The sequence below is a fragment of the Burkholderia arboris genome (assembly GCF_902499125.1).
In the GTDB taxonomy this organism is placed as follows: domain Bacteria; phylum Pseudomonadota; class Gammaproteobacteria; order Burkholderiales; family Burkholderiaceae; genus Burkholderia; species Burkholderia arboris.
This window is the reverse complement of the sequence record NZ_CABVPX010000022.1, coordinates 1-113,932: the sequence shown is the minus strand read 5'-3', so window position 1 is coordinate 113,932 and position 113,932 is coordinate 1. Positions and strand designations below refer to the sequence as shown.

Here is a 113,932-nt window from a genome sequence, read left to right as displayed (position 1 = left end):
CGAGAGTATTGTCATAATGACATTAATCTCATTACAATGAATCACACCTAGCGAAATCAGGAGCAGTCGACGCCATGGACACCCCCTCCATCACGCACGCAATGCGCCAACGCACCGTCAAGGTCGGCGCACGGCACGTTTTTCTATCGGAAGCTGGCGAAGGGCCCGCCGTACTGATGCTGCATGGCGGTGGCCCGGGCGCATCGGGCCTCTCGAACTACGCGCGGAACATCGACGCGCTCGCGCGCCATTTTCGGGTGCTGGTGCCCGACATGCCGGGGTTCGGCCAGTCCACGAAAGGCGTCGACCGCAACGATCCATTCGGAGATCTCGCGGAAGGCATGCTCGGCATGCTGGACGCGCTCGGGATCCCGAATGCGCACGCCATCGGGAATTCGCTCGGCGGAGCCTGTGCGCTTCGCATGGCGCTGGAGCGCCCTCAAGCGGTGGGCCGGCTCGTGTTGATGGGCCCCGGCGGCGTCAATACGACGCGTCAGGTTCCCACGCCCGGCCTCAAACGGTTGCTGAACTATTACAAGGACGATGGCCCGAGCCTCGAGAAGCTCACGACGTTCATTCGCGGCGATCTCGTGTTCGACGGCAGTCTCGTGCCGCAGTCGATGATCGAGGAACGCTTTCGGGCCAGCATCGACCCGGCCGTCGTCGCGAGCCCGCCTTTGCTGGGCCCCAAGGGCATCCCGAAGTTCAGCAATCTCGACTTCACGCGGGATGCGCGACTGGCATCCGTGCGCAACCCGACGCTCGTTTTGTGGGGCGTGGATGACAAGGTCAACCGGGCCAGCGGCGCGTACGCGCTCCAGAAGCGCATGCCGAATTGCGATGTCTACCTGTTCAGCAATACCGGGCACTGGGTGCAATGGGAGCGGTCGAACGAATTCAACGCCGCCGTGCTGGCATTCCTTGCGCAGGGCGATGCGACCGCACGCGTCGTCGCTGCCCGCTGATCGAGGGTGATGTCATGCCGACAATCGTTAGTGCGCGGTCACCCACGAGCAGCTTGTTCGGTCGTGTTCGGATGGGCTATCTGCTGGCCGAATCGGCCCGGCTTCGCGAATGGACGAAATTCGCGTCGGAAGGCCTGGGGCTTCACGTCGATACGCCCGATCCACGCGTGGTCGCATGCCGCATCGACTCGCACGACCGGCGTTTGATCATCCGTGCCGGCACGGCCGAAGATGTCATTGCCATCGGATGGCACCTCGACGACCGCGAGGCGCTTGAGCTTGCCGTCGCACGAATCTCCGCTCGCGGGGTGCGTGTAGAGGAAGGGAGCAAGGAAGAAGCGGCCTTGCGCGGCGTGAAGCGATTCTGGTTCTTCGCCGGGCCGAAGAAACTGCGCACGGAACTGTTCACGGAACCGGTCATCAGCGAACTTCCGCTGCGCATGAGTGCGACGGGCTTTGTGACGGGCGCGTCGGGGATGGGGCATGTCGCCGTCACGACCCGACAACCGGAGGTGATGCAGCAGTTCTGGAAAGACGTGTTCGATGCGCGCCTTTCCGACGAAATCGAAGACAGGATGCAAGGCCTGAATCTTGACTTCGCGTTTCTCCGATTCAACGAACGACATCATTCGTTCGCGACTGCATCGACACGTGGGATCCGCCTGAATCCGCTGCGCACGCAGATTCACCACATGAATCTTCAATGCGCATCCCTCGACGATGTGACGCAAGCCTACCTCAGGTGTCGTGCGATGGGCTATCCGATCGCGAATGCGATCGGCCAGCATCCCAACGACCGTGAACTCTCGTTCTACGTTCAGACGCCATCGGGCTTCGAGATCGAGCTCGGCTGGAACCCGATCGTGGTCGATGAGCAAACGTGGCGCCCGGCGATTTATCAAGGCATCAGTCTATGGGGCCATCGTCCGGAAAACCTGAGCCTTGGCGTGCGGTTGGGGCGCGTGCGTCGCGCGCTTGCATCGCTGACGCGTCCGGAATTTTCTGTACAAGGAGAACGTTCATGAACGGAGCGCATCCGAATGATGCGTGCGATGTCGCGATCGTCGGATTGGGGCCGACCGGCCTCGTTCTCGCGCACATGCTCGGCCAGGCCGGCCACCACGTCGTCGTGCTGGAGCGCGAACCCGTGTTCTACGGTAACGCGCGAGCGGTATACACCGACGACGAGTGCATGCGGATTTTCCAGCATCTCGACGTGGCCGACGAGATCCAGTCGCGGATGATGATGGAGACGCCCGTCCAGCTCGTGCGGCGCGATGGCACGCCGATCACACAATACATGCCGCGCAAGCGTCCGTTCGGCTGGCCCGTGATCAACTTCTTTTACCAGCCGTACCTGGAAACGACGCTGGCCGAGACGCTCGCACGTTATCCGAACGTCGACGTGCGACGGGGCCGCGAAGTCGTTGACTTCGCTCAGGATGCCGACGGCGTGAGCGTCACGCATCAGGCGACGCGCGAGGCGCGGTTCAGCGACAGTCACGATGCGCGCGCGCGCGTGGCAGGCGATCCCGATATCGGAACCCTGCGGGCGCGCTATCTGGTCGGCGCCGACGGCGGCCGGAGCGTCGTTCGCACGAAGCTCGGGATCGAGATGTCGGGCAAGAGCTTCCCCGAGCCGTGGCTCGTCGTGGACCTCGAACGCAAGCCCGGAACGGACGCGTTGCGTCATCTGCCGTACTTCAACTTCGTCGTCGACCCGAAGCTGCCGGTCGTGAGCTGCGTTCAACCCGGAAAATTCCACCGGTTCGAATTCATGTTGATGCCGGGCGAAACGAAGGAAAACATGGAGCGGCCGGAGACGGTCCGGAAGTATCTGTCGCTGTTCGTCGATCCCGATCAGTTCGTGATCAAGCGCAAGCTCGTCTATACGTTCAACGCGCTGATTGCGTCGAAGTGGCGGGTCGGACGCGTGCTGCTCGGCGGCGATGCCGCTCACATGACGCCGCAGTTCATGGGGCAGGGTGCGAGTTCCGGCGTGCGCGACGCGTACAACCTCGGCTGGAAGCTCGATCTCGTCTTGCGCGGCCTCGCGGCCGACACGCTGCTGGACACGTACCAGTCGGAACGGCATGCGCACGCGAAGGCGATGATCGACACGTCCGTCCTGCTCAAGAACGTCGTATCGGCACGCAGTCTGTCCGCCACGCTGGTGCGGGACACGTCCCTCGGCATCATCCGGGCCATACCGCCGCTCAGGCGCTGGCTCGAGGGGGGCGGCTTCAAGCCGATGCCCGTCTATCGAAAGAACGCATACCTGGGTTTGCCGCGCCGTCGCCGACGTGGCCCGGAGGGCGCGTTGATTCCGCAACCCGAGGTGCGTCTTTTCAACGGTGACCGGAAGAAACTGGACGACCTGCTCGGACACGGCTTTTCGCTGATCGGATTGAACGTCGATCCCTCCCGCTGCATGGACGATGTGTCGCGGGCAACGCTCGGCGCACTGTCGATACGCAGCGTGACGATGTACGCGTATGGCGGCCGCCCGCAAGGGCTCGAAGGCGTCAATCGGGACAACGTGATCGAGGTTGCCGAAGTCGAGGATATCGGTGGCGAGATGATCGCGTGGTTCAACAAGGCGGGGTTCAAGACGCAGGCCGTTGCGGTACTGAGACCCGACCGCTTCGCCTTCGCCGTCGTTCCCGTCGGCGAGCTCGACAGGACCATTCGCCAACTGCGGGAGCGGCTCGGATTCGGAGCCGGCGCAGGCGATGGATTCACCCGCATGTCAAAGACGGCACCGACCGTCGCGCAAGCGGCCTGACCCACGATTTCACATTCTTCCGCCATGTCTCATTCATTCGACCCGGCAGCCGTTCAGGCGGCTGCGAAAGCATTACGCGATGCACGTGAATCACGCACGCCGATCGACCCGATTGCCACGCGGTTCGGCATTGCAGGTCTCGACGCGGCGTATGCCGTCTCGGAACTCAACACCGCGGCCCGGATCGCGGACGGCCGACGCATCGTCGGCAAGAAGATCGGCCTGACGTCGGTTGCCGTCCAGCAGCAGTTGCGCGTCGACCAGCCCGATTTCGGCGTGCTGTTCGACGACATGGAATATCTCGATGGCGACGAGGTGCCCCTGAGCCGCCTGATGCAGCCGAAGATCGAGGCGGAAGTGGCGTTCGTCGTCGGACGCGACATGGCCGATGAAGCGCCGAGCTATGGACAGGTCCTGTCGGCGCTGGCCTGTGCGCTGCCGGCGCTCGAGATCGTCGACAGCGCGATTTCGGACTGGCGCATCGCGCTCGAGGATACGGTGGCCGACAACGCATCCTGCGGCCTCTACGTTCTCGGCAATCAACCGGTGTCGCTCGGTGGCATTTCCATCGGGGAACTGGGTATGTCGATGACGCGCGACGGCAAGACCGTATCGACCGGAACGGGTACCGCGTGCCTCGGCCATCCGTTGCGGGCCGTGTACTGGCTGGCCCGCATGATGGCGCGGCGCGGACAGATGTTGCGTGAGGGCGACGTGATCCTGTCGGGTGCGCTGGGTCCGATGGTGCCGGTTGGCGCCGGAGACACGATTCACGCGCAGATCGGTGCGCTCGGCAGCGTCAGTTGCCGTATCGGATGAGGGCGAGCCCGATGAGCACCAAACGGAAAGTCGCCATTATCGGCAGCGGGAATATCGGTACCGACCTGATGATCAAGATCCTGCGCCACGGCGAACATCTCGAGATGGGCGCCATGGTGGGAATCGATGCGGCGTCGGACGGGTTGCAGCGCGCGGCGCGCCTGGGCGTCGCGACGACGCATGAAGGCGTCGAGGGGCTGGCCCGCATGCCCGTGTTCAACGAGATCGACATCGTGTTCGATGCGACGTCTGCCGCGGCGCATACGCAGAACGATGCGTTCCTGCGCACCGTCAAGCCCGGTATTCGCGTCGTGGACCTGACGCCGGCCGCGATCGGACCGTATTGCATTCCGGTGGTGAACGGGGAGCGTCATCTCGACGCGTTGAATGTCAACATGGTGACGTGCGGCGGCCAGGCAACGATTCCGATGATCGCGGCGGTATCGCGGGTCGCGAAAGTGCACTACGGGGAGATCGTCGCGTCCATCGCGAGCAGGAGTGCCGGACCCGGCACCCGCGCCAGCATCGACGAATTCACCGAGACGACATCACGGGCGATCGAAGCGGTCGGCGGTGCAGCGAAGGGGAAGGCGATCATTGTGCTCAATCCCGCCGAGCCGCCGCTGATGATGCGCGATACGGTGTACACGCTGAGCGACTTCGCCGATGAACGCGAGATCGAGGCATCGGTCGCCGGGATGGTCGAAGCCGTCCAGTCGTATGTGCCCGGGTATCGACTGAAGCAACGTGTCCAGTTCGATCGTATCGAGGCCGAGCGACCGATCCGGATCCCCGGCGTCGGCGAGCGGATGGCCGGCCTCAAGACCTCGATCCTGCTCGTAGTCGAAGGCGCCGCGCACTACCTGCCGTCTTATGCGGGCAATCTCGACATCATGACGAGTGCTGCCAAGGCCGCGGCAGAACGGATCGCGGCCCGTCTCGGGGCCAATCAACAATGAGTGCCTGCCCGATGGACAAGAAGCTCTATATCTCCGACGTGACGTTGCGCGACGGCAGTCATGCTATCCGTCACCAGTACAGCCTCGCGCACGTGACAGAGATCGCCGCCGCACTCGACGCAGCCGGGGTCGATTCGATCGAGGTCGCGCATGGCGACGGACTGCAAGGCAGCAGCTTCAACTACGGATTCGGCGCGCATACGGACGTCGAGTGGATCGAGGCCGTGGCGAGTGTCGTCACGCGCGCGAAGGTCGCGACGCTGCTGCTGCCCGGGATCGGCACCATCCATGATCTGAGGGCCGCATACGACGCGGGTGCGCGGATCGTACGCGTCGCGACCCACTGTAGCGAAGCCGATATTGCCCGCCAGCACATCGAGTACGCACGGGAACTGGGGATGGACGCAGTGGGCTTCCTGATGATGAGCCACATGCAGACGCCTCGAGGATTGGCGGAGCAGGCAAGGTTGATGGAGGGTTACGGTGCCACCTGCTGCTACGTGGTGGATTCGGGCGGCGCGATGAACATGAACGACGTCCGCGACCGGATGCGGGCATTCAAGGACACGCTGAAGCCCGAAACACAGACGGGGATCCATGCGCATCACAACCTGAGCCTGGGTGTTGCGAATTCGATCGTCGCGGTTGAAGAGGGCTGCGACCGGATCGACGCCAGTCTTGCCGGCATGGGAGCAGGCGCCGGCAACGCGCCGCTCGAAGTGTTCGTCGCGGCGGCCGATCGCCTCGGCTGGCGGCATGGTACCGATCTCTACCGCCTGATGGACGCCGCCGACGACATCGTGCGCCCGCTCCAGGATCGCCCGGTGCGGGTCGACCGCGAGACACTCGCGTTGGGTTCCGCCGGCGTGTATTCGAGCTTCCTGCGTCACGCGGAACAGGCCGCAGCGAAGTATGGGCTCAAGACCATGGACATTCTCGTGGAGCTGGGACGGCGCGGCATGGTTGGCGGACAGGAGGACATGATCGTCGACGTCGCCCTCGACCTCCTGAGCGCACCTGGAACGGTACACCGCGCGTCAGCGGCCTCGATCTAGGGACGCGGTGTTCATTCGGCCTGACGAAGCGGGCTGGATACTCAAATTTAGTTCGGACTATATATTATTTTAAATTCAAACTGGAGAATAGGGTGAGCCGTATCGACGTTCATCATCACTTTGTTCCACCCGTATATCGAGCCGCCATGTCCCGGCGTGGCCTGACAAAGGTTGCGGGTGCCGATCTTCCCGTCTGGACCGAAAATGAATCGCTCGCGGTGATGGATGCTCATGCCATTCGAGTCGCGTTGCTGTCAATCTCGGCGCCAGGCGTGTATTTCGGCAATCTCGATGAAGCGTGTGCGCTGGCGCGAGGATGCAACGAGTACGCCGCTGAACTGCGTCAGCGATACCCCGATCGTTTCGGATCGTTCGCGGTATTGCCCATGCCGTTTACCGATCACGCGTGCAAGGAGGCGATTCATGCACTGGATGTGCTTGGCGCAGACGGTATCGTCCTGTTAGGAAGTACCGAGGGGCGCTTTCTGGGCTCGCCGGAATTCGACGAACTGATGGCCGAGCTGAACAGGCGCCAGGCGGTTGTATTCGTGCATCCGAACCTGCATCGGTCAAGCGAGGAGCTCGGGTTGATCGCACCGGGCTTTCTGATCGAGTTCCTGTGCGACACGACGCGTGCCGCGCTGAACCTCGTCCTGACCGGCACGATGGAGCGCTACCCCAATATCCGCTGGATTCTGGCGCATGCGGGCGGCTTCGTTCCGTATGTCGCGTGGCGCCTGTCGCTCGCCAATCTTCTTCCCGAGTTCGTATCCAGCATGCCGGCCGGCATGCTGACCTATATCCGGAGATTCCACTTTGACACCGCGCTCTCTCCGGCCGACTTTCCTCAAGCGGCGCTGCGCGAATTGGTCGATCCGTCCCAGGTGCTGTTCGGCAGCGATTTCCCGTTCGCGCCTGCACCGGTGACGGCGATGCAATGCAACACGCTGGAGCATTCGAATGTTTGGGATGCCAACGCGCGCGCGGCGATCGAATCCGGTAATGCTCAGCGGCTGTTTCCCCGCCTGGGGGGCTTACCCGTGGGCGCGCCCTCGAATCGTGCCGATCCGCTGACGTCCCTGAAGCGGGCTGCCGCTGTCACGAGCGTGCGCTTGATCAACAAACTCAGAAATCGTTGACCGACGTTCCGATTTGTTGCGCGGTGGAATGTTCGGGAACGGGCGGGCTCCCCGCCGGTTCCCGAATGACGAATCCTGCACCGCTGGAAAACCCTTTATAACAACCTCTGGAGGCCATATGAAGCATACGAGCGCGGCAATTCTGTTGTCGATATCCGTCATTTCTTCCGTGCACGCGCAATCTGCAGGACAACTCATGATCAATGCGGGCTGGTTGCACATGGCGCCTCAGGATTCCAGCGAGCCGCTGACGGTCAATGCCCTCGGCCGATCGAACACGATGGCCGGAAGCGGAGCGACCATCTCGGATGCCGATACGGTTGCGCTCACGGCGACCTACTTCGTGACCGACCATATTGCCGTGGAGACGATCGCGGGCGTGCCACCGAAACTCCATCTCACCGGCACGGGGACGCTTGCGGGACTCGGGGAGTTGGGAACGGCGCGAGCCTGGAGCCCCGCGATAATCGCGCAGTACCATTTCGGCGCGCCGTCGGCACGTTTGCGGCCGTATGTCGGTGCGGGGATCTCGTATGTCTGGTTCAACAGCATTGACCTGAGCAATCCGGTTGCGTCCGGCAAGTTCCTCTACTCGCCATCCGTTGGCGCGCGCCTCGAAGGGCCTACTTCGGTCTCGCTGAGCAAGTCCTTTGCCCCGATTCTCAACGCAGGCCTCACCTACAATATGGATACTCACTGGTCCATCGGCGCTTCGTTTGCGTACGCGTGGTTGTCCACGAAGGCGACCCTCACGACGCGCGCGCCGGTCGGGACCGTCACGAGCACGACACGGCTGAAGATCAATCCGATCATGACCTTTGTGTCGCTGGGCTATCGCTTCTGATCGGACGCGGCACAAGCGCCGGGTATCCGCGTCCCGTTCATTTCGTCGCCGGAAGCGCATTACCCGGTCGCGATCAACCAGGCCTATGCGGCGACGAAATGGGTGGCTGCGCACGGCGCCGAGATCGGTGTCGACGGCAGCCGCCTCGCGGTGGTCGGCAACAGTGTCGGCGGGAACATGACGGCCGTGGTCGCGCTGATGGCGAAGGACAAGGGCGGCCCCGCGATCCGCTTCCAGGGCCTGATGTGGCCGGTCACGGACCACGACTTCAACACGGGCTCGTACAACGCGTACCCGCAGGGCCACTTCCTGACGCGGCCGATGATGAAGTGGTTCTGGGACGCCTATACGAAGAACGAAGCGCAACGCAACGAGATCTACGCGTCGCCGCTGCGCGCGAGCATCGCGCAGTTGAAGGGCCTGCCGCCCGCGCTGATCCAGGTCGCGCAGTTCGATGTGTTGCGTGACGAAGGCGAAGCGTACGGCCGCAAGCTCGACGCGGCCGGCGTGGACGCGACGACCACGCGCTACGACGGCACGATCCACGATTTCGGCTTGCTGAACGACCTGGCCGACGATGCGCCGACGAAGGCCGCGACGAAGGCGATGGCGAATGAAATCGCGACGCGGCTGAAGTAACGCGACGGGTTCGCATGCGTGCCGCAAGTGTGGCGGTGCGCGCGCGAACGATGCGGAGGCGGGCGTGCGCCCGCCTTTTTTCACATGCAGCCGGCACGCGGGATCGAACGTTTCGACCCGCGCGTCGCATGCTTGCGGTCGTCCGCTACTTCCCGTCCCGGTTCAGCGACATGATCCACGTCGCGAACCGCGCCGCATCGTCGGCCGAGATCGCGTTGGGCGGCATCGTCGCGCTGCCCCATTTGCCGGTACTGCCTTCGAGCATGCTTTTGTTAAGTTTCGCGAGCGCATCGGAGTCGTTGCGGTAGTGCGCGGCGATCGCGCGGAACGGCGGCCCGACTTTCGTCGTATCGAGCGTGTGGCATGCGCGGCAGGTCTGCTCGCTGGCCGATGTCGCGGCGCGGCCGGGCGGTGCCGCCGTGGCGAGCAGGAGCGCACACGACAGCGGCGCGGCGAGGGATCTGAACATCATCGGGAAAGCGTCCTTGAACTTGATGAACCCGCCGGTCGCCGGCGGGGATCGAAACGAAGCGATGCAACGCGCGCCGCACCGCATATGGCCGCGGCCGTGGCACACGAAGCGGCCGGACGGTCACCCGCCCGGCGGCGTCACGGCGCAACTCAACGCGGCGGCCACGGCTTCGCCGGCTTGCCGAGCACGGGCTCGCCGAGCAGCGGCGTCGACAGCGCATACGCACCGTTCTCCGTGAAGGCCCAGATGATGTTGCGGTCGTATTCGGTGTAGATCGCGAACACCCCCTTGCCGAGCGTATAGGACGGCAGTTCCTTCTCGTCCGCGAGCGCCGGGACAAAGTAGCCGGCAATCGTCGGCTTCGCCGGGTTCTTCACGTCGTAGATCTGCACGCCCGCGTTGTAGAACGAATACGGGACGATGCCTTGCCGCCAGGTGCCGGGCTGGCCGATCGCGTTGGCACGCTTCGGCCCGAAGTTGCCGCCGCGCTGGCAGAAGCTCGTGAACGGCGCGCCGGCCGGCACTTCCGGCACCGGCAGCTTGGCCGCCACCTTCAGGTGCGACGGGTCGCGCGCATCGACGACGAAGATGTCCTTGTACGGCTCGTAGCAGTCGCGGTTCATCGGATAGCCGTTCGTGAGCACGTAGCCGGTACGTGCGTACTGGCTCACGTCCGCGTTGTCGAATTCGGTGCCCGCGAAGCTCGGCGGCGTGTTCACGTTGCCGAGGATCGTCGGCTTCGCCGGGTCGCTCAGGTCGAACGCGTAGAAACCGAGGCCGCCCATCGCGCCGAAGCCGATCTTGCCGCCGTTCTCCAGCGGCTTCGGCAGGAAGATCGGGTTGCGCGAGCCCATCCACGACGTCCGGTTGCCGGCGCGCGGATTCATCAGGTACGCCTGCTCGTGTTCGTCGTTGCCGAGGATCTGGCCGGGCACCGCGATCTGCGACACGAACACGGGGTTCGCCGGATCCGACATGTCCCATACCTGGTAACCCGGCGAGTACAGATAGTTCGGATACTCGGTCAGCGCATAGCTGTCGTCCGGCGCGGCCGCCACGATCATGTACTTGCCGCCGTAGTACTCGGGTGCGTCGAGCGAGCCGGAACCCTGTTGCTGGCCGATCGGCGCGTCGGGGTGGCGGTAGTCGGTCGTGCGCGTCGCGATCAGCTTCCACTGGCTCGGCAGCGGGCCGTCCATCTCGTACACGCGGAAGCCCTTCAGCGAGTTGTAGCGGCGCTGCGCGGCGACCTTGTCGGGCTGGTCGATCTTCTCGGTCATCAGCCCGTAGCGGCCGATCTCGAACGACGCGACGAGCACCGGCTTGCCGAGCTTGCGGCTCCACGCGACCGTCGCGCCGCCGAGGTAGTCGTGCACGTTGTTCGGATCGAAATGCTCGCTCGAGCCCTTCGGCCCCCACACGCCGCCCTTCGAGAACACGACCTTGCCGTGCGCGGGATCGGTCACGTCCATGATGCGCAGGTAGTCGCGGTCGTGGATGTACAGGTAGCGTTTGCCGTCGAAGTCGACGATGTTGTTCCATGCGTGGAAGGGCGAATCGACGCCCGGGTAGAACGCGAGCACCTTCACGTTCTTCGCATAGTGCTTGTTGTCCCACGTCGAAAGCTCGCCGGGGAAGCGCTGCCCCTGGTGGACTTCGGGCGCCGCCTTCGGCCACACGAACTGGCCGGTGGCCGGGTCCATCCCGTAGTCGACGCCGGGCTTCAGCGGCACCGGCCGGCGCTCGGGCGTGAGGCGCAGCCAGCCGGCGAGATACGGATCGGCGACGGCCGGCGTGCCGGGCGTACCGGGCGCAGCAACGCTCGCGCTCGCGGTGGCCGGTGCGTCCGCCGCGGGCTGCGCGGCGCTGGCGAGTGCCGATGCCGCGATCAGGATCGATGCGGCCGCCGGGCCGATGAGCCGGGCCTGAGGAATACGTCTGTTGCGTGGTCGAAGCATGAATGTCTCCTGGTCATGATTGTTGCGTGGCGTCGCGAACAGCAGGCAGGCCGGTCGCGACGCGCGGATCCGGAAAATCAGAACGCGTGACGGATCCCGATCTGGAACCCGGACGGGTTCTGGCCGCCGTCCGGATATACCTGGAACGTGACCGGATACGCGACGGGCACGCGATGCTGGCTCTTCACGTGCGCGGCGGTCACGTACAGGTCGGTGCGCTTCGACAGCCCGTAGATGTAGCCGATCACGCCGCCGGTCGCGCTCGAGATGCTCGTGTTGTTGTCGTCGTGGCGATGGACGACGCTCAGGTACACGCGGTTGATGCCGTCGATGTTCCAGCGCGCGCCGATCTGCGCGTCCCAGCCCTGCGAGTTGAATGCGACATACGGCGGATACGCGTAATAGCCGTTGTACGTGTGGTAGATCACGGTCGGCTCGAAGCCGCCGAAGCGGTACACGGCCGAGAAGTAGTTGTCGCGCGACGAATGGATCTGCGAAGAACGGAAGATGTCGCGCGTGTATTGCAGCTCGCTGACCGCACCGAGGAACAGCGGCCCGTTGCGATACTCGATGCCGGTACTGAAGAAGCGCCCGGCGCGCGTGCCGTCGCCGAGCCCGGTCGTGATCATCACGCGCCCGGTGAAGCCGTGGAAGGCCGGCGTCTTGTACTGCAGAGAATTGTCGACGCGATAGGTCGCGTAGAAGAACTGCATGTCGTTGACCATGCTGAAGTCGGCCGCCCACGTCGGGTCCGCATAGCCGGCCAGCCAGTACGACGGCGTGAACTGGCGACCCATCGTCAGCTCGCCCCAGTTGCCCTTGAGGCCGACGAACGACTGCCGGAACTGCGTCGACTGCACGCCCGTGTTCGCTGAAAACATCGGCTCGATCGTGAAGACGGCCTTGTTGCCGCCGCCGAGCTCCTCGACGCCGCTCAGGTTGAAGCGCGAATTGTTCAGACCGCCGCTCGACATCCGCGTGATGTTGCCGCCCGGGCCCGACGAAATCAGGTGCTCGATGTTCAGGTCCATGTAACCCGACAGCCAAATGCGCGACTGCGCATGCGCACCGGCGCAGGCGAGCAGCATGACACTGGACGCGATCAGCTTCTTTTTCATTCGGTCTCCAAATAGTCGTCGTTGTTTTCCGGGGCGAAGCGGCTTGCGCCGGACGGGCATCGTGCGAGGCGATCCCGCGGGCGGCGGCCGGTTCGCATGACGCGAGCGGGACGCGGGCCGTGCCGGTTCATGAATCGCGTTTGTGTATACATGAACTGAGAAAAATTATACGCACGGACGTTGTTGAATCCGAAGCACTTCTTTTTTATACAAAACAGCGGTTTGGTTATAGCGGGTAGACCCGGATACGCGATGCGCGCGGCATCAGAACAGGTGCCGGATGCCGAGCGCCCAGGTCGCGGCGGCGCCGCTGCCGCCGAGGCGGTCGTACACGGCGAGCGCATAGACGTCGGTGCGCCGCGACAGCGTGTAGTCGAGCCCGGCCGCGCCGGTGTTGCGCGATACGGCCGTCCGTAACGCGGTGCGGCGCGTGTATGCCCATTCGGCGAGTGCGGCCAGCCGCGACGTGACGGGCACCGACAGGCCGGCCTCGAACGTGTGCGAACCCGTGTCGGTTGCAGACGTCCGCGTGCCCTGTAGCGCGCCGTACAGCGTGATGCGCGGGAACGCGTACGCGAAACCGGCGAGGTACGCGTTCTGCGTCGGCGCGGCCGCGCCCGCGACGATCCGCGTGCGCTGTGCGGTCGCGACGGCCGTGAGCGGGCCGCTCGCATAGCGCAGCGACAGGCCCGCGTTGGCCGCGCCGCTGGCACCCGCGAGCCCGCCGGGCGCGTAGACGGCGCTCGCGGTCAGGCCGCCGGCGGTCGGGCTCGTGTACTGGATCGCGTTGTTCCAGACCGTGTCGCCTGCGATCGCGCCGCCGTATGACGCGACGAAGGTCTGCATCACCAGCGGCGAAAACAGGATCGAAGCGCGAAACGGATTGACGGCCTGTTCGGCGAGATAGAGCAGGTTGGTCTGCCGCCCCATCGTCACGGTGCCGAACGGGCCCTCGATGCCCGCATACGCGTTGCGCCCCCAGTACGGGTCGGCCGACGTGCGGCCGATGCCGCCGTTGACGGGCTGGAAGAAGCTTTCGAGCACGGCGAGCGCGCGGTAGCCGCCGCCGAGATCTTCGGCCACGCGCAGCCCCCAGTAGGGTGCGGTGAGCCCGGGGCTCTGCATCGCGATCGCGGCGGGCGGGCCGCCGCTGCGCTTTGCGCTGGCGACGTCGAGTCCGATCAGGCCGTACAGCGTCGCGGACGATTGCGCGTGGGAGGAACGGCCGGCCAGCAGGCCGGCGGCCGCGCAGTACAGCGCGGCGAGGCACAACGATCGGACCTTCATGGTGGCGATCTCCGGGGCGGCGCGCGGGGCGTGCGGCGAGCGAAGCGGCGCGGGTACGCGCCGCTCGCGCCTACGCGGCGCGTACCGCGAATTCGACGGGCAGGCGGGAGAAGTGCTGCGCGAGACTCGCGAGCAGCGCGTCGCGCTGGGCGAGCCACGCGGCGGGCGAGCGGCCCGCGACATGCGGCGTGACGAGTACGTCGGGATGGTCGAACAGCGCGGCCGGCACGTCGGGTTCGTGCTCGAGGACGTCGAGCCCGGCGCCCGCGAGCTCGCCCGCGTCGAGTGCGTCGAGCAGCGCGGCCGTGTCGAGCACCGAGCCGCGCGCGACGTTGACGACGTAGCCGTGCGGCCCGAGCGCGAGCAGCACCGCGCGATCCACCAGGTGCCGGGTGGCCGGGCCGCCGTGGCACGCGATCACGAGAAAGTCGCTGTCGGCCGCGAGCTGCACGAGGTCGGCGTAGTAACGGCCGGGCGCGTCGTCGTGCGGGCCGCGCGCGTGATAGCCGAGCGTCATGTCGAAGCCCTGCGCGCGCGCGGCGATCAGCCGGCCGATGCGGCCCATCCCGATCACGCCGAGCGTGGCGCCGGTGAGCGTGGGCCGGGCGGCGCGCGACGCGTGCCAGCGGCCGGCCCGCACCGCGCCGGTGAGCGGCGCGTAGCCGCGCGCGAGCGCGAGCAGCATGCCGAGCGCGTGGTCGGCGACGGTCGCCGCATTGGCGCCGGGTGCATGCGTGACGACGATGCCGCGCCGCGCGGCGGCCGCGACGTCGACGTTCTCGTAGCCGGCGCCGAATGCGCAGACGATTTCGAGCGCGGGCAGGCGCGCCATGCGCGCGTCGTCGAGCCCGCAGGTGCCGTTGGTCACGACCGCGCGGATCGCGCCGGCGTCGGCCAGGTCGGCCGGCATCCCGTCCGGGTGGTAATGCACCACGTAGTCGCGCCGCAGCGCATCGAGCGTCGTGTCCGGCAACGGCACCAGCGCGAGCACCGCCAGCCGCGCGGTCACGGTTGCGTGCCCGCTGCACCGGCCGGCACGACTTCCTTCACCGCGCCTTTCCAGCCGTTCGACGTGATGTCGAACACGGTGCCGTCGGGCATCCGGTATTTCACTTCATAGAACACGTTCGGGTCCTGCTCGTGCCGGCCGGTCAGGTAGGTGCCGCCGGCCGCGACGACGCGCTCGGCCGTCGCGTCGACGTCGTCCACCCACATCCCGAAGTGGATCACGCCGCGCACGTCCTTCAGCCCCGCATAACCGGGCACCGTCTCGTCCTTGAAATTCAGCAGCGCGACGTTGATCGTGCCGTCCGTCATGTAGATCCCGCGCATCGCGTTGCCCGCGCGGCGCATGCCGAATGCGCGCTCGAAGAATTGCGCGGCCCCTTCCGGGTCGTCGACCGAAAGCGCGATGTGGCGAAGCTTGTCCATGGGTGTCCTTGAAGAATGTCGGCGTGCGACGGATGAATGCATGGGCGTGACTGTCGCGCAAAAATGCCTCGATTCTCATTGGGTATACTACGTAGTGATTGTGTATACACAAAACGAGATTTATATACCAGAATGGTCCCCGTCGCCGTTCGAACGGCGGAACACCGGCACGCGCCGGCCGCTAGCCGTCATGCAGGGAGGCAGGGGATGCACGCTTGGCAGGAACCGCTGGGTAATCTGTCGGAAGCGCTGAGGGCGCGCTTCGCGGAGATCGGCGCCGTCTGGGCGCAGGACATCGATGCGCACCGCGACTGGGTGATCGACACGTACACGCCGCTCGTCGCCGCGCGCGCGGCGACGGATCTCGGCTGCGAGATCGAGCGCGACATTCCGTACGGGCCCGATGCGCGCCAGCGTCTCGACGTGTTCGTGCAGCACGCGACCCTCCAGGGTGCGCCGGCCGACGTCGTGCTGTTCGTGCACGGCGGCGCGTTCGTGCGCGGCCGCAAGAGCATCAACGGGTTGATCTACGACAACGTGCCGCGCTGGTTCGCGCGTCACGGCCATGTCGCGGTCAACGTCGAATACCGGCTGGCGCCCGACGCGCCGTATCCGGCCGGCGCGCAGGACATCGCGGCGGCGCTCGACTGGACCCGCGCGCATATCGCGTCCTACGGCGGCCACCCGGGGCGGATTTTCATCGTCGGGCATTCGGCGGGCGGCGCGCATGTCGCGACGTATCTCGGCGATCCGCTGCTCGATGCGCGGCGCGGCGAACGCGTCGCGGGCGCGGTGCTGATCAGCGCGCGGCTCGCGGCCGACACGCTGCCCGACAACCCGAACGCGGCCGGCGTGCGTGCGTATTTCGGCGACGATCCGTCGCGCCATGCCGCGCGATCGCCGCTTGCCCATGCGGCGCGCATCGACGCGCCGCTGATGATCGTCGTCGCCGAATACGAGAACCCTTACCTCGACGCGTACGGCGCGGCGTTCTTCGAGCGCGTCGCGAGCGCGCGGCAGCGCGAACGCCGTCCGGGGCGCGCGCCGCGTTTCATGCAGATGCCACGCCACAACCATACGTCGGTGGTCGCCCATTTCGATTCGGGCGAAACGCTGCTGGGCGACGCGATGCTGGATTTCTTCAGCGCATGCGCATGACTGCCCGCCGATCGGCTCATCCAACCGGAGACTCCCCCATGTCCGCCTTTGCCGCGCCGCGCGTGTTCGCGCCCGTCCTCACGCCGTTTCGCGCCGACCTGTCGATCGACGCGCCGCGCTTCGTCGCGTTCTGCCGCTGGCTCGTCGGGCAGGGCGCGGGCCTCGCACCGTTCGGCACGAACAGCGAGGCGAACTCGTTGAGCGTTGCGGAGCGCTGCACGCTGCTCGACGAGATCGCGGCCGCCGACATCGATCCCGCGCAAGTGCTGCCCGGCACGGGCGCGTGCGCGCTGCCGGACGCGATCGCGTTGACGCGCCATGCGGTGGCGACCGGCTGCGCGGGCGTGCTGATGCTGCCGCCGTTCTTCTACCAGGGCGTGAGCGATGAAGGCTTGTTCGCCTACTACGCGGGCGTGATCGACGCGGTCGGCTCGGAGCGGCTGCGCGTGCTGCTGTATCACATCCCGCAGCTGACGGGCGTGCCGATCACGCACACGCTGATCGAGCGGCTGGTCGCCGCGTATCCGCGCACGGTGGTCGGCATCAAGGACAGTTCGGGCGACTGGGCGAACACGGTGACGATGCTCGAACGCTTTCCGGGTTTCGCGGTGTTCCCGGCGTCGGAGGCGCTGCTCGGCCGCGCGCTGCCGCTCGGCGCGGCCGGCTGCATCTCGGCGACTGCGAACCTGCAGCCGCACGCGATCGCGCAACTGCTTGCGGCGCCGACGGCCGTCGCACGCGCGACGTGGGAAGGGCGCGTGTCGACCGTGCGCACCGCGCTGCAATCGCCGTCGATGATTCCCGCGTTGAAGGCCGTGGTCGCGCATTTCACGCGGCACGGCGACTGGGCGCGCGTGCGCGCGCCGCTTGCGTCGCATGCAGCGGCCGATACGCGCGCGCTGCTCGCGCAGCTCGACGCGCTCGGCTTCACGATGCCGTCGATCGACGAGGCGCGCGCATGACGCGGCTCAACGCGCCGCGCGGCCGCGCCGGCTTGCCGTCAGATCGATTCGCGCTCGTTGCGCTGGCGCTTGAGCCGGCCGAGCACGACGATCGACAGGCGCGCGGTGTGGTCGCGCATCGCGTTGTACGCGCGTTCGGGCTCGGCGGCGAGGATCGCGTCGACGATCTCGCGGTGCTCGTCGGTGGCCGCCTCGAAGCGCTTCGGCGACGCGGGCTGGGCCGCGCGAAAGCCCGCGAGACGCTGCCGCTGCACCGCGATGATCGACGCGAGCGACTTGCTTTGCGCGCCCTTGCAGATCAGTTCGTGGAATTCGCGGTTGAGCTGGAAGTAGTCGGCCTCGTCGCCGCGCGCGATCGCCTCGTTCATCTCGATCTGCAGCTCCTCGAGCTGCTTCTTCTCGACGACGCTCATCCGCTGCGCGCTGAGCCGGCAGCACAGCGCCTCGAGTTCGCACATCGCTTCGAGCATGTCGGCGAGTTCGTCGAGGCTGAATTGCGCGACGACCACGCCCTTGCGCGGCGTCAGCTCGACCATCCCGCGCGCGGCCAGCTCGCGCAGCGCTTCGCGAATCGGCGTGCGCGACGCGTTGAACCGCTCGGCAAGCGCGATTTCCTCGAGCTTCTGGCCCGGTTCGAGCGTGCCGTCGATGATCTCGTCGAACAGCAGGCGATAGATCTTGGAAGAGAGCGTGGTCATCGTGTCGTGTGTGGTGTGGACATCGCCGTCGGCAGCCCCTGCCGGCCGGACCCCGCGCGGGACGCCTCGGCCGTCGGGCCGGCCCATTATGCGCCCGCCGCCGGAGCCGCTCAATTTGCGGCGCGCGGCGCCGGACCGGACCCGCCGCGCAGTGTACGCGGAATTCGTTTCCGACCCGATAGGAGTATACGAGAAATATCAAATGAATACACGAGTGATCTATTGTATACGCGTCACTCGTCCCCTCCTGACGACGACAAAAGAGGACAACCGTGATCTGGTTCGGTATCGCAACGTATGAACTGAATGGCCGCGTCGCGGCGGGGCTCGCGATGGAAGGCGCGCTGTACGACGCGCAGGCCGTGCTGCAGCGGGCGGGCGGAGGCGACGCGCCGCTCGACGTCGACACGCTGGTCGCGAACTGGCCGCTGCGCGGCGCGCAGACCGTCGCGCGCCTCGAGGCGGCCGCGCGCGAGATCGCCGCCGGCCGGCTCGACGCGCAGCCGCTGGCAGGCTACCGGCTGCACGTGCCGTATGCGCCGCGGCGGATTTTCGCGGCTGCGTCGAACTACTACGAGCATGCGCGCGAGATGGGCACCGAGCTTGCCCCGCGCGAGGAAAGCTCGCCGTACATGTTCATGAAGGCCGAGACGAGCGTGGTGCCGACGCTCGCCGACGTCGTGATGCCGCCGCAGGCCGAGCGCGTCGACTGGGAGGTCGAGCTGGCCGTCGTGATCGGCCGGCCGGGCCGCCACATCGCGGTGGAAGACGCGTTCGACTACGTCGCGGGCTACACGATCCTGAACGACGTGAGCGCACGCGACCTGAATCGCCGCACCGACTATCCGTTCAAGCACGACTGGTTTCGCGGCAAGAGTTTCGATACCTTCGGTCCGCTCGGGCCCTGGCTCGTGCCGCGCGCGTGCATCGCCGAACCGCAGAACCTGCGGATGCGGCTGGCCGTGAACGGCGAAACGATGCAGGACGGCAATACCGGCGAGATGATCTTCAGTATTGCGGAGCAGATCCATTACCTGTCGTCGATCCTGACGCTGCAGCCCGGCGACCTGATCGCGACCGGCACGCCGACGGGCGTCGGCATGGGGCGTGGCATCTATCTGCAGCCGGGCGACGTGATGGTCGCATCGATCGACGGTATCGGCTCGATCGAAAACCCGCTGGTGCGCGGGTAAGCCGCGCGTGCCGCGTCGGCCCGGCCCCGAACTCGACAAGACAGGAGGAGGACATGTTTGAGCGCATCCAAGCGCTGGCGCGCGGCGCGGTGCTGGCCGCGGGCCTGTGGGCCGCGGCCCCGGCCGCGCAGGCGGCCGACGCGGTACGCGTCAATCTCGCGTGGTTGCCGCAGGGCAGCACCGGCGGGATCCTGGTCGCGCAGGCGAAGGGCTTCTACCAGGACGCCGGCCTCGCCGTGACGGTGCAGCGCGGCTACGGCGGCCAGCGGACCGTCAATGAAGTCGACGAAGGGCTGTTCGAGTTCGGCTACGGCGACCCGGTCAGCGTGATCCTGAATCGCGCGCACGGCGGCCATGCGGTGCTGGTCGGCGCGATCAACACGCGCTGGCCGGGCGCGATGTGCTATCTCGAGCGGCCCGGCTTCAAGCCTTCGTCGCTGAAGGATCTCGCGGGGCTGTCGCTCGGCGGCGGCAATGCGTCGGCGGTGCAGAACATCGTCCCGGCGTGGCTGAAGCAGAACGGGATGGCGCCCGACGCGATCCGCCTCGTGCGGCTCGATCCGGCCGTGATCAATACCGCGCTGCTGCAGAAGCGCATCGACCTGTCGGAATGCTGGGAAGGCGCGAGCCTGCCGGTGCAGGCCGCGTTCGCGCGGCGCGCGGGGCAGACGCTTGGCAAGGTCACGTATCGCGACCTCGGCCTCGACATGACCGGCAGCGGGATCGTGACGACCGATGCGTACGTCGCGCAGCATCCGGACATCGTGAAGCGCTTCGTCGATGCGACGTATCGCGGCTACGCGCTGATGCGCGACCGGCCGCAGGACGCGGTCGACGCGATCGTGTCGCGCAATCCGCTGCTCGACCGCACGATCCTGCGCGAGCAGATCGACGAGACCAATGCGTTGATCGCCGACGACGCGGCCGGCCACCGGCTCGGCTGGCTGCGGCCCGAGCGCATCGACACGACGCTCGGTTTCGTGTCGCGTGCGTTCGCGCTCGGCGCGAAGGTCAAGGCCGGCAGTCTCTATACCAATCGTTTCGTCGAGTAACGCGATCGGGATCGCGGTGGCGGCAGCGCGCCGCTGCCGGCGGTCCAACCCGGCCTGCGCGGCGCGCGGGCACACAGGAGAACGGTAATGAACAGCTTGCGTCCCAGGCGGCTCGGACACATGGTGCTGATGGTGCGGGATATCCATCGGTCTGCGAAGTTCTATACGGAAGTGATGGGCCTGAAGGTGTCCGACTGGATCGGCGACCAGATGGTGTTCCTGCGCGCGGGCACCGATCACCACGATCTCGCGCTCGCGCAGCTGCCGAAGGATTCGCCCGATTTCGACGACCTGCCGCGCTATTCGCGCCCGGGCCTCGAACACTTCTCGTACCTGGTCGACAGCGTCGAGGAGATGGAGCGCTCGGTGAAGGTGCTGCAGTCGCATGGCGTCGAGATCGTGCGCGGGATCGGGCGGCACGGGCCCGGCAACAACCTGTTCCTGGTGTTCAAGGATCCGGACGGCAACAACGTCGAGGTCTACTGCGAGATGGAGCAGATCGGCGAACGCGATCCGCGCGAGCCGCAGGTGTGGGAGCGCACGATCGAATCGTTCGACCAGTACCGCTTCGCGCGCTTCGTCGTGCCGCCGCCGCCGCATCTCGTCGCCGAGAAGTCGCGCGGCAACGCGCCGGCCGCATCGGCCGCGCCTGCCGGCGACGATGCGGATGCCTCGCGCGATGCGCCGAAAGGAGGCCCGGCATGAAGCGGCTGATCGAAACGGTCGCGTTCTGGGCGATCGTCGGCCTCGCATGGGAATTCGGCGTGCGCTGGACCGGCACGCGCGAATACGTGCTGCCGTCGTTGTCGTCGGTGCTCGCGGCCGGCTGGGAGATGCGCGCACAACTGCTGGCCGACACGCTGACGACTGCCTGGGAAGTGTTCGCGGGCTTTGCGCTGGCGGTGGCCGGCGGCCTCGCGATCGGGCTGCTCGCCAGCGCGTCGAACCTCGTGCGGCGTACGCTGCTGCCGTTCGTGACCGCGCTGCAGAGCATGCCGAAGATCGCGCTCGCGCCGTTGCTGATCGTCTGGTTCGGCTACGGTTTCGCGTCGAAGCTCGCGGCGGCCGTGCTGTTCGCGTTCTTCCCGATCGTCGTCGCGACGATGGGCGGCCTCGCGGGCGTGCCGCGCCATCTCGACGAGCATTTCCGCGCGCTCGGCGCGTCGGCCGCGCACACGTTCTGGCACCTGCGCCTGCCCGCCGCGCTGCCGGCGCTGATGGACGGCCTGAAGATCGCGATGCCGCTCGCGGTGATCGGCGCGATCGTCGGCGAGTTCATCGGCGCGGAAGCGGGGCTCGGGCATCTGATCGTGTTCGCGACGTCGAATGCGCAAACGCCGCTGTGCTTCGCGGCGATCCTGATGGTGACCGCGCTCGCGATGCTGTTCTACGGCGCGGTCGAGCTGGTTTCGCGTGCAGTCTGGTGGAGAGGAGTCACGGCCTGATGACGATCGTCAATCTCGCGCGCCCGGTGCGGCGCGCTTCCGTTTCCGAAGGCGCGACAGCGGCGCCCGCGCAGGATGGCGCCCGCGCGGATGCGCTGATCGCCGTCGAGCAGGCCGGCAAGCGCTTCGCCGCGCGCGGCGGCGCCGATGCGTTCAGCGCGCTGGAACAGGTATCGATGCGCGTGCAACCGCGCGAGTTCGTGTCGATTCTCGGGCCGAGCGGCTGCGGCAAGAGCACGCTGCTGCGCATGGTCGCGGGGCTCGTGCCGTGCGATGCCGGGTCGATTCGCGTCGGCGGCACGCCGGTGGCCGGCCCGCATCCCGATATCGGCGTCGTGTTCCAGACCAGCAACATGCTGCCGTGGCTGAGCGTCGGCGCGAACATCCGGCTCGGCGCGAAGCTGCGCAACCTGCCGCGTGCGCACGTCGACGCACGGCTGCCGGCGCTGCTCGACACGCTCGGCCTCGCGCAGTTCGTCGACCGCTATCCGCACGAGCTGTCGGGCGGGATGCGGCAGCGCGCGGCGATCGGCCAGATCCTGCTGCTGGAGCCGCGCGTGATGCTGATGGACGAGCCGTTCGGCGCGCTCGACGCACTCACGCGCGACCGGCTCAACGTCGAGCTGCTGCGCATCTGGCAGCAGAGCACGCTGACGGTGCTGCTCGTCACGCACAGCATTCACGAGGCCGTGTTCCTGTCGGATCGTGTACTGGTGATGTCCGCGCGCCCGGGCCGCGTGCTGCATGACGTGAAGATCGACCTGCCGCGGCCGCGCCAGCCGGACGAGATCAAGCGCGACCCGCGTTATGGCGAGTATGTGGCGGAGTTGTCCGCGATGATGGGCGTCTACTGATACAAAGGGGGGAGGCGCGTGCCGTGCATCTCCCGATGCGCGCCGGACGTAAAGTTGTTAGGGTCTGTTTACCTGTGGAACGCGTGTGCGAAGGCCCGAAATCGCTCGTCCCCCAAAGGAGACTGCCTCCGGGGCGTAGGGCAAGGAGCGAGGCGCGCCGTTTGGCGAGCCGAACAAGCGACGAGTGAAGCCGCCATGCGGGCGATTCCGGGCCTTCCCGTGACCTGGCGTTTTCAATTTCGGGTTGCCGCGAGAGCGGCCGCTCGCCGCGTTGCGCGCCTTGCGAATACGTGAGTATTCGCGGCGTCGCGCGCCTCGCGAGCGGCCGTTCTCGCGGCAACGCATGCGCGTTTCACAGGTAAACAGACCCTAAGTCCGGCCACCCCCTTTTTCGACGACAAAGCAGACATGGACGCGAATCCGCTCAGCGAGATCTCCCTGATCCGCCGGCTCAAGCTGAACCAGTTGATGATTTTCGAGCGTGTGCTGGAAACGCGCTCGGTGGTACGCGCGGCCAACGAGATGCGCCTCACGCAGCCGGCCGTGACGAAAGTGATCCACGAACTCGAATCGTGCTTCGACGGCGCGCTGTTCTCGCGCTCGAACCGCGGCGTGGTGCCGACCGACCTCGGCCTGCTGCTCGGGCGGCGCGTGAAGTCGCTGATGGCCGAGCTGCGCTACATGACCGACGAGCTGAACGATTTCCGGCTCGGCACGAGCGGCCACGTGATCGTCGGCACGCTGATCTCGGCATCCGCGCGGCTGCTGCCGCGCGCGATCGCGATGCTGAAGGCGCGCACGCCGCACGTGCTGGTGACCGTGCGCGAAGGCACGACCGCGCACCTGTTCCCGGCGCTCGCGACCGGTGACCTCGACATCGTCGTCGGCCGGCTGCCGGAGCGCGAGCTGCCGATCGCGAGCGCGTTCCCGCTCACGCACGAAGCGCTGTTCGACGAATCGATGTGCGCGGTGGTCGGCAACGGCTACGGCCCCGTGCCCGATCCGGCGCCGTCGCTGCGCGAACTGGTCGATGCGCCGTGGATCCTGCCGACGCCCGACTCGCCGTCGCGGCTCGCGGCCGAGCACCTGTTCCGTGCGGCCGGGCTGCCGCTGCCGACCGACATCGTCGAATCGCTGTCGTTGCTCACCAATATCGGGCTGTTGCTCGATACGCCGCGCATCGCGTTGATGCCGCGTGTTGCCGCGCGGCAGTTCGCGCAGGCCGGGCTGTTGCGCGTGCTCGATCTGCCAGAAACGGGCGCGTTCGGCACGGTCGGATTCTCGGTGCGCTCGAACAAGGAGCAGAGCGCCGCGTGCCGCGCGTTCATCGAATGCCTGAAGGAAGCGGTGCAGGAGTGCCCGGAGGGAACCTGAGCGTCGGGCTGGAACCGTTGCGGCGCAAGGCTCGCACGGGTATTCCCGTTTAGCATAGCCAGCGCCGAATGTTTGATTGTCGCTTCTCGCGCGGCTTCCCTAGACTCCTGCTGACAGTCCATACGAGCAGGAGACGTTGTGAATCGAGAAACGACTGACGCCGCGCGCCCGCCGCGGCTGTTGCGACACTACATCGACGGCGCATTCGTCGAGACCGCACGGACCTTCGCGGATACGAGCCCGGTCGACGGCCGCGAAATCGCCCGCGTATGCGAGGCCGACGCCGCGCAGGTCGACGCCGCCGTGCGCGCGGCCCGCGCCGCGCAGGCGGCCGGCTGGCGCGACACGACACCCGTGCAGCGGGCCGACTGGCTGCACCGGATTGCCGACGGCATCCAGGCGCGCTTCGACGATTTCGTCGCGGCCGAAGTGGCCGACACCGGCCGCCCGCTCGCACAGGCCCGCTCGCTCGACATCGCCCGCGGCATCGCGAACTTCCGCACGTTCGCCGACCTGGTCCGCACGGCCGGCGACGACTGCTTCGAATCGCAGACGGCGGACGGCGCGCAATACCTCAACTACGTGACGCGCAAGCCGCTCGGCGTGGTCGGCATCATCTCGCCGTGGAACCTGCCGCTGCTGCTGTTCACGTGGAAAGTCGCGCCGGCGCTCGCAATGGGTAACTGCGTCGTGGCCAAGCCGTCGGAAGAGACACCGGGCTCCGCGACGTTGCTGGCCGAAGTGATCGACGCGGCCGGCCTGCCGCGCGGCGTGTTCAACCTCGTGCACGGGCACGGGCCGGCTGCCGCTGGCGAATTCCTCACGCGCCACCCCGGCATCGACGCGATCACGTTCACCGGCGAATCGCGCACGGGCAGCGCGATCATGAAGGCCGTTGCCGACGGCGTGAAGGACATCTCGTTCGAACTCGGCGGCAAGAACGCGGCCGTCGTGTTCGCCGATGCCGACTTCGACGCGGCGGTGGACGGCATCGTCAAGTCGAGCTTCACCAACGCCGGGCAGGTGTGCCTGTGCAGCGAGCGCGTGTACGTCGAGCGGCCGATCTTCGAGCGCTTCGTCGCCGCGCTGAAATCGCGCACCGAAGCGCTGCGCGTCGGCGCGCCCGACGATCCTGCGACGACGATGGGGCCGCTGATCTCGCGCGGCCATCGCGACAAGGTGCTGTCGTATTTCCGGCTGGCCGTCGACGAAGGCGCGACGGTCGTCACGGGCGGCGGCGTGCCGGCGTTCGGCGACGCACGCGACGACGGCGCGTTCGTGCAGCCGACGATCTGGACCGGGCTGCCCGACACCGCGCGTTGCGTGACGGAGGAGATTTTCGGGCCGGTGTGTCACGTCGCGCCGTTCGACAGCGAGGACGAAGTGATCGGCCGCGTGAACCACAGCGCGTACGGTCTGGCCGCGAGCGTGTGGACGACGCACCTGGCACGCGGCCACCGCGTCGCGAAGCAGATCGAGACCGGCATCGTGTGGCTGAATGCCTGGTTCGTGCGCGACCTGCGCACGCCGTTCGGCGGCACCAAGCTGTCGGGCATCGGCCGCGAGGGCGGCCGCCACTCGCTCGATTTCTACTCCGAAACCACCAACGTCTGCGTGAGGGTTGCATGAGCGAATTCGACCGGAATGCGGTGCAGGCGATTGCCGACACGTTGCAGGCGGCCGAGCGCGACGGCGTGCCGTGCGCGCCGGTACGCGACGCGATCGCGGCGCTCGGCGGCGATGCGCTCGACGCCGCGTATGCGGTGCAACGCGCGAACGCCGCACGCAAGTGCGCAGCGGGGCGGCGGCTCGTCGGCCGAAAGATCGGCCTGACGTCGGCGGCCGTGCAGAAGCAGCTCGGCGTCGGTCAGCCCGACTTCGGGATGCTGTTCGATGACATGGCGGTGGCCGACGGCGAGGAGATCGCGCTGGCGCGCACGCAGCAGCCGAAGGTCGAGGCCGAGATCGCGCTGGTGCTCGAACGCGACCTGCCGCACGAACGGCACACGATGGCCGACCTGATCGGCGCGACCGCGTATGCGCTGCCAGCGATCGAGATCGTCGGCAGCCGGATCGCGAACTGGGACATCCGCCTGACCGACACGGTCGCGGACAACGCGTCGAGCGGCCTGTTCGTGCTCGGCAGCCGGCCGGTGACGCTCGGCGCGTTCGATGCGATCCAGTGCGGGATGGCGATGGAGCGGCGCGGCGAGCCGGTGAGCGTCGGCGCGGGCGCCGCGTGCCTCGGCAATCCGCTGCATGCGGCGCTGTGGCTCGCGAACACGATGGCGCGTGCCGGTGCGCCGCTGCAGGCCGGCGACATCGTGCTGACGGGCGCGCTCGGGCCGATGGTCGGCGTGCAGCCGGGCGACGTGTTCACCGCGCGGATCGAAGGACTCGGCAGCGTGAGCGCGTATTTCTCCACCCAACCGGAGCGTGAATGATGAAAGACCTCGACAAGCTCGCCGTGGCCATCATCGGCTCCGGCAATATCGGCACCGACCTGATGATCAAGGTGCTGCGTAATTCGAAGCATCTGGAAATGGCCGCGATGGTCGGCATCGATGCGGCCTCCGACGGCCTCGCGCGCGCCGCGCGGCTCGGTGTGGCGACCACCGCCGGCGGAATCGACGGCCTCGTCGCGATGCCCGGATTCGCGAACGTGCGGATCGCGTTCGACGCGACGTCGGCCGGCGCGCATGCGCGCCACGCCGACGTGCTCGGCCGTCACGGCGTACAGGTGATCGACCTGACGCCGGCCGCGATCGGCCCGTTCGTCGTGCCCGTCGTCAACCTGTTCGAACATCTCGACGCGCCGAACCTGAACATGGTGACCTGCGGCGGCCAGGCGACGATCCCGATCGTGCATGCGGTGTCGCGCGTCGCGCCCGTGCATTACGCGGAGATCGTCGCGTCGATCTCGAGCCGCTCGGCCGGCCCCGGCACGCGCGCGAACATCGACGAGTTCACCGAAACGACGTCGAAGGCGATCGAGACGGTCGGCGGCGCCGCGCGCGGCAAGGCGATCATCGTGCTGAACCCGGCCGAGCCGCCGCTGATGATGCGCGACACCGTGTACTGCCTGACCGACGAACACGCCGATACGGCCGCGATCGAGCGTTCGATCCGCACGATGGTCGATGCGGTCGCGAGCTACGTGCCCGGCTACCGGCTGAAGCAGGCCGTCCAGTTCGACCGCTATACCGCTGCGCAACCGCTCGCGTTCGACGCGGGCGAGCGCCGCGCGGGGCTGAAGGTCAGCGTGTTCCTCGAAGTCGAGGGCGCCGCGCATTACCTGCCGTCGTATGCGGGGAACCTGGACATCATGACGTCGGCCGCGCTTGCCGCCGCCGAACAGATCGCGGCCAGCCGCGTCGCAGCCTGACGGGAGATCGGCGATGACCGACCACACGAAAAAAATCTATCTGTCCGACGTGACGCTGCGTGACGGCATGCATGCGATCCGTCATCGGTATTCGCTCGACAGCGCTGTCACGATCGCACGCGCGCTCGACGACGCGGGCGTTGACAGCATCGAGGTCGCGCACGGCGACGGGCTGTCGGGATCGAGCTTCAACTACGGGTTCGGCGCGCATACCGACCTGCAGTGGATCGAGGCGGTGGCCGGCACGGTCAAGCGTGCCCGAGTCGCGACGCTGCTGCTGCCGGGCATCGGCACCGTACACGACCTGCGTGCCGCGTACGACGCCGGCGCGCGCATCGTGCGGATCGCGACGCACTGCACGGAAGCCGACATCTCGAAGCAGCACATCGCGTATGCACGCGAACTCGGGATGGACACCGTCGGCTTCCTGATGATGTCGCACATGACGTCGCCCGACGCGCTCGCGCAACAGGCGAAGCAGATGGAAAGCTACGGCGCGCAGTGCGTGTACGTGGTCGATTCCGGCGGCGCGCTCGGCATGCGCGACGTGGCGGCGCGCTTCGATGCGCTGAAAGCCGTGCTCGACCCGGCCACGCAGACGGGCATGCACGCGCACCACAACCTGTCGCTCGGCGTCGCGAATTCGATCGTCGCGCTCGAACACGGTTGCGACCGTATCGATGCGTCGTTGACCGGGATGGGCGCGGGCGCCGGCAACGCACCGCTCGAAGTGTTCGTCGCGGCGGTCGACCGGCTCGGGCTGAATCACGGTTGCGACGTGAAGCAACTGATCGACGCGGCGGAAGACATCGTGCGGCCGCTGCAGGAGCGCCCGGTGCGGGTCGACCGCGAGACGCTCGCGCTCGGCTATGCGGGCGTGTATTCGAGCTTCCTGCGCCACACGGAAGCGGCGGCCGCGAAATACGGGCTGTCCGCGTTCGACATCATGGTCGAACTCGGCCGGCGGCGCATGGTCGGCGGGCAGGAGGACATGATCGTCGACGTCGCGCTCGACATGCTGAAGGCACGGGAGGCCGCATGACCGATCTCGACAGGCTGGCGGCCCGTGTCGACGACGCCGCGCGCCACGCGGAGGCGATCGCGCAACTGACGGCCGGCGCCGCGTTCTCGCTCGACGAGGCATACGTGATCCAGCGCGCGTCGATCGAACGCCGCATCGATCGCGGCGAGACGATGGTCGGCGTGAAGCTCGGCTTCACGAGCCGCGCGAAGATGATCCAGATGGGCGTCGACAGCCTGATCTGGGGCTGGCTCACCGACACGATGCTGGAAGAAGACGGCGGGCACGTCGCGCTCGATCGCTTCATCCATCCGCGCGTGGAGCCGGAAGTGTGCTTCCTCACGCGCCGCGACATCGACCGCCCGCTGACGCTGCTGGAAACGGCCGGCTACCTGGAAGCCGTCGCGCCCGCGATGGAGATCATCGATTCGCGCTACCGCGACTTCCGCTTCACGCTGGAGGACGTGGTGGCCGACAACTGCTCGTCGGCGGGCCTGACGCTCGGCCCGTGGAGTACGCGTTTCGACGGGCTGCGCAACGCAGGCGTCGTGATGCGGATCGACGGCCGCGTGGTCCAGACCGGCTCGACCGCCGCGATCCTCGGCGATCCGCTGCGCTCGGTCGTGCAGGCGTCGCGGCTGATCGCGGCGAGCGGGCTCGTGCTGCCGGCCGGCTCGCTGATCATGGCCGGCGCCGCGACGGCCGCCGACGCATTACCTGCCGGCGCGCACGTGCACTGCACGGTGCACGGGCTCGGCAGCACCGAATTCACCACCACTCGACCATCATGAGCCAAGACCATTCGATCCAGGGCCGCGTCGTGCCCGGCAAGGCCACGCCGCGCGGCCGCTTTCCGCACATCACGCGCGCCGGCGACTTCCTGTTCGTGTCGGGCACGAGTTCGCGGCGGCCCGACAACACGATCGCCGGCGCGTCGGCCGATGCGCTCGGCACCGTGCAGCTCGACATCCGCGAGCAGACCCGCACGGTGATCGAGAACATCCGCGACATCCTGCGCAGCGAAGGCGCCGACCTGTCGTCGCTCGTCGAGATCTCGTCGTTTCTCGTGAACATGAACGATTTCGGCGGCTATAACGCAGTGTACGGCGAGTATTTCGACGAGACCGGCCCGACGCGCACGACGGTCGCGGTGCACCAGCTGCCGCATCCGCATCTGCTGATCGAGATGAAGGCGATCGCGTACGCGCCGAAGCGATGACACGCATGGCGGGTTGGCGTGTTGCGTCACCCGCCCGGAGGAGACAACCATGCTGAAGTACGGCACCCCGTTCAATTTTTCGCGCTGGATCGACGAGCATGCGCACCTGCTGAAGCCGCCGGTCGGCAACCAGCAGGTGTGGCAGGACAGCGATTTCATCGTGACCGTCGTCGGCGGCCCGAATCGCCGCACCGACTATCACGACGATCCGTTCGAGGAATTCTTTTACCAGCTGCGCGGCAACGCGTATCTGCACCTGTGGATCGACGGCAAGCGCGAACGCGTCGACCTGAAGGAAGGCGACATGTTCCTGTTGCCGCCGCACGTGCGGCATTCGCCGCAGCGCCCCGAAGCCGGCAGCGCGTGCCTCGTGATCGAGCGCCAGCGCCCCGCGGGCATCGTCGACGGCTTCGAGTGGTACTGCGACGCATGCGGGCATCTCGTCCATCGCGTCGAGGTGCAGCTCAAGAGCATCGTCGCCGACCTGCCGCCGCTGTTCGACGCGTTCTATGCGTCGGACACGCTGCGCCGCTGCGCGCATTGCGGCCACGTGCATTCCGGCAAGGCGGCCTGAGCCCGCCACGCCTTTTCACCGACAGAACGACGATGACACTTCGAATCGACATGCATTCGCACTTCTTCCCGCCGATTTCGCGGGAAGCGGCCGCGCGCCTCGACGCGCAGCGCGCGCCGTGGCTGCGCATCGACGCGGACGGCCAGAACGGGATGATCATGACGGGCGAGCGCGCGTTCCGCCCGGTCTACCGTGCGCTGTGGGACCCTGCCGCGCGCATCGCGGAGATGGACGCGCTCGGCATCGACATCCAGCTGATGTGCGCGACGCCCGTGATGTTCGGCTACGACAGCGCGCCGCACGACGCGCACGACTGGGCGATGCGGATGAACGACCGCGCGCTCGAGCTATGCGCGCATGCCCCCGGCCGGATGTTCGCGCTCGCGCAGGTGCCGCTGCAGGACGTCGAGCTCGCGTGCCGCGAAGCGACGCGCGCGCACCGCGCCGGCCATCGCGGCGTGCAGATCGGCAACCATCTCGGGCCGCTCGATCTCGACGACGCGCACCTCGTCGCGTTCCTTGCTCATTGCGCGAACGACGGCATTCCGGTGCTCGTGCATCCGTGGGACATGATGACCGACGGCCGGATGAAGAAATGGATGCTGCCGTGGCTCGTCGCGATGCCGGCCGAGACGCAGCTCAGCATGGTGTCGCTGATCCTGTCCGGCGCGTTCGAGCGGATTCCGCGGTCGCTGAAGCTGTGCTTCGCGCACGGCGGCGGCAGCTTCGCGTTCCTGCTCGGCCGCGTGCAGAACGCGTGGGAGCAGCGCGACATCGTGCGCGAGGACTGCCCGCATCCGCCCGTCAGCTATCTCGACCGCTTCCACGTGGACAGCGCGGTGTTCGATCGCGGCGCGCTGCGCCTCCTGGTCGACACGATGGGCGAGGACCGCGTGATGCTCGGCTCCGACTATCCGTTCCCGCTCGGCGAGCAGCAGATCGGCTCGCTCGTCGAGCAGCATCCCGGTCTGTCCGATACCGCGAAAGCCAAGATCCTCGGCGGCAATGCGTTGCGCTTCTTCGACCTGCCGCCCGCGGCGGCGTCGCGCGCGGCCTGACGCCTTTCACGACCACCGTCATTCCATAAGGAACACGCATTTCATGACCACCCGCGAACACTGCGCCGCGCTCGATGCGGCCGACCCGCTCGCCCACTGCCGCGCGCGCTTCGACCTGCCCGCCGACACGATCTATCTCGACGGCAACTCGCTCGGCGCGATGCCCGCGAACGTGCCGGCGCGCATGCAGCGCGCGCTCGAACAGGAATGGGCGCACGGCCTGATCCGCTCGTGGAACGACGCCGACTGGTACCCGGCGCCGCAGCGCACCGGCAACAAGATCGCCCGGCTGATCGGCGCGGACGACGGCGAGGTGATCGTCGCCGATTCGACGTCGGTGAACCTGTTCAAGGTGCTCGTCGCGGCCACGCGCATGCGCCCCGGGCGCCGCGTGATCGTCGCCGAGCGCACCAATTTCCCGACCGACGTCTATATCGCGGCGAGCGTCGCCGAGATGACCGGCTGCGAACTGCGCTGCGTCGATCCGGACGACATCGCCGCGGCGATCGACGATACCGTCGCGGTCGTGTCGCTGACGCACGTGAACTACAAGAGCGGCAAGCGCTACGACATGGCGGCCGTCACGCGTCACGCGCACGAGGCCGGCGCGCTGAGCGTGTGGGACCTGTGCCACTCGGCCGGCGCGATGCCGATCGGGCTGAACGCGTGCGAAGCGGACTTCGCGGTCGGCTGCGGCTACAAGTACCTGAACGGCGGGCCCGGCGCGCCGGCCTACGTGTTCGTCGCGTCGCGGCATCTTGCCGACGTGCGGCAGCCGCTGACGGGCTGGCATGGCCATGCGAAGCCGTTCGACTTCACGCACGACTACGCGCCGCACCCGGCGATCGACCGGATGCTGACGGGCACCGCGCCGCAGCTCGGCGTGATCGCGCTCGAAGCGGCGCTCGAAGCGTTCGACGGCGTCGATCTCCATGTGCTGCGCGACAAGAGCGTCGCGCTCGGCGATCTGTTCATCGCGCTCGTCGACCAGGAGCTCGCGGGTCTCGGCTTCACGCTCGCGTCGCCGCGCGACGCCGCGCAGCGCGGCAGCCAGGTGTCGCTCGCGCACGCGGAAGGCTATGCGATCGTGCAGGCGCTGATCGCGCGCAACATGATCGGCGACTTCCGCGCGCCCGATATCCTGCGCTTCGGCTTCGCGCCGCTGTATGTGCGCTACGTCGACGTGTGGGACACGATCGCCGCATTGAAGGACGTCGTGACGACCGGTGCATGGAACACCGATGCATTCCTCGCGCGCAAGTCGGTGACCTGACGGCCGGCGCGCTACGCACTACGACGCAACAGAACGAGACCGGACGACGTCCCGCACGACGCGGGGCGCGTTCGACGAAGGAGACACGGCATGAACCAGCGGCAAGGATTCGACACGATCGTCGAACGTGAGAAGGGGTTGCATCGCGGGCTGTCGACCGCGCAGTTGTCGATGATCGCGATCGGCGGCGCGATCGGCACGGGGCTGTTCCTCGGCAGCGGTTTCGCGATCGGCTTTGCGGGGCCGAGCGTGCTCGTCAGCTATGCGATCGGCGCGCTGATCGCGCTGCTGCTGATGGGCTGCCTCGCCGAGATGACGGTCGCACACCCGACGTCGGGTTCGTTCGGCGCGTATGCCGAGCACTACGTGAGCCCGTGGGCCGGCTTCCTCGTGCGCTATGCGTACTGGGCGTCGATCGTGTTCGCGGTCGGCACCGAGGTGACGGCGATCGCCGTGTACATGAAGTACTGGTTTCCGGCCGTGCCGGGCTGGTACTGGATCGTCGGCTTCTCGGCCGCGCTGATCGGCGTCAACCTGGTCAGCGTGAAGGTGTTCGGCGCGGTCGAGTACGTGTTCTCGATGCTGAAGATTGCCGCGATCGTCGCGTTCATCGCGCTCGGCGCGGTGGTCGTGTTCGGTGCGCCGGCAGGTTCGGGCATCGGCTTCTCGAACTACACGGCGCACGGCGGCTTCTTCCCGAAAGGCGTGGGCGGGATGTGGGTCGCGGTGATCGTGTCGATCTTCAGCTACCTGAGCATCGAGATGATCGCGGTCGCGGCCGGCGAGGCGCGCGATCCGCACAAGGCGATCACCCGCGCATTCCGCGCGACGATGCTGCGCCTCGTGTTCTTCTACCTGCTGACGCTCGCGCTGATGCTCGCGATCGTGCCGTGGACGGCCGCCGGTTCCGACGAAAGCCCGTTCGTGAAGGTGATGGCCGCGACGCACGTGCCGGGCGCGGCCGGCGTGATCAACTTCGTGATCCTGGTGGCCGCGCTGTCCGCGATGAACAGCCAGCTCTACATCACGACGCGGATGATGTTCAGCCTGTCGCGCGCGGGCTACGCGCCGAAGGCGCTCGGCCGGCTGACGGGGCACGGCGTGCCGGCGGCCGCGCTCGGGTTGTCGGCGATCGGGATCGCGCTCGCGACCGTGCTGAACGTGCTGTATCCGGACACGTCGTTCGTGATGATGATGTCGGTGTCGATGTTCGGCGCGATGTTCACGTGGCTGATGATCTTCGTCACGCACCTGTTCTTCCGCCGGCACCATCGCGGCCAGGCGCTCGCGTTCCGGATGTGGGGCTTTCCGGTTACGTCGCTGCTCGGCGCGGCGCTGATGCTCGCGGCGCTGGTCACGACGTACTTCACGCGCGAATTCCGGATGACGCTGTTCTGCGGCGTGCCGTTCGTGATCGTGCTGTCGGTCGTCTATGCGGTGTGGTATCGCGGCAAGGGCGATGCGCCGGCGGGCGGACGCGAGGGCGTTCACGCGCCGGGGCAGTGACGGCGTGCGTCAGTCGATCGCATAGGCCTCGCGCACCGGCTCGATGATGTCCCGGCGGCCGGTCCGGCCCGGCGGCAGGGTCACGAGGCCGCCTGCGCCGATCTCGACGACTTCGCCGCTCGCGTCGTCGGGCAGGTTCGCGCGGCCCGCGGCGCGACGACCAGCGCGCACGCATGCGTCTGCGCGATGCGTTCGGGCCACGCCGCCGGCTCCCGGGGCGTACGCGGCAGGCCGACGCCCGTCGTCATCACCGGGTTGCTCGCGCTGACCCGGCGCCACGGCTCGGGAAGATCGAGCGCGTGCGCCCACGTGCTCGGCCGGTGCGTACCGGCCGAGGCCGGCCACGCGCTGCAATCCGGGCGACGGGGCATCCGGCAGCTCCTGCACGATCATCATCGGCAAACCCCGGGGTGCGCGGGCCGGCCAGCCGGTACCCGAAAGTGCATGACGATAGTGGCTGTGGGCGGGCAGGGCCGATTGCGCAGGCGCGCGTCGCGGGCATTGTTGGTACGATCGCGCGTATCGTTTACGCCGGCGCCGCAGGCCGCCGGCCCACCGGCCGCGCGGCTCCACGGTCGCACCGCCACGTTCGGGAGAAGCCGTTCATGTTGCAGGCGTTCGCGGTCTTGCTGACCTTCCAGTGTCTCGGGGAAGGCGTGTCCTATCTGTTCGGCCTGCCGGTGCCGGGCCCCGTGATCGGCATGCTGCTGCTGTTCGGCTTCGTGATGCTGCGCCCGCAGGTGGCCGATGCGATCGAGCCGACCGCGCTCGAACTGCTGCGTCACCTGTCGCTGCTGTTCGTGCCGGCCGGCGTCGGCATCATGGTGTCGGCCGACCGCGTGCGCGGCGATGCGGTTGCGGTCGTCGTCGCGCTGGCCGTCAGCACCACGCTGGCGATCGCGGTGACGGCGCTCGTCACGCGCGCGCTGCTGCGGCGCCAGCGCCGCGCGGGCGGCACCGCGGAGGGCGCGCAATGACGGCCTTTCCGAAACTCGGCGCGATCTGGGTCTATCTCGCCGCGAGCCCGTTGCTCGGCCTGACCCTCACGCTGGTCGCGTATCTGTTCGCGCAGGCCGTCTATGCGCGGACGCGCTTCAACCCGCTCGCGAATCCGGTGCTGATCGCGGTCGCGCTGATCGTCGTACTGCTGACGATCACGCATACGCCGTATCCGACCTATTTCGAAGGCGCGCAGTTCGTCCACTTCCTGCTCGGCCCCGCGACCGTCGCGCTCGCGCTGCCGCTGTATCGCCAGTGGTCGAAACTGCGGCGCACCGCGCTGCCGCTGCTCGTCGGCCTGCTCGCGGGTTCGCTGACCGCGATCGTGTCGGCGGTCGGCATCGCCGCGCTGTTTGGTGCGTCGCACCAGACGATCGCGTCGCTCGCGCCGAAATCGGCGACGACGCCGATCGCGATGGCGGTGGCCGCCGAGATCGGCGGCATTCCGTCGCTCACGGCCGTGCTCGTGATCTCGACCGGGATCTTCGGCGCGGTGTGCGCGCGCGGGATCCTGAATCTGCTGCGGGTCGACGAGCCGGCCGTGCGCGGCTTCGCGCTCGGCGTCGCGTCGCACGGGATCGGCACGGCGCGCGCGTTCCAGGTCAGCGAGGAGACCGGCGCGTTCGCGGGGCTCGGGATGGGGCTGAACGGCGTGCTGACCGCATTCGTCGTGCCGATCCTGCTGCCGATGCTGTCGCGCTGGATCTGAGCGGGCCCCGTCGGGCGCCGGGGTATCGGTTTCCCTGATGGCGCGGACGATTTGCCGAAAACACGGCGCACACGGCGCGCATGTATCGCGGCTGTTATCAGGAGAATTCAGGAACGCACACGGACATTTGTGCAGTGATCGGCTAACGTTGCATCGGCGCCGTTGTCGCAAGCCGTCGCGTGCGCGCAGGTGTTCGATCCACAATCAACAATCGACAAGGAGATCCGGCCATGAAGCAGTCTCGCGTGGTTTCGGTGGCAGTAGCAGTAACGGCGTCGTTCGGTCTGTTGTTGACCGCCGTGCCGGCGGCATACGCGCAGGATCCGGCGTCCGCGCCGACGCAGAAGCAGCTCGACAAGGCGCAGAAGAAGGCGGCGCGCAAGGCGGCGCGCGCGCGGCACGCGTCGGACCTGAAGGCGATCGGCACCGGCAGCGGCTACCGGCTGACCAACGACCAGAGCAACTATCCGCAGAACGCCGCGCAGAAGGCGCCCGCGACGAAGGCGGCGCCGGCTGCACCGGCTTCGGGCCAGTAACGGCTGAAAGCCTTGCACAGGACGAACGGCGCCGGTTGATCCGGCGCCGTTCGTCCTGTGCGGGACAGCGGGGGCGCGAGGCCGCCGCGTTACGACGCGAGCTTGCTCGCGATTTCCGCGACGTGCTTGCCCTGGTAGCGCGCGATGTCGAGCTCGTTCGCGCTCGGCTGGCGGCTGCCGTCCGCGCCCGCGAGCGTCGTCGCGCCGTACGGCGTGCCGCCGGTGATTTCGCTCATGTTGACGAGCCCGCTGCATGCATACGGCACGCCCACGATCACCATGCCGTGGTGCAGCAGCGTCGTGTGGAACGACGTGATCGTCGTTTCCTGGCCGCCGTGCTGCGTGCCGGTCGACGCGAACACGCTGCCGATCTTGCCGACGAGCGAACCCTTCATCCACAGGCCGCCGGTCTGGTCGAGGAACGTGCGCATCTGGCCGGCCATGTTGCCGAAGCGGGTCGGCGTGCCGAAGATGATCGCATCGTAATCGGCGAGTTCGTCCACCGTGGCGACCGGCGCGGCCTGGTCGACCTTCACGCCGATCGCGCGGGCCTGATCGACGGGGATCGTTTCCGGCACGCGCTTGAGCGTGACCTCGACGCCCGCCACCGATTTCGCGCCTTCCGCGATGTGTTGCGCCATCGTTTCGACGTGCCCGTAGGACGAGTAGTACAGAACGAGAACCTTGGCCATGTTGCGAATCTCCGATTAAAAGGGCCCCGCGTTCAGCGGGGCCCGGTTTCCCGAACGGGCGTTATGCCCACTCGGCCGTCACTTCGACCGGACGCAGGTCGAACACCAGCACTTCGGCATCCTTGCCGTCGGCGATCGTCAGGGCGTGTTCGCTGCGGATGCGTGCGCCGTCGCCTTCGCCGAGCGTCACGCCGTTGACCGTCACGCTGCCGCGTGCCACGTGCACGTAAGCAAAGCGGCTCGGGTCAAGTTCCAGCGTAGTGCTTTCGTCGCCGTCGAACAGGCCCGCGTAAATCCGGGTGTCCTGCCGGATCTTCAGCGAACCGGCATCGCCGTTCGGCGACACGACGAGTGCGAGCTTGCCGCGCTTGTCGTCGGCCGTGACATTCGTCTGCTGATAACGCGGCTCGGCACCCTTTTCGGCCGGCCCGACCCAGATCTGCAGGAAGTGGACCGGCGTTTCCGGCGAGTGGTTGAACTCGCTGTGGCGCACGCCCGTGCCCGCGCTCATCAGCTGCACGTCGCCCGGCACGATCACCGAACCGGTGCCCATCGAGTCCTTGTGTTCCAGTGCGCCGTCGAGCACGTACGACAGGATTTCCATGTCGCGGTGCGGGTGCGTACCGAAGCCGCGGCCCGGGGCGACGCGGTCGTCGTTGATCACGAGCAGGTCGGAGAAGCCGACTTGCTTCGGATCGTAGTAATTCGCGAACGAAAACGTATGACGGGAGCTGAGCCAGCCATGCTCCGCACGGCCACGTTGGTTTGCTGCACGGATTTCGATCATGATTTTTGTCCTTGAAGTCGCCGAACCTCGGAAGTGGGCCCGGCCGTTCGTTGAGATGCATCTTAGGTCAATCGATTTGACAAATAAATGGCTGTAGAGATAATGACTGTCGCTATGGAGTGGACAATATGGAACTCAACGATCTGAGGATCTTCGTCGCGACCGTCGACGCGGGCAGCTTTACGGCGGCGGCCGACCAGCTGATGCTGTCCAAGCAGTTCGTCAGCCGGCGCACGATGGCGCTGGAGGCGTCGCTCGGCGTGCGGCTTCTGCACCGCAATACGCGCAATCTCGCGGTGACCGAATCCGGGCAGGAGTTTTATGCGCGCGCGCAGCGCATCCTTGCCGAGATCGCGGACGCCGAGCAGGCGATGTCGGTGCGCAGCACCGAGCTGCACGGCTCGCTGAAGATCAGCGCACCGCTGTCGTTCGGGATCACGCACGTGTCGCCGCTGATCGCCGAATTCCTGTCCGCGCACCCGGCCGTGCGGCTGAACCTCGACCTGACCGACCGTCGGGTCGACCTGATCGGCGAAGGTTTCGACCTCGTGCTGCGGATCGGCTCGCTCGAGGATTCGACGCTGATCGCGCGCGCGCTCGGCGCGTGGCCGATGATCGCGTGCGCGAGCCCCGCGTACCTGAAGCGGCAGGGCACGCCGCAGACGCCGGCCGAGCTCGCCGGCCATACGTGCCTGCTGTACGGGCGCGAGCGGCGCGTCGGCTGGGAATTCCGCGTCGACGGCGCGGCGCGCACGTTCGACGTGCAGGGGCCGCTCGTCGCGAACAACGGCGAAGTGGTGCGCGACGCGGCGATCGCGGGGCTCGGCATCGCGCTGCTGCCGCGCTTCATCGTCGGCGCGGCGCTCGACAGCGGCGCGCTCGTGCCGGTGCTCGACGCGTACGCGCCGTCGCCGATCACGCTCAATGCGGTGTTTCCGCAGCACCGGGAAGGGTTCGTCACGCTGCGCACGTTCATCGGGTTTCTCGCGGAGCGGCTCGGCGAGCCGGCGCCGGCGCGGGCGAGCGGTGCAGGCCGGAACCGGTAGCGGGCGGGTTTGCGGTGAATGCGGTGGTTAATCTCCGCATTTTTTGCGGAGATTATGGGTACTTGCGGCGAATCGGTGCGATAATCTCCGCATCATGAGCGGAGATTACACCTTCATCTGGGAGTCGGCCGACTGGCCTGCGTGGCGCTTCGACCTGCCGGCCCTCGCCACGTCGCTGGCCGACGTCAGCCGTGCGCAAGGCATGCTCGCGGGGCGGCTGGCGGACATCGGCCTGGCGCTGCGCGACGAGGCCAGCCTCGCCGCGCTGACGGAGGACGTCGTCAAGACCAGCGCCATCGAGGGCGAAAACCTGAACGTCGCATCGGTCCGCTCGTCGATTGCACGCCGGCTCGGGGTCGATATCGGCGCGCTGGCGCCGGTCGACCGCCACGTCGAGGGCGTCGTCGACATGGTGCTCGACGCGACGACCCATGCGGCGGCGCCGGTCACTGAAGCCCGCCTGTTCGGATGGCACGCCGCGCTGTTTCCGACCGGCTATTCGGGTCTGTCGCGGATCACGGTCGGCGGCTGGCGCACGGATGCCAGCGGGCCGATGCAGGTGGTGTCCGGGCCGATCGGCCGGCAGCGCGTGCATTTCGAGGCGCCGCCGGCCGCGCGCCTGGCGCACGAGATCGCGCGCTTTCTCGCGTGGCTCAATGCCGCGCCGGCCGAGCCGTTGCTGATCCGGGCCGGCCTGGCCCACCTGTGGTTCGTCACGCTGCACCCGTTCGACGACGGCAACGGCCGGATCGCGCGCGCGCTCGGCGATCTGGTCCTGGCGCGCGCCGACCGGAGTCCGCAGCGTTTCTACAGCCTGTCGGCGCAGATCCAGCGCGAGCGCAACGCGTATTACGACGTGCTGGAGCGCACGCAGCGCGGCTCGCCCGACGTCACGGAATGGCTTGCGTGGTTTCTGAATACGCTCGGCAGGGCGATCGACCATGCGCACACGACGCTCGACGCGGTGTTGATCAAGGCGCGCTTCTGGCAGCGTTGCGCGGGTTTCGCGATGAACGCACGCCAGATCAAGGTGATGAATCGCCTGCTCGACGGCTTCGAAGGCAAGCTGACGACGACCAAGTGGGCGGCCCTCGCGAAGTGCTCGCAGGACACGGCGCTGCGCGACATCACCGAGCTCGTCGAGCATCGCGTGCTGCGCCGTTCGTCGTCCGGCGGCCGGAGCACGAGTTACGAGCTGGCGCCGTTCGACGGCTGACATCCGTTCGCGCGATCGCCGGCACCGGCCGCCCGCGACGGATTGCCGTCGCGGCTTCCGCGCAAATCTTCCCGTCTCGTCCGGGCCGCCCGCCGCTGGCCCAAGCGATTGCCGGCGTCTGGCACTATCCCGCGTCTTTTTGTCTTCGAATACTGGACTCACCGCCGGATGCCGCACAGGCGCTGCCTGCCGCACCCGTGCCGGGTCATTCCCGTACACACCCGCTTTCGAGGAGACGCGCATGCTCAGGTACCTGATCGGCATCGGTATTCCGTATCTCGGCGTGCTGGGCGTGCTGCCCTGGGTCGCCGCGCAGGACCGCTACGTGCTGGGCGTGCCGTTCATCTTCATGTGGATCTTTGCGTGGTTCGTGCTGACGTCCGGCTGCCTGTTCGCGTGCTGGATGCTGTTCGACCGCCGCGCGGGCGACGCCGCGTAGCGCGCCGTCGCTTCCTGGCGGGCCGCCGGCCGCCCGCGCTTTCCGGCGAACCCTACGCTTTCCGTCCCTTCGCAGAGGTGTGTATGTCAACGGTCGTCTTCGCCGCGCTGATCGCGCTGTCGCTCTATCTCGCCGTTCGATCCGGCCGCGGCCGCGGCAAGCAGAGCGTGCATGACTTCTTCGTCGCGTCGCGCCAGTTCGGCACGGCGCTCGTGTTCTTCCTGACCGCCGGCGAGATCTACAGCATCGGCACGATGGTCGGCTTTCCCGGCGGCATCTACGCGAAAGGGCCGACCTACGGCGTGTGGTTCCTCGGCTACATCCTGCTAGCCTACCCGATCGGCTATTTCATCGGCCCGAAGATCTGGGAGGCCGGCAAGCGCCACAACGCGATCACGCTGCCCGACCTGTTCAAGGGGCACTACCGCAGCCGCGGGCTCGAGCTCGTGGTTGCGTGCGCATCGATCCTGTTCCTGATCCCGTGGGGGCAACTGCAGTTCACGGGGCTCGTCGCGGCGCTCAAGGGGCTCGGCTGGCATGTCGAGCCGCTGTACCTGATCCTCGTGTGTGCGGCGCTCGCGTTCACCTACATCGCGATCTCCGGCGTGCGCGCATCGGCCTATATCGCCATCCTGAAGGACATCCTGATGCTGCTCGCGATCGTCGTGACGGGCATCGCCGTCGCGTGGCAGGCCGGCGGCGTGCATCCGGTGTTCGATGCCGCGAGCCGGCAGGTCAGCAACACGATGAGCGGATCGCAATTGCGCTTCTCGATGAGCACGATGCTGTTCCAGTCGCTCGGCTTCTTCCTGATGCCGTTCGCCGCGCAGAATTTCTTCACCGCGCGTGGGCCGAACGCGATCCGGCGCACGCAGGTCGCGATGCCGCTGTACATGCTGATGTATCCGTTCCTCGTGATTGCGTCGTATTACGCGATTACCGCGAACCTGACACTCGCATCGCCGAACGACGCGTTCTTCGCGGCCGTCACGCACCTGCTGCCCGGCTGGCTGATCGGCCTCGTCGCGGCCGGCGCCGCGCTGTCGGGGCTGCTCGTGCTGGCCGGCATCTGCCTCGCGATCGGGCCGATCGTCACGCGCAACCTGATGCCGAACCTGCCCGAGTCGCGCCAGAAGCGCGCGGCGAAATACGTGATCGTCGGCTACCTGCTGCTGTCGATCGTGACCACGCTGCTCACGCCGAACCTGATGCTCACGCTGATCAACACCACCTACTACGGCGTCACGCAGTTCCTGCCGGGCGTGCTGATCCTGCTCGCACGGCGCCAGGTGCGGCCGGTCGCGGTGGGCGCCGGGATGATCTGCGGCCAGGTGCTCGCGATGATCTTCTACGTGCTCCATGTCGACTTCGGCGGCATCAACCTCGGCCTCGTGTGCCTCGTCGTCAACGTACTCGTCGTCGCGGCCGTGCATGCGATGCTGCACGGTCGTCCCGTCAAGCAATACGCCGTATCCTGACGCAAAGGAGAACCGCCCCCCATGCAAGCATCCGCCACTCCGGCCGCACCCGTGACGGTCTTCACCGCGCGCCGCATCCTGACGATGAACCCGGCGCAGCCGTCGGCCACCCACGTCGCCGTGCGCGACGGTCGCATCCTCGCGGTCGGCGACGCCACCGACGCGGCTGCGTGGCCCGCGCGGTTCGGGGCGTGCGGGGCCGACGACACGTTGCGCGACAAGGTGTTGATGCCGGGGCTCGTCGAAGGGCATTGCCACCTGATGGAAGGTGCGATGTGGGATGCCGTGTACGTCGGCTACTACGACCGGCGCGGCCCCGACGGCATGCTGTGGCCGGGCCTGCGCTCGCTCGACGCGGTGCTCGACCGGCTCGCCGACGCCGAGCGCGCGATGACCGACGACGGGCCGCTGCTCGCGTGGGGCTTCGATCCGATCTTCTTCGGCACCGCGCGGCTGACGGTGCGCGAACTCGATCGCGTGTCGGCGCGGCGGCCGATCGCGATCCTGCATGCGAGCGTGCACCTGATGAACGTGAACGGCGCGATGCTGGCGCGTGCGGGCATCGACGAGGACACCGACATCGACGGCGTGTCGCGCGACGCCGACGGCCGCCCGACCGGCGAGCTGCAGGAGTTCGCGGCGATGCTGCCGGTGTATCAGACGATCGGCGGCAAGCTGGCGATTTCCGCGAGCGAGAAGCCGCACGCGGTCTGGAATTTCGGGCGCGTCGCGCAGCTCGCGGGCGTGACGACGGCCACCGATCTCGTCAACGACCTGTCGGCCGACGGCAACCGCACGCTGCACGAGGTGACCGCCGATCCGGATTACCCGGTGCGGATCGTGCCGGCATTCGCGCCGCAGCGCAATCCGGCGCGGTCGGCCGACAGCGTGCTTGGCGAAATCGAACGCAACACCGACAAGCTGCATTTCGGGCCGGTGAAATTCATCGTCGACGGCTCGATCCAGGGCTTCACCGCACGCGTGCGCTGGCCCGGCTATGCGGGCGGGCAGCCGAACGGGCTGTGGCTGATTCCACCCGCGCAACTTGTCGACGTGTTCGAGCCGTTCCATCGCGCGGGGCTGCAACTGCACGTGCATACCAACGGCGACGAAGCGACCGATGTCGTGCTCGATGCGATGACGACGCTGCTCGCGCGCCATCCGCGTCCCGATCATCGCCATACGCTGCAGCATTGCCAGATGGCGGACACCGCGCAGCTCCAGCGCGTTCGCGCGCTCGGGATGTGCGTGAACTTCTTCGCGAATCATCTGTACTACTGGGGCGATGCGCATTACAGCCAGACGATCGGCCCCGATCGCGCGAACCGGATGGACGCGGCCGGCTCCGCGCGGCGGCTCGGTATTCCGTTCGCACTGCATTCGGATGCGCCGATCACGCCGCTGAATCCGCTGTTTACCGCATGGTGCGCGGTGCAGCGCGAGACGGCGTCCGGGCGTGTGCTCGGCGAGGGCGAGCGGTTGACGGTGGACGATGCGCTGCATGCAATCACGCTGGGTGCGGCCTACACGTTGCGGATGGACCATCTCGTCGGCAGCATCGAAGTCGGCAAGTATGCGGATTTCGCGGTGCTCGACGACGATCCGTCGGTGTGCGCGCCCGCGCGTTTGAAGGCATTCGCCGTGTGGGGCACCGTGCTCGGCGGGCGCGTGTTCCGGTCGCCGCGATGAGCGCGCGCGCTGCAATGGCCGCGCCCGCGCCTGCACCGATCGACCTCGCGGTGATCGGCGGCTATCTCGGCGCGGGCAAGACGACGCTCGTCAACGCGATCCTGCAGGCGCCGCATGGCCGGCGCATCGCGGTGCTCGTCAACGACTTCGGTGCGGTGAACATCGACGCGCGGCTCGTACGCGCGCGCGGCGACGACGTGATCGAACTCGACAACGGCTGCATCTGCTGCACGATCGGCGGCGCACTTGTCGATGCGCTGACGCGCGTCGCGACGCGCGACGTGCGGCCCGAACTGCTGCTCGTCGAGGCGAGCGGCGTGGCCGATCCCGCGAAGATCGCGCAGATCGGACTGCTGAACGGGGCGTTCCGGCTGACGTCGGTGCTCGTCGTCGCCGACGCGCTCGCGTGGCGCGACACGCTGGCCGATCCGCTCGTCGGTGCGATGGCGCAGCGCCAGCTCGACGGCGCCGGCGCGATCGTCGTGACCAAGCTCGACCTGGTCGCACCGGAACGGCGCGATGCGGTGCTCGACGACGTGCGCGCGTGCGCGCCGACCGATGTCGTCGTTGCGGCACGGGCGGGCGAGATTCCGCTCGCGCTGCTGTTCGACACGGCCGTGCCTGATCGCTGCGCGTTGCCGGGCGGTATCGCGCGCTTGCACCGGCCGATCGGTCATGACGCGATGCCGGCGTTCGCAAGCCTCGCCGTCGCCGTGCCGGACGTACTCGACAAGGCGCGGTTGCGTGCATGGCTGAAAGCATTGCCGCGCACGATCCTGCGCGCGAAAGGCATCGTGCGCGTGGCCGACGCGGCCGGTGCGGTCGCCACGCGCGTGTGCCAGGTCGCCGCGCGGCGCATCCGGTTCTCGTCGATGGAAGACGAAGGGCTGGCGCCGCACGAAGGGGATGGCGCGATGGTGTTCATCGGGATCTTCGATCATGCGACGGAAGCCGAGTTACGCGACGGTATCGTGCAATGCAGCGTGGCTGCGGAAGCGGTTGCAATGACATCGAACGTCGATTGATCGGCGTCGCGCATTCGGGTTACGCTTCGGCGGGCAGTGGCATGCGCTGCATGCCGGGCCGGGCGTTTTTACCTCGACTGTCGCGCGCAGGTAGCTTCTACAGGTGCGCGACCCTGCGACGATCAAGCCGATGACCATCCAGAACCGATCGAATACGCGCGAACACGCCGCGATTTCCGCATCCGACAAGCGACGCACGCGCCTGCCATCTGTCGCGGCGGCTGCGCTGCTGGCGCTGCTGCCGGTTGCCGCGCACGCGGCCGGTTTCGACTGCGCGAAGGCCGCTTCGCCGACCGAGAAGACGATCTGCGCGGATGCCGCGCTGTCGAAGCTCGACGGCGACCTGTCGGCCGCGTGGAAGAGGGCGCTCGCAAAGGGCGGCGATACGGCCGCGCTGAAGGCCGCGCAGTTGAAGTGGCTCAAGCAGCGCGACCAGTGCGGCAGCGACGCGTCGTGTCTCGGCGATCGCTACCGCGAACGGCTCGCCAGCCTGAACGGTACGCCGCTGGCCGCCGACCGCTGGCAGCAGACGTGGTACATGACGAGCGACAACCCGTCGTTCGGCGGCGTGCTGACGTTGACCGGCACGGCGCCGCGCCTGCATTTCGAGCTGGGGGCCAATAACGGCGCGAATACCGGCGGGCTTGACGGCGACATCGTGCTGCACGGCGACAGCGGTACCTACCGCAAGGACAAGTGCCGGCTCGATTTCGAACGGAAGGGCGGGCGTATCCGCGTCACGCAACAAGGCGCCGATTTCGACTGCGGCGCCGGCGCGGGCGTCATGTACGCAGGCGACTACGTGAGCGCCGCGCAGTCCCGGGCCAGGCCGCCTGCCGACCTGCTGAGCCTCAAGGTCGTCGCCGATGCGCAGCAGAACGCGACCGCGCACAAGCTGCTCGGCGCCGATTATCAGACGCTCGTCGACATGGTGAACGACAGCGCCGACGAGAAGGATCTCGATGGGCTCAACGCACACGTGACGTCGTACTGGGTGCGCGGCATTGCGACGACGAACGCGGCGATCGTGATGCGCCGCGGCGCCGATCTGTGGATCGGGCTGCTCGTGTTCGATGCAAGGAACAACGTCCGGATGCGCTACTACTCGAACGTGCCGGCGTGGAAGAAAACCGTGCCGAAGACGATCAACGCGTGGCGCGACACGCTCGACAAGACGCTGCCGGTCGACGTGATGCAGTAAGCAGGCGCCGCCGCCCGGCACTTCTTCACGTCTTGCGCGTTGCACGCACCTGCGCCGGCGGCGCGGCCGATTCCCGCATGCGCAACTCGGGCAGGACGGCACAGCCGGGCCCCGTGGCGCCGTTCTCGAGCGCGTCGAGCAACGCACGCGCGGCCTGGCGCCCGATCGCGTCGGTGTCGACCCACATCGTCGTCAGCGGCGGCTGGATCTCGCGTGCGAGCGCGATGTCGTCGAACCCGGTGATCGACAATTGCGCGGGCACGTCGATGCCGAGCGCCTGCGCTTCGAGCAACGCACCGAGAGCGAGTGCGTCATTGCCGCAGATCACGGCGGTCGGCCGCGTCGCCGCATCGCGCGCCGCGATCGCGCGCAGGCTCGCCCGCCCGAACGCGATCGTGGCCGCCCCTTCGTGCTGATGCACGGGGCGCACCGCGAGCCCGTGCGCGGCCAGCGTGTCGTGAATGCCGCGCAGGCGGGCCTGCACGCGGTCGTTGTCCGCCGACGGCTGCATGATGATCGCGAAATCGCGGTGACCGAGGTCGAGCAGGTGCGTGGTGAGCCGTGCGAACGCCGCGCGGTTGTCGAAGCCGATGCAGCAGTGCGGGCTGTCGTCGCGATACGCATAGGTGACGACGTACGGCACGCGATGCAACGCCAGGAGTTCGAACAGTTCCGGCGGATACGCTTCGCCGACCAGCGACACGGCCTCCACGCCGCGCGACAGCATCGCGCGCACCTGCGCGAGTGCCTGCGCGGGATCGTAGTTCGAGCAGCCGAGGAACAGCGTGATGCCGTGCTCGGCCATGACCGTCTGCATGCCCGCGACCTGCGATGCGAACACCTGGTCGTCGAGCGTCGGAATGATCGCGCCGGTGATGTGCGTGCGCGTGGACGCGAGCGCGCGGCCGGCTGCATTCGGAATCCAGTTCAGTGCGCGCGCCGCGTCACGTACGCGCTGCTGCACGTCGGCCGATACCTTGCCGGGATCGTTGTACACGCGCGAGACGGTCGCGGTCGACACGCCGGCCAGTTTCGCGACATCGCCGAGCACCGAGCGACCGCTGCCGCGGCGTGCCCGCGACGCGCCACCGCGGGACGGAGGCGTGCTCATCGGCTGTCTCCCGGCGGGGTGGGCCTGCCGGCGGCGTGCGTGGCCAGTCGCGTCATTGTTTACCCTCGATTCATGGTGGTCCCGCTTGCATCCGCATTCGATCCTGTGAGAATGTAAGCGCTATCTTCTTGCTGCTTCGTATTATGTCAGACATGGATTCCACCCGCATCGCGAAATTTTCAGAGACGACGGCCTCTTCGGCCATTTTGTCGGTCTCGAATGTAAGCGATTACATTCAAGCATGAACGACACCACTTCACCGCGTATCGCTGTCGTCGGCAGCGTCAACATCGACCTCGTCACGCGCGCGCCGCGCCTGCCGGTGCCGGGCGAGACGCTGCTCGGCACGGCATTCCAGACCGTTCACGGCGGCAAGGGGGCGAACCAGGCCGTCGCGGCCGCGCGCCTGGGCGCATCGGTCGCGATGATCGGCTGCGTCGGCGACGACGCGTTCGGGGCACGCCTGCACGGCGCGCTCGCGGCGGAGCGCATCGACGTGACGCACCTGCACCGGATCGACGGTACGGCGACCGGCGTGGCGACGATCACGGTCGACGAAGGCGGTGCGAACAGCATCGTCGTCGTGCCTGGTGCGAATGCGCGTCTCGATGCCGGCCGGATCGACGCGGCGCGCGACGCGATCGCCGCGGCCGCGCTGCTCGTGTGCCAGCTCGAAGTGCCGGTCGCGACAGTCGCGCGCGCGATTGCCTGTGCCAGTGCGCACCGCACGCCGGTGCTGCTCAACCCAGCACCCGCGCAGCCGCTGTTCGACGCGTTGCTGGCGCGGGTCGACTACCTCGTCGTCAACGAAACCGAAGCCGAATCGCTGACCGGCATCGCCGTCGGCGACGATGCGTCGGCCGTGCGCGCCGCCGATGCACTGTGCGCGAAGGGCGTCGGCAACGTGCTGGTCACGCTCGGCGCGCGCGGCGTCTGCTGGCGCGGCAGCGCGGGGAACGGCCGCCATCGGGCGATGGCGGTGGTGGCCGTCGATACGACCGCGGCCGGCGACACGTTCGTCGGCGGGTTCGCGGCCGCGCGCGCCGGCGGCGCATCGATGGACGACGCGATCGGCTTCGGCCAGCGTGCGGCCGCGATCAGCGTCACGCGCCACGGCGCGCAAAGCTCGATCCCGACGCGCGACGAAGTGATCCGTCTGGATACCTGAATTCCGCAGACGACGGAACGGCCGGAACCGGCCGATGCCAGTGACATGGAGACAACCGACATGAACGAAAACCAACCTGTTCCGCCCGCGCCGCCACGCATCCGGCGCGGACAACGCATCGCGCTCGCGCTGTTGATGGCGAGCGGGATCGTCAACTATCTCGATCGCGGCACGCTGGCCGTCGCGAGTTCGGCGATTCGCGGCGATCTCGGCCTGTCGCTCGCGCAGATGGGGCTGCTGCTGTCCGCGTTCTCATGGAGCTATGCGCTGTGCCAGTTTCCGGTCGGCGGGCTCGTCGATCGCATCGGCCCGCGCCGGCTGCTCGGCATCGGGCTGATCGTCTGGTCGTTCGCGCAGGCGGCGGGCGGCATCGTGTCGACGTTCGGCTGGTTCATCGTCGCGCGCATCGTGCTCGGCATCGGCGAGGCGCCGCAGTTCCCGTCGGCCGCGCGCGTGGTGAGCAACTGGTTTCCGCTGCGCGCGCGCGGCACGCCGACCGGCATTTTCAACGCGGCGTCGCCGCTCGGCACCGCGCTTGCGCCGCTGCTGCTGTCGATTCTCGTCGCATCGTTCGACTGGCGCTGGGCGTTCGTCGCGACCGGCGCACTCGGCCTCGTCGTCGCCGTCGTGTGGTTCGCGCTGTATCGCGATCCGGTGCGCGCGCAACTGTCCGCCGCCGAACGCAGCTATCTCGATGCCGATGCGCAAAGCGTCGTCGCGGCGCCGAAACTGACCTTCGCCGAATGGCGCAGCCTGTTCTCGCACGGCACGACCTGGGGGATGCTGATCGGCTTCTTCGGCTCCGTGTACCTGAACTGGGTCTACCTGACCTGGCTGCCCGGTTACCTGACGATGGAGCGGCACATGAGCCTGATCCGCACCGGATTCGCCGCGTCGGTGCCGTTCCTGTGCGGGTTCGTCGGCTCGCTGGTCGCCGGCTGGCTGTCGGATCTGGTGACCCGCCGCAGCCGGTCGCCGGTCGTGAGCCGGCGCAACGCGGTGGTGGTCGCGATGCTCGGGATGGTCGCCTTCACGATCCCGGCCGCGCTCGTGCAGAGCAACACGGTCGCGCTCGCCTGCATTTCGGTCGTGATCTTTCTCGCGAACGCGGCGTCGGCCTGCTCGTGGGCGCTCGCGACGGCGGCCGCGCCGCCGAGCCGTGTCGCGTCGCTCGGCGCGATCCAGAATTTCGGCGGCTTCATCGGCGGCGCGCTTGCGCCGATCCTGACAGGCATCATTGCGCAGAAGTGGTCGTTCGTGCCCGCGCTGCTGACGGCCGCGGCGATCGCGTTCGCCGGCGCGATGGCCTACCTGCTGCTGGTGCGCAAGCCGATTCCCGAACACGCCGCGAACGCCGCGCCCGGACCGTTGCCGGCTTGAGCGCGCAGCCCGCATCCGCATTCACTGAAGGAAGGAGAAACAGATGCAACACCCGCAGCAATCGAACGTGACCATCGAGGGGATCGTGCCGGTGATGCTGACGCCGTTCGACGACGCCGGCGCGATCGACTACGCCGGGCTCGAGCGGCTCATCGAATGGTATCTGGCGCATGGCTCGGATGCGTTGTTCGCGGTCGCGCAATCGAGCGAGATGCAGTTCCTGAGTCTGGCCGAACGCGCGGAACTCGCACGCTTCGTGGTCGAGCGGGTGGCCGGCCGCGTGCCGGTCGTCGCGTCCGGGCACATCAGCGACGATCTCGACGCGCAAGCCGCCGAGCTGTGCGCGGCGGCCGAATCGGGTGCGCAGGGTGTCGTGCTCGTGACCAACCGGCTCGATCCGCAACGCAAGGGCAGCGCCGCGTTGCTCGACCATCTGCACCGGCTGCTCGCGCGACTGCCGTCGGATCTCCCGCTCGGCCTGTACGAGTGTCCGGCGCCTTACCGGCGGCTGCTGTCGGACGACGAACTGCGCGCGTGCATCGACACGGGCCGGTTCGTGATGCTCAAGGACGTGAGCTGCGACCTGGCGACGGTGAAGCGGCGGGTTGCGCTTGCCGCGGGGTCGCCGCTGAAGATCCTGAACGCGAACGCCGCGATTGCATGGGACGCGATGAAAGCCGGTTCCGCCGGTTTCAACGGCGTGTTCACCAACTTCCACCCGGATCTCTACCGGTGGCTGCGCACGCAGGGCGAATCGAATCCGGCGCTGGCCGATGAGCTGTCCACGTTCCTGGTGGTGTCGGCCGTGTCGGAAGCGCTGGGCTACCCGGCGCTCGCGAAGCTTTACCATCAGCGGATCGGCACCTTCGCGTCGATCAAGTGCCGAGCGATCGACTACGACGTGCGTGAGCGATTCTGGGCGCTCGATGCGGTGCTCGACAAGATCGTGGCCGGAACCGAACATTTCCGCCGGCGGATCGCCGGGGCATAATGCGCGTCGCGCGGGTGCCGCGGCGCGTGATCGCAGGGTGTGCATGCGGCCGCCCGTTGGCCGCGAGAAAAACCGGCGTCGCGCATGCGACCCGACCGCCGCGATGCCCGATTGAGGCGATGGCGACGCCACCCGCCGGCGCTGCGTCGTCGTGCCGCCCGGCTTTTCATCTTCCGCATCCCGACTCGAGCCGCCCGCGAGCGTGGCGCCGATGCCCGGTTGTTCGATTCGCCGCGCCGCGCGTTTCGCCGCGTCCGCCGGCCGCCCCGCGCAAGTTTCTGCGTCGCACGACAAAAGCGCACAAATCTGTGCAATCGCTTCTTCGCTTCCCGTAACGATTCGTAATATTATGCCGCGGAGTGTTTTTTACCGATGAACCGCTGAATCCGCATTCGCCCCCTCATGCAACACGTGACGACGACAAGCCAGCCACCGATCCTGGCGGCACCGGTTGATGCCATGCTGCACGCCGTGATCGACGAGGTCGTCCACCGGAGCGTGTCGGAGGCGACGACGCGCAGCGGCTACATGCGCTGTGCCGACTATGCGATCGTCGGCGCGCAGGTGCTGACGCTGTTGACCGGCAAATCCTACCGGCCGTTCGCGGGCGGCGAAGTGATGGATTTTGGCGCCGGCAACCTGTATGCGCTGTGCACGACGCGCGAGCGGCGCCGCACCGCACGGCATCTGTCGCAGCTTGCGCGGTATCACTGCTGGATCGAAGCGCGCCACGACGCCGACGGTCACACGCGCAAGGAGATCGTCGACTTCACGCTGCGCCACGACGAGACCGTCGCGGACCAACTGGGCATGCCGTTCGCCCGGACCTACCAGGCCTATTTCTGGGGCTGGGAGGACGAGCACGCGGTCCCGGCCGAGCTGCAGGATCATCCGGTATTCGCGAAGCAGGGCCCCGTGTGGCGCTGGGCCGAGCGCGAATGCACGTCGCTGCTGCGCGCCTACGAGCGCGAGCGGCCAGGCTATTTCGGGCGTCAGGTGTCGCGCGCCATCGATCTGTTCGCCGACCGCGTCGAAGGTCTGGGCTGACGCCTGCCTGTTTCAGGCAAACCGCACACGGCCAGGCGGCCGCGACGACGCGAACCCGGCAAGCGCTTGCGCACGGCCGGGCATGAACCACTCCTTTCCATGCAGGACGCCGCCCGCGACGGCTCGAACCGTCGCGCGCAACGTGCTGCCCGGCCGCTTACTTGTTCGACAGCGCGCCGCTGCTGTTCGCGCCGCCGAACAGCCGGGTCAGGTACTGCGTGTTGGAGTTCATCTTGGCCATCAGCGTGTTGAGCGACGTGAACTGCGCCTGATACTGCTTGGTCAGTTGCGTGGCGTAGTCGGACAGATCCGACTGCTGCTGCGTCACGCGCTTCAGATCGGCGGTCAGCGCGTTCGTGCGCACGTCGATCATCCCGTTCTTCTTCGTGAACTGCGTGATCTGGTCGGCCAGCCGCGTGCCGATCCCGTTCTCCGGATTGAACAGGCGCGCGACGCCCGCCGGGTTCGCGGACAGCGCGCCGTCGAGCTTCGCGGCGTCGACGCTCAGCGTGCCGTCCTTCTCGAGCTTGATGCCGATCGACAGCAGGTTCACGTGCCCGTTGCCCTTCTCGGTGGCGGCGCCGGTCTCGACGCCGCGCGCAACGATCGACGCGAGCGAGTTGCGGATCGTGTTCAGCGTCGAATCGCCAATCAGCGCGCCCTGCGTGCTCGCGCCTGCCGTGTAGCTCGACAGTGCGCCCATCGTCTTGACGGCCGTGTTGTACAGGTTCACGAAATTCGTGATCGTGGCTGCCTGCGACTTCGTGTCGGTGCTGACCGTCAGCGTCTGCGTATCGGTCGCGCTGACCGCGGCCGACGACAGGTTCAGCGTGATGCCCGTCAACACGCCCGAAACCGCGTTGCTCGCGCTGGTCGATGCGATCCCGTTGATCGTGAATTTCGCGTCCTGTGCGACGGCGCTCTGCCGCCATGCGGCCGCGCTGTTCGCCGAGTCGATCTTCGATGCGCCGCCGGCCGTGTCGGGCGTCGACGTAACGCCGAGGCTCGACAGGCCGCTGTCGTTGGTCACGTTGCCGACCGCAACGCTGATCGCGTTCGCGGAGCCCGTCTTCGACGACGCGAGCACGAGGTGTGCGCCGTCCGTGCCGTTGATGACCGTCGCGCTGATCCCCGGGTTGCCCGACGCGGAGTTGATCGCCGCCGCGATGCCCGACAGCGTGTTGTTCGTGCTGCCGACCTCGACCTTGAACGACTGGCTGCCGAGCGACAGCGTCAGCGTGCCGGTGCCGAGCGCCTTGCTGCCGTTGAAGCCCGCCGAGGACAGCGCCTGGGCGGTCGCGATCTGCGTGACGCCCACCGTGTAGGTGCCGGCGACCGCGCCGGCACCCGCCGTCGCGGTCAGGCCCTTGCCGCTCGCGACGGCATTGAACGTCGACTGCAGCGCGCCGTTCTTCAGCGACGTCAGGCCTGCGTCGAGCGCGCTCAGCGCCGCCGACAGCGCGCCGAATGCGGAAATCCGCGTATTGCCGGTCGTTTGTGCGGCGGCAAGCGTCGCGACCCGGCCGGCCGTCTTCGCGTTCACCAGCGTCTTGACGAGCGAGCCGACATCCATCGCCGGGTTGCCGGTGGAACCGTTGATGATCGATTGCGCGGCCTGCTGCAACAGGCCGTTCGCGTTCGCGCTGCTGTTGACGGGCGAGTTCGTTGCCATGGGTGACTCCGGTTGAAAGGCGATCCTGTGACGAACGGCTGCCGAGCCTGCCTGCGGCGATCCGCGCGGGCTCGTGGCGATTCGCCTGCATGCCGCTTCCCGCACAACGCACACCGCGGTTCGCGAGGGCTGTCGGGAAAACGTAAGAAGGAATCGGTGCGCTATCGTATATTTAAATCGGTATTAATTGGTAATTTTTTGTAATTATTCTTGTGAAAACTGTGACGAGGGGAAGGTAAGTGCGGGGTGCGGCGAAGGCATGCGAAGTTTCAGCACAAGACCATGATTTTAATTGCATTTATTGAGGGATTTTCGACGGCATTGAAAACATTCTGAAAGCATGGATGTTTGATGACATGTTTTTCGTTCATCGCACTAAACATCAAGCGGATGAACGGTGTGGCGAGCGTGTCCGTGCTCGCGGATATCGGGCGGTGAGCCTTGTCTGGCGGGCATCGCACTGCCACGTGCGACACCAGGCCGCATGCATGCGAGATGTTTTTCTTCGACGCAGCGCATTTCCGGGCCATGTGTGGTCGCTCGAAACAGGATGCGGCGTCGATTGCAAATCCGGCCTGGTAGCCGGGACGAAGCGAGCGCCGGTGAATCACACATCGAGCGCATGACTGAATAACGGATGGGATGCACGGCACTGGACGGTGCATGTCAATTCGAGAGCGCAATATCGATTGAATCCCGTCACGACAAAGATGTGGCGACGTTTCACATTCCTGAAACAGGAGGGAAGGGGGCTGAACGGCGGTCAGGACGCCGCGTGACGAGCCGGTTTCCTCCGATTGTCCACTGATTCGAGACAGCGAATCATGTTTCGGCGGATTGATGATTTTCAGTGAGACAGTAGACTGCATCCGTGCTTCGCCAGAACCGATCCGGAGCGCGCCGGCAAGCGCGGCGCACCGGACGGATTCTTCGGCGGCGGGCCCGGTGGCTTGCCGTCCGATTGCGCGAGGAATGGTCCGTTGCCGGCCTGGCGCACCGATGCGGCGCGCATCGGCACCGGATGCATCAAACCGTCAATTCAAGGGTGATTGCTATGCGTTACGTTTCGCTGGAGTCGAAGAAGGACGAGCTGCTGCTGGCGGCTCGCGTACTGATGATGATCCTGTTCGTGCTGTTCGGCTGGCAGAAGCTGAACGGCTTTTCGGGCACGGTCGCCTACATGGCGTCGACGGGTAACCCGGCGCCCGAGCTGGCGGCCGCGATCGCGGTGGCGGTCGAACTGGTGGGCGGCGTGCTGATCGCGATCGGCTTCTATACGCGTCCGCTCGCACTGGCGTTTGCCGCCTATACGCTTGCGACCGCGCTGATCGGCCATCGCTACTGGGCGCTGCAGGGGATGGAGCAGTACATGGCGATGATCAACTTCTACAAGAACGTGAGCATCATCGGCGGGCTGCTGTTGCTCGCGCTGAGCGGGCCGGGACGGTATTCGGTCGACCGGAAGTAACGCGACGGACGGTCCTGTCCGGGGAAGCGGGCCCGGTGCGCGAAAGCGTGCCGGGCCTGGTTCTTTGGGGATGGAAAGACGGTGGCCGGTCGCGAAGTTGTCGCTGGCGGGCTCGGCGTCGTGCCCGATGCGTCGGCCGCCAGCAGTCGCAACCGGGCCCGCCGCGTGTCGACGCCGGCCGGGTTCGGCGCAAGGCCGTGCGGCGAAGACCGGCGCCGCGCCGCCAGTGTGCGCGTGGCCGGGCGGGCAGGGAACGGCAGCGCGATGCGGCGCGCAGCAGCGTCACGCGGCCGGCAAGACGGTCGTTCCCGGACGACGCAGTCTGGCCGGTTGGCGCGAGGTGGGCGCGTCGGCGTCGAGACGAACCCGTCCCTGAGTCCCGGCGCCCGCAATCCCGATGACGTGGTCGCGCCATTGCCGGGACCGCCGGCCGTGCCGCTTTTTCCGCTATCCTCGGCACGACTGCCGCAGGAACGCCTGACGCGATCCCGCGCCCCTCCATTCAACTCGCCTTGCCGCCCGTGCCCAATCCAGCCTCGTCGACCGATGTCCCCACCATCCTCCTCATCGGCGCGTCCGGCCTCCTCGGCCGCGCGGTTGCCGCAACCCTGGCTCGCGAATCGTCGCTGACGCTGCTGGCGACCCTCCGGAACCCGCAAAGCGCCGGCGCAAGACGGCTCGCGCTGCCACCGGAAAACATCGCGGAACTCGACGTCCTCGACCAGCCGTCCCTCGAACACCTGTTCGAAACCCGCAAGCCGGCGGCCGTCATCCTCTGCGCAGCCGAGCGCCGTCCCGACGTCTGCGAACGCGATCCCGCTGCCGCACGCGCGATCAACGTCACGGCCCCGGCCCGCATCGGCGCGCTCGCCGCGCGACACGGCGCATGGACGCTCGGCATTTCGACCGACTATGTCTTCGACGGCAAAGCGGCACCGTACAGCGAAGACGCCACCCCGAACCCGCTGAACATCTACGGCCGCACCAAACTGGAAGGCGAGGCGGCACTTCTCGCCGCGTCGCCACTGTCCTGCGTGCTGCGCCTGCCGTTGCTGTTCGGCCCGATTGCCGACTGGAGCGAATCGGCCGTCACGAGCCTGGTCCCGGCGATCGTCGCGTCCGCGCGGCCGGGCGCCGGCGCGGTCGGCATGGACGCATGGGCGATCCGCTACCCGACCTATACGCCCGACGTCGCGGAAGTCATCCGGGCCCTGACGCTGCGTCACCTCGCGGGTGAAACCGTGACGGGCATCCGCCATTGGTCGGGCGAGGAGCCGATGACGAAGCACGACATCGCGCAACGAATCGCGGCCGCGCTCGGCATCGACGCATCGCTCAAGCCGATCGACCAGCCGACCGACGCGACACCGCGCCCGTACGATTGCCATCTGGACGCATCGCGCGTGCGGGCACTCGGGATCGATTGCGCGACGCCGTTCGACACTGCGTTGCGCACCGTGCTGCGCGATGCGCCGCAGGCGCTGTAGGATCAGTCGGCACGCGCGGTTCGCGCCACACCGCCGGTACCGGCCGGCCCGTTCGCCCCGCATGCGGGCGTGCGCACCGTGCAGCCCCTCACCGCCCACCCAGGAGCCAGGCCATGCAACTGAAATGGCTCGAAGACTTCGTCGAACTCGCCCGCACGCGCAGCTTCACGCGTGCGGCCGAAAACCGCTTCGTCACGCATCCGGCGTTCGGCCGGCGTATCCGTTCGCTGGAGGAATGGGTTGGCGCCCGGCTGATCGCGCGCACGAAGCCGCTTGAACTGACGGCGGCCGGCACCGTCTTCCTCGACGCCGCGTCGAACGCGCTCGACATCCTGCACGGCGCGCGCACGCAACTGCAGGAAGCGTCGCCGGTGCTGGAGAACAACCTGCGGATCGCGACCGGCCGCACGCTGTCGGCCACCTTTTTCCCCGACTGGTACGACGAGACGGTTGCGCGCGCAGGCTTTTTCACGGCGACCGTGTCGACCGGCAGCGCCGAGGAAGCGATCCTGCAGCTCACGGCCGGCGAAGCCGACATGCTGATCGTCTATTCGAGCCCGCACACGCGGCTGCTGATCGATCGCGACCGCTTCGACTGGCTGTCCGTCGCGCGCGAGGTGCTGGTGCCCGTCAGCGCGCTGGATGCGCGCGGCAGCGCGCGCTACCGGCTGCCGGCCGGGCAGGCGCCGGTGCCGTGGCTCGCGTTCGCCCGCACGCTGACGTTGCGCGCGGTGCTCGCCCGCCATCTCGCCGAAATGCCGAACCGTCCGACGCTGCGGCCCGTCTACCAGGCCGACTCCTACGAAGCGATCCTCGCGATGGCGCGGCGCGGGCTGGGCCTCGCGTGGCTGCCGCAACGGCTCGTCGCGGACGATGTGCGGCGCGGCGAGCTTGCGATCGTCGGCGGCGCCGACTGGCAGATCGGCTTCGACATCGCGCTGTACCGGCGCCGGAACGAATCGCATCCGGTACTCGACGCGATCTGGCGCACCGCGCCGTCCCGCGACGACGGCGAGGCGCCGGGCGGCTGAACCCGCCGCCCGCGCCGCCCGGCGCGGGCGATGCGCCGATCAGCACGATTGCGTGCCGAAACGGCACGAACGCTCGCCCCGCGGTGCCTACACTCCGCGCTTGACTGGCCCGAACGGCCGCCGGCAACCGCCGCGCGCCGTCTTTCAAAATCCTGACGGCCAGCATGAATGGAGGAGCACAGGCATGACCCGCAACCCGCACGCCGCGCAGCTGGCCCCGCACAATCCGTGGCGCGAGATCTGCGCCGCCAGCATCGGCAACGCGCTGGAGTTCTATGATCTGCTGATCTACGGTTACTTCGCGATTCAGATCGGCCAGCTGTTTTTCCCGACGCACGACGCGGCGACTTCGCTGCTGCTGTCGGTCGGCACGTTCGGCATCTCGTTCGTCACGCGTCCGCTCGGCTCGATCGTGCTCGGCAGCTACGCCGACCGTGCGGGCCGCAAGGCGTCGCTCACGGTGTCGATCGGGCTGATGATGGTCGGCACCGCGATGATCGCGTTCGCGCCGACGTATGCGCAGATCGGCATCGCGTCGCCGCTCGTGATCGTCGTCGCGCGGATGCTGCAGGGCTTCTCGACGGGTGGCGAATTCGGCGCGGCGACCGCGTTCATGGTCGAGCAGGCCGACGCGAAGCGCCGCGGCTTCTTCGCGAGCTGGCAGATGTCGACGCAGGGGCTCGCGACGGTGCTCGCGGCCGGCGTGTCCGCGCTGCTGAGCCTGCTGCTGACCGCCGACCAGCTGCATGCGTGGGGCTGGCGCGTCGCGTTCTCGGTCGGGCTGCTGATCGGCCCGGTCGGCCTGTACATCCGCCGCAACATCGACGAACCGGCCGATTTCCGCCGGCTCGGCGAGCAGGGGCGCGCGAAGTCGCCGCTGCGCGACGTGTTCGTCCGCGATCGCGCGAACATGCTGCTCGGCGCGGGCGTCGTCGCGACGGCCACGGCGTTCAACTACGTGCACAAGCTGTACATGCCGACGTATGCGGTGAAACAGCTGCACATCCCGGCCACGTCGTCGTATCTCGGCGCGGTCGTCACGGGGGCGATGCTGATGGTCGCGGCGCCGGTCGTCGGACACCTGTCGGATCGCTTCGGCCGCATCCGCGTGATGCTGATCGCGCTGATCCTGGTCGGCGTCACGACGTGGCCGCTGTTCGTGATGTTGAACCGCTATCCGACCGTCCAGACGCTGCTCGCGGTGCAGGCGCTCGTCGGGCTGCTGATCGCGGTGAGCCTTGCGCCGCTGCCGGCGCTGCTCGCCGACATCTTCCCGACCAGCACGCGCGGCACGGGCCTCGCGCTGTCGTACAACTTCTCGGTGACGCTGTTCGGCGGCTTCGCGCCGCTGATCGTGACCTGGCTGATCGACGCAACGCACAACAAGCTGGCGCCGAGTTTCTACGTGATGGCGACGGCCGTACTCGGCATCACGTCGGTGATCTCGCTCGGCCGCCGGATGCGCGGTGCGGCGGCAAGCTCCGCGCCGTCGCACCGCGCGACCGAGGCGTGACCGGCCTCACGCGAACCCGATTCGGGCGTAACCGGCACGCGCCGGCTGCGCCTTTCCCGAACCCTGACGAATCCTTCCGACATGACTACGCTTGAAGCCATCCGCGCCGCGCTGCCGGCCTATCCGATCGAAGTGGCCTTTCCCGACATCTCGCGCTGGCGCGCAGGCAATACGGGCATCGACTATCTGCATACGTTCGACAGCGGCAAGCCCGGCAAGCACGTGATGATCCTGGCGCTCACGCACGGCAACGAAGTCAGCGGCGCGATCGCGGTGGACGCGCTGCTGGCCGCCGGCCTGCGCCCGGTCGCGGGCCGCCTGTCGCTCGGGTTCGGCAACGTCGGCGCGTACGAGCGCTTCAGCACGGAGAACGCCGATGCGACGCGCTATCTCGACGAGGACATGAACCGCGTGTGGACGCCGGCCGCGCTCGACGGCACGCGCGACAGCCGCGAGCTTGTGCGTGCGCGCGCGATGCGGCCGCTGCTCGATACGGTCGACCTGCTGCTCGACATTCATTCGATGCACGAAGCATCCGCGCCGCTGATGATGACGGGGCCGCTCGACAAGGCGATCGCGCTGGCGGCCGCGATCGGCACGCCCGAACACGTGATCGTCGATCGCGGTCATGCGAACGGCACGCGGCTGCGCGACTACGGCGGCTTCGGCGATCCGGCGAGCGCGAAGAATGCGCTGCTGATCGAGACGGGCCAGCACTTCGCCGCGAGCGCGCGCGACGTCGCGCTCGACAGCGCCGCGCGCTTCCTGCTGCATGCGGGCGTTGTCGCGCGCGACGACGTCGCGGCGTTCCTCACGCAAACCGCGCCGGTGCGGCAGACGTTCATCGAGATCACGGAGCCGGTGGTCGCCCGCTCGATGGCTTTCCGGTTCTCGCAGCCGTTCACGGGGCTCGAGGTGATCGACAAGGCCGGTACCGAGATCGCGCGCGACGGCGACGACGTGATCGTCACACCGTATGACAATTGCGTGATCGTGCAGCCGTCGATGCGCCATCTCGGCCTGAACGTCACGATGATGCGGCTGGGGCGGCTGCTCGAGCGCTGAGCCGGACTGCCCGGCGCCCGGCCCGTGCCGGCATGCTGCATTGCAACCGTCGCGTTCATCGGACCGGCACGGAAAGGCGATACACTGCGCCGGTTCCCGATTCAGTCGGGAGCGTCAGGGCGCCGGGTGTCTGTATCGCGGTGCCGGCACGCCGTGCATTGCCGGCCGCTGCCACGGCGGCGCGGCTCGCTCCACGGGCCCTGACTCATTCCAAAAGACCGAGAGAAAGAGAGGGCCCATGCTGACACGTCTTCATAACGGAATTCTGCGCGCGCGCGACTTGCGCGAATCCGAATCCGCGTCATCGATCCAGCTCCGGCCGATGGCCTGCGAACTGGTCGACCTGAGCGCGAAGCGCGCAACCTGGCGCGTGCCCGTGCCCAACCAGGCAGACTGCTATCTGATGGCGCAGCCGGGCGGGCCGGAGCATTTCATCGTCCATGTCGACGCCGACAAGTTCTATCGCCGCTGGCTCGAGACGAGCCCCGCGTTCCCGAAGCAGAATTCGCAGGATTGCGTACCGCGCCAGGCCATGCCGCTCGACAGAAAGTTCGCGACGGCCGCCGCCGGGTTCAAGGGAGGTCGCGATGCACCCGTGCCGATGCCGTCGGTTGGCTACTGGACGGTGGCAAGCGGTTACGAGGTCGCGATGAGCGACGGCATGACGCGTACCTTCTGGCTGCTCGCCAATCGCGTGCGGTCGTTTCCCGTCGGCGTGAGCGACGCGAGCTGGGCGACGGTACTGAACAGCATGGTGGGCATCGGCGTAGCGCCGATCGCGTCCAGCGATCTGTTTTCCCGGCGCGCATGAGCGCGGCGCCCGGCCCGATTTGACACCTGGCGTCACCGCCGATTACAGTCGCGACGCGGGCGGTGGGTCAAGCACACCCCCGGAACAGGCAGCCGATGTTCCAGGACTACGGGGCTACCCCGTGGATCGGATCGATACGCCGATGCGTCGCAAGTGCCCGAGTTGCGCGTTGCGCAACGACTGCGCTCGCAGCACCAGCCACGTTGACTCATCGTCCCGCCCCTCTCTGTCCATGCACTCATCCCTGCGCGACACCACCCGTACGATTGCCGAGGCGATGCTCGCCGGTTCGCCCGAGCGCGGCAGCGTCATCGCGCGGATGACGGCCGTCCTCGGCGACGCGCAGCCGTGGGTCCAGGAGTGCGCGGATGCCGCGCTCGCGCGCTTCGGTGCGAGCTGGGCCGGCGTCGAGATCGACGCGCTTGCGGCGGTCCTGGCCGATGCGCCAGCGTTCGTGCGCGCCTGGCATGGCGATCGTCGGCCGACGGTGATCCGTATCGTGCGGCGGCCGCTCGCCCAGCAGCCGCTGCCGGCGCCGCTCGCCGGCTGCGACGTGCCGCAATGGGCGACGCCCGGCGATCTCGCCGGCTGGCTCGGCGTGAGCGCGCCGGCGCTCGACTGGCTGTCCGATCACTGGCGCGTCGACGCGCGCAGCAGCGCCACGCCGCTGCATCACTACACGTATGTCGCGGTCGACAAGCGCAGCGGCGGGTGCCGCCTCGTCGAAATCCCGAAGGGCCGGTTGCGCGAAGCACAGCGCTGCATCCTGCACGGGCTGCTCGATCGCATTGCGCCGCACGGTGCGGTACACGGTTTTCGCAAGGGGCACGGGATCGTGTCGTTCGCGGCGCCGCATGCGGATCGCGATGTCGTCGTGCGCTTCGATCTCGCGGATTTTTTCGTGTCGGTGCGCGCCGCGCGCGTGCATGCGCTGTTCGTGACGCTCGGGTATCCGGCCGAAGTCGCGCGTACGCTCACCGGGCTGTGCACCAATCGCGTGCCGTCGGCGCGGCTGCTCGCGCCGGACCTGCGCGACCGGTTCGACTGGATCGGCCGCCAGCGCTATCGGGAACGGCATCTGCCGCAGGGTGCGCCGACGTCGCCGGCGCTCGCGAACCTGTGCGCGTTCCGGCTCGACCTGCGGCTCGCCGCGCTCGCGCGAGCGCTCGACGCAACCTACACGCGCTATGCGGACGATCTCGCGTTTTCCGGCGGCAATGCGCTCGCGCGCAACCTCGAGCGGCTGCAGGTGAGGGTTGCCGCGATTGCGCTCGAAGAAGGCTTCGCGCTGCAACTGCGCAAGACGCGCGTGATGCGGCGCGGGTCGCGGCAGCAACTGGCCGGCGTGGTCGTCAATCGTCATCCGAACCTGGCGCGCGACGAGTTCGATCTCCTGAAGGCCATCCTGACCAATTGCATCCGGCACGGCCCGGCGTCGCAGAATCGTGACGCGCATCCGGATTTCCGCGCGCATCTGGCCGGACGCGTCGCGCATGCCACTGCGCTGAATGCGGCGCGTGGCGCGAAGCTGCGCGCGCGGTTCGACCGGATCGTGTGGGATGCCCACGGCGCGGACCGCTGAACGATCGCATCCGCACCGGCTGCGTTCTGCGACTTCTGCAACGCGCCGCCCCGCACTGCTATCATTCGCGCCATGCCGCGCCAGTGCCATGGTGCGGCGAATCACTTGCCGCTGCCGTTCGCTCCGTGCATTCGTACGCGGCGTGCCGGGCGTTGCCGGCCTGGTCCTGCCTGTCAATGACGCACGACGTCGTTTAGTGCGCATCGCGCAAACCATGCCGGCTCAGGCAAACGATTCACTTATTTGACAGCCCCGATCGGCGGAACTTCGTGGTAGGTTCGGCCGTCGGAGCTTTTTGCAAAAACATGCCCAAAGAGGATGAATACATGACCCAGGCCCTGCAGGAACTCGAAGCACAACTTCGGGACCTGAACATCAAGCTGTCGGATGCGAAGCAGAAGGAGAAGCAGGCCGCGCTTGCGGCATTCAAGGAACAGGTCGAGCTTTTGGGAATTTCACAGCAGGAAGTGCTGAGCGCGCTCGGCTACATCGTCCAGCGAAAACGCAAGGCGCCTGCGAAGTACTACGATCCGACGACCGGCCGCTCATGGTCGGGGCGCGGCCCGCGGCCGAAATGGCTCGAAGGCAAGGATCTCGACACGCTCGCCGTCGACCGCGAGGCCAAGGCCTGGTGGCCCGGCGACGATCAGGGCTGAAGCCCGCCGCGCCGCCAGGCCGCGCGGCGCCGTACGGTTCGCGCAGGCGGGCCGGCCGGCAACTCCCCGCCAGCATGCTGTTTTTCATCCGGTGTCCGGCCTGACCGCGACATCGCCGGCCTCGCCGCCGACACCGGATCGACGTTTTCCCCCGACCGTTCATCGCCCGCCGTTTCCCGGTTGCCGCCGGCCAAGCGGGGGCCGACGCGCGCCCGCGCCCGTCGTGCGTGGGCACAGGCCTTAGAATGTCGCCGGACATTCGTGGCAGGACACCATGGCAGCAAACATGAAATCTTCGACGCTCGGCGGCCCGTCGGCCCCGCGCGTGGAGCAGGTCGGGTCGTACGCGTGGAAAGCGCTGGCCGGATCGGCGATCGGCTATGCGATGGACGGCTTCGACCTGCTGATCCTCGGCTTCATGCTGCCGGCGATCACGGCGGTGCTGCAGCTGACGCCCGGGCAGGGCGGCGCGCTGGTGACGTGGACACTGATCGGCGCGGTCGCGGGCGGCATCGTGTTCGGTGCGCTGAGCGACCGCTACGGGCGTGTGCGCGTGCTGACCTGGACGATCCTGCTGTTCGCGATCTTCACCGGCCTGTGTGCATTCGCGCGCGGCTTCTGGGATCTGCTCGTCTACCGCACCATCGCGGGCATCGGCCTCGGCGGCGAGTTCGGAATCGGCATGGCGCTCGCGGCGGAAGCGTGGCCGGCCAGCAAGCGCGCCCGCGTGTCGTGCTACGTCGCGCTCGGCTGGCAGGTCGGCGTGCTGCTGGCCGCGCTGCTGACGCCGTTGCTGCTGCTTCACATCGGCTGGCGCGGCATGTTCGTGGTCGGCGTGCTGCCCGCGCTGCTCGCATGGGTGATGCGCAACAAGCTCCACGAGCCGGAAGCGTTCGTGCAGCGTGCGACGCAGCCGCCATCCAACGCGTTCCGCATGCTCGTCGCCGATAGCCGCACCGCGCGCACGAGTCTCGGCATCGTGATCCTGTGTTCGGTCCAGAACTTCGGCTACTACGGGATCATGATCTGGCTGCCGACCTTCCTGTCGAAGCAGATGGGCTTTTCGCTGACGAAGTCCGGGCTGTGGACGGCGGCGACCGTCGTCGGGATGATGGTCGGCGTCTGGGTATTCGGACAACTGGCCGACCGTATCGGGCGCAAGCCGACGTTCCTGCTGTACCAGCTCGGATCGGTCGTGACGGTCATCGCGTATGCGCGGCTGTCGGACCCGGCGGCGATGCTGTGGGCCGGCGCGCTGATGGGCATGTTCGTCAACGGGATGGTCGGCGGTTACGGGACGCTGATGTCGGAAGGCTATCCGACGGCCGCACGCGCCACCGCGCAGAACGTGCTGTGGAATATCGGCCGCGCGGTCGGCGGCTTCGGCCCGGTCGCGGTCGGTGCGCTCGCCGCGCACTACTCGTTCCAGACGGCCATCGCGCTGCTCGCCGGCCTCTACGTGCTCGACATGATCGCGACGGTGTTCCTGATTCCCGAACTCAAGGGCGTCGAGCTCGAATGAGCGCGGTGCGTCCGCGCGCCGCCACGATTTCACCGGAAACCACGATGCAACAGCAAAACAAGACGATCGGCGTGATGGGCTCGGGCAAGGAACCGTGGCTCGCGTTTGCGGAGCCGCTCGGCGCGTGGCTCGCGCAGGCCGGGTTCAACCTGCTGACGGGCGGCGGGCAGGGGGTGATGCTGGCGGTCGCGCGCGCGTTCGCCAGTGTGCCCGGCCGGGCCGGCCGATCGATCGGCATCGTGCCGACGCAGGCCGATCCGCTCGCGGGCTTCGTGCCGCTCGACGGTTATCCGCATCCGTTCGTCGACATTCCGATCCTCACGCCGCTGCCGCGCCGCGAACCGGGTGCCGATCCGCACACGATCAACCGCAACTACGTGAACGTGCTGAGCAGCGATCTGATCGTCGCGTTGCCGGGCGGGCACGGTACGGCCCAGGAAATTTCTCTGGCGCAACGCTGGCGCAAGCCGCTCGTCTGCTTCGGGCCGGACGGTGCGTTCGAGTCGCTGGCGCCGGATGCCGCGTGCACGTCGTCGCTCGACGACGTGATCCGGTTCGTCGACGATGCGCTGGCGATGGCGCATGCACGGAGCGCGCAATAGTTCGAGCGATCGACTCGACGGCTGCCGATGCGGGCGCGCCTGCGGCGCGAGCCGCCGCAGGCACGGTTCAGTCGCGCGGCGCCCCGCTCAACGCCCCGTCTTCAGCTGCGCCCACAGCCGGTTCTGCAGCCGGCGGATCTCGGGCGGCATCGGCTTGAGCAGCGTCATCTTGCTCAAGATCTCGTCGGCCGGATACACCGACGGATCGCGCGCGATGGCCGGCTTCACGTACTGGCGCGCGGCCTTGTTCGCGGTTGGATAGAACACCGCGTTGGTGATGCCCGCGTTGACCTTCGGGTCCTGCAGGTAGTTGATCCACTTCAGCGCGGCGTCGCGGTTCGGCGCGTCCTTCGGGATCACCATCATGTCGAACCACAGCAGGCCGCCTTCCTTCGGGTTCGCGAAGCGGATCTCGTACGGCCGTTTCGCCTCGGCCGCGCGGCGATGCGCGATGCCGACGTCGCCGGAATAGCCGAACGACACGCACAGGTCGTTGTTCGCGAGATCGTTGATATAGCCCGACGAATTGAACTGCGTGATGTACGGGCGCACCTTCTTCAGCACCTCGTACGCGGCACGGTAGTCGGCCGGGTTCGTGCTGTTCGGGTCCTTGCCCATGTATTGCAGCGTGGCGGCGAACACGTCGACGGCCTGGTCGAGGAACGACACGCCGCAGCTCTTCAGCTTCGCCATGTTGGCCGGATCGAACACCAGCGCCCAGCTGTCGACCGGCGCCTTGTCGCCGAGCGCCTTCTTCACGGCCTGCACGTTGTAGCCGATGCCGTCGGTGCCGTAGGCCCACGGCACGCCGTACTGGTTACCCGGATCGGCGTCGGCGACCATCTTCATCAGCAGCGGATCGAGGTTCGACAGGTTCGGCAGCTTCGACTTGTCGAGCGGCTGGTAGACGCTCGCCTGAATCTGCTTGGCCATGTAGTTCGACGTCGGCACGACGATGTCGTAGCCTGAATTCCCGGACAGCAGCTTCGCCTGCAGCGTGTCGTCGCTGTCGTAGTTGTCGTAGCGGACGTGCAGGCCCGTCTGCTTCTGGAAGTTCGGGATCGTGTCCGGCGCGATGTAGTCGGACCAGTTGTAGATGTTCAGCTCGCCGGCTGCGTGGGCGGTCGTGCCGGCGACGGCGATCGACAGGAGGGCGGCGGCTGAAATGGCGCGGCGAAGCGTGCGGATTCGCATGACGAAGTTTTCCCTGGCGGTGCGCGCGCCGAGCCGCAATGGGCGGGGTGGCGCGCGACGGTTCATCGGATGGAACAGGCGTGCGTGACCGGTGCTCTCGACGAGCACGGGCGACGCAATGAAATCAGGAGTCCGTGCGATATTGCGCATGGCTCGCGTGCAAACGCAACGTGAGCCGGTCCCGTCGCCGGTCAGGCGACACGGTACGCAGGTCGAACGGATACGGGGAAAGGGGCGGAGCGCTAAGGCAGCAGCGACGCCACGTCGTCGGTATGGATCGCGACTGACGCGCGGGCGGCGACGGCGTTGTGACGGCGAACGGAACGGCGGGACAGGATGGTGTAGATCGACAGCGGCAGGCGAGGACTTCGCCAGCCGTCACGGTCGTCGGGGGACGCGATCGCGGCGCGCCAATTGCGCGCATCGCCTCGTCTCCACCGCACCAGCGGGCCACGGATTCTCACGATTACTCTCGACCGGGTTGTTGAAAGTATTGAACACCCGGCGATTCGCCCACGGCGGCCGTTTCAAGTTTCGATCGTCGCGTTTGCCGCATGGCGGCATCTGCTGCACGACACGAACTGAAAGCCTGGCATTCAGCGAAATCGCCGAAATATGACGCTCTCGTGAATCATCGGGCAAATCGCTGTAAGGATGTCTCCGGATTTTCCCCTAGGGATTCGCGGGCCGGCGACGTGGTTGGGCCGGTCGCGTATTGCGCTCGCAAGCGCATGGAGGGCGGCCGAAATGTGGTCGAAGTGATGAGAATATTAGACGGCGCGGGGGCCCGCGCCGCGAAATCGCGTTCAGGCGGGGCGGCCCCTTACGCGACCCGGATCCCGAAATTCTCGATCATCATGGCCGCCTGATCGTAGGAGACGGTCGCGCCGCGCAGCACGCCTGACGAGAGCAGCTTGGGCATGGCGCCCAGATCCACGTCGCGCAGGTCGGCGCCCTCGAACCGGGCATCGTTCAGATGAGCGTTGCGCAGGCTGCCGCCTTCGAACACGGCGTCGCGGAAGTCCGCGCCGGCGAGGTCGGCGTCCGAGAAATCGAGTGCCACGAGCCGGGTCTTCCGGAACGAAAAGCGCCGCAGGCTCGCGCCAACCAGCAGCGTGCTGGCGAATTCGAGGCCAAGCGATCTGGATTCCTCAAAATCGGCGCCGGTCAGCCTGCATTCGGTGTACCGGACCGAGCCGAGCTTGCTGCGCCGCCAGCTCGTATTGTTGAGGTCGCATGACTGGAACGCGGCGTCCTCGAGGTCGCACGACGCAAAATCGGCCTGACGGGCCCGGCAGCGGATCCACGACGTGTGCGCGAGCGTCGCGCCGACGAACGACGCTTCCGCGAGCGCGCATCGCTCGAAGCGCGCGCCGCGCAAATCCAGGCGCGACAGGTCCGCTCCTTCGAGGTCGCAGTCCTCCAGGCGAAGGGGCGCCGGCGAGCCTTCGACGAGTTGCATCAATTCGGCGCGATCCAGCGTGCGGCCGGTCACGGAGACACCGTGGGTCATGAGGTGATCCATCGTCATGTGAATGGGCGGGGCAAACATTATCCGGATTTCGGACGCCTCGTGCGTCCGGCATCGCTTACTGCACGGCCTTCCTTTTGGCCGCAACCGGCTTGCCGGCCGGTTCGGCGCGCGCCGGCCACAGAATCCGCATCTGCGCGCGCATCGCGGGCTCGTCCGCCGGAACCAGGCAGTACGCGAGACCGATGCGGCTGACCAGCGCGATGATGTCGTCGAGCGCGGGCGCCGACGCGCCGCGCACCGCGACGTACGCGCGGTAAGGCTTGTCCAGCACGCGCTGCCACATCGGCGCGATGTTCTCGACGATGAAGCCGAACACGTCGGTCGACAGGCTCGTGGCCAGGTAGTTGTGGTGAAAGCCGCCGTGATGACGATCGCGGTAGCGCACCGCGAAGCACACGCTCTCCTCGCAGTAGGCATCGAAATCGTGCTCGAAGCCGGTGAGCGCGCGCTGCATCTCGTCGAAGAATTCGGCGTTCTGGACGCTGATCACACCCTGGATCAGCGCCTTCTTCGTGCCGAAATACCGGTACAGCGTACGCCGCGAAATATTGGCGCGCCGCGCGACGTCGTCGATCGACAGGCTGTCGATCCCGTGTTCGATCATCGCGTCGAGCGCCGCGCGCAGGATCGCGTTTCGCCCGTCATTGACGCTGTCCATCCTACTGGCGTCGCCCCAGCGCAGTTGCCGATCCATGCCTTTCCTCGATGCCGCATGCCGCGCGGCGTGTGCCGATCCACCGACCGAATCCGTCGGAACGGCATTTTCGCACACGTTGTCACAGAAATGAATTTTGTGCCATTATGCGGCACAAATACTTATGTTTGTGACATAGCGTTCCGGCTGGAATCCCGGCCGGCGCGTTCGCGGGCAAGGGCCGGTCATGCAGATGCCGGGCGGCGCCCATCTTTGACTGGAGGAGACGATCCATGGCCGATACCACCGTGCTGGCGACCCAGCGCCCCATTCACCGGATTCACGCCGCCCCCATCGACGCACGCTACGCACGCGGCTGGCATTGCCTGGGGCTGGCCGACGACTACCGCGACGGCCGCGCGCACGGCCTGTCGATCTTCGGCACGCGCGTCGCGGTGTTCCAGGGCGAGGGCGGGCAGCTGCACATCCTCGACGGCTATTGCCCGCACATGGGCGCCGACCTCGGGCGCGGGCAGGTCGACGGCGACACGCTCGTGTGCCCGTTTCACGGCTGGTCGTGGGCCGGCGACGGCACCTGCGCGGCGATTCCGTATTCGGCACGCATTCCGCCGAAGGCGCGCATCAAGTCGTGGCCGGCGATGGAGCAGAACCGTCTGCTGTTCGTGTGGAACGATCCGGAAGGCAATGCACCCGATCCGTCGGTTGCGATTCCGCGAATCGACGCGTGTTTTTCCGATGCATGGAGCGACTGGGCCATCGTCAAGTGGGTGATCGACACGAACTGCCGCGAACTGATCGACAACCAGTCGGACATGGTGCACTTCGGCCCCGTGCATGGCGCGCCGATCGACTACTTCTGCAATACGTTCGCGGGCCCGGTGGCCTATCAGAAGCTGCGCGGCACCAGCTCGCGGCTGGCCGGAAGCGGACGGCTGACGGCCGATTCCGCGTACTTCGGCCCCGCGTACCACGTGACGCTGATGACGGGCGAGGCGCAGGGCACGCCGGTCAGCTCGATCCTGCTCAACAGCCACGTGCCGATCGACACGAACCGCTTCGAGCTGCGCTTCGGCGTGATGGTCCGGAAGGATCCCGCGCTGTCGGACGAACAGAGCCGCGCGATGGTCGACGGTTACGTGCAGGCCGCGCAGTCGGCATTCCGCGAGGATGTCGCGATCTGGGAGCACAAGACGCGCGTCGACAATCCGCTGCTGTGCGAAGGCGACGGGCCCATCTACCGGTTGCGCGAGTGGTACCGGCAGTTTTACACCGACGTCGACGCGTTGTCCGCGCAGCACGCGCGTGTCGAGGTGCACGAGTACCGTGGCGAGGATGCGTGCTGGCGCCAGCTCGCCGACGTGCCGGCCGAGGCGGCGAGCCGCCTGTCCACGATCTGACCGGAGGGCGGCCATCATGCAAGGCGATCGACACGATTGCGCCGGCGACGCCACGTACGACGTGGTGGTGGTCGGCTCGGGCGCGGGCGCGATGACGGCGGCGCTGCGCGCGCACGATCAGGGCCTGTCGGTCCTGATCGTCGAGAAAAGCCCCGTGTACGGCGGGACGACGGCCGTTTCGGGCGGCGGCATCTGGATTCCCTGCAACGACCAGATCGCGGCGCTCGGCGGAAACGATTCGTATGACGAAGCGATTGCGTATCTGCGCGAGGTCGTGGGCGAGGACTTCGACCGGCCGCGTATCGATGCGTATCTCGAGCATGGCCCGAAGATGGTCGCGTATCTCGCGCAGCACGCGCAGACGCGCTTTCACGCGGTGCCGCGCTATCCCGACTACTATCCCGATCGCGTCGGCGGCAAGCCCGGCTACCGGACGATGGAGCCGGCGGCGTTCGACGCCGCGCGCCTCGGTACGCATTTCGACACGCTGCGCGCACCGTCGCCGGCCACGCTGATCGCCGGCCGCATCGCGATGACGCAGATCGAAGCGCACACGATCGTCACGAAGGAGCGCGGCTGGTTGCGGCTCACCGCGCGCCTGATGCTGCGCTATGCGACCGATTTCCGCTGGCGCCGCCGCACGGCGCGCGACCGGCGCCTCACGCTCGGCAATGCACTGGTGGCAAGCCTGCGCGCGGCGCTCGCGCAGCGCGGCATCGCGCTGTGGCTCGACACGCCGATGCGCGCGTTGCAGTCCGACGGCGCACGCGTGAACGGCGTGGTCGTCGAACGGAACGGTCGCACGGTCGGCATCCACGCGACGCACGGCGTGGTGCTCGCATGCGGCGGGTTCGAGGCGAACCAGGCGATGCGCGAGCAGTACCTGCCGAAGCCGACGCGCGCCGAGTGGAGCGCGGCGCCGCCGATCAATACCGGCGACGGCATTCGCGCGGGGCTCGCGCTGGGCGCCGGCGTTGCGCTGATGGATTTCGTCTGGGGGGTGCCGACGGTGCGCGTGCCGGGCGAGGAGAAGCAGCGCGGGCTGTTCGTCGAGCGCTCGGCGCCGCGCTGCGTGATGGTCAACGGGCTCGGGCGGCGCTTCGTCAACGAATCCGCGCCGTACCCGGACGTGATCCACGCGATGATCGCGGATCATGCGCAAACGCAGGCCTGCGTGCCCGCGTGGCTGGTCTTCGATGCCGAATACCGCCAGCGCTATCCGTGCGGCGTGCTGCTGCCTGGCAGCGTGCAACCGGACAGCCGGATCCCGGCCGGCTGGCTCGACTCGGTCATCTATCGTGCGGACACGCTGGCCGAACTGGCCGCGAAGATCGGCGTGGACGCCGGCGGTCTCGCGCAGACCGTCGAACGGATGAACGGTTATGCGGCAACCGGCATCGATGCGGAATTCGGCAAGGGCGGCAACCGGTTCGACCGCTACTACGGCGATCCGTCGTCGAAGCCGAACCCGTGCCTCGGGCCGATCGAGCGCGCGCCGTTCTACGCGCTGCGGATCGACCCGGGCGAGATCGGCACGAAGGGCGGGCTGCGTACCGATGCGCATGCACGCGTGCTGCGGCCCGACGGCACGGCGATCGACGGCCTGTACGCGCTCGGCAACACGTCGGCGGCCGTGATGGGCAAGACCTATCCGGGCCCCGGCTCGACGATCGGCCCGGCGATGACGTTCGGCTACGTGGCGGCCAACCACATTGCAGCGGTGCGGCAGCCCGCGGGCGAGGCCTTCAGCGGCTAGCGTCTGCCCGGGCGAACGCGCGCCGGGTGGTCCGCCGTTGATCGCCCGGCCCGACTTCGCCTCCCGAACGCTGCCCGGAATGGCACCCGAAAGATCCGGATGACAGCGTTTGTAAAGTCGGACAGAATGCCCCGGCCTGTCGTGCATTGGTGAAAGTTGCATCGAACAACAACCATCCGATCATTCCGACTGGGGGCCCGCGATATGTCCCATCCCGTGTTTCTGGAGAGTCCGCCGTGGCCGCGCATGCCCGAAGGCCGCAAGGGGGAATTGAAGTCCTACTTCGCGGCGGGCGGCCCGTCGCTCGAATCGAACGCGTTCATCCCGCTGTTCTGGCGCGTGCTGTTCGGGCCCGACGATATCCGCTTCGCATACTGCATCGACGATTTCGATCCGGATGACGAGGCGGCCGAGCTCGACGAGTATCTGGAGAGCGCAACGCCGGAGGAGCGCGATGCGCGCTATCCGTATCTGGTGACGACGAAGGCGAGTGCGCTGGCGCGCGCGGCGGCCCGCCGCGAGTCGCTCGTTGCGCTGCTCGGCGATCGCTACCGCACGATCTACGACGCGTTCGTCGACTACGTGGCCGCCGCGTTCGGGGAATTCGTGCTGGTGCGCACGAGCGGCTTGCCGGACGTGAGCGACAGCAACGACGCGTTCGCGACCGAGCTTGCGCAGGTCGCGCGTCTGGAGCAACAGCGGGCGCCCGAGGCGGGCCTCGCCCAGGAGATTCGGGCGTTGCGTCGCGCGGCGGATGCCGACGCCGTATGGCGCACGACGGGGGTAGGCGACGCGCATGCGGACGTCGATCCGTGGCCGAGCCGGGCGCTGGCCGATGCGTTTCCCGCCTGCGCGCCGCGCGCGCGACAGGAGGTAGAAGCCGCCCGCGACACCCCGGACAAGCCGCGCTACCGGGAGGGCCGGCTCGACAAGGCGCTCGAATGGGTTGCGGTCGGCGTGTTCGCCGCGGCGTTTCTCGGGACGTGGATCAAGACGAATTCGATCTGGCTTTCGATCCTGGTGACCCTCGTCGTCACCGGCCTGTTCATCTGGGGGATCGTGCGGATGCAGCGCATCAAATGAGCGGCGGCTGCGCGCCGCGATCCGCACGCGCGGGCGTTGCGCAACGGCGTCAATCGGCGCCGATCCTGTCCTCGGCAGACACGAGTTGCCGCAGGCGGGCGGCAGCCTCGTCGCGCGTCTCGATCGCGACGGACGGCGGCACGCCGGAAGCGCTGGCCTTCGGGTAAAGCGCGTCGATCAACGGCGGTTGCGCGGCGACGAACGCACGCCATTTCTGCGACGACGTCCGCATGGTGTCGCGCGATCCGCGCGGCAGGCGGCGTTCGATCGCGTTCGTCACGTCGTCGATATCCTGCATGTACAGCGGCGTGGCCTGCGCTGCGCAACGGCCTTTCGCGTCGAGCCCGGTGAGCGCCGCGCAGTGCTCGCGTTCGAAGCGCGCGCCGCGTTGCGGAACGGCGGTGACGCGCCCGGTCGATTCGGCGGTCGAAGGCGGCAGGCGCCCGGCCAGGCTGAAGCCGCGCGCCGCGCGATCCGCTTCGAAGCGCTGCAGCGTCAGCGCGCGTTGCTGCGTCAACGCCATCACGTCGTTCGCATTCATCGGCGCGTAGACCGTCCCGTGCGTCGTCGCATAGACGGCGCCGATCAGCTTCAGGTCGGCGTCGCGGCGGGCGAGCCACGCGCGCTGCGCGTGCAGCAACGCCGGCCGGTCCGCCGCCGGCAGCCCTGCCTGCAGCGCGCGATAGCTGGCGTTGAGTTGCGCGTCCCACGCACGGCCCGCATCGTCGACGCATTCGGTCTGGCCGCCTGTCGACGCGTGTTCGGGATCGTTCAGGCACTGCGTGAGCTTCCGGTCTATCCGGTGGGTGCCGGTCGCGGCATCGGGTTGCGCGGCAACGGCGGCCGGCGCGGCGGCCGCCGCGCAGAGCATGAGGGCCGCGACACGTTCGAGCATGGGTGAGTCCTTTTTTGTTCGAGGCGAGCACGATGGCGACATTCGACACGACGCGAAGGCTGTCCGCCGACATCAGCCGCCGGATGGCCCGGGCCGGCTGAAACGCTGCTCGACCACCTCGGTTCCCCAATGCGTGCCCGCAGATTCGTTGGTCAGCGTAAAGCCGAACGATTCGTACAGGTGCCGCGCCGCATCCAGCCCCTTGAACGTCCACAGATAGGTTTCGCGAAACCGCCGTTCATCGACGAAACGCATCGCCAGCGCCATCATCTGGCGGCCGACGCCGGACCCGCGCAACGCATCGTTCACGATGAACCAGCGCAGGTGCGCGACGCCGGTCGCGGGATCGCCGTCGATCGCGAGCGACGCGAGCGTCCGGCCGTCTTCCTGGCAGAGCCACAGTGCCTTGCCGTCGGCCGGCAAGGTGCCCGCAAATTCGGCCAGCTCGGTTGCCACCCGCTTTTCGAAAAAGGCGCCGAAGCCCCAGTGCTCCGCATAGAAGCGGGCGTGCAGGCTCGCGATATCGCCGATACAGCCCGGCTGGTAGCCTTCGCGAATCGCCGGCGCGTCGACGGTTGCCGCGGGCGCCCTGGCTGCGTTGTCCTGTGCGAGGGCATCGGCATACAGCGCGAGCGAGCGCAGCAGCGCCTGCTGGTCGGCCGGAATCATGCGGCGCAGCGCATTCGACACCTGATCGGTCGCGAACGTGTCGATTCTTTTCTGGAGCTTTTTCCCTTCGGCGGTCAGGTACAGCTCGATCGCACGCGCATCCTCGCTCGACACGCGCCGCTCCACGACACCGGCCGCCTCGAGCCGCGCGAGCTGGCGGCTCGTGTTCGATTTGTCGAGCCGCAGGATGGCGCCCAGATCCTTCGCGTTGATGCCGGGCGCCATCCCGATCTCGAGGATGGCGTGAACGGCCGACGGCGCCCAGTCGCTGTCGGCCAGCGTCGCCCGCATGAAGCCGAGCTCGCGCACCAGCTTGCGCGAGAAGTCGCGCAGCTCGAGGATGGTTGCGTCGCGCGGCTTGGCGGGCGCGTCGATGAGGTCCATGGTCAGCCCCAGAAGGTTGCGTATCGCAATCAATAATAGTTGCGAGTCGCAACTTGATCAAGGGGGTTTTCAGGTGAGCCGGTTGACCCGGCTCCCGCGCGGATCGACGCACCCGGACCCGCCGCACCGGGCCGAGACGGGTACTGAAGCGGATGGCCGCGCGCGGCGAATTGGACGCATACTGGGCATCGCTGGCCGACCGGCGGGCAGGGGCGTCGACCGGGCGCCGACCGGCAACCGCGGACCACGGAGATCACCATGAACAAGCTGTTGCCGATGACGATTGCGTTGCTTGCCGGAGGCGGCATCGGTGCGGAGTCGCTCCACGCCGCCGGCAGCATGGATGCGCTGCCCTGCAGTGCGGCGCATGCGGCGGATCAGGGCGGCGGGAACGCCGCGATGCCGGGCACGTCGGTCCGCAGTTTCTCGACCGCCGGCTGTTCGGGCGCGGTGCTGCAGGGCGAGCGGGCCACCGCGACGGTCAACGGCGACCGGGTCGAATTGCGCGACGGCATCGTCTACGTGAACGGCCGCTCCTATGGCGCGGTCACGCCCGCGCAGACGGTCGAATACGAGGCCGCGCACGACCGGCGCACGTTGAAGGTCGACGGAAAAATCCGCACGCCGCTGCGTTGACGCGTACCGGCTCCCGCGCGGGACAACCGCCGCGCGTCATGCGCGTCCGGATCGCCGCGCCGGCCCCTTCGATCCCCAGGCGGGCATCTATTCGACCAGCGTCAGCTGGCCGTCGCTGAGCCGCACCTCGCGCCCGACCCACTCGGCATCGACACGCGGCAGCACGGCCGACGGCTTGCGCAGTTCGCGCAGCAGCGTCGCGCCATGCGACAGCCGGCCGCCCATGCGCGCGATCACCGCGCGCGCGGCCTGGTATTGCGCGTGCCGGCCCGGGTCGAGCGAGTCTTCCAGCAGGATGTCGTGGCCGAGCACACCTTGCATGTGGCCCGGATAGATCATGAAGCCGGCGGCTTCGTCGGTGCCCTCGCCGCCGTCCTGCCAGAAGCTGCCGTTGCGCTCGCGTCGCTGGGGATGGGGCGCGAACCAGGTGTCGCGATCGGCGGCCGGCATCGCGTGATGCAGGCGGAAGAACACGCGCATCAGGTTGTCGCGATACCACTCGCGCACCTGCAGATACCAGCCGCGCATGCCGGGCGCGCCGAGCGCGTGCAGCACGCGGATGGGCAGCGGCCAGTCGGGAAACGCCTGCAGCGGCAGGTCGGTGGCCGCGGCGCGCGCGGTGCCCGGATCGGTTTCCCACGGCAAGCGGTGCGGGCTGTTGTCGAGCTGGCCGTATGCGGTCGGCGGACGCCCCCACAGTGCGCCGCCGCTGCTGGCCAGCGATGAAGCGATGCACAGGTTGCCCTGCACGACGAACACGTAGAAGCGCGTGAACCAGTCGGCCAGTTGCTGGCCGTCGGTGCGCTGTTCGACGAGCGCCGCGAGCTCCTGGTCGAAGCGCTGCAGGCCGTGCGCGAGTGTCGGCAGATGCCCGCGCGCGACGCGCAGCATGCGCCAGAACACCGGCAGCGAACGCAGCAGGCGCAGCGGCCGCCAGCGCAGCGGCGGCGTCGCGCCGCCGATTTCGCCGCTGTAGTTCGCGGCCGATACCCCCCAGTCCGCGAGACGGGCGAGGAACAGGTCGTTGTTGATGTATGACGCGTCACCATAGAGCGCGGTGAACGGCTCGTTGTCGCGCAGCACGCGCGCATCCCAGCGCGCCATGATGGCCGGGATGCTGCCGGCCGCGCGACGTTGCGCGTACTCGACCAGCCGGCTCGGCTGCGGCGGCAGGATCTCGGCGATGTTCGCGGCGGTCAGGTGCCGGTGCCAGCCGTAGCTGCTGATCGGGCGGTACTGCAGCAGCCACAGCCGGGTGCCGTCCCACGCCCATTCGACATCGCCCGGCACGTAGTGGAACGCGCGCAGCACGCGTTGCAGGAACGCCCACAGCTGCTGTGCGGTCAGGCCGTGCGTGTCCGGAAACGTGCCGCGCTGCCAGGGTTCGCCGAGCCGCGACAGGATGGCGCGCTGCGGGCTCGCCTGCCCGTCGGCGAGCGTTTCGAGGTGGCCTTCCACCCATTCGACTTCGGCGGCGAGATGGCGCACGAACGCGATCCCGGACAGCACGGGCGTGACGAAGCGCTGCACGACGGCTTCCTCGAGGCCGCCGTCGAGCAGCTCGGCCACGCGCGCCGCTGCCTGCGACGCCGGCACGCGCAGGAACGTCGTGTGCAGGCCCGCGTTGGCCGCATCGGCCTGGTCCTCGCCATGACTCGACGAGCGGACCGCCCATTCGGCGTCGGGCTGGTTCGCGAGAAAGCCGGGCAGGCGCGGATCGTCGGCGCGGGTCAGCGACAGCGCGGGCGGCACGGGCAGCCCGGCCATCGCGGCCAGCGCGAGGCGCCCGCCTTTCGTATGCGCGACGAAGCCCGTGTCGCCGGCTTCGAGCCACTGCGCGAATGCCGCCGGCGCATCGATCCACGGATAGTGGCCCCAGCCGGGCTGCAGCGTGACGGTGAGATCGGCACGCGCGAGGATCGCGGACCACGCGGCAGCCTGGCGCACGCCGAGCACGGCGTCCTGATCGCCCCACACGAGTTCGATGCGATCGTTGATCCACTCGAGCAGCGGCAATGCGGTATCGGCGCGCACGAGATCCCAGTGCGGCAGGAACGCGCGGCAGCGCGCATAGCCGGCGCCCATGCGGCGATATTGCGCGGGTGTCCAGGTCTGGTTCGAGAACTTGCGGGCGAACAGCGCCGGGTGGTGCGCGAGCAGCCAGTGGATGGTCTTGCGTAGCGGCTTCGGCGCCATCAGCTTCGGCAGGCGCCGTTCCCACAGGAACGCGCCGACCGGTGCGAGCAGCACGCTGCGGCCGAAGTGGCCGGGGCGCCGCTGCAACGCGTGCAGCACCAGCAGCGCGTTCACGCCGACCGCCATGATCGCGTGGCCCGGTTCGGTCGCGTCGAGCAGGGCTTGCGCGTAGGCGGCGAGGTCCTCGCACGGCGGCGCGGGATGGTCGCCGAAGCCCGGCAGTTCCAGCGGCACGGGCCGGTAGTGACGGAAATGCGGCAGCGCATCGTCCCACCAGTCGGCCGCGCTGCCGTTGCCGGCGAGGAGATACAGGATCGGTTTGCTCATGAAGGCTTCGCCGGTCGACGATCGTCGCGGTCGTGCGCGCCTGATCGAGGCGGCGGCGACGGCGGAGGTCACGGCGCTCGTTGGTGTTGTTGTGCCGATGCGAGTGGAATGGAAGGGCGGCCCGCTCGGGTGAATGGTTGCGGGCATTCTACGCGAGTCGATTTCATGCGATTCGCGATGCATTCCGGGGGGTGAATGTCTTCGATGCGCGATCGAGATGCGCGACTGGTTTTCGGTCAGTCGAAAGGCTTCAGGCGCCGGTGAAAAAAACGACACGCGAATGTCGCATCGGCGCAGAACGTAGAATCAGGCTGCTGGAATTCACCGAACGGGATTCAAGGGAAGACAATGAAAAGAAGCTGGATCGCAGGGGGATGGATTGCGCTCGTCGCCCACGGCGCATGGGCCGGGAACTGGGTCACGCTAGGCCCCGGACCGGCCGTCGAGCTTTATGCCGATCCCGCTTCCGTCGAACGTGGCCCGCTCAATACGTGGGTGACGGTCAGGCTCGTCTATGCCGAACCGCGCCGGTACTCGGCGCCGTTTCCGGTGAAAAGCATCGTTTCCGACTGGTCGTTCGACTGCGCGAACAAGACATGGGCATTGGGCAAAACGAGCATGACCGGAACACAGCCGGGCCAGGTTCATGTTTCCCGCGAAGATCCGGATGATTACCGCTATGTCGAGCGCGACTCCATCCAGACGCTGGTCATGGATTACGTGTGCAAGCAATCCGGATGACGGAAATGGCGTCCGCGTGCCGGTTTTCGTATGGCAGGTTTTGATGGAAGGTTGTTCAAGCGGCGAGTGATCGCCAGACCTGGCCGCACGTACGCGTGCATCGCGCATGCCATCGATTCGCTTCCCGGAGCCGGTGCGGCGGCGCACCGGCTCCGGAGACGAATCAGTGCGTGGCGGCCGCGGCGACCGCATCGGCGGGACTGCCCGGCGGCTGGCCCGTCTGCCGGCGCGAGCGGCCCGAGCTGAGGTACGCGGCGATCGAGTCCTGCGTGATCTCGCCGAGCCACACGCCGTCGGGGTCGAGCACCGGCATCCACGATGCGCTGTACTGGTACATCTTCGACAGCACGATCCGGAGGTTGTCGTCCGCCGAGACGCCGGCGGGGAACGGCGTCACGTGTTCGCCGCACACGCCGCCGCCGGTGCGTGCCGCGCGGCGCGTCACGTAGCCGAGCGTGCGGCCGGCGTCGTCGAGCACGGTCAGGTAGCGGCAGTCGGTTTCGTCCATCACCGCCAGCGCATGCGCGAGCGGCGTATCGACGCGCGCCGTCGGGGGCTGTGTCGCGGCGTCGCCGGCCTTCACGAGCAGCAGGCGCTTGAGCGTGCTGTCCTGGCCCACGAACTGCGCGACGAATTCGTCGCGCGGGCGCGCGAGCAGCGTGTCGGGGTGGTCGTACTGAACGAGCTGGCCGCGCCGGAACACGGCGATGCGATCACCGAGCTTGATCGCTTCGTCAATGTCGTGGCTGACCATGATCACGGTCTTGTTCAGTTGCCGCTGCATCTGGAAGAACTCGTTCTGGATCGATTCGCGATTGATCGGATCGACCGCGCCGAACGGCTCGTCCATCAGCAGGACGGGCGGATCGGCGGCCAGCGCGCGAATCACGCCGATGCGCTGCTGCTGCCCGCCCGACAGCTCGCGCGGATAGCGTTTCAGGTACAGCTTCGGATCGAGTGCGACCATCGACATCAGGTCGCGCGCGCGGTCGGCGCAGCGCTTCCTGTCCCAACCGAGCAGGCGCGGCACGACGGTGATGTTCTCCTCGATCGTCATGTTCGGGAACAGCCCGATCTGCTGGATCACGTAGCCGATGTGGCGCCGCAGGTCGACTTCGTCGAGCTGCGCCGTATCCTCGCCGTTGATGAGCACGCGGCCCGACGTGGCGGCGATGAGCCGGTTGATCATCTTGAGCGTGGTGGTCTTGCCGCAGCCCGACGGACCGAGGAACACGCAGATTTCCCCGGCGGGCACCGACAGGCTCACGGCGTCGACCGCGCGCACGGCCTGGCCGTCCTTGCGCGTGAAGGTCTTGGTCAGTTGGTCGAGTTCGATCATGTCTTCTGCACTCCCTTCGGTGTCAATGCCCGCTGCAGCATCTGCAGCAGCCGGTCGGCGACGATCGCGAGCAGGCTCACGAGCACCGCGCCCACCAGCAGTTTCATCATGCTGCTCTGCCCGATGGCGCGCAGGATCAGCGTGCCGAGGCCACCTGCGCCCACCACGGCGGCGATCGTCATCACGCCGATGTTCATCACGACCGCGGTGCGCACGCCCGCAAGAATCACGGGCACCGCCAGCGGCAGGTCGACGAGCCGCAGGCGCTGCCACGCGGTCATGCCGATGCCGGTGCCGGCTTCCTTGATCCCCGCATCGACGTTGTGCAAGGCCAGGTAGGTGTTGCGCATGATCGGCAGCAGCGAGTAGAGGAACACGGCCGTGATCGCGGGTGCGGCGCCGATGCCCTGGCCGAAGCGCGAGAAGAACGGGATCAGCAGGCCGAACAGTGCGATGGACGGCAGCGTGAGCACGATCGTGGCGATGCCGAGCAGCGGCCCGGCGAGCCAGTCGTGGCGATTGATGAGGATGCCGAGCGGCACGCCCGCGACGATCGCGCAGCCCACGGCGATCGCGACGAGCCACACGTGCTGCAGCGTCAACTGCAGCAGCTCGGGCCAGCTCGAGGCGAGATAGTCGAATACGCTCATCGGGTCTCCTTCACGGTAGCGGATGGGTGCGCAGGAACGCGTCGGCGACGTCGCGCGGCGATTTGCCGTCGAGGTCGACCGCCTTGGCCATCGCCTGCATCACGTCGTTGTCGAGTGCGGCCGACAGCGCGTTGAGCTGCGCTGCGAGCTTCGGGTTGCGCTCGAGCGTGTCCTTGCGCACCACGGGCGTCGCGTTGTACGGCGGGAAGAAGTGCTTGTCGTCCTCGAGCGGCACGATGCCGAAACCCTTTACGCGTCCGTCGGTCGTGTACACGAGGCCGATCTTCAGCTGGTTGTTGTGCAGCGCCGTGTAGACGAGCCCCGGGTCCATCTGCTTCAACTGCGCGCGGCTGAACTGCATGCCGTAGGCGGCAAGCAGCGGCTTCAGGCCGTCGGGACGGTTCGCGAATTCCGCGTCCATGCCGAACACGTAGTGTTTCGCGGCCGGATCGGTCTTCAGGTGCTCGGCGAGCTGCGATACGGTCCGGATGCCGGTCGCCTGCGCGAGCCGGCTCGGCAGGCCGATCGCATAGGTGTCGTTGAGCGGCGACGCGTCGAGCCACACGAGCCCGCGCGGCACGTCGAGCGCCTTGACGCGCCGGTACATTTCTTCGGGCGAGAGCTTGTCCTGGATCTTGTTGTAGACCAGCGCGGCCGTGCCCGTGTAATCCCACATCAGGTCGAACTGGCCGTTTTCCAGCGCGCTGCGCGCAAGCGTGCTGCCGAGGCCCGAGCGGACTTCCACGTCGTAGCCGCGCGAGCGCAGATATTGCGACGTGACTTCCGCCAGCACATATTGCTCGGTGAAGTTCTTCGCGCCCAGCACGAGCTTTGCGGCGAAGGCCGGCGCGCCGGCCGCGAAGCACAACGCGCCGGCGGCGCACAGGCGTGCAAGCGATCGAAGGGTGCGGTGAAGCGTCATGCCGTACCTCCGTGGCGTGCGAGCCAGTGGCGGCTGCCGGCCGCGACGATACCGTCCAGCACGAGCGCGAGGATCGCGGTGAGCGACGCGCCGAGCAGCAGCAGCGGCTGGTTGTCGAGGTAGATGCCGGGGAAGATCAGCGAGCCGAGGCTGTCCGCGCCGATCAGGTATGCGAGCGGCGCCGTCCCGACGTTGATCGCGAGCGCGGTGCGTACGCCGCCGACGATGATCGGCAGCGCGTCGGGCAATTCCACGCGAACCAGCGACTGCCAGCCCGTCATGCCGATGCCTTTGGCGGCCTCGCGCAGCGCGGCCGGTACGTTCTTCATGCCTTCGTAGGCGTTGCGCGTAATGGGCAGCAGCGACGCGAGGAACAGCGCGACGATCGCGGGCACGCTGCCGATGCCGAAGATGCCGAGTGCGATGGCCAGCACGGCGAGCGACGGGATCGTGTTGCCGATGTTGAAGACCTGCATGAAGCGCTCGGCCTGATGCTGAAAGCGCGGGCGGCTCAGCAGCACGCCGGCCGGCACGCCCACGACGACTGCCAGTGTCATCGAATAGACGACCAGCAGCATGTGCTGGCCCGCGTAGTAGGCGAGATCGTCCGCGCGCTGGCGGAAGGTGTCGGCGCCGATGCCGCGCGCCAATGCCCATCCGACTGCGATGATTGCCACCAGGCTGCCCACCAGCTGGACAGTGCGTCGAGTCATGAAGATACGCCTCCTCAATCCGGTGCGGCACGCGCGCAGGCACACGCCGCGATGACGCCGAATGGCGTCGCGATGGAAGTTCGTGATCCCGGCATGGCCGCGATTGAACTGACGGAAACAGTGCTGCCGGCTGCACCGATGTGCGGCTGGCGGTCGGGTGAACGCGATGCTGCGTTCGTCTGATTGTCAGGTTCGGCCCGGCGGCGCCGTAACGACGAGGCGCGTTCGAGCAGGGCACCGTCCTGCGAAGACGGCATGGATGCGGGCGGCTTGAAACCGACCGCTGGGGCCGGTGGCCCCTTTGACGTGGCGAAACGGATGCGTACGCAACGAAGTGCGAAATGACATCACGTTGCGCACGAGATCATGCGTTTTGTGATGAAGTTGGGGCGAGTATAGAGCAATCGATGAATCGCGTCTACCGTGGGGAACGATCGCGGCGATGGGTGGCCGGTCATGCGGCGGCGGCGAAGAGGGTCGCACCGGAGTGCTGAGGGAAATAATTCGAATTCCGAATGATGTGGTGAGATCGTTGCCTGGATGAAGCTGTGCCAGGCCGTCTCCGAACATGTTTCGCCGAAGCGCCCGCGCTCGTCGGACGCCTCGACGCCTGCAGCCGTTACCGCGCCATGCGACGCGCGCTCGTGCCGATCACGTTGGTCAGCAGCCGCACGATCGTCAGTGCGGTCATCTCGCGCACGTCGAGCGCCGGGTGATATTCGACGACGTCGATCCCCGCGAGGCGCGTCTGCGCGCACAGGTGGCGGAGGATGCCGCGCGTCTGGTGGAACGTCAGGCCGCCCGGCATCGGTGCGACCACGCCCGGCGCGATGCCCGGGTCGAGGCCGTCGATGTCGACGGTCACGAACCACGGCGCGTCGTCCACCAGGTGCCGCGTGACGGCTTCGATCCCTTCATCGTGCACGACGTCGGCCGGCACGAGCACGTTGCCCGAGCACAATGCGTCTTCCACGTCGCTCGTGCGTGCGCTGCCGCTGCCGCGCAGGCCGACCTGGACGATCCGCTTGACGAACGGCATCTCGCGAATGCGCCGGATCGGGCTCGAATAGCCGTGCCGCTCGCCGTCGACTTCGTCGCGAAAGTCGAGGTGCGCGTCGAACTGCAGCACGTTCAGCGGCCCGTACGCGTCGAACGCGCGCACGCAGAGCGCCGGAATCGAGTCGTCGCCGCCGAGCACCACCGGAATCGCGCCGCGCGCCAGCAGCGACGCGACGGCGGACGTGACGGCCGCCGCGTTGCGCGCGACGTCCAGCGTGCCGGGCAGGTTGCCGCAATCGACGCACGTCGCGCCCGTGTCGCCGAACAGCGTGCCTTGCAGGTCGAAGTCATAGTGTCCGACCTGCCGCCCGTAGCGGAAGCTGCGCTCGCGCACCTTGTCGGGCGCGTTGGACGCGTCGCAGTGCAGCAGCGCCGGGCCGTACGGCACGCCGTAGGGCGCGCCGAGCACGGCGAACGTGGCGGAAACCTTCTCCGTGTCCTGCTCGGAACCCTGGGCAAGAAACGGCACCTTCGGTGAATCGCAAAGCATGTTTTCCTCGTTGAATAAGCGGGCGGATTGCGCGTGAACGGCTGCGTGCCCGTCAGTCGGCGACGACGTGCTCGAGCACGTCCGAACGGATCGGCCCGAGCATGAAGATGTAGATCAGGCAGCCGATGATCGCCATGACCGACGCCGAGATCAGGCCCGGCGTGAACGAGCCGGTCGCATCCTTCAGCAGGCCGATCACGGCCGGGCTCGCGATGCCCGCGAGATTGGAGATGCAGTTCTGGAAGCCGGCCACCGTGCCGGCCACCGAGCGTTCGCCGCGCGCGGACACGTCGGCTGGCAGCGCGAGAATGCTCGACGTGGCGACCGACACGCCGAAGAACGCGATCGACAGCAGCAGCAGCGCGAGCCAGGCCTGCGACGCGAGCCCCGCGAGGCCGATCGTTGCGCTCAGCGCCATCCCGACGACGATGCAGAACTTGCGCGCGAAGTTCAGGCCGTAATGGCTCGCGGCGATCCGGTCCGAGATCCAGCCGCCGACCCACGAGCCGACCAGCCCCGCGAGGCCCGGCAGAATGCCGTAGAAGCCGAGCTGCAGCAGGCTGAAGCCGCGCTCCTTCACGAGGTAGGTCGGGTACCACGTGATGAAGAAGTAGACGACGTAGCCCTGGCACGCGAAGCCCAGCGACATCGCCCACACCACGCGCGACGTGAACAGCTCGCGCCACTTGATGCGGACCGGCGCACGCTTTTCGGTGGGCGCATCCTGGCCGACGTGTTTCGCTTCGGCTTCGTTGACGAAGCGGCTCTGCGACGGAAACTCGCTCGCGACCAGCAGCCAGACGACGACCCACAGGAGACCGATCACGCCGGTGAAGATGAACGACGCGCGCCAGCCAAACGCGGTGATGATGGCCGTGCAGATCGGCAGGGCGATCAGCGTGCCGCCGCGCGCGCCGCAATCGTAGATGCCGGACGCGAGGCCGCGTTCGGTCGGCGGAAACCACCGCTCGACGAATTTCGTCGCCGACGGGAACGCGCCGGCTTCGCCGACGCCGAGCAGGAAGCGCAGGCCGAGCAGCGATGCGCCGCCGCGCGCGAGGCTCGTCGCCATCGTGAACGCCGACCACCACACGACGGCGCCCGCGAACACGAGTTTCGCGCCGAACCGGTCGACGAGCATGCCGGCCGGGATCTGGCACGCCGCATAGGTCCAGAAGAACGCGCCGAGGATCAGACCCGATTCGGCGGACGACAGATGCAGCTCCGTATTCATGTACGGCAGCGCGACCGCCAGGTTGGCGCGGTCCATGTAGTTGGTGACGATCGCGAGAAACGCGAGGAACACCATGAACCACCGGAATTTCGTGGGCTTCTGCGCCCGTGAGCTCGACATAGTCTGCATCGTTGTGTCTCCCGACCTGCCCGTTGCGGCCGCTTTTGTGTTCAAAGCCGTGATTTCATCGAATTCCGGCCTGTTCCGCCAATACATTGTCGGACCGCGCCCTATAACCGTGGGTTATGCTCTTGCGCGTATCCAGCGTCGAAGAGAGGGGCACATGGCAAGGCGAACGCTCAACTATCACCAGGTCGAACTGCTGTACGAGGTCGTGCGATGCCGGACGCTGACGGCGGCGGCACGCAACCTGCACATCTCGCAGCCGGCGGTGACGAAACAGTTGAAGGTGCTGGAAGAAAGCCTCGGCGTCGAGCTGTTCAAGCGCGAGAAGGGCCGGCTGCTGCCGACGGCCGAAGCGATCCTGCTGTTCGAGCAGACCGAGCGGACCAACGCGAGCCTGCATGCGCTGAACGAACTCGCGGACGGGTTGCGCGCCGGCACGCTCGGCCGCCTCGGCATCTGCGCGTATCCGGCGGTGACGGAGCGGCTGCTGCCCGAAGCGATCACCGTGTTCCAGGAGACGTATCCGAAGGTGTTCGTCGAAGTCGCGATCGAGAACGCGGAGCGGATGCTCGATCTCGTCGAGAGCCAGCAGATGGATCTCGGTATCTGCGCGCCGTTTCGCGCGATGCGCAACGTCACCGAGCAGCACCTGCTCGATTCGACGATCGTCTGCGCGATGCGCGCCGACGATCCGCTGGCGACGCGGCAGACGGTGACGCTCGCCGATCTCGAAGCCGGCGGGCTGACGAGCGTCGATGCGCTGGAAGGCATTCCCGAACTCGAGGCGCTGCTGTCGGCGTCCGAGAACCGGCACGCGATCCACGCGCGCGTGTCGAGCTCGGCGCTCGCGTGCCGGATGGTGCAGCTCGCCGGGCGCCGCGCGATCGTCGACAGCCTGACGGCGGCATCGATCGATGCGACCGGGCTCGCGTTCGTGCCGATCGAGACGATTCCGCCGCGCCGTATCGCGATGCTGCGCCCGTCGCTGCGGCCGGGCAGTGCCTTCACGGAAGCGTTCTGCCGGATTCTCGAAAGCCAGGCGAAGCGGCTTCAGGCCGACATGACGCGGCGGTGCGCGCGTCCGCGGCGCGTCAGGGCGAAGCGGTAGCGCATCCGGTTCACGCGTCGACGTCCGGGTCTGCGCGCGGCGTCCTGCCGGTCCAGCGCCGGTACGCATGACGGAAGCTGCGCGGCTCGCTGTAGCCGAGCCGTTCGGCGATCGCGGCCACCGTCAGCGTGTGATCGTCGAGCAGCCGTACGGCTTCGTCGCGACGCACGTCGTCGAGCAGCGACTGAAACGTGATGCCGTCCTTGTCGAGCCGCCTGCGCAGCGTGCGTTCCGTCAGGTGCAGTGCGCTGGCGAGCGACGTCATCGACTTGAAGCGCGCGAGGTCGCGCGCCATCAATTCCTTCGCGCGATCGGCGAAGCGCGTGCCGACCGACGCGGCCCACTGCCGTTCGAGCACCTCGCACTGGCCGTGCAGCGCATTGAAGCTGACTGCGTTCGCGAGGCGCGGCGCTTCCGTGCCGTTCACGGACGTGAACACGAGACGGTTGTCGCCCGCGTTGAACGCGACCGGGCAGCCGAAGTGGCGCGCGTAGTCGGTCGCGTTGCGCGGCGTGCGGCGCGCGAGCTGCAGCTGTTCGGGCCACACCGGCTTGCCGACGAGATCGGACACGATCAGGCGCAGGCTGGACAGGCACATGTCGACCTGGAACACCTCGAGATCGGGCTCGCCGTTGTAGCGGCCGATGGTCACGCTCATGCCGCTCGCGTGCGCGTCGATGCGCACGTCGAAATAGAGCCCCATGAACAGCGGAAACTGGCCCATGCACCGGAACGCCTGCATCACGGAGCCGCTGATCAGCATCGCGTAGCCGGCGAGGCCGAGCGTCGACACATGCAGACGCGCGCCGATCGACAGCCCGATCGACGGCACGCCGCTGCAGCGCAGCAGGTTGCGGAAGCAACGTTGTTCCTGGCCGCGATTCACGTGCAGGTTCGGCGATGCGACTTCGTCCGCGCCGAGCCCCGTGCCTTCGAGCAGCGCGGCGCCGTCGATGTGCCGCACGCGGCACTCGTCCAGCGCGACCGCGATCGCGTGGACGGTGGCCGGAATGTCTTCCTGGCGCCCTGCCGGGCGCGCGAGGCCGAGCGCCGAACGCAGGCTGCGCTCGGCCCGGCTCTGGTTTCGAAGGGAACGGCTGTTCATGGTGCCGATGCGGTGACGGGGTCGCGTAGAACATAGCCGGAATGTCCGAAAAATGCCAGTGCCGCACAGCAGCATGCACGGCTCAATGGCGCGATGCCTGGCATCGTGTCCGAAAATATCCCCCGATTACGTCCGCTTTTCTCATTCGTCCTCGAGTTTTTGGCGAACCACACTTTCTTCCAGTCGTGCTCTGCCGGCCGCGCCGGACGCACGCGTGTTTGAGGTCATGGACGCCACCCACGTGAGGACAGCATGGACAACGACAGGCCCGGTCGAACCGCATCGGTCGCCGCGACGCATGACTTCGGCGCGCAGGCGTATCGGAGCGACCCGGACGAACGCCGCAAGCCGCATGTGCTCGGGCTCTCGACGCTGGTGATCTTCGGCCTCGCGTACATGCTGCCGATGACGGTGTTCACGACCTACGGCCTCGTCACGAGCGAGACGAACGGGCACCTGACGGCCGCGTACGCGGTCACGCTGGTCGCGATGCTGTTCACCGCGCGCAGCTACGGCCACATGGCGCGGCTGATGCCGAGCGCCGGGTCGGCCTATACGTTCGCGAGCCGCAACTTCGGCACGTCGGCCGGCTTCATGGTCGGCTGGGCGTTGCTGATGGACTACCTGTTCATTCCGATGATCAGCTACCTCGCGATCGGCATCTACATGAAACAGATTTGCCCCGGCGTGCCGGCCAGCGTGTGGATCGTCGGCAGCATCGCGCTGGTCACCGGGCTGAACATCGTCGGCATCCGGCTCGTCAATCGCGTGAACCTGATCCTGATCGCGAGCCAGCTCGTGTTCATCGCGATCTTCGTCATCGCATCGACGCATGTCGCGACCGGCGAAGGGCTGTCGATGGCCATCGCGCTGCCGTCGTCGGGCGATGCGCGCGCGATCTTCGCCGGCTCCGCGATCTTGTGCCTGTCGTTTCTCGGCTTCGATGCGGTCACCACGCTGTCCGAGGAAACGCGCGAGCCGCGGCGCACGGTGCCGCGCGCGATCCTGCTCTGCACCCTCGCGAGCGGCCTGCTGTTCATGCTGATCGCGTATGCCGGTCAACGGGTGTTTCCCGACTGGCACGCGTTCAAGGATCTCGATTCGGCCAGCCTCGAGCTGATGGGGCGCGTCGGCGGCCGCACGCTGTCGGCGTTCTTCGTCGCGGTGTACGTGGCCGGCTGCTTCGCGAGCGCGATGGCCGGGCAGGCAAGCGTGACGCGCGTGCTGTTCGCGATGGGCCGCGACCGCGTGCTGCCCGAACGCGTGTTCGGGCACCTGCATGCACGGCTGCGCACGCCGGTGCGCGCGACGCTCGCAGTGGGCTTCGTCTCGCTGTCCGCGCTGTTCATCACGCTCGATCTTGCGTCGACGATGATCAGTTTCGGCGCGCTCGTTGCGTTCGCGGTCGTGAACCTGTGTGTGATGCGCAGCTATCTGAGCCGGCCCGAGCACCGTCAAGCGGCGGGCTGGATCACGTTCGGCCTGATGCCGGCGGTCGGCTTCGCGATGAACGTGTGGCTTTGGGCGGGGCTGTCGCGCCAGACGTTCTACGTCGGCATCGGCTGGCTCGTGCTCGGGCTCTGCCAGCTCGCGTGGCTGACGCGCGGCTTCACGCGCCCGGCGCCGACGCTGTCGATGAATTGAACGACCGGCCGCGCGCCGGTTCTGAAACCCTGAAGGAGGAGTGACCCATGAACGCTGTTGACGTCAATCTCGATGCGGACCTGCAGGCGCTCGGCAAGCGCCATCTGCTGATGCACTTCACGCATGCCGATGCTTACCGCGAGAACGCGCTGACCGTGTTCGACCGCGGCGAAGGCTGCTGGCTCGTCGACCGCAACGGCAAGCGCTATTTCGACGGGCTGGCCGGGCTGTACTGCGTGCAGGTCGGTTACAGCCACGGCGCGGAGATCGGCGATGCGATCCGCGAGCAGATGGTGCGGCTGCCGTTCGCGACCAACTGGGGCTACGGCCACGAGCCGGCGATCCGGCTCGCGCACCAGCTCGCGGCGCTGGCGCCGGAGGGGCTGAACCGCGTGTTCTTCACGTCGAGCGGCTCGGAGTCGAACGAATCGGCGATCAAGCTGGTGCGCCAGTATCACCAGTCGCGCGGCGAACCGCAGCGGCGCAAGTTCATCGCGCGGCGCGTCGCGTATCACGGCACGTCGTTCGGTGCGCTCGCGCTGAACGGGATGACGAACTTCCGCAAGCATTTCGAGCCGCTGATGTCGGGCGTGCGGCATGTGGGCAATACGAAGCGCTACGGGCGCCCGGCGGGCGAGACGGAAGCGCAGTTCACGCGCCATCTGCTCGACGAGATCGAGTCGCTGATCGTGCAGGAAGGGCCGGATACGGTGGCCGCGATCGTCGTCGAGCCGCTGCAGAACGCGGGCGGCAGCCTGACGCCACCGGCCGGCTACGCGGCCGGGCTGCGCGACATCTGCGACCGGCATGGCGTGTTGCTGGTCGCGGACGAGGTGATCTGCGGGTTCGGCCGGCTCGGCGAGTATTTCGGCTCGGCGCGCTACGGGCTGAAGCCGGACATCATCACGTTCGCGAAGGGCATCGCGTCGGGTTATGTGCCGCTCGGCGGGGTGATCGCGAGCGACGCCGTAGTCGACACGGTGCTCGACGGGCCGCAGCAGATGTTCCTGCACGGCGCGACGTACGGCGGCCATCCGGTCGCCTGCACGGCCGCGCTCGCGAACCTCGCGATCATGGAACGCGAAGGCGTGCTCGCGAACGTCCGCAACAACGAAGCCGTCTTCCGCCAGACGCTCGACGGGCTGCTCGAACTGCCGTGCGTCGGTGACGTGCGCGGCGACGGTTACCACTACTCGCTCGAACTCGTGACCGACAAGGCCGCGCGCCGCTGGGCGGCCGGCATCAGCGCGCAGGCGTTCGTGTCGACGATGCTCGCACCCGCGATCTTCGACGCGGGGCTGTTGTGCCGCGCGGGCGTCGATCACGAAGGCACGCCGATCGTGCAGTTCTCGCCGCCGCTCGTGATGTCGCGCGACGAAATCGTCTGGTTCGTCGCGCAGATCCGCGACATCCTCGTCGACACCTATGCGCGGGCGACGCGCTGAGCGCGGCATCTTTCCTGTCAGGAGCATTCGATGCGAACAGCACAACAATCCTATGTCGATGGCCAGTGGCTCGATCCCGCCGATGCGAGGTCGATCGACGTGATCGATCCGGCCAGCGCGCGGCCGTATGCGCAGCTCAGGATCGGCGGCGCGGCCGACGTCGACCGTGCGGTCGGCGCGGCGAAGCGGGCTTTCGACACGTACTCGCACGGGTCCGTGGACGAGCGCGTCGCGCTGCTGCAGCGCATCCTCGAGATCTACCGGCGCCGCTACGAAGAAGTCGCGCAGACGATCAGCCAGGAGATGGGCGCGCCGATCGCATTCGCGCGCGCGATGCAGGCCGCGGTCGGTACCGCGCACCTCGAGCAGACGATCCGGGCGCTGCAGTCGTTCCGCTTCAGCACGCAGACCGATTCGCTGCTGGTGTCGCACGAACCGATCGGCGTGTGCGCGCTGATCACGCCGTGGAACTGGCCGATCAACCAGATCGTATGCAAGGTCGCGCCGGCGCTGGCGGCCGGCTGCACGATGGTGCTCAAGCCGAGCGAGATCGCGCCGTTCAGCGCAATCCTGTTCGCCGAGATCCTGCACGAGGCCGGCGTGCCGCCCGGCGTGTTCAACCTCGTGCACGGCTACGGGCACGAGGTGGGCGACGCGCTGTCGCGGCATCCGGATGTCGCCATGGTGTCGTTCACGGGTTCGACGCGTGCGGGCGTCGAGGTCGCGAAGGCGGCCGCCGATACCGTGAAGCGCGTGCATCAGGAACTCGGCAGCAAGAGCCCGAACCTGATTCTGCCCGATGCCGATATCGAGGACGCGGTCGCGCGTGGCGCGCGCAGCTGCTTCAGCAACAGCGGCCAGTCGTGCAATGCGCCGACGCGGATGCTCGTGCATGTCGATCATCTGGCGCGGGCCGAGCAGGCGGCGCGGCGCGAGGCGGAGCGCACCGTCGTCGGCGATCCGCGTTCGGCCGAAACCGGTATCGGGCCGGTTGTCAGCCGCACGCAGTTCGACCGGATCCAGCATTTCATCCGGCTCGGGATCGAAGAGGGCGCGACGCTCGTCGCGGGTGGCCCCGGTCGGCCGGAAGGGCTCGGCGACGGCTTCTACGTGCGGCCGACGGTATTCTCGAACGTCACGCCGGCGATGACGATTGCGGCCGAGGAAATCTTCGGGCCGGTGCTGTCGATCATGACCTACCGGACCGAGGAAGAAGCCGTCGCGCTCGCGAACGATTCGGTGTACGGGCTCGCGGCCTACGTGCAGTCGAAGGATCTCGAGCGCGCACGCCGGGTCGCGGCGCGGTTGCGCGCCGGCAACGTCCACATCAACTACCCGGCGTGGAACCCGGCCGCGCCGTTCGGCGGCTACAAGCGCTCGGGCAACGGACGCGAGTACGCGGAGTTCGGCCTCGTCGAGTATCTGGAAACGAAAGGGACGACGGGGTACGCTTGAGCGACGTGCGGCGGCGTCCTGCGGGGCGCCGCGCGCCGATATCGATTGCGGGGAGCTGGACGATGCGGGTTATGCAGATGAACGAACGCATGCGCGGTGTGGCCGCGCTCGCGGAGGGGGGCGCGCGATGAAGATCCTGATCGCCCGGATGAATCACGAGACCAACACGTTCTCGCCGGTGCCGACGCCGCTCGCCGCGTTCGGCCGCAACGGCCCCGACTGGGGCGACGATGCGTATCGCGCGAATCGCGGGATGCGCACCGCGATGGCCGCGTTCATCGACGCGGCCGAGCGCGAAGGTGCCGACATCGTGACGCCCGTGTCGGCAGCCGCGAACCCGAGCGGGCCCGTCGCGGCCGACGCGTATGCGGCGATCTGCGATGCGATCGTCGCGGCCGCGCCCGGTTGCGACGCGGTGATGCTCGATCTGCATGGCGCGATGGTCGCCGAGCAGAGCGCGGACGGCGAGGGCGACCTGCTCGCGCGCGTGCGCGCGGCGCTCCCCGATGCGCCGATCGCGGTTGCGCTCGACCTGCACGCGAACGTCACGCAGAAGATGATCGATCACGCGGACGTGATCGTGAGTTTCAAGACCTATCCGCACGTCGACATGTTCGAGACCGGCGAGCATGCGGCGCGCGTGCTGCTCGACCGGCTGCAAGGCCGCGCACGGCCGGTGCTCGCGTGGCGGCAGCCGCCGCTGATGACGTCGACGCTGCGCAGCGCGAGCGCGGAAGGCGCGATGCGGCGCGCGGTGGAGGCCGCGCGCGCGGCGGAAGCCGACGGGATGCTGGCGGTATCGGTGCTGCCCGGCTTCTCGCTCGCGGATATTCCCGCGCCATGCATCAGCGTGATCGTGGTGGCCGACGGCGACCGCGCCGCGGCCGACGCGGTGGCCGAGCGCATCGCACGGCAGATCTGGGACACGCGCGACGACTTCGTCTATCGCAGCGCGCCGCTGGCCGAATCGGTTGCGCAGGCTGCGGCGCTCGCGCACGGCGCGGATCGCCCGGTGCTGATGCTCGATCACGGCGACAACTGCATGTCGGGCGGCCCGTGCGACACGATGGACCTGCTCGAGGCGGCACTCGCGCACGGGCTCGACGGCATCGTCAGCGGGCCGTTGTGCGACCCCGATGCCGTCGCCGCGCTGATCGACGCGGGCGTCGGCGCAACCGTCACGGTGCCGGTCGGCAACCGGCTGCCGTCGCACGGCGGCGTGCGGCGCGAGCCGTTCCGTGCGACGGGCGTCGTGCGTGCGATCACCGACGGCGAATACGTGATCACGGGGCCGACTTACACCGGGCAACGCGCGTACATGGGCCGCGCGGCCGTGCTCGATATCGGCACGGCCACGCTCGTCGTCACCGAGCGGACGCAGGAGCCGTGGGACCTCGGCGTGTTCGAGAGCGTCGGCGTCGATCCGCGCCGCGCGCGCTTCCTGCTGTTGAAGTCGCGGATGTACTGCCGGCCGGTGTTCGTGCCGATCGCGGCCGCGCTGGTCGAATGCGACAGCCGCGGCGTGACGGGCTCGGACTACGGACTGTTCCGCTACGCGCGGCTCGAGCGGCCCGTGTATCCGCTCGACGAAGCCGCCCAGTGGTCGTCGGGCGCGCGGCCGGCGGCCTGACGGAGCGGGGCGCGAGACGCCGGAGTCGCGCGCTTTCGGGCATCATGCGGTGGCACCGGCCCGTCGAGCAGCAGGGCCGGGCAATCCATTGCGTCCGCAACCGATCCGGAGAACCGACCGCCATGCAATCGAATCCTTTCCGCCTGCGCAGCGCGCGCCTGCTCGCCGCGCTGACCCTCGCCACGACGGCCGTCGCCGTGCACGCCGCCGACTGGATCGTGTCCGGCAACGACGGCAAGTACCAGCGCGTCGAGGGCCGCGACACCTATCTGCCGTCCCCGCCCGCCGACACGCTGACGCTGCTCGACGCCAGCACGTTCCCGCCGAAGGTCGCGCTGCAGGTCGACGTCGAGAACGGCATCCAGGGGCCGCCGCAGGCCGTCGCGATCACGCCCGACGCGAAGCTCGCGCTCGTCGGTGCGCCGACGCGCTACGACACGGCTGCGAAGCAGCTCGTGTTCGACACGTTCCTGCAGGTGGTGAACCTCGATACCACGCCGCCCGCGATCACGCGCATCGAGCTCGGCACGCATCCGCAAGGGATCGCGATCGACCGCTCGGGCCGGCTCGCGCTCGTCGCCAATGTCGACGGCAGCGTGTCGATCCTGCGCATCGACGGCCCGCACGTGACGCTCGACGGCAACCTGAAGATCGGCAAGAAGCGGCTGGCCGGGATCAGCTTCACGCACGACGGCAAGCATGCGCTCGTGTCGTTGCGCGACGAGCAGGGCGTCGCGGTGCTGAACGTCGACGACGGCAAGGTGACCGACAGCGGCACGCGCCTGAGCACGGGCGTCGCGCCTTACACGATCGACGTGTCGAGCGACAACCGCTGGGCCGTCGTCAGCAACGTGGGGCTCGCCGGGCTGCCGGGCTATACGGGCACGCTTGCGGGCGACGCCGATTCGGTCGCGCTGATCGACGTGTCGCGCGTGCCGTTCCGCACGGTCCAGTACCTGACGGTGCCGTCGCTGCCGGAAGGCGTTGCGATCTCGCCGGACGGGAAGTGGATCGCCGTGCAGGCGATGGACGGCTCGAACCTGACGGCCGACAACCCGGGCCGCCACAAGCTCGGCAAGGTGCTGCTGTTCGCGATCCGCGACGGACAGGCCGTGAAGGTGAGCGAGTTGCCCGGTGGCGAAGCCGCACAGGGCATCGTGTTTACCGCCGACAGCCGGCACGTGATCGTGCAGTTCAACGTCGAACGACAGCTTGCGCTGTATGCGGTCGAAGGCGGCAAGCTGCGCGATACGGGCAAGCGGATCGCGCTGACGGGCGGGCCGTCGTCGTTGAGGACGTTGCCGCGCTGACGCCGGCCTCGTCGATTCGTTCGCATCCCTGAGTGCCGATGGCGCCCGGATTCGCCGGGCGCCGGTCGATGCACGTCCGTCGCCCGTCCCGCTGCAACGCAACAAGCGCCGGCAATGTGTACCCAAAGCCACTTAACTCCCGATTGTTTAGTTAAACAAACTGAAAATTCGGGAAACTTCTTGTGGTGAATAAACAGTTGTTACGGCACTGTAAGCCCCTGGGAACGCAGCACAAAACAGTCCCGGCACAGGAGGCCTACGTTGACGAACAGTGCACGCTGGATAGTGGCGGCCATCGCGGTCGCGATAGGAGGCGCCGGATGCGGCGGCGATTCGGTGGACAGCACGCCGGCGCCGATGGCCGCAGGCGTGGTGCCCGCGAACACGACTGTCGCGCCATCGGGCGCGCCTGCCGCGTCTCCCGGTACGCCCGCCGCGCCTGCGGTGCCTGCCGTGGCGCAGGATCTGAAGCTGACGCAGTACGTCGATCCGATGATCGGCACCGATCAGGTTCCGCCGCTCGTTCCCGACATCGCGAATACGGCTCCGGAAGACCTGCTCGGGGGTTTCACGACGCCTGCCGCGACGATGCCCTCCGGGATGGTTCAGTGGGGGCCGGACACGCCGTCCGTGCCGAACACGTGGAGCCCGCCCGGTTATCACTACAGCCAGACGAGCATCACCGGCTTCAGCCTCACGCACCTGAGCGGCGTGGGCTGCAGCGCGGGCGGCGCGCTGCCGGTGTTCCCGGCCGTCGCGGGGCAATCCGGCCCGGCTGCGTTCAAGCATGCGAACGAAACGGCGCGGCCCGGCTACTACGGCGTGACGTTCGACAACGGCATTCGCACCGAGCTGAGCGCCACGCTGCGCTCGGGCATCGCGCGCTTCGTATGGCCGGCCGGCCAGCGCGGGCAGCTCAATCTCGCGGCGAAGACCAACGCGGCGTCGTGGGGCGGCTCGATCGCGCAGGACCCGAACGATCCGCAGGCGCTGTCGGGGTCGATGACGGGCGGCAGCTTCTGCAGCAGCGGGCAGACCTACAAGATCTACTTCTATGCGCGTGTCGACCAGCCGTTTACCGCGAAGCTCGGCAGCGGTAGCGCGCAACTGACGTTCGCGTCGTCGTCCGGTGCGCCGTCGACGGTGAACCTGAAGGTCGGGATCTCGTACGTCAGCGTGAAGAACGCGAAGGACAACCTCGACGGCGAGAGCGGCACGCAGACCTTCGACCAGATCGCCGCGCAGGCCGACGCGACCTGGAACCAGGCGCTCAACGCGATCCAGGTCACGGGCGGCAGCGCCGGCAACCTGAAGAAGTTCTATACCGCGCTGTATCACGTGCTGCTTGCGCCGAGCGTGTTCAGCGACGCGAACGGCGACTACCTGACGATGGGCGGCAAGACCGCTAATGCAGGCAAGGACCGCATCCACTACACGACGTTCTCGAGCTGGGACACGTACCGTTCGCTGATGCCGCTGGTGGCATGGCTGAAGCCGGCGGCCGCGGGCGACATGATGCAGTCGCTCGTCGACGATGCCGGGACGTGCGGCGGCGCGTTCCCGAAGTGGGTCGAAGGCAATACGAGCAGCGACGTGATGCCGGGCGACAACGTGCCGATCCTCATTGCGCAGAGCTACCTGTACGGTGCGACGGGCTTCGATGCAAAGAAGGCGCTGTCGATCATGCTCGACACGGCGTCGGGCGCCGTCGCCGCATGCAAGGGTGTCACGGCGCTGCCGGGGCTCGCGCAGTACCGGAAGTACGGCTACCTGCCTGCCGATGCGTCGATCCAGGTCGACAGCAGCCACAGCGGCGGCACGGCGTCGACGACGCTCGAATATGCGACGACCGACTACGCGATCTCGCGCTTCGCGCAAGCGCTCGGCGACACGGGCAACGCCGCGAAGCTGCTCGCACGGTCGGCGAACTGGAAGAACGTGATCAATCCGGCCGCGCCCGGCAGCCAGGGCGCGACACTGCCGCGCCTGTCCGATCGCAACAGCGACGGCAGCTGGGTCGCGAATTCGTTCGATGAAATCGAAGGGAACGTCGAGCAGTACACGTGGATGGTGCCGTTCGACATCCCGGGGCTGATGGGCGTGCTGGGCGGCGACGCGGCGGTCGTGCCGCGACTCGACACGTTCAACACGTACCTGAATGCAGGTTCGAAGAGCCCGCATCTGTGGATCGGCAACGAGCCGGCCTTCGCGACGCCGTGGCTCTACAACTGGACGAGCCGCCCCGACAAGACGCAGGCGCTCGTGCGCCGGATTCTCGACGAGCAGTTCACGACCGCGGCGTCCGGCTTGCCGGGCAACGACGACGAAGGTGCGACGTCGGGCTGGTTCGTCTGGGCCGCGCTCGGCCTCTACCCGGAAATTCCGGCCGTGCCGGGCTTCACGCTGACGAGCCCGCTGTTCCCGCACGCGACGATCCGGCTCGGCAACGGCAAGACGCTGACGATCGATACCGACCATCCCGGTTCGATCTACGTGAAGAACGCCGCGCTGAACGGTGCGCCGTTGACGGGCACGTGGATCGATTTCGCGCAGGTAAGCAACGGCGGCGCGCTCACGTTCGGGCTGGACGACACGCCGTCGGCATGGGGCAAATCGCCGGCCGCGCGATAGCGCGCCGGATGACGGAGGAGGCCGGCGACGGTCGCCGCGGCAGCGGCCGGCGCCGGGCATTCGCAAGCGGAAGTCTGCGCGACGCCGATTGGGTGGGGCAGACGGCGTCGCGCCGCGCAAGGCCGCAAGCCTGGCGGCGCGGCGGAACAGCATCGCCGCCGGATGATTCGTTTAATCAAAGGTACTAAACGAAAAATGAAAAATTCAAGACTCTTGATCGTCTCTGCGCTGACCTGTGCAGCGCTTGCCGCGTGTGGCGGCGACGACGTGAACGGTACCGTGACCGCCAGCAATGGCGGCGCAGACGTGCCGTCGACTTCGGGACCATCGCAACCGGGGCAGCCGGGCCAGCCGTCGCAACCGGGGCAACCGTCCACGCCCACGCGTGCCAACATGCAGCTGACGCAGTTCGTCAACCCGCTCATCGGCACGCAGGTCAACGCGGACTCGGGCTACGCGGGCAACGTGAGCCCGGGTGCGATGGTGCCGTTCGGCATGGTGAACTTCGGGCCGAACACGCCGCGCTACAACTTCAACGGCTCGGGCGGTTACCTGTCGTCGGGCGGCTCGGGCGGCACGATCGACTTCTTCAGCGTCACGCACCTGAGCGGCGTCGGCTGCCCGGGGCAGGGCACGGTCGCGATGCTGCCGACCGATGCGGCGACGGCGATTGCATCGGGCGGGCGGCCGGTCGGCATCGGGTACAGCTATGGGGACGAAACGGCCCAGCCGGGGTACTACAAGGTGCGCCTCGCGAACGGCATCGTGACGGAGCTGAGCGCGACCGCGCGCTCCGGGCTCGCACGCTTCACGTATCCGAACAAGGACAAGGGTTTCTTCTCGATCGATGCGAAGCTGAACGGCAACAGCGATTCGGGCAGCACGAAGGTCACCGCGAACAACGTCGCGCTGGCGCTCGCGAGCGACGGCAAGTCGATGAGCGGGCAGGCCGTGGCGCCGGCATTCTGCACGCCGTACGGCACGGTGTGGAATGCGCCCGTGTATTTCTACGCGACCTTCGACAAGCCGCTGCGCAAGCAGGCCGGCACGTCGTCGGTGAACACCGCCAGCAACGGCGCGGCGACATTGCAGTTCGACCTGACCGATGCGGACCGGACCGTTACCGTGAAGGTCGGGATCTCGTCGGTGAGCATCCGGAACGCGCAGGCCAACCTGAAAGCCGAGGGCGAAAAACTCGCGTTCGACGATGCCCGCACGAACGCATCCGGCCTGTGGAACGACCGGCTCAACACGATCCAGATCGACCAGGCCGCGAATCCCGCCGTGCTGGACGCGACGCAAAAGTCGAACCTCACGAAGTTCTACACCGCGCTCTATCGCGTGTTCGGCACGCCGACGCTCTATAGCGACTCGAACGGCGAATTCCGCAGCATGCGCCAGCCGAGGAACGCGGACGGCAGCTATCCGAAGTCGGTCGACCAGACCGGCACCATTCCGGCGCGCGCGACGGCGAAGGTCGGCGACTATGCGTTCCGGCGCGCCGATGGTTCGCAGGGCGGCGCAGGCAATCACTACACGGGCTTCTCGCTGTGGGACACGTACCGGTCGCAGGCGCAGTTGCTGGCGATGCTCGCGCCGAAGGAATCGAGCGACATGATGCAGTCGCTGGTCGTGGACGCGTTGCAGTGCGGCGCGTTCCCGCACTGGGTCGACGGCAGCGACGACTCGACGCCGATGGCGGGCGACAATGCATTGAACGTGATTGCCGGCGCGTACAAGTTCGGCGCAACCGATTTCGATCTGGTGTCGGCCGCGCGGCTGACGAAGCAGTCCGTATTCGATCCGTCGAGCGCGTGCAACGACCGCACGAGTGCGGCGGGACTCGCCAATTTCCTGACGGCTCACTACCTGTCGCAAAGCGATGACGGCCACTCGTCGTCCGCGACCATCGAGCGCGTGCTGAGCGACCGCTCGGCCGCCGCGTTCCTGCAGGCGCTGCCGGCCAGCGTGCTGAACGCGCCGTCGGTCGGCGTGACGCCGGACAACATCGGCACGCTGTACACGCGGGCAGGATGGTGGCGCAACATCTTCGACTACACGAACAAGGTGATCGCCGCGCGCAACGCACCGCCGTCCGGTTCGGCGCCCGGCACGCTGGGTACGCTCGTGCAGGGTTCGTTCCATGAATCGACGGAACCGAACTACTTCTGGACCTTCGCGCAGGACTGGACCGCGCTGATCGACGCGATCGGCGGCAAGCAGGCGGCCGTCACGCGGCTGAACAACCTGTTTGCGGTCACGACGCCGTTCTCGACCGTGCCGGGCTCCGCCGACCTGAACGGCGGCGAATCGTCCACGAACCTCTATATCGGCAACGAACCGTCGTTCCAGTCGCCGTGGGGATACAACTGGGCCGGGCAACCGAGCGGCGCGCAGTACATCCTGCCGATCATCATGTCGAAGGCGTTCACGACCGGCCGCGACGGGCTGCCGGGCAACGACGACATGGGCGCGACGTCGAGCTGGTACGTGTGGGCGGCGCTCGGCATGTTCCCGGTCATTCCGTCGGAAGCAGGGCTCGCGTTGTCCACGCCGCAGTTCGGCGGGATCACCGTCTGGCTCGGCAACGGCAAGACGCTGCGGCTCGACAGCGACAAGCAGGTTGCGATGGATGCGTCGGGCCGTCCGTCGTTCGCGTACATCCAGTCGCTGAAGGTGAACGGCGCGGATTACGCGGGTTCCTGGCTGCCGCTCGGCACGATCGCCAATGGCGGAACGATGCGCTATGCGTTGTCCGCGACGCCGACGCAATGGGCGGCCGCCGACAACCTGACACCGCCGTCCGGGCCGAACGCGGACTACACGCGCATGACGGCCGGCGGCCCGTCGGCCGCGATGCGCATGCAGCAGCAGGCCGGCACGCGATAAACGCAACCGGGGCGCGCTCGGGATAGCGTCCCGGGTGCGTCGGTCGAGACGACGCAATCAGGGAGGATAACCAAGTGAAATCGAAAGAACGCCGGAAATTCCTGTCCTACAGCGCCGCGCTGGTCGGCACGAGCTGGCTCGCGGGCTGTAACGGCGATATCGATTCCCCGGCGGGCACGCCGGGCACCGATGGCCCGGCGACGATCACGCCCACGGTGCCCGCCGTGCCGGCCGACCCGGAACACAGCCTGCTGGCCACGCAGGAGCTCGCGCAGAACTGGACGTTCGCGTCCGCGAGCAGCCTGCCGGGTGCGACCGGTGCGCAACTGTCGGGCGCGGGCGGCGTGACGGGCATGGCGCCCGCGACGGTGCCCGGCACCGTGCTGAACAGCATGATCGTCAACGGCAAGTATCCCGATCCGTTCTACGGCCGCATCGTCACGAACACCCTTCCCGATACGCTGAAGGACACCGACTACTGGTACCGGACGACGTTCGCGGCGCCGGCCCGGCAGCCGGGGCAGCGATTGTGGCTGACCTTCGGTGGCGTCAATTACTGCGCCGAGATCTGGCTGAACGGCGCGCTCGTCGGGCGGCTCGAAGGCGCGTTCAAGCACGGCACGTTCGACATCTCGCGGCTGGTGCCGCAGGCGGGGGGCGCAGCCCATCTCGCGGTGCGCGTCGTCAAGCTGGATTTCTCCGAAGGGCCGCTGCTGCCGAACTACAAGAGCGGCGTGACGCGCGGCGGCCGCAACGGCGGCCCGACCGGCGTCACGCTGAAGAACGGCCCGACGTTTTTCTGTTCGGCCGGCTGGGACTGGCTGCCGACGATCCCCGACCGCAATCTCGGCATCTGGCAGCCGGTCTCGTGGTTCACGACCGGCCCGGTGCGCATCGCGGCACTGAATGTCGCGCATACACTGTCCGCCGATCTTTCACGTGCGGAGCTGAGGCTCGACCTCGAACTGGACAACGGCTCGGGTCAGGATCTCGTCGCGACGCTCGTCGGCAGCATCGGCACCGGCGTGACGTTCAGCCACGACATTGCGATTCCCGCATCGACTACCACGACGAAGGTGTCGCTCACGTCGTCGGATATCGCGGCGCTGTCGATCGGGCAGCCGCGCCTGTGGTGGCCGAACGGGTATGGCGAGCCGAACCTCTACGCGGTGACGGTGGGCATCAAGGCGGGACGCGTGCTGTCGGATGCGCGCACGCTGAACGTCGGCCTGCGCCGCATCGAGTATTCGCGCGACATCGGCATGGGCACGCAGCTGAGCATCACCGTCAACGGCCTGCCGATTCTCGTGATGGGCGGCAACTGGGGGCTCGACGAAGCATTGAAGCGCATTCCGCGCGAACGGCTGTTCAACCAGGTGCGACTGCATCGCGATGCGAATCTCAACCTGATCCGCAACTGGAACGGACAGAGTACGAGCGACGATTTCTTCGATGCGTGCGACCGCTACGGGATCCTCGTCTGGCAGGACTTCTTCTTCTCGACCGAAGGAGACGGCTCGGGCGCCGCCAACGTGCCGCGCGATCTCGACAACATCCGCGACGTGATCGCGCGCCACCGTCATCGTCCGTCGATCCTGCTCTGGTGCGGCGGCAACGAAGGCGCGCCGCCGCCGGCGCTCGTCAAGGGGCTCGACGCGCTCGTCACCGAGCTGGATCCGCAACGCCTGTGCCTCACCAGTTCGGCGGGCGATACGGGCGCCGGTGCGGTGAACGGCTACTCGTCCGGCGGGCCGTACAACTGGGCGTCGCCGCAGGCCGCGTTCAGCCGCGGCTACGGCACGACGTCGGTCGCGTTTCACAACGAAGTCGGCTCGCACTCGATCCCGACACTCGAATGCGTCGAGTCGATGCTGCCGCCCGGTTCGTACGAGTGTCCGGACGACTTCTGGGCCGATCGCGACATGAACGGCAACGGTGCGTACTACTATCAGGTCGGCAAGCAGGGCGGCGCCGGCTACATCGCGATGACGGCGCTGCGCTACGGCGCGATCCGCAATCTCGCCGACTTCGCGCGCAAGGCGCAGATGATGAACTACGAGTGCATCCGCTCGATCTACGAGGCGAATGCGGCCGTGATGATCGGCCCGGTGGCCGGGAAGATCACGTCGCCGGCCACCGGCGTGATCATGTGGATGACGAACCCGTCGCAACCGAGTTTCGTGTGGCAGATGTACAGCCACGATCTCGAGGAACATGCGTCGTTCTTCGCGGTGCAGCACGGGTGCCGTCGCGTCAACGCGATCCTCGACGCGAATACCGCCGACGTGACGATCGCGAACCATACGGGCGCGGCCGTGGCCGGCAGCGTCGAGATGCGCGTGTACAACCTGGACGGTACGCTGAGCAGCCGCGCCACGGCCGATGCCGGCGGCGTCGCGAAGGCGTCGTATCGCGTGGTGGCGAACCTGAAGGCGGCAATGGCCGCCGCGAAATCCGACGTGTGCATGGTGTCGCTCGCGTTGACCGATCCGGGCGGCAATCCGCTCGCGGAGAACGTCTACTGGCGGCAGCGCGACGGCGGGGACACGTCGTATACGTCGCTCGACACGATGCCGGGCGCGGCCGTTTCCGTCAGTGCGACGTCGGCCGAGGCCGATGACGTGACGACGCGCATCACGGTCAACGTCGCGAACGTCGGTGCGGGCGTCGCGTTGATGACGCACCTGCAGGCGTTCGACCCGTCGACCGGCGCGCGCATCCTGCCCGCGTTCTACAGCGACAACTACCTGAACCTGGTGCCGGGCGCGAAGCGGCAGATCACGATCGACCTGCCGCATGCGGGCGGCGCACCGGTGTCGCGCGTCGCGCTGCGGATCGACGGGTGGCGGCTCGATCGTCCGAACTGCAGGCTGGGGCTCGGCGGCGTGCCGGTCGTCTTCAACGAGCGTGCGCTGGCGATCGACCCGGCGGTGCCGACGTTCGCGGCATGCTGAGCCGGGCGTGCGCACGATGCGGTGGGACGGTGAACGCCGGGGCGGGTCGCCCGTCGTTCATCCGCTGCGCGTTTCCGGATACCGGGCCCAATCGGGGAATAAAGCGTGGAGACATTGCAGGAGCTGCGCATCCGCGCGCTGAAGCAGGCGCTGGATGACGAAGTGCACGGCTTGTGGATCAGCCATGAGATGGCGACGAACATCATCGCGCGGCTCGACGACGCGATGTCGATCGCGCATGCGTGCGTCGCGGATCGCAACGGCGCCGGTGCGGGCGGCGCGATACCGGCTGACCCGCCCCCCTTCCGGGGTTGAGCGATCGGGCGAGCCTGCCAGGTGTCATGGGGCCGCGTGACCGCGCCTACGGACGCAGTAAATCGAACCCGCCGAATACGACGACGCCGCTGAGCACGATCATCGCGACGGAGTGCTGACCGAAGTAGAGAATTGCCGCGGCAAGCCACGTCGTGATGCAGAAGGCGCCGATGCGGGCCATCGTGTGTTCCTCGAATGCGTGATGCAGTGGGTGCGTGCCGCACGGCGTTCGCCGCTCGAACGGGCGAGCGGGGGCGCAGACGGACGGAAAAAGGCGACCCGCGCAGCCGAGACGGCGGTGTCGGCACGCGCGGCATGCCGCGCCCGAAAGGGCGGGAGTCGAAGCCGGCGGCGTTGCGCGTTCGGGCCCGGAGGCGGCCGATGTGCGCATCCAGCCGGCGAAGCCGCAATTTTACCAGCGCCGCCGTGTCGCGAATCTGGCCCTTTCGCGATGAAAATGCGGCAATCGCGCCGATATCCGTTCGACCCCGATACTCAAGTTTCGTGTGACGAATGCCGTAAACGAGTTGGAAGGCGATTCCCGCCTTCTGTCACGATTCGCTAACGACACACGGACCGACACGATGCAGATCGATTTCTCCACCACCACGCGATCCCCGCTGGCGGACAGCGGCATGAGCGCAAACGCGAACGCAAACGCGCCCGCCGCGACGTCATCCACCGGTGCCGCAACGGATGCCACGAGCGCGACGGGGCCCACCGGCACGACCGGCGCCAACGGGGCGACCGGTACCACCGACGCGAAGGATTCGACCGGCGCCACCGGCGAAACGCTCGGCGCGGCGGGCGCATCGTCGGAAGACCCGGCGGTCGCGCAGTTGAAGGCGCTGATCGAGCGGCTGCAGAAACAGCTTGCGACGCTGGAACGCCAGATGGCCGCCGCCGCCCAGCGCGCGAAGGACGATCCTTCCGCGGCCGTCGAACAACAGTCGCTGAGCGCGGAAGCGAGCGCGATCTCGGCGGCACTCGCGACGGCGATTTCGCAACTCGCGTCGGCGCTCGAGAAATCGGGCGGCTCGTCGTCGGGCGGGCTGGTGTCGACGCACGCCTGAGCGACCACGGCCGCGTCGGCCGCACGCATTACAATCGCAAGCTCGTCTCCCTCGAAAGGATGGCTGAACGATGAATGCGGAACCCGACGACGATCTCGTCCGCTTCGACGCACAAGGCGGCACGCCGCTGCCGGCGGCCGATGCGCAAGGATGGCTCGAGCACGACGGCGCGCGCATCTGGCACGCGTCGTTCGGCCACGGGCCGCCGGTCGTGCTGCTGCACGGCGGCCTCGGTCACGGCGGCAACTGGGGCAACCAGGTGCCGGCGCTGCTCGCGGCCGGCTACCGCGCGATCGTGATCGACAGCCGCGGCCACGGCCGCAGCACGCGCGACGACCAACCCTATTCGTACGAACGCATGGCGTCGGACGTGCTCGCGGTCCTCGACGCGCTGCACGTCGACCGCGCACGCTTCGTCGGCTGGAGCGACGGCGCGTGCATCGCGCTCGTGCTGGCCGCCCGTGCGCCGCAACGCGCGGCCGGCGTGTTCTTCTTCGCGTGCAACATGGATCCGGGCGGCACGAAGGAGATGGTGCCGAGCCCGCTGATCGACCGCTGCTTCGCGCGGCACCGCAAGGATTATGCGCAACTGTCGGCGACGCCGGACCGGTTCGACGCGTTCGTCGCGGCCGTCAGCGAAATGATGCGCACGCAACCGGATTACACCGCGCAGGATCTCGCGGCAATTGCCGTGCCGGTTGCGATCGTGCAGGGCGAACACGACGAATTCATCCGGCCCGAGCATGCGGCGTACCTCGCGCATGCGATTCCGGGCGCGACGTTGACGATCCTGTCCGGCGTGAGCCATTTCGCGCCGCTGCAGCGGCCGGCGCGATTCAACGCGGCGATGCTGGCGTTTCTCGGCCGGCTGCCGGCGTGACGCACGCGCCCGCCGGCGAGCGGGCGCATGCGCCGGTCGTGGTCAGACCATCGCGTTGTCGGCGCCGGGGATCTCGTGCGCCTTGATCTGCTTGCGCTGCAGCTTGTAGCGCAGCTTGCCGAGCATGCCGTCCTCGTGGGCGATGCGCGTGATGTTGAGCACGTATTCGTCGTCCGGCGCGACGGCCTGCGCACCCATGATCCAGCGCACGCTGTCGCGATAGTCGTACAGCGCCTTGTCGTTGATGTCGGCGAGGAAGAACGACAGCGCGGCCATCGCGGCCGGGTGGCCGCCTTCGGCATGCCTGCGCAGTTCATCGACATAGCGGTGACGCGACGCATGATCCTCGATGTCGCCGATGAACATCAGCATGCACTCGAGGCCGTCCGTGTGCCCCATTTCGTGCGCCTTGCGCGCGGCCTCGACGGCCTCGACCTGCATGCGCGCGCGTTCGGCCAGGTCCGTGCTGTTGAGTCCGATGTGGTGATACGTGTACCCGAGCCGGTACGCGGCCATGTTGCCGCCGGCGTCCATCGACTCGCGGAAGTAGTGGGCGGCGCGGTACGGGTCGGCCGCGACGTGCATGCCTTCCTTGTAGAAGCAGCCGAGCAGGTAGTCGCACGAATCGCCGCCTGCCTCGTAGCCGAGCTGGCAGAGTGCGACGGCATCGGCGGGGCGCCGGTTTTCGTATTCCATGGCGGTGGCGAGCTGGTTCCAGGCGAGCGAACCGGGCTCGTTCAGGCGTGCGGCTTCGAGCCACGCGTCGCCGCGCACGTCGTCCTGGGCGAAGCCGAACATGCCGGTGCGATGGGCATAACCGCGCAGGATCATCGCCGACGTGCACGCGCGCGCGTCGGAGGCCCGTTCGATCGCACCGGTCAGCCAGCTGCCTTGCGGGTCGAGGCCGAGCGTCAGCCGCAAGCCTATCGCCATCGCACGGTTGTCGTCGATCGGCTCGTTGCGTTCGGCTTCCTGCAGCCGCGCGTAGGCCTGTTCGTACTCGTTGCGCTTGAAATGGCTGTAGGCGAGCCAGTGCAGCGTCTCCCAGCGGTGATACGGATGCAGCGCGGCCTGCGCGCGGGCGAGCGTCGCGGCCATCGCGCGGCGCACGTCGTCTTCGTCGTCATCCGAATCGAGCGTATTGCCGGCGTAATCGTCGCGCCAGATCTCGTGGCGCAGCCGGTCCTTCTCGACCGCATCGAGGTGTGCGCATGCATCGGAATCGACGAACGCACGGACGTGGTCGTGCGAGCCGCCCCAGCGCGGCTGCATGTACCAGATGAACGTGCGCATCGGAAAGAACAGCTTCGGGTGGACGTGCAGCGTCGCTTCCATCCAGTACCACTTCTCCTTGCGCAGTTTCTTGCCCTGGACCGGGCCGGGCAGCGCTTCGGGAAATTCTGCCGGGCACGCGACCGGCACGTCGGGATTCAATCCCGAACGCGCGAGCATGCGCTGCAGTTCGGCGCGCGTGGCTTCGTCTTCGGCGCCGACGTTCAGGTGCAGTTCGGTGACGGGCCAGCGGCGCTCGCGCACGAGCTGCGTGAGCCATTCGGGCTCGCCGAACGACGACACGCTCGTGAAGATCACCTTCGGCGCGGCCCACATCGTCGGCGCGAGCACCAGCGCGCGCAGCGCGGCGACGGTCGTCATCGCGGCGCACGCATGCGCGCAGATCCAGCCGGCTTCGGTCACCGTCTCGGCCCAGCCGGAACCGCGGTATTCGTAGGCCCAGTGGTGCCAGTAATGCGCTTCGCACAGCCACGCGTGCGCGGAGCGCGGGCTCGCGGCCTGCCATGCGCGCAGGCGCGCGAGGCCCTCGGCGCCGGCGTCGATGCACGGCTGCACGTCGGCAGGCAGCGCGTCGACATACAGCGCTTCGGCCGTGCGGTCGGCGAAGCTGGCGGCGAGTGCGGCGTCGAGCTGTGCGTCGAGCGCGGCAAACTCGCCCGCGCGCAACAGCGCGTCGACGTCGCAGATGAACCAGCGGGGCTTCGCGGGCGGAATCAGGGCGGCGGGAGCGGAGGACATGTCGGTGTCGGTGGTCATGACGAAACGGGTTGGGGATCGAAGATGCGGTAGCGCTTCCACGGCAGCGAAAGCCAGTTTCCGGACGGATTGCGCAGGTGCTCGCGCACTTCCTGCGTGGCGCGCGACGACGCGGGGCCGTCCTGGCCGCTGCCGCGCAGCCAGTGCTGGCGGGCCCGCGCATACGCGAGCCCGAAGTCTTCCCAACTGTCGAAGCTGTCCTGCGCGCGCTGCGCATTGAGCAGCAACACGACCCACGCGTGCTGTTCGGACGTCCAGCCGAGCAGTGCGATGCAGCGCACGAGAAACGCGGTGCGTGCGCAGTCGAAAGCGAGTGCGTCGCGCACGCGCCCGTCGGCAGCGAGCTGTTCGTAGAAGCCTTCGTGCGAGCGGCCGACGCCACGGATCCAGCCCGCGAGGATCGGCGGCACGCGCTGTACGATCTGCCACTCGGGCAGGTCGGCCGGCAGGTCGAGTTCGCGCCGTAACTGGCGCGCGAGCTGTTCGCGTTGCGGGTCGGGCAGCGCGTAGACGAGGTCGTCGCAATCGCAGCGCAGCCCGTTGCGGATCAGCAGGATGTCGGCAAGCGCGAGCGACCAGCGGCGGCGGTTCGGCGGCGCCTGCTCGGCCAGCGTGTGGGCGAGCTTGACCGCCGCGGTCTGCTGGACCGCTACCGCGGCGTCGGCCCCCGCGGCCTGGTCGGCGTCGACTTCGCGCACCATCCGGGCGGCGGCCCGGAACGATCGCCACACGTACCACACGAGCCACAGCACGGCGACGCCGATCAGCAGTTTCAGCATGACGGGCCCCCGTCTGCCGGCGCACGCAGCGCGAACGCGGCGCACAGCGCGGGATCGATCGCGATGCCTTCGATCTCGAAAGCGGTCGTGGCCGGCGGTGCATCGGGTTCGCGCGTGGCCGGCAGCGCATCGGCCGGCAGCGCATGGCGCGCGGCCGCCGCGACGGCCGGATCGATCTGTCGCAGCTGGCCGAGCGCATAGGGCGCGTTGCGCAGCAGCAGCCATTGCAGCGCGGCCGGCGGCTGTGCGAAGTGCTCGATCAGGTGGAAGTTCTCGCTCATCACGCTCAGCAGATGGTCGGGCGAGCGCACGTCGGTGACGAAGGTCCATGCGCCGGCGGCCGCGCCCGGCGCGTCCGGTTCGAACACGAGGCCCATGCCCTCGCAATCGGGATGACGCTCGCCGCGCGGCCCGAGCGCGCGCAGGAACTGGCGGACGTCGTCCGCATAGCGGCGCACCGGGTGGCGGTTCTGCTTGCCCTTGATCTGGTCGATGCGCAGGCCGTTGCCGGCCACCTGCAGGCTGATCGTCACGTGCGGCTGGTTGCCCGCGCCGCGCAGCGTGAACAGGCGCAGCCGGCCCTCCTGCGCGGCCTGCGCGTACTGCTCGCCGTAGCCGCCGCGCAGCCGGCGGCGATCCGCGAACTGGCCAAGGCAGTGCTGCATGTAGTACGACTCGTAAGCGAGTTCCTCGCGCAGCGCCGCATGATCGCCGGCGAATTCGAAGACGATCCCGTTCGGCGTGCGCAGCACCTCGCGCAGCGCGAGGCCGCTGCTCGGCACCCAGCCCTTGTCGCGGCGCGCCTGCATCCGCTGGTGCTCGCGCTCCCACATCTCGAGCGCCATCGTGCACGTGATGCGCTGCAGTTTCTGTGCGAGCCGCGTGCCGGCGCGCGAGCGCAGGAATTCGACCAGCGTGCGCTCGCGGTCGATCAGCAGCATGTGCTCGGGATCGATGAAGTAGAGCGGTGCCGGTTCGGTGGCCGGCGGCGGTGCTGCATCGACCGTCGCGCCGGATGCCGGTTGCGCGCGGAACCGGCGCACGAGCCAGTCGGGCGCCGGCCGGTCGGCGCCGGCGTGCAAGCGGTAATCGGCGAGCGAATCGAGCGGCTGCGCCTGCTCGAACGCACCGACGACCCAGCGGAAAAAATGGTTGCCGAGCCACGCGAGGATGTCGGCCGGATCGCCGCGCTCGGCGCTGCGGCGGGCGATGGCCGCCTTGATGTCGGGCGCATTGACGACATCGCGCGGCCGGTAGGCGGACGCGCCCACGGTTTCGGTCACGGGGTCACTCTCCGGTCAGGCAGGGCGTGCGCGGGCAACGCGCGCGGGACCCTGGCGGTTCTTTCGGCTCAAGGGCGAAACGGCGAACGGGCGCGCAAGACAAGCGCGGCGGCGTTGCGGGTTCCGGTTCGGGGCGGTCGATGCGTGAAAATCACGCGGCCGCGCGGTAGCCAATGACGCGGGAGCGGGCGATCAGCGAATGGCGATTCATTGTTTCTCTCAGGATGGATTCTATTTTTTTGCTTCCGCGAGTCTACTTCGATCCATGCGGGTGAATCAATCGCGCGGTGCGCCGACATGGGCGGATCTGACCAGGCTTGTCTCTTTTTCTTCGATTTTCGATGGAGCGCCATTCGGCGGCCGGATTCGATGCGGTTAAAAGCGCCCGATTTTCCCGGCAAACGGGCGGGCGGCCTTGCGCGTGCAGCGATGCAATCCCGCGCCCGGCATATCTCATAAGTTTTTCTTTAGGCTCGCGCAACTTATCGTCGATTGTTGGCGGCCGGCCGGTAGCGGATAGTCCTGCTTCGACAGGCCGGCCGCCGCATCTTCCGCGCGGCGCGGCCGGATCTGTTGTCCATGCAACCATCAGAAATCAAAGGAACCGCAACCATGCGATTCAACGCGACACGCTTCGCCGCGACCCTGTTCGTCGCCGCATGCGCCACCGCGACGGCCGGCCGCGCGGCCGCCGTCACGCAGGACGACCTCCACGACACCGTGACCCGCCATATCGCGCCGTTGATGAAACAGTACGCCGTTCCCGGCATGGCGGTCGGCATCGTCGCCGACGGCAAGCCCTACGTGTTCGATTACGGCGTGATGTCGAAGCAGACCGGCAAGCCCGTCACCGGCGACACGCTGTTCGAGATCGGCTCGGTCAGCAAGACGATGACGGCGACGCTGGCGGCCGACGCGCAGGAGGGCGGCGAACTGTCGCTCGCGGACCCGGCGGGAAAATACCTGCCCGCGTTGCAGGGCAAGCCGTTCGGCGTCGTCACGCTGCTCAATCTCGGCACGCATACGCCTGGCGGTATGCCGCTGCAGGTGCCGGACAGCATCCGCAACGACGCGGACCTGATGCGTTATCTCGACGCGTGGCGGCCCGCGTATGCGCCGGGCACGCGCCGCACCTATTCGAACGTCGCGATCGGGATGCTCGGCTATCTCACCGCGAAGGCGATGCACAAGGATTTCGCGGTGCTGATGGAGCAACGGCTCTTCCCCGCGCTCGGGATGATGCATACGTACATCAACGTGCCGGCCGCGCGTCAGGCCGACTATGCACAGGGCTATGCGAAGGACGGCAAACCGACCCGGATGACACCCGGCATGCTGTGGCAGCCGGCGTATGGCGTGCGGACCACGGCGGCCGACCTGCTGCGTTTCGTGCAGGCGAACATGGGCCTGATCCAGACGTCGCCGCGGCTGCAGCGCGCGATCGAGCGCACGCATACCGGCTATTTCAGCGCGGGGCCGCTGACGCAGGACCTGATCTGGGAACAGTATCCGTATCCGGTTGCGTTGCCGACGCTGATCGAAGGCAATGCGCCGCCGATGCTGTTCAACGCGACGCCGGCCAGCGCGATCAAGCCGCCGCTTGCGCCGAATCCGGACACATGGATCAACAAGACGGGCTCGACCAACGGCTTCAGCACGTATGTCGCGTTCGTCCCCGCGAAGCGGATCGCGATCGTGATGCTCGCGAACGGCAACGTGCCGATCGAGGATCGCGTGAAGGCCGCGTACCGGATTCTCGGCTCGCTCGACGACGGGCGGTAACGTTTCCACGGCCGGGCCGGATACGCCGCCCGGCCCGGTACGCCCCAAAAAAACTGATACCTGTATCGGCGCGCTTCTGCAAAACGAAATACGCGCATCGCATCCCCTGAGCAGAATCCGGGCAGATCTCCGGGCGTGTCCGGACATTCCAGTCAGGGGGAAACATGCAGAAGACCACTCTCGCACGGCTGCTGTGCGGGCTGACCTTGGTCGGCGCGCTCGGCGCGTGCGGCGGCAACATGGATGGCACGGGCGGCGCGGCCGGCACATCGACGAACGCGGCCGGCGGCACCGACAACGGCAAGGGCAACGGCGGTACGCCGCCGGGCCAGCAAGTCGCGAACCGCGCGCTCGTGATCGAGCTCGACGGCGTCACATACGCGGCGCTCGCGGCCGGCATCGCCGGCGGCACGCTGCCGAACCTCGCGAAGCTGCATATTGCGCCAGCCTACAGCGGCGGCGTGAACGGCCTGCTGTCGCAGCAGCCGAACCTCGATACGCCGAGCTGGGCCACGCTGCTCACGGGTGCCTGGGGCAATCGTCATCAGGTGCTGTCCGACGCACCGAACCAGGCGCTGCAGGCGCCGACCGCATTCGACACGCTGAAGACCGCGAACGCGGGCCTGCTCGGCGCGGCCGTCGGGTCGCCGGCGCTCGCCGCACTGCTCACGGCCGGCCGCAACGCGGGCAATCTCGACACACTCGCGAATTGTGCGGCGGTCGACAGCTGCGTGACGCAGCAAAGCACCACGATGATCCAGCAGGGATACTCGCTCGTCGTCGCGCAATACCACTCGGCGCAGGATGCGGCGCTGAACTACGGTCTCGGCGCGGCCGCGTATGCGAACACGCTGAAGCAGCTCGACGCGTCCGTCGGCGCGCTCGTCGCCGAAACGGCGAAGCGCAACAAGGAGAACTGGCTGGTCGTGGTCACCGGCGGCCATGGCCTGAACGCGGCCGGCGGCAGCGACGGGCTGCCGTTGCTGTCCGAATCGACGACCTTCATCGCGATGAACCAGGCCGACAACGGCCGCCTCGGCAGCGCCGCGCAGCCGGCGTCGCTGGCCGACCTGCACGCGCGCGCCAGCATCGCGGACATTGCGCCGACCGTGCTCGCGCAGTTCGGCGCGCTGCCCGCGTCGTCCGCGTATGAAATGGATGGCGGCGAACTGATCGGCGCGCAACCGGTGTCGCAGCTCGCCGGTACGGCCAGCACCGACGGCCACAGCGTCGTGCTGACGTGGGCCGCGCCCGCGAGCGGCGCGATCGCGGTGTACCGCGCGGGCCAGCAGATCGCGACGCTGCCGGCCGGCACGACGACCTATACCGACAGCAATCTCGGCCTGACCGCGGCCGGCACCTACAGCTTCGACTACGTGGTGACGGCAGGCGGCGCGCCGCTCGGCAGCATCGTGCGGATCGCGTACGTGCCGCCGCCCCCGCCGCCGCCGCCGCTCGCGGCGACGCTGAAGAACGGCCTCGCGTCGTATTACCCGTTCGGCGCGCTGCCGGCCGTCGATGCGCTGAACGCGAGCACGATGGGCCCGTTCCCGGCCGCCGCGAACGGCGGCTCGCTGGTCGCCGATCCGTTCGGCGGCCAGGCGCTGCAGGTAACGACGCAGACCGTCGACACCAACGGCTACGACGGCTACAAACTCGTGCAGAACGCCGACATCGCGACGCAGGCGCAGTTCACGATCGGCATGTGGCTGAAGACGCCGTGCACCGACGTGGTCGGCTTCGGCACGCCGGTGTTCGCGAACAAGAACTGGCAGAGCGGCAAGAACGCGGGGATCGCGATCGGGCTGTTCCCGCAGGCGTCGGGCGCGCCGTCGGGCACCTGCAACCTCCAGTACAACGCAGGCGACGGCACCAACCGCAACGACCTGAAGACGATGAGCGTGACCGCGAACCAGTGGGTGTACGCGGCGTTCGTGATCGACACGGTTGGCAAGACGATGACGGCCTACACGTTCGACCCGGTGCTCGGCGAGCAGAAGCAGAGCACGCCGCTCACGGTGTCGGTGGCCGCGCTGCCGGGCCTCGGCACGAAGACCTTCGGCGTGAACGAGGACGGCACCGGCCAGTACCACATGCTCGCGTGCGGCTACCCGGCCAGCCATTACAGCGGCGGCTACACGGTCAACGCGTGCACGACGGTCAAGCCGAACGTCGAGAGCTTCTCCGACGTCGCGATGTGGAGCCGCGTCGTGACCGAAGCCGAACTGCAGTCGGTCGCGGGCTCGGGCAAGCCGCTGTCGACGATCCTTCACTGACGGAGTGCCGACATGACCATCGCACATCTGCGCCGCGTGCGCGTCGCGCTCGCGGCCTGCATGCTGAGCGCGCTGGTCGCCGGGTGCGGCGGCGACGATTCGGGCAGCACGGCCGCCGGCGCCGCGAAGGCGAATGCGGCGCCGGCCGGTGCGGGCGG

Annotated in this window: 100 protein-coding genes and 1 pseudogene; 72 read left to right on the top strand and 29 right to left on the bottom strand. The window is 67.8% G+C overall.

Features of this window, described 5'->3' with window-relative positions:
- Positions 1–74 precede the first annotated feature (74 nt).
- The 9 genes and pseudogenes from BLA15945_RS24915 to BLA15945_RS24875 form a co-directional block, all read left to right on the top strand.
- Positions 75–965: an alpha/beta fold hydrolase gene (locus BLA15945_RS24915; protein ID WP_059241159.1), complete on the top strand. Its 891-nt coding sequence runs from the start codon at positions 75–77 to the stop codon at positions 963–965.
- 71 nt (positions 966–1,036) lie between these two features.
- Positions 1,037–1,990: a VOC family protein gene (locus BLA15945_RS24910; protein ID WP_226196085.1), complete on the top strand. Its 954-nt coding sequence runs from the start codon at positions 1,037–1,039 to the stop codon at positions 1,988–1,990.
- Complete coding sequence (gene mhpA / locus BLA15945_RS24905; protein WP_233464286.1) at positions 1,879–3,750, top strand: bifunctional 3-(3-hydroxy-phenyl)propionate/3-hydroxycinnamic acid hydroxylase MhpA; 1,872 nt, start codon at positions 1,879–1,881, stop codon at positions 3,748–3,750. Before BLA15945_RS24910 ends, mhpA begins: the two co-directional genes overlap by 112 nt.
- A gap of 24 nt (positions 3,751–3,774) precedes the next feature.
- Positions 3,775–4,569 carry a 2-keto-4-pentenoate hydratase gene (locus BLA15945_RS24900; protein WP_059241162.1) on the top strand — a complete coding sequence of 265 codons (795 nt, stop codon included), beginning with the start codon at positions 3,775–3,777 and terminating at the stop codon, positions 4,567–4,569.
- 11 nt (positions 4,570–4,580) lie between these two features.
- On the top strand, positions 4,581–5,528 hold the full coding sequence (locus tag BLA15945_RS24895; protein WP_059241163.1) for an acetaldehyde dehydrogenase (acetylating): 948 nt from the start codon (positions 4,581–4,583) through the stop codon (positions 5,526–5,528).
- An 11-nt stretch (positions 5,529–5,539) separates the two neighbouring features.
- Positions 5,540–6,583 carry a 4-hydroxy-2-oxovalerate aldolase gene (gene dmpG, locus BLA15945_RS24890; RefSeq protein ID WP_174993595.1) on the top strand — a complete coding sequence of 348 codons (1,044 nt, stop codon included), beginning with the start codon at positions 5,540–5,542 and terminating at the stop codon, positions 6,581–6,583.
- 92 nt (positions 6,584–6,675) lie between these two features.
- Positions 6,676–7,722: an amidohydrolase family protein gene (locus BLA15945_RS24885; RefSeq protein ID WP_059241165.1), complete on the top strand. Its 1,047-nt coding sequence runs from the start codon at positions 6,676–6,678 to the stop codon at positions 7,720–7,722.
- Between the two features lie 118 nt (positions 7,723–7,840).
- The gene (locus tag BLA15945_RS24880) at positions 7,841–8,566 is read left to right on the top strand and encodes an OmpW/AlkL family protein (RefSeq protein ID WP_059241166.1); all 726 of its coding nucleotides are present in this window, start codon (positions 7,841–7,843) and stop codon (positions 8,564–8,566) included.
- A gap of 21 nt (positions 8,567–8,587) precedes the next feature.
- A pseudogene (locus BLA15945_RS24875) lies at positions 8,588–9,205 on the top strand (alpha/beta hydrolase); the annotation flags it as partial.
- A 145-nt stretch (positions 9,206–9,350) separates the two neighbouring features.
- On the opposite strand, the gene BLA15945_RS24870 reads toward BLA15945_RS24875, so the two are convergent.
- From BLA15945_RS24870 to BLA15945_RS24845, 6 genes are all read right to left on the bottom strand, one after another.
- Entirely contained in the window at positions 9,351–9,677 is a 327-nt protein-coding gene (locus BLA15945_RS24870) for a c-type cytochrome (protein ID WP_174993594.1), read from the bottom strand.
- A gap of 149 nt (positions 9,678–9,826) precedes the next feature.
- The gene (locus BLA15945_RS24865; protein WP_059241168.1) at positions 9,827–11,635 is read right to left on the bottom strand and encodes an LVIVD repeat-containing protein; all 1,809 of its coding nucleotides are present in this window, start codon (positions 11,633–11,635) and stop codon (positions 9,827–9,829) included.
- Positions 11,636–11,712: 77 nt separating this feature from the next.
- Positions 11,713–12,753, bottom strand: a complete 1,041-nt coding sequence (locus tag BLA15945_RS24860) for a porin (protein ID WP_059241169.1) — start codon at positions 12,751–12,753, stop codon at positions 11,713–11,715.
- A gap of 264 nt (positions 12,754–13,017) precedes the next feature.
- Positions 13,018–14,040 (bottom strand): porin, encoded by a 1,023-nt coding sequence (locus BLA15945_RS24855; RefSeq protein ID WP_174993593.1) that lies wholly within the window; start codon positions 14,038–14,040, stop codon positions 13,018–13,020.
- Between the two features lie 70 nt (positions 14,041–14,110).
- Positions 14,111–15,049: a 2-hydroxyacid dehydrogenase gene (locus BLA15945_RS24850; protein ID WP_174993592.1), complete on the bottom strand. Its 939-nt coding sequence runs from the start codon at positions 15,047–15,049 to the stop codon at positions 14,111–14,113.
- A complete protein-coding gene (locus tag BLA15945_RS24845; protein WP_174993591.1) occupies positions 15,046–15,471 on the bottom strand; it encodes a VOC family protein in 426 nt (141 codons plus the stop codon). The genes BLA15945_RS24850 and BLA15945_RS24845 overlap by 4 nt, the downstream gene beginning before the upstream one ends.
- 207 nt (positions 15,472–15,678) lie before the next feature.
- Here BLA15945_RS24845 and BLA15945_RS24840 point away from each other — a divergent pair, with 207 nt between their 5' ends.
- A complete protein-coding gene (locus tag BLA15945_RS24840; protein ID WP_059241173.1) occupies positions 15,679–16,629 on the top strand; it encodes an alpha/beta hydrolase in 951 nt (316 codons plus the stop codon).
- Positions 16,630–16,667: 38 nt separating this feature from the next.
- A complete protein-coding gene (locus BLA15945_RS24835; protein ID WP_174993590.1) occupies positions 16,668–17,591 on the top strand; it encodes a dihydrodipicolinate synthase family protein in 924 nt (307 codons plus the stop codon).
- Positions 17,592–17,629: 38 nt separating this feature from the next.
- Here BLA15945_RS24835 and BLA15945_RS24830 read toward each other — a convergent pair whose 3' ends face one another.
- Positions 17,630–18,289 carry a GntR family transcriptional regulator gene (locus tag BLA15945_RS24830; RefSeq protein WP_059242390.1) on the bottom strand — a complete coding sequence of 220 codons (660 nt, stop codon included), beginning with the start codon at positions 18,287–18,289 and terminating at the stop codon, positions 17,630–17,632.
- A 272-nt stretch (positions 18,290–18,561) separates the two neighbouring features.
- Between BLA15945_RS24830 and BLA15945_RS24825 the strand changes: the two genes are divergently transcribed.
- The 16 genes from BLA15945_RS24825 to BLA15945_RS24750 all read left to right on the top strand — a co-directional run bounded on the left by BLA15945_RS24825 (position 18,562) and on the right by BLA15945_RS24750 (position 34,243).
- Positions 18,562–19,482: a fumarylacetoacetate hydrolase family protein gene (locus BLA15945_RS24825; protein ID WP_174993589.1), complete on the top strand. Its 921-nt coding sequence runs from the start codon at positions 18,562–18,564 to the stop codon at positions 19,480–19,482.
- A 53-nt stretch (positions 19,483–19,535) separates the two neighbouring features.
- A complete protein-coding gene (locus BLA15945_RS24820; RefSeq protein WP_174993588.1) occupies positions 19,536–20,534 on the top strand; it encodes an ABC transporter substrate-binding protein in 999 nt (332 codons plus the stop codon).
- Between the two features lie 87 nt (positions 20,535–20,621).
- A complete protein-coding gene (locus tag BLA15945_RS24815) occupies positions 20,622–21,239 on the top strand; it encodes a VOC family protein (protein WP_059241177.1) in 618 nt (205 codons plus the stop codon).
- Complete coding sequence (locus tag BLA15945_RS24810; RefSeq protein WP_174993587.1) at positions 21,236–21,979, top strand: ABC transporter permease; 744 nt, start codon at positions 21,236–21,238, stop codon at positions 21,977–21,979. The genes BLA15945_RS24815 and BLA15945_RS24810 overlap by 4 nt, the downstream gene beginning before the upstream one ends.
- Positions 21,979–22,833 (top strand): ABC transporter ATP-binding protein, encoded by an 855-nt coding sequence (locus tag BLA15945_RS24805; protein WP_059241179.1) that lies wholly within the window; start codon positions 21,979–21,981, stop codon positions 22,831–22,833. Before BLA15945_RS24810 ends, BLA15945_RS24805 begins: the two co-directional genes overlap by 1 nt.
- Before the next feature lie 408 nt (positions 22,834–23,241).
- Positions 23,242–24,207 (top strand): LysR substrate-binding domain-containing protein, encoded by a 966-nt coding sequence (locus BLA15945_RS24800; protein WP_059241180.1) that lies wholly within the window; start codon positions 23,242–23,244, stop codon positions 24,205–24,207.
- 138 nt (positions 24,208–24,345) lie between these two features.
- A complete protein-coding gene (locus BLA15945_RS24795; RefSeq protein ID WP_174993586.1) occupies positions 24,346–25,836 on the top strand; it encodes a 2-hydroxymuconic semialdehyde dehydrogenase in 1,491 nt (496 codons plus the stop codon).
- Positions 25,833–26,651 carry a 2-keto-4-pentenoate hydratase gene (locus BLA15945_RS24790; protein WP_174993585.1) on the top strand — a complete coding sequence of 273 codons (819 nt, stop codon included), beginning with the start codon at positions 25,833–25,835 and terminating at the stop codon, positions 26,649–26,651. The genes BLA15945_RS24795 and BLA15945_RS24790 overlap by 4 nt, the downstream gene beginning before the upstream one ends.
- Complete coding sequence (locus tag BLA15945_RS24785; protein WP_174993584.1) at positions 26,648–27,592, top strand: acetaldehyde dehydrogenase (acetylating); 945 nt, start codon at positions 26,648–26,650, stop codon at positions 27,590–27,592. Before BLA15945_RS24790 ends, BLA15945_RS24785 begins: the two co-directional genes overlap by 4 nt.
- Positions 27,593–27,605: 13 nt before the next feature.
- On the top strand, positions 27,606–28,634 hold the full coding sequence (gene dmpG / locus BLA15945_RS24780; RefSeq protein ID WP_174993583.1) for a 4-hydroxy-2-oxovalerate aldolase: 1,029 nt from the start codon (positions 27,606–27,608) through the stop codon (positions 28,632–28,634).
- Positions 28,631–29,404, top strand: a complete 774-nt coding sequence (locus tag BLA15945_RS24775) for a 2-keto-4-pentenoate hydratase (RefSeq protein WP_174993582.1) — start codon at positions 28,631–28,633, stop codon at positions 29,402–29,404. Before dmpG (BLA15945_RS24780) ends, BLA15945_RS24775 begins: the two co-directional genes overlap by 4 nt.
- Positions 29,401–29,832, top strand: a complete 432-nt coding sequence (locus BLA15945_RS24770; RefSeq protein ID WP_059241186.1) for a RidA family protein — start codon at positions 29,401–29,403, stop codon at positions 29,830–29,832. Before BLA15945_RS24775 ends, BLA15945_RS24770 begins: the two co-directional genes overlap by 4 nt.
- 49 nt (positions 29,833–29,881) lie before the next feature.
- Positions 29,882–30,406, top strand: coding sequence for a 3-hydroxyanthranilate 3,4-dioxygenase (locus BLA15945_RS24765; protein WP_059241187.1), 525 nt, complete (start codon positions 29,882–29,884; stop codon positions 30,404–30,406).
- A 32-nt stretch (positions 30,407–30,438) separates the two neighbouring features.
- Positions 30,439–31,464 carry an amidohydrolase family protein gene (locus BLA15945_RS24760; protein ID WP_059241188.1) on the top strand — a complete coding sequence of 342 codons (1,026 nt, stop codon included), beginning with the start codon at positions 30,439–30,441 and terminating at the stop codon, positions 31,462–31,464.
- Between the two features lie 43 nt (positions 31,465–31,507).
- On the top strand, positions 31,508–32,737 hold the full coding sequence (gene kynU / locus BLA15945_RS24755; RefSeq protein WP_174993581.1) for a kynureninase: 1,230 nt from the start codon (positions 31,508–31,510) through the stop codon (positions 32,735–32,737).
- A 90-nt stretch (positions 32,738–32,827) separates the two neighbouring features.
- A complete protein-coding gene (locus BLA15945_RS24750; protein WP_059241189.1) occupies positions 32,828–34,243 on the top strand; it encodes an amino acid permease in 1,416 nt (471 codons plus the stop codon).
- Positions 34,244–34,252: 9 nt separating this feature from the next.
- On the opposite strand, the gene BLA15945_RS24745 is transcribed toward BLA15945_RS24750, so the two are convergent.
- Positions 34,253–34,639 carry a cupin domain-containing protein gene (locus BLA15945_RS24745; RefSeq protein WP_174993580.1) on the bottom strand — a complete coding sequence of 129 codons (387 nt, stop codon included), beginning with the start codon at positions 34,637–34,639 and terminating at the stop codon, positions 34,253–34,255.
- A 209-nt stretch (positions 34,640–34,848) separates the two neighbouring features.
- Here BLA15945_RS24745 and BLA15945_RS24740 point away from each other — a divergent pair, with 209 nt between their 5' ends.
- From BLA15945_RS24740 to BLA15945_RS24730, 3 genes are all read left to right on the top strand, one after another.
- Positions 34,849–35,220 (top strand): CidA/LrgA family protein, encoded by a 372-nt coding sequence (locus BLA15945_RS24740; RefSeq protein WP_059241191.1) that lies wholly within the window; start codon positions 34,849–34,851, stop codon positions 35,218–35,220.
- Positions 35,217–35,951: an LrgB family protein gene (locus tag BLA15945_RS24735; RefSeq protein ID WP_174993579.1), complete on the top strand. Its 735-nt coding sequence runs from the start codon at positions 35,217–35,219 to the stop codon at positions 35,949–35,951. The genes BLA15945_RS24740 and BLA15945_RS24735 overlap by 4 nt, the downstream gene beginning before the upstream one ends.
- Before the next feature lie 230 nt (positions 35,952–36,181).
- Entirely contained in the window at positions 36,182–36,487 is a 306-nt protein-coding gene (locus BLA15945_RS24730; RefSeq protein ID WP_059241193.1) for a hypothetical protein, read from the top strand.
- An 89-nt stretch (positions 36,488–36,576) separates the two neighbouring features.
- On the opposite strand, the gene wrbA is transcribed toward BLA15945_RS24730, so the two are convergent.
- Positions 36,577–37,179, bottom strand: coding sequence for an NAD(P)H:quinone oxidoreductase (gene wrbA, locus BLA15945_RS24725; RefSeq protein WP_059241194.1), 603 nt, complete (start codon positions 37,177–37,179; stop codon positions 36,577–36,579).
- Positions 37,180–37,240: 61 nt separating this feature from the next.
- Complete coding sequence (locus BLA15945_RS24720) at positions 37,241–37,966, bottom strand: pirin family protein (protein ID WP_059241195.1); 726 nt, start codon at positions 37,964–37,966, stop codon at positions 37,241–37,243.
- Positions 37,967–38,094: 128 nt separating this feature from the next.
- On the opposite strand from BLA15945_RS24720, the gene BLA15945_RS24715 reads away from it, so the two are divergent.
- The 7 genes from BLA15945_RS24715 to BLA15945_RS24685 all read left to right on the top strand — a co-directional run bounded on the left by BLA15945_RS24715 (position 38,095) and on the right by BLA15945_RS24685 (position 46,060).
- Entirely contained in the window at positions 38,095–39,012 is a 918-nt protein-coding gene (locus BLA15945_RS24715; protein WP_059241196.1) for a LysR family transcriptional regulator, read from the top strand.
- A 94-nt stretch (positions 39,013–39,106) separates the two neighbouring features.
- Positions 39,107–40,228 carry a Fic family protein gene (locus tag BLA15945_RS24710; protein WP_217468166.1) on the top strand — a complete coding sequence of 374 codons (1,122 nt, stop codon included), beginning with the start codon at positions 39,107–39,109 and terminating at the stop codon, positions 40,226–40,228.
- Positions 40,229–40,469: 241 nt separating this feature from the next.
- Entirely contained in the window at positions 40,470–40,667 is a 198-nt protein-coding gene (locus tag BLA15945_RS24705) for a DUF3311 domain-containing protein (RefSeq protein ID WP_059241197.1), read from the top strand.
- 83 nt (positions 40,668–40,750) lie between these two features.
- Positions 40,751–42,145 (top strand): sodium:solute symporter family protein, encoded by a 1,395-nt coding sequence (locus tag BLA15945_RS24700; RefSeq protein ID WP_059241198.1) that lies wholly within the window; start codon positions 40,751–40,753, stop codon positions 42,143–42,145.
- A 21-nt stretch (positions 42,146–42,166) separates the two neighbouring features.
- The gene (locus BLA15945_RS24695; protein WP_174993578.1) at positions 42,167–43,834 is read left to right on the top strand and encodes an amidohydrolase; all 1,668 of its coding nucleotides are present in this window, start codon (positions 42,167–42,169) and stop codon (positions 43,832–43,834) included.
- Positions 43,831–44,859 carry a CobW family GTP-binding protein gene (locus BLA15945_RS24690; RefSeq protein WP_404823524.1) on the top strand — a complete coding sequence of 343 codons (1,029 nt, stop codon included), beginning with the start codon at positions 43,831–43,833 and terminating at the stop codon, positions 44,857–44,859. The genes BLA15945_RS24695 and BLA15945_RS24690 overlap by 4 nt, the downstream gene beginning before the upstream one ends.
- 130 nt (positions 44,860–44,989) lie before the next feature.
- On the top strand, positions 44,990–46,060 hold the full coding sequence (locus BLA15945_RS24685; protein ID WP_081052147.1) for a lysozyme inhibitor LprI family protein: 1,071 nt from the start codon (positions 44,990–44,992) through the stop codon (positions 46,058–46,060).
- Between the two features lie 25 nt (positions 46,061–46,085).
- Here BLA15945_RS24685 and BLA15945_RS24680 read toward each other — a convergent pair whose 3' ends face one another.
- On the bottom strand, positions 46,086–47,171 hold the full coding sequence (locus BLA15945_RS24680) for a LacI family DNA-binding transcriptional regulator (RefSeq protein ID WP_059241201.1): 1,086 nt from the start codon (positions 47,169–47,171) through the stop codon (positions 46,086–46,088).
- A gap of 241 nt (positions 47,172–47,412) precedes the next feature.
- On the opposite strand from BLA15945_RS24680, the gene rbsK reads away from it, so the two are divergent.
- From rbsK to BLA15945_RS24660, 4 genes are all read left to right on the top strand, one after another.
- Positions 47,413–48,339 (top strand): ribokinase, encoded by a 927-nt coding sequence (gene rbsK, locus BLA15945_RS24675; RefSeq protein WP_059241202.1) that lies wholly within the window; start codon positions 47,413–47,415, stop codon positions 48,337–48,339.
- A 60-nt stretch (positions 48,340–48,399) separates the two neighbouring features.
- The gene (locus BLA15945_RS24670) at positions 48,400–49,719 is read left to right on the top strand and encodes an MFS transporter (RefSeq protein WP_174993577.1); all 1,320 of its coding nucleotides are present in this window, start codon (positions 48,400–48,402) and stop codon (positions 49,717–49,719) included.
- Positions 49,720–49,762: 43 nt separating this feature from the next.
- Positions 49,763–50,710, top strand: coding sequence for a dihydrodipicolinate synthase family protein (locus tag BLA15945_RS24665; RefSeq protein ID WP_174993576.1), 948 nt, complete (start codon positions 49,763–49,765; stop codon positions 50,708–50,710).
- 402 nt (positions 50,711–51,112) lie between these two features.
- Positions 51,113–51,757 (top strand): hypothetical protein, encoded by a 645-nt coding sequence (locus BLA15945_RS24660; protein WP_059241204.1) that lies wholly within the window; start codon positions 51,113–51,115, stop codon positions 51,755–51,757.
- 157 nt (positions 51,758–51,914) lie between these two features.
- Here the strand turns inward: BLA15945_RS24660 and fliD are convergent, their stop codons facing one another.
- Entirely contained in the window at positions 51,915–53,429 is a 1,515-nt protein-coding gene (gene fliD, locus BLA15945_RS24655; RefSeq protein ID WP_174993575.1) for a flagellar filament capping protein FliD, read from the bottom strand.
- 1,054 nt (positions 53,430–54,483) lie between these two features.
- Between fliD and BLA15945_RS24650 the strand changes: the two genes are divergently transcribed.
- The 10 genes from BLA15945_RS24650 to BLA15945_RS24605 all read left to right on the top strand — a co-directional run bounded on the left by BLA15945_RS24650 (position 54,484) and on the right by BLA15945_RS24605 (position 65,166).
- Positions 54,484–54,897, top strand: coding sequence for a DoxX family protein (locus BLA15945_RS24650; protein WP_059241206.1), 414 nt, complete (start codon positions 54,484–54,486; stop codon positions 54,895–54,897).
- Between the two features lie 521 nt (positions 54,898–55,418).
- A complete protein-coding gene (locus BLA15945_RS24645; RefSeq protein ID WP_174993574.1) occupies positions 55,419–56,384 on the top strand; it encodes a dTDP-4-dehydrorhamnose reductase family protein in 966 nt (321 codons plus the stop codon).
- Positions 56,385–56,497: 113 nt separating this feature from the next.
- Positions 56,498–57,415: a LysR family transcriptional regulator gene (locus BLA15945_RS24640; protein WP_059241207.1), complete on the top strand. Its 918-nt coding sequence runs from the start codon at positions 56,498–56,500 to the stop codon at positions 57,413–57,415.
- 184 nt (positions 57,416–57,599) lie between these two features.
- On the top strand, positions 57,600–58,928 hold the full coding sequence (locus BLA15945_RS24635; RefSeq protein WP_174993573.1) for an MFS transporter: 1,329 nt from the start codon (positions 57,600–57,602) through the stop codon (positions 58,926–58,928).
- 81 nt (positions 58,929–59,009) lie between these two features.
- On the top strand, positions 59,010–59,993 hold the full coding sequence (locus BLA15945_RS24630) for a M14 family metallopeptidase (protein WP_059241209.1): 984 nt from the start codon (positions 59,010–59,012) through the stop codon (positions 59,991–59,993).
- Positions 59,994–60,231: 238 nt separating this feature from the next.
- Complete coding sequence (locus BLA15945_RS24625) at positions 60,232–60,804, top strand: plasmid fertility inhibition factor family protein (protein WP_059241210.1); 573 nt, start codon at positions 60,232–60,234, stop codon at positions 60,802–60,804.
- A gap of 232 nt (positions 60,805–61,036) precedes the next feature.
- On the top strand, positions 61,037–62,386 hold the full coding sequence (locus tag BLA15945_RS24620) for a reverse transcriptase family protein (protein ID WP_174993572.1): 1,350 nt from the start codon (positions 61,037–61,039) through the stop codon (positions 62,384–62,386).
- Between the two features lie 326 nt (positions 62,387–62,712).
- Positions 62,713–63,042, top strand: coding sequence for an H-NS histone family protein (locus BLA15945_RS24615; protein ID WP_059241212.1), 330 nt, complete (start codon positions 62,713–62,715; stop codon positions 63,040–63,042).
- Positions 63,043–63,316: 274 nt separating this feature from the next.
- Positions 63,317–64,564 carry an MFS transporter gene (locus BLA15945_RS24610; protein WP_174993571.1) on the top strand — a complete coding sequence of 416 codons (1,248 nt, stop codon included), beginning with the start codon at positions 63,317–63,319 and terminating at the stop codon, positions 64,562–64,564.
- Between the two features lie 44 nt (positions 64,565–64,608).
- Positions 64,609–65,166: an SLOG cluster 4 domain-containing protein gene (locus BLA15945_RS24605; protein WP_407045112.1), complete on the top strand. Its 558-nt coding sequence runs from the start codon at positions 64,609–64,611 to the stop codon at positions 65,164–65,166.
- 87 nt (positions 65,167–65,253) lie between these two features.
- Here BLA15945_RS24605 and BLA15945_RS24600 read toward each other — a convergent pair whose 3' ends face one another.
- The 3 genes from BLA15945_RS24600 to BLA15945_RS24590 all read right to left on the bottom strand — a co-directional run bounded on the left by BLA15945_RS24600 (position 65,254) and on the right by BLA15945_RS24590 (position 68,588).
- Entirely contained in the window at positions 65,254–66,360 is a 1,107-nt protein-coding gene (locus BLA15945_RS24600; protein ID WP_059242401.1) for a polyamine ABC transporter substrate-binding protein, read from the bottom strand.
- Positions 66,361–67,183: 823 nt separating this feature from the next.
- Entirely contained in the window at positions 67,184–67,873 is a 690-nt protein-coding gene (locus BLA15945_RS24595; RefSeq protein WP_059242403.1) for a pentapeptide repeat-containing protein, read from the bottom strand.
- 76 nt (positions 67,874–67,949) lie between these two features.
- The gene (locus BLA15945_RS24590; RefSeq protein WP_081052083.1) at positions 67,950–68,588 is read right to left on the bottom strand and encodes a TetR/AcrR family transcriptional regulator; all 639 of its coding nucleotides are present in this window, start codon (positions 68,586–68,588) and stop codon (positions 67,950–67,952) included.
- A 233-nt stretch (positions 68,589–68,821) separates the two neighbouring features.
- Between BLA15945_RS24590 and BLA15945_RS24585 the strand changes: the two genes are divergently transcribed.
- The 3 genes from BLA15945_RS24585 to BLA15945_RS24575 all read left to right on the top strand — a co-directional run bounded on the left by BLA15945_RS24585 (position 68,822) and on the right by BLA15945_RS24575 (position 72,785).
- On the top strand, positions 68,822–69,946 hold the full coding sequence (locus tag BLA15945_RS24585) for a Rieske 2Fe-2S domain-containing protein (RefSeq protein WP_174993569.1): 1,125 nt from the start codon (positions 68,822–68,824) through the stop codon (positions 69,944–69,946).
- A gap of 16 nt (positions 69,947–69,962) precedes the next feature.
- Positions 69,963–71,702, top strand: coding sequence for an FAD-dependent oxidoreductase (locus tag BLA15945_RS24580; protein WP_174993568.1), 1,740 nt, complete (start codon positions 69,963–69,965; stop codon positions 71,700–71,702).
- 204 nt (positions 71,703–71,906) lie between these two features.
- Entirely contained in the window at positions 71,907–72,785 is an 879-nt protein-coding gene (locus BLA15945_RS24575) for a hypothetical protein (RefSeq protein WP_059241219.1), read from the top strand.
- Positions 72,786–72,834: 49 nt separating this feature from the next.
- Here the strand turns inward: BLA15945_RS24575 and BLA15945_RS24570 are convergent, their stop codons facing one another.
- Positions 72,835–73,680 (bottom strand): lysozyme inhibitor LprI family protein, encoded by an 846-nt coding sequence (locus BLA15945_RS24570; protein ID WP_059241220.1) that lies wholly within the window; start codon positions 73,678–73,680, stop codon positions 72,835–72,837.
- Between the two features lie 72 nt (positions 73,681–73,752).
- Positions 73,753–74,733 carry a bifunctional helix-turn-helix transcriptional regulator/GNAT family N-acetyltransferase gene (locus tag BLA15945_RS24565; RefSeq protein ID WP_174993567.1) on the bottom strand — a complete coding sequence of 327 codons (981 nt, stop codon included), beginning with the start codon at positions 74,731–74,733 and terminating at the stop codon, positions 73,753–73,755.
- A gap of 258 nt (positions 74,734–74,991) precedes the next feature.
- Between BLA15945_RS24565 and BLA15945_RS24560 the strand changes: the two genes are divergently transcribed.
- A complete protein-coding gene (locus BLA15945_RS24560) occupies positions 74,992–75,369 on the top strand; it encodes a S26 family signal peptidase (RefSeq protein ID WP_059241222.1) in 378 nt (125 codons plus the stop codon).
- A gap of 87 nt (positions 75,370–75,456) precedes the next feature.
- Here the strand turns inward: BLA15945_RS24560 and BLA15945_RS24555 are convergent, their stop codons facing one another.
- Entirely contained in the window at positions 75,457–77,892 is a 2,436-nt protein-coding gene (locus BLA15945_RS24555; RefSeq protein ID WP_174993566.1) for a PEP-utilizing enzyme, read from the bottom strand.
- On the opposite strand from BLA15945_RS24555, the gene BLA15945_RS37890 reads away from it, so the two are divergent.
- Positions 77,891–78,025, top strand: a complete 135-nt coding sequence (locus tag BLA15945_RS37890; protein ID WP_256087687.1) for a hypothetical protein — start codon at positions 77,891–77,893, stop codon at positions 78,023–78,025. The genes BLA15945_RS24555 and BLA15945_RS37890 overlap by 2 nt on opposite strands.
- A 215-nt stretch (positions 78,026–78,240) precedes the next feature.
- Positions 78,241–78,633: a surface-adhesin E family protein gene (locus BLA15945_RS24550; RefSeq protein WP_174993565.1), complete on the top strand. Its 393-nt coding sequence runs from the start codon at positions 78,241–78,243 to the stop codon at positions 78,631–78,633.
- Positions 78,634–78,796: 163 nt separating this feature from the next.
- Here the strand turns inward: BLA15945_RS24550 and BLA15945_RS24545 are convergent, their stop codons facing one another.
- The 4 genes from BLA15945_RS24545 to BLA15945_RS24530 are packed head-to-tail and all read right to left on the bottom strand — an operon-like array spanning position 78,797 to position 82,257.
- Positions 78,797–79,972: an osmoprotectant ABC transporter ATP-binding protein OsmV gene (locus BLA15945_RS24545; RefSeq protein ID WP_059241225.1), complete on the bottom strand. Its 1,176-nt coding sequence runs from the start codon at positions 79,970–79,972 to the stop codon at positions 78,797–78,799.
- Positions 79,969–80,622 carry an ABC transporter permease gene (locus tag BLA15945_RS24540; RefSeq protein WP_174993564.1) on the bottom strand — a complete coding sequence of 218 codons (654 nt, stop codon included), beginning with the start codon at positions 80,620–80,622 and terminating at the stop codon, positions 79,969–79,971. Before BLA15945_RS24540 ends, BLA15945_RS24545 begins: the two co-directional genes overlap by 4 nt.
- Positions 80,623–80,632: 10 nt before the next feature.
- The gene (locus tag BLA15945_RS24535; RefSeq protein WP_059241227.1) at positions 80,633–81,544 is read right to left on the bottom strand and encodes a glycine betaine ABC transporter substrate-binding protein; all 912 of its coding nucleotides are present in this window, start codon (positions 81,542–81,544) and stop codon (positions 80,633–80,635) included.
- Positions 81,541–82,257: an ABC transporter permease gene (locus BLA15945_RS24530; RefSeq protein WP_174993563.1), complete on the bottom strand. Its 717-nt coding sequence runs from the start codon at positions 82,255–82,257 to the stop codon at positions 81,541–81,543. Before BLA15945_RS24530 ends, BLA15945_RS24535 begins: the two co-directional genes overlap by 4 nt.
- 51 nt (positions 82,258–82,308) lie before the next feature.
- Between BLA15945_RS24530 and BLA15945_RS37885 the strand changes: the two genes are divergently transcribed.
- Positions 82,309–82,440, top strand: coding sequence for a hypothetical protein (locus BLA15945_RS37885; RefSeq protein WP_256087691.1), 132 nt, complete (start codon positions 82,309–82,311; stop codon positions 82,438–82,440).
- Positions 82,441–82,876: 436 nt separating this feature from the next.
- On the opposite strand, the gene BLA15945_RS24520 is transcribed toward BLA15945_RS37885, so the two are convergent.
- Positions 82,877–83,806, bottom strand: a complete 930-nt coding sequence (locus tag BLA15945_RS24520; protein ID WP_174993562.1) for an agmatinase — start codon at positions 83,804–83,806, stop codon at positions 82,877–82,879.
- 52 nt (positions 83,807–83,858) lie between these two features.
- A complete protein-coding gene (locus BLA15945_RS24515; protein WP_059241230.1) occupies positions 83,859–85,160 on the bottom strand; it encodes an MFS transporter in 1,302 nt (433 codons plus the stop codon).
- Between the two features lie 163 nt (positions 85,161–85,323).
- Between BLA15945_RS24515 and BLA15945_RS24510 the strand changes: the two genes are divergently transcribed.
- Positions 85,324–86,274, top strand: a complete 951-nt coding sequence (locus BLA15945_RS24510) for a LysR family transcriptional regulator (protein ID WP_174993561.1) — start codon at positions 85,324–85,326, stop codon at positions 86,272–86,274.
- Positions 86,275–86,284: 10 nt separating this feature from the next.
- Here the strand turns inward: BLA15945_RS24510 and BLA15945_RS24505 are convergent, their stop codons facing one another.
- Positions 86,285–87,379 carry an AraC family transcriptional regulator gene (locus BLA15945_RS24505; protein WP_174993560.1) on the bottom strand — a complete coding sequence of 365 codons (1,095 nt, stop codon included), beginning with the start codon at positions 87,377–87,379 and terminating at the stop codon, positions 86,285–86,287.
- Positions 87,380–87,631: 252 nt separating this feature from the next.
- Here BLA15945_RS24505 and BLA15945_RS24500 point away from each other — a divergent pair, with 252 nt between their 5' ends.
- The 9 genes from BLA15945_RS24500 (at position 87,632) to BLA15945_RS24460 (ending at position 103,652) form a co-directional block, all read left to right on the top strand.
- Complete coding sequence (locus BLA15945_RS24500; RefSeq protein ID WP_059241233.1) at positions 87,632–89,023, top strand: APC family permease; 1,392 nt, start codon at positions 87,632–87,634, stop codon at positions 89,021–89,023.
- A 47-nt stretch (positions 89,024–89,070) separates the two neighbouring features.
- Positions 89,071–90,468 carry an aspartate aminotransferase family protein gene (locus tag BLA15945_RS24495; protein ID WP_059241234.1) on the top strand — a complete coding sequence of 466 codons (1,398 nt, stop codon included), beginning with the start codon at positions 89,071–89,073 and terminating at the stop codon, positions 90,466–90,468.
- 30 nt (positions 90,469–90,498) lie between these two features.
- Positions 90,499–91,923 carry an aldehyde dehydrogenase family protein gene (locus BLA15945_RS24490; protein WP_174993559.1) on the top strand — a complete coding sequence of 475 codons (1,425 nt, stop codon included), beginning with the start codon at positions 90,499–90,501 and terminating at the stop codon, positions 91,921–91,923.
- Positions 91,924–92,050: 127 nt separating this feature from the next.
- Positions 92,051–93,553, top strand: a complete 1,503-nt coding sequence (locus BLA15945_RS24485) for a M81 family metallopeptidase (RefSeq protein WP_174993558.1) — start codon at positions 92,051–92,053, stop codon at positions 93,551–93,553.
- 122 nt (positions 93,554–93,675) lie between these two features.
- Complete coding sequence (locus BLA15945_RS24480) at positions 93,676–94,863, top strand: beta-propeller fold lactonase family protein (protein ID WP_174993557.1); 1,188 nt, start codon at positions 93,676–93,678, stop codon at positions 94,861–94,863.
- A gap of 261 nt (positions 94,864–95,124) precedes the next feature.
- Positions 95,125–97,494, top strand: coding sequence for a GH92 family glycosyl hydrolase (locus BLA15945_RS24475; RefSeq protein WP_174993556.1), 2,370 nt, complete (start codon positions 95,125–95,127; stop codon positions 97,492–97,494).
- A 393-nt stretch (positions 97,495–97,887) separates the two neighbouring features.
- Positions 97,888–100,383 carry a GH92 family glycosyl hydrolase gene (locus BLA15945_RS24470; protein WP_174993610.1) on the top strand — a complete coding sequence of 832 codons (2,496 nt, stop codon included), beginning with the start codon at positions 97,888–97,890 and terminating at the stop codon, positions 100,381–100,383.
- Positions 100,384–100,457: 74 nt separating this feature from the next.
- Positions 100,458–103,337, top strand: a complete 2,880-nt coding sequence (locus BLA15945_RS24465) for a glycoside hydrolase family 2 protein (RefSeq protein ID WP_174993555.1) — start codon at positions 100,458–100,460, stop codon at positions 103,335–103,337.
- Positions 103,338–103,442: 105 nt separating this feature from the next.
- Positions 103,443–103,652 carry a hypothetical protein gene (locus tag BLA15945_RS24460; protein ID WP_174993554.1) on the top strand — a complete coding sequence of 70 codons (210 nt, stop codon included), beginning with the start codon at positions 103,443–103,445 and terminating at the stop codon, positions 103,650–103,652.
- 46 nt (positions 103,653–103,698) lie between these two features.
- Here the strand turns inward: BLA15945_RS24460 and BLA15945_RS37880 are convergent, their stop codons facing one another.
- Positions 103,699–103,833 carry a hypothetical protein gene (locus tag BLA15945_RS37880; protein ID WP_006767081.1) on the bottom strand — a complete coding sequence of 45 codons (135 nt, stop codon included), beginning with the start codon at positions 103,831–103,833 and terminating at the stop codon, positions 103,699–103,701.
- A 403-nt stretch (positions 103,834–104,236) separates the two neighbouring features.
- Between BLA15945_RS37880 and BLA15945_RS24455 the strand changes: the two genes are divergently transcribed.
- Together BLA15945_RS24455 and BLA15945_RS24450 are read left to right on the top strand one after the other, a co-directional pair.
- On the top strand, positions 104,237–104,725 hold the full coding sequence (locus BLA15945_RS24455) for a hypothetical protein (protein WP_059241242.1): 489 nt from the start codon (positions 104,237–104,239) through the stop codon (positions 104,723–104,725).
- A 70-nt stretch (positions 104,726–104,795) separates the two neighbouring features.
- On the top strand, positions 104,796–105,605 hold the full coding sequence (locus tag BLA15945_RS24450) for an alpha/beta fold hydrolase (protein ID WP_174993553.1): 810 nt from the start codon (positions 104,796–104,798) through the stop codon (positions 105,603–105,605).
- A gap of 42 nt (positions 105,606–105,647) precedes the next feature.
- Here the strand turns inward: BLA15945_RS24450 and BLA15945_RS24445 are convergent, their stop codons facing one another.
- From BLA15945_RS24445 to BLA15945_RS24435, 3 genes are read right to left on the bottom strand one after another with little or no spacing between them, the layout of a single operon-like run.
- Positions 105,648–107,636, bottom strand: coding sequence for a DUF4034 domain-containing protein (locus tag BLA15945_RS24445; protein ID WP_233464285.1), 1,989 nt, complete (start codon positions 107,634–107,636; stop codon positions 105,648–105,650).
- A gap of 14 nt (positions 107,637–107,650) precedes the next feature.
- Positions 107,651–108,433, bottom strand: a complete 783-nt coding sequence (locus BLA15945_RS24440; protein ID WP_174993551.1) for a DUF1266 domain-containing protein — start codon at positions 108,431–108,433, stop codon at positions 107,651–107,653.
- A complete protein-coding gene (locus BLA15945_RS24435; protein ID WP_174993550.1) occupies positions 108,427–109,716 on the bottom strand; it encodes a hypothetical protein in 1,290 nt (429 codons plus the stop codon). The genes BLA15945_RS24440 and BLA15945_RS24435 overlap by 7 nt, the downstream gene beginning before the upstream one ends.
- A 612-nt stretch (positions 109,717–110,328) precedes the next feature.
- Here BLA15945_RS24435 and ampC point away from each other — a divergent pair.
- Together ampC and BLA15945_RS24425 are read left to right on the top strand one after the other, a co-directional pair.
- Complete coding sequence (gene ampC, locus BLA15945_RS24430) at positions 110,329–111,498, top strand: class C beta-lactamase (protein ID WP_174993549.1); 1,170 nt, start codon at positions 110,329–110,331, stop codon at positions 111,496–111,498.
- 164 nt (positions 111,499–111,662) lie between these two features.
- A complete protein-coding gene (locus BLA15945_RS24425) occupies positions 111,663–113,774 on the top strand; it encodes a hypothetical protein (protein WP_174993548.1) in 2,112 nt (703 codons plus the stop codon).
- Positions 113,775–113,932: the final 158 nt, after the last annotated feature.

Excerpts from the sequence above, each read along its gene's own strand:
- BLA15945_RS24605 (WP_407045112.1), top strand. The coding sequence starts at position 64,609 with ATGCAACAGCAAAACAAGACGATCGGCGTGATGGGCTCGGGCAAGGAA.
- BLA15945_RS24750 (WP_059241189.1), top strand. The coding sequence starts at position 32,828 with ATGAACCAGCGGCAAGGATTCGACACGATCGTCGAACGTGAGAAGGGG.
- BLA15945_RS24515 (WP_059241230.1), bottom strand. The coding sequence starts at position 85,160 with ATGTCGAGCTCACGGGCGCAGAAGCCCACGAAATTCCGGTGGTTCATG.
- BLA15945_RS24740 (WP_059241191.1), top strand. The coding sequence starts at position 34,849 with ATGTTGCAGGCGTTCGCGGTCTTGCTGACCTTCCAGTGTCTCGGGGAA.
- BLA15945_RS24565 (WP_174993567.1), bottom strand. The coding sequence starts at position 74,733 with ATGGACCTCATCGACGCGCCCGCCAAGCCGCGCGACGCAACCATCCTC.
- BLA15945_RS24660 (WP_059241204.1), top strand. The coding sequence starts at position 51,113 with ATGCAACACGTGACGACGACAAGCCAGCCACCGATCCTGGCGGCACCG.
- BLA15945_RS24505 (WP_174993560.1), bottom strand. The coding sequence starts at position 87,379 with ATGAACAGCCGTTCCCTTCGAAACCAGAGCCGGGCCGAGCGCAGCCTG.
- BLA15945_RS24810 (WP_174993587.1), top strand. The coding sequence starts at position 21,236 with ATGAAGCGGCTGATCGAAACGGTCGCGTTCTGGGCGATCGTCGGCCTC.
- BLA15945_RS24575 (WP_059241219.1), top strand. The coding sequence starts at position 71,907 with ATGTCCCATCCCGTGTTTCTGGAGAGTCCGCCGTGGCCGCGCATGCCC.
- BLA15945_RS24830 (WP_059242390.1), bottom strand. The coding sequence starts at position 18,289 with ATGACCACGCTCTCTTCCAAGATCTATCGCCTGCTGTTCGACGAGATC.
- BLA15945_RS24765 (WP_059241187.1), top strand. The coding sequence starts at position 29,882 with ATGCTGAAGTACGGCACCCCGTTCAATTTTTCGCGCTGGATCGACGAG.
- BLA15945_RS24735 (WP_174993579.1), top strand. The coding sequence starts at position 35,217 with ATGACGGCCTTTCCGAAACTCGGCGCGATCTGGGTCTATCTCGCCGCG.
- BLA15945_RS24910 (WP_226196085.1), top strand. The coding sequence starts at position 1,037 with ATGGGCTATCTGCTGGCCGAATCGGCCCGGCTTCGCGAATGGACGAAA.
- BLA15945_RS24580 (WP_174993568.1), top strand. The coding sequence starts at position 69,963 with ATGCAAGGCGATCGACACGATTGCGCCGGCGACGCCACGTACGACGTG.
- rbsK (WP_059241202.1), top strand. The coding sequence starts at position 47,413 with ATGAACGACACCACTTCACCGCGTATCGCTGTCGTCGGCAGCGTCAAC.
- BLA15945_RS24745 (WP_174993580.1), bottom strand. The coding sequence starts at position 34,639 with ATGATGATCGTGCAGGAGCTGCCGGATGCCCCGTCGCCCGGATTGCAG.
- BLA15945_RS24560 (WP_059241222.1), top strand. The coding sequence starts at position 74,992 with ATGAACAAGCTGTTGCCGATGACGATTGCGTTGCTTGCCGGAGGCGGC.
- BLA15945_RS24450 (WP_174993553.1), top strand. The coding sequence starts at position 104,796 with ATGAATGCGGAACCCGACGACGATCTCGTCCGCTTCGACGCACAAGGC.
- BLA15945_RS24915 (WP_059241159.1), top strand. The coding sequence starts at position 75 with ATGGACACCCCCTCCATCACGCACGCAATGCGCCAACGCACCGTCAAG.
- mhpA (WP_233464286.1), top strand. The coding sequence starts at position 1,879 with ATGGGGCCATCGTCCGGAAAACCTGAGCCTTGGCGTGCGGTTGGGGCG.
- BLA15945_RS24895 (WP_059241163.1), top strand. The coding sequence starts at position 4,581 with ATGAGCACCAAACGGAAAGTCGCCATTATCGGCAGCGGGAATATCGGT.
- BLA15945_RS24620 (WP_174993572.1), top strand. The coding sequence starts at position 61,037 with ATGCACTCATCCCTGCGCGACACCACCCGTACGATTGCCGAGGCGATG.
- BLA15945_RS24425 (WP_174993548.1), top strand. The coding sequence starts at position 111,663 with ATGCAGAAGACCACTCTCGCACGGCTGCTGTGCGGGCTGACCTTGGTC.
- BLA15945_RS24480 (WP_174993557.1), top strand. The coding sequence starts at position 93,676 with ATGCAATCGAATCCTTTCCGCCTGCGCAGCGCGCGCCTGCTCGCCGCG.
- BLA15945_RS24680 (WP_059241201.1), bottom strand. The coding sequence starts at position 47,171 with ATGAGCACGCCTCCGTCCCGCGGTGGCGCGTCGCGGGCACGCCGCGGC.
- BLA15945_RS24530 (WP_174993563.1), bottom strand. The coding sequence starts at position 82,257 with ATGACTCGACGCACTGTCCAGCTGGTGGGCAGCCTGGTGGCAATCATC.
- BLA15945_RS24880 (WP_059241166.1), top strand. The coding sequence starts at position 7,841 with ATGAAGCATACGAGCGCGGCAATTCTGTTGTCGATATCCGTCATTTCT.
- BLA15945_RS24485 (WP_174993558.1), top strand. The coding sequence starts at position 92,051 with ATGAAGATCCTGATCGCCCGGATGAATCACGAGACCAACACGTTCTCG.
- BLA15945_RS37880 (WP_006767081.1), bottom strand. The coding sequence starts at position 103,833 with ATGGCCCGCATCGGCGCCTTCTGCATCACGACGTGGCTTGCCGCGGCA.
- BLA15945_RS24700 (WP_059241198.1), top strand. The coding sequence starts at position 40,751 with ATGTCAACGGTCGTCTTCGCCGCGCTGATCGCGCTGTCGCTCTATCTC.
- BLA15945_RS24615 (WP_059241212.1), top strand. The coding sequence starts at position 62,713 with ATGACCCAGGCCCTGCAGGAACTCGAAGCACAACTTCGGGACCTGAAC.
- BLA15945_RS24770 (WP_059241186.1), top strand. The coding sequence starts at position 29,401 with ATGAGCCAAGACCATTCGATCCAGGGCCGCGTCGTGCCCGGCAAGGCC.
- BLA15945_RS24495 (WP_059241234.1), top strand. The coding sequence starts at position 89,071 with ATGAACGCTGTTGACGTCAATCTCGATGCGGACCTGCAGGCGCTCGGC.
- BLA15945_RS24690 (WP_404823524.1), top strand. The coding sequence starts at position 43,831 with ATGAGCGCGCGCGCTGCAATGGCCGCGCCCGCGCCTGCACCGATCGAC.
- BLA15945_RS24520 (WP_174993562.1), bottom strand. The coding sequence starts at position 83,806 with ATGCTTTGCGATTCACCGAAGGTGCCGTTTCTTGCCCAGGGTTCCGAG.
- BLA15945_RS24720 (WP_059241195.1), bottom strand. The coding sequence starts at position 37,966 with ATGATCGAAATCCGTGCAGCAAACCAACGTGGCCGTGCGGAGCATGGC.
- BLA15945_RS24775 (WP_174993582.1), top strand. The coding sequence starts at position 28,631 with ATGACCGATCTCGACAGGCTGGCGGCCCGTGTCGACGACGCCGCGCGC.
- BLA15945_RS24855 (WP_174993593.1), bottom strand. The coding sequence starts at position 14,040 with ATGAAGGTCCGATCGTTGTGCCTCGCCGCGCTGTACTGCGCGGCCGCC.
- BLA15945_RS24805 (WP_059241179.1), top strand. The coding sequence starts at position 21,979 with ATGACGATCGTCAATCTCGCGCGCCCGGTGCGGCGCGCTTCCGTTTCC.
- BLA15945_RS24845 (WP_174993591.1), bottom strand. The coding sequence starts at position 15,471 with ATGGACAAGCTTCGCCACATCGCGCTTTCGGTCGACGACCCGGAAGGG.
- BLA15945_RS24490 (WP_174993559.1), top strand. The coding sequence starts at position 90,499 with ATGCGAACAGCACAACAATCCTATGTCGATGGCCAGTGGCTCGATCCC.
- dmpG (WP_174993595.1), top strand. The coding sequence starts at position 5,540 with ATGGACAAGAAGCTCTATATCTCCGACGTGACGTTGCGCGACGGCAGT.
- BLA15945_RS24540 (WP_174993564.1), bottom strand. The coding sequence starts at position 80,622 with ATGAGCGTATTCGACTATCTCGCCTCGAGCTGGCCCGAGCTGCTGCAG.
- wrbA (WP_059241194.1), bottom strand. The coding sequence starts at position 37,179 with ATGGCCAAGGTTCTCGTTCTGTACTACTCGTCCTACGGGCACGTCGAA.
- BLA15945_RS24670 (WP_174993577.1), top strand. The coding sequence starts at position 48,400 with ATGAACGAAAACCAACCTGTTCCGCCCGCGCCGCCACGCATCCGGCGC.
- BLA15945_RS24865 (WP_059241168.1), bottom strand. The coding sequence starts at position 11,635 with ATGCTTCGACCACGCAACAGACGTATTCCTCAGGCCCGGCTCATCGGC.
- BLA15945_RS24625 (WP_059241210.1), top strand. The coding sequence starts at position 60,232 with ATGCTGACACGTCTTCATAACGGAATTCTGCGCGCGCGCGACTTGCGC.
- BLA15945_RS24590 (WP_081052083.1), bottom strand. The coding sequence starts at position 68,588 with ATGGATCGGCAACTGCGCTGGGGCGACGCCAGTAGGATGGACAGCGTC.
- BLA15945_RS24545 (WP_059241225.1), bottom strand. The coding sequence starts at position 79,972 with ATGATCGAACTCGACCAACTGACCAAGACCTTCACGCGCAAGGACGGC.
- BLA15945_RS24600 (WP_059242401.1), bottom strand. The coding sequence starts at position 66,360 with ATGCGAATCCGCACGCTTCGCCGCGCCATTTCAGCCGCCGCCCTCCTG.
- BLA15945_RS24650 (WP_059241206.1), top strand. The coding sequence starts at position 54,484 with ATGCGTTACGTTTCGCTGGAGTCGAAGAAGGACGAGCTGCTGCTGGCG.
- BLA15945_RS24455 (WP_059241242.1), top strand. The coding sequence starts at position 104,237 with ATGCAGATCGATTTCTCCACCACCACGCGATCCCCGCTGGCGGACAGC.
- BLA15945_RS24685 (WP_081052147.1), top strand. The coding sequence starts at position 44,990 with ATGACCATCCAGAACCGATCGAATACGCGCGAACACGCCGCGATTTCC.
- BLA15945_RS24790 (WP_174993585.1), top strand. The coding sequence starts at position 25,833 with ATGAGCGAATTCGACCGGAATGCGGTGCAGGCGATTGCCGACACGTTG.
- BLA15945_RS37885 (WP_256087691.1), top strand. The coding sequence starts at position 82,309 with ATGACGCCGAATGGCGTCGCGATGGAAGTTCGTGATCCCGGCATGGCC.
- BLA15945_RS24445 (WP_233464285.1), bottom strand. The coding sequence starts at position 107,636 with ATGTCCTCCGCTCCCGCCGCCCTGATTCCGCCCGCGAAGCCCCGCTGG.
- BLA15945_RS24705 (WP_059241197.1), top strand. The coding sequence starts at position 40,470 with ATGCTCAGGTACCTGATCGGCATCGGTATTCCGTATCTCGGCGTGCTG.
- BLA15945_RS24570 (WP_059241220.1), bottom strand. The coding sequence starts at position 73,680 with ATGCTCGAACGTGTCGCGGCCCTCATGCTCTGCGCGGCGGCCGCCGCG.
- BLA15945_RS24610 (WP_174993571.1), top strand. The coding sequence starts at position 63,317 with ATGGCAGCAAACATGAAATCTTCGACGCTCGGCGGCCCGTCGGCCCCG.
- BLA15945_RS24800 (WP_059241180.1), top strand. The coding sequence starts at position 23,242 with ATGGACGCGAATCCGCTCAGCGAGATCTCCCTGATCCGCCGGCTCAAG.
- BLA15945_RS24440 (WP_174993551.1), bottom strand. The coding sequence starts at position 108,433 with ATGCTGAAACTGCTGATCGGCGTCGCCGTGCTGTGGCTCGTGTGGTAC.
- BLA15945_RS24835 (WP_174993590.1), top strand. The coding sequence starts at position 16,668 with ATGTCCGCCTTTGCCGCGCCGCGCGTGTTCGCGCCCGTCCTCACGCCG.
- BLA15945_RS24635 (WP_174993573.1), top strand. The coding sequence starts at position 57,600 with ATGACCCGCAACCCGCACGCCGCGCAGCTGGCCCCGCACAATCCGTGG.
- BLA15945_RS24730 (WP_059241193.1), top strand. The coding sequence starts at position 36,182 with ATGAAGCAGTCTCGCGTGGTTTCGGTGGCAGTAGCAGTAACGGCGTCG.
- BLA15945_RS24640 (WP_059241207.1), top strand. The coding sequence starts at position 56,498 with ATGCAACTGAAATGGCTCGAAGACTTCGTCGAACTCGCCCGCACGCGC.
- BLA15945_RS24820 (WP_174993588.1), top strand. The coding sequence starts at position 19,536 with ATGTTTGAGCGCATCCAAGCGCTGGCGCGCGGCGCGGTGCTGGCCGCG.
- BLA15945_RS24900 (WP_059241162.1), top strand. The coding sequence starts at position 3,775 with ATGTCTCATTCATTCGACCCGGCAGCCGTTCAGGCGGCTGCGAAAGCA.
- BLA15945_RS24500 (WP_059241233.1), top strand. The coding sequence starts at position 87,632 with ATGGACAACGACAGGCCCGGTCGAACCGCATCGGTCGCCGCGACGCAT.
- BLA15945_RS24695 (WP_174993578.1), top strand. The coding sequence starts at position 42,167 with ATGCAAGCATCCGCCACTCCGGCCGCACCCGTGACGGTCTTCACCGCG.
- BLA15945_RS24535 (WP_059241227.1), bottom strand. The coding sequence starts at position 81,544 with ATGACGCTTCACCGCACCCTTCGATCGCTTGCACGCCTGTGCGCCGCC.
- BLA15945_RS24595 (WP_059242403.1), bottom strand. The coding sequence starts at position 67,873 with ATGACCCACGGTGTCTCCGTGACCGGCCGCACGCTGGATCGCGCCGAA.
- BLA15945_RS24815 (WP_059241177.1), top strand. The coding sequence starts at position 20,622 with ATGAACAGCTTGCGTCCCAGGCGGCTCGGACACATGGTGCTGATGGTG.
- BLA15945_RS37890 (WP_256087687.1), top strand. The coding sequence starts at position 77,891 with ATGAAGGCTTCGCCGGTCGACGATCGTCGCGGTCGTGCGCGCCTGATC.
- BLA15945_RS24785 (WP_174993584.1), top strand. The coding sequence starts at position 26,648 with ATGATGAAAGACCTCGACAAGCTCGCCGTGGCCATCATCGGCTCCGGC.
- dmpG (WP_174993583.1), top strand. The coding sequence starts at position 27,606 with ATGACCGACCACACGAAAAAAATCTATCTGTCCGACGTGACGCTGCGT.
- BLA15945_RS24470 (WP_174993610.1), top strand. The coding sequence starts at position 97,888 with ATGCAGCTGACGCAGTTCGTCAACCCGCTCATCGGCACGCAGGTCAAC.
- BLA15945_RS24550 (WP_174993565.1), top strand. The coding sequence starts at position 78,241 with ATGAAAAGAAGCTGGATCGCAGGGGGATGGATTGCGCTCGTCGCCCAC.
- ampC (WP_174993549.1), top strand. The coding sequence starts at position 110,329 with ATGCGATTCAACGCGACACGCTTCGCCGCGACCCTGTTCGTCGCCGCA.
- BLA15945_RS24840 (WP_059241173.1), top strand. The coding sequence starts at position 15,679 with ATGCACGCTTGGCAGGAACCGCTGGGTAATCTGTCGGAAGCGCTGAGG.
- BLA15945_RS24510 (WP_174993561.1), top strand. The coding sequence starts at position 85,324 with ATGGCAAGGCGAACGCTCAACTATCACCAGGTCGAACTGCTGTACGAG.
- BLA15945_RS24715 (WP_059241196.1), top strand. The coding sequence starts at position 38,095 with ATGGAACTCAACGATCTGAGGATCTTCGTCGCGACCGTCGACGCGGGC.
- fliD (WP_174993575.1), bottom strand. The coding sequence starts at position 53,429 with ATGGCAACGAACTCGCCCGTCAACAGCAGCGCGAACGCGAACGGCCTG.
- BLA15945_RS24870 (WP_174993594.1), bottom strand. The coding sequence starts at position 9,677 with ATGATGTTCAGATCCCTCGCCGCGCCGCTGTCGTGTGCGCTCCTGCTC.
- BLA15945_RS24630 (WP_059241209.1), top strand. The coding sequence starts at position 59,010 with ATGACTACGCTTGAAGCCATCCGCGCCGCGCTGCCGGCCTATCCGATC.
- kynU (WP_174993581.1), top strand. The coding sequence starts at position 31,508 with ATGACCACCCGCGAACACTGCGCCGCGCTCGATGCGGCCGACCCGCTC.
- BLA15945_RS24585 (WP_174993569.1), top strand. The coding sequence starts at position 68,822 with ATGGCCGATACCACCGTGCTGGCGACCCAGCGCCCCATTCACCGGATT.
- BLA15945_RS24760 (WP_059241188.1), top strand. The coding sequence starts at position 30,439 with ATGACACTTCGAATCGACATGCATTCGCACTTCTTCCCGCCGATTTCG.
- BLA15945_RS24665 (WP_174993576.1), top strand. The coding sequence starts at position 49,763 with ATGCAACACCCGCAGCAATCGAACGTGACCATCGAGGGGATCGTGCCG.
- BLA15945_RS24710 (WP_217468166.1), top strand. The coding sequence starts at position 39,107 with ATGAGCGGAGATTACACCTTCATCTGGGAGTCGGCCGACTGGCCTGCG.
- BLA15945_RS24555 (WP_174993566.1), bottom strand. The coding sequence starts at position 77,892 with ATGAGCAAACCGATCCTGTATCTCCTCGCCGGCAACGGCAGCGCGGCC.
- BLA15945_RS24860 (WP_059241169.1), bottom strand. The coding sequence starts at position 12,753 with ATGAAAAAGAAGCTGATCGCGTCCAGTGTCATGCTGCTCGCCTGCGCC.